88 protein-coding genes, 1 tRNA gene and 1 pseudogene (2 of these 90 running past the window's edge) are annotated in these 115343 nt (G+C 55.3%); 42 read left to right on the plus strand and 48 right to left on the minus strand.

All coding sequences use genetic code 11. The features are described 5' to 3' along the window. On the minus strand, positions 1–256 hold the 5' end (the start) of the coding sequence (locus tag AC0L6S_RS09680; protein ID WP_473428279.1) for an FAD-dependent oxidoreductase. 1229 nt of this gene lie to the left of the window's left edge; 256 of the gene's 1485 nt are visible here — the first part of the coding sequence; its start codon is at positions 254–256; its stop codon lies off the left edge, out of view. A 232-nt stretch (positions 257–488) separates the two neighbouring features. Beyond that, positions 489–1433 (minus strand): SDR family oxidoreductase, encoded by a 945-nt coding sequence (locus tag AC0L6S_RS09685; protein ID WP_473428280.1) that lies wholly within the window; start codon positions 1431–1433, stop codon positions 489–491. Between the two features lie 582 nt (positions 1434–2015). Between AC0L6S_RS09685 and AC0L6S_RS09690 the strand changes: the two genes are divergently transcribed. Then, positions 2016–2891 carry an AraC family transcriptional regulator gene (locus AC0L6S_RS09690; RefSeq protein ID WP_473428281.1) on the plus strand — a complete coding sequence of 292 codons (876 nt, stop codon included), beginning with the start codon at positions 2016–2018 and terminating at the stop codon, positions 2889–2891. Between the two features lie 74 nt (positions 2892–2965). On the opposite strand, the gene AC0L6S_RS09695 is transcribed toward AC0L6S_RS09690, so the two are convergent. From AC0L6S_RS09695 to AC0L6S_RS09715, 5 genes and pseudogenes are all read right to left on the minus strand, one after another. Beyond that, positions 2966–3904, minus strand: coding sequence for a cyclase family protein (locus AC0L6S_RS09695; RefSeq protein ID WP_473428282.1), 939 nt, complete (start codon positions 3902–3904; stop codon positions 2966–2968). 161 nt (positions 3905–4065) lie between these two features. Then, a pseudogene (locus AC0L6S_RS09700) lies at positions 4066–4907 on the minus strand (SDR family NAD(P)-dependent oxidoreductase). A 213-nt stretch (positions 4908–5120) separates the two neighbouring features. Beyond that, positions 5121–7667: a TonB-dependent receptor gene (locus AC0L6S_RS09705; protein ID WP_473428283.1), complete on the minus strand. Its 2547-nt coding sequence runs from the start codon at positions 7665–7667 to the stop codon at positions 5121–5123. Positions 7668–8143: 476 nt separating this feature from the next. Beyond that, positions 8144–8866 (minus strand): fibrobacter succinogenes major paralogous domain-containing protein, encoded by a 723-nt coding sequence (locus tag AC0L6S_RS09710; protein ID WP_473428284.1) that lies wholly within the window; start codon positions 8864–8866, stop codon positions 8144–8146. An 85-nt stretch (positions 8867–8951) separates the two neighbouring features. Next, the gene (locus AC0L6S_RS09715) at positions 8952–9902 is read right to left on the minus strand and encodes an SDR family oxidoreductase (protein ID WP_473428285.1); all 951 of its coding nucleotides are present in this window, start codon (positions 9900–9902) and stop codon (positions 8952–8954) included. Between the two features lie 339 nt (positions 9903–10241). On the opposite strand from AC0L6S_RS09715, the gene AC0L6S_RS09720 reads away from it, so the two are divergent. From AC0L6S_RS09720 to AC0L6S_RS09735, 4 genes are all read left to right on the plus strand, one after another. Beyond that, positions 10242–11519 carry a TIGR03620 family F420-dependent LLM class oxidoreductase gene (locus tag AC0L6S_RS09720; protein WP_473428286.1) on the plus strand — a complete coding sequence of 426 codons (1278 nt, stop codon included), beginning with the start codon at positions 10242–10244 and terminating at the stop codon, positions 11517–11519. 51 nt (positions 11520–11570) lie between these two features. After that, a complete protein-coding gene (locus AC0L6S_RS09725) occupies positions 11571–12356 on the plus strand; it encodes an SDR family NAD(P)-dependent oxidoreductase (protein WP_473428287.1) in 786 nt (261 codons plus the stop codon). Positions 12357–12506: 150 nt separating this feature from the next. Continuing rightward, positions 12507–13724: an aromatic ring-hydroxylating oxygenase subunit alpha gene (locus AC0L6S_RS09730; RefSeq protein WP_473428288.1), complete on the plus strand. Its 1218-nt coding sequence runs from the start codon at positions 12507–12509 to the stop codon at positions 13722–13724. A 10-nt stretch (positions 13725–13734) separates the two neighbouring features. Further along, on the plus strand, positions 13735–14052 hold the full coding sequence (locus AC0L6S_RS09735; protein WP_473428289.1) for a 2Fe-2S iron-sulfur cluster-binding protein: 318 nt from the start codon (positions 13735–13737) through the stop codon (positions 14050–14052). A gap of 123 nt (positions 14053–14175) precedes the next feature. On the opposite strand, the gene AC0L6S_RS09740 is transcribed toward AC0L6S_RS09735, so the two are convergent. The 3 genes from AC0L6S_RS09740 to AC0L6S_RS09750 all read right to left on the minus strand — a co-directional run bounded on the left by AC0L6S_RS09740 (position 14176) and on the right by AC0L6S_RS09750 (position 17183). Then, positions 14176–14928 (minus strand): hypothetical protein, encoded by a 753-nt coding sequence (locus AC0L6S_RS09740; RefSeq protein ID WP_473428290.1) that lies wholly within the window; start codon positions 14926–14928, stop codon positions 14176–14178. 95 nt (positions 14929–15023) lie between these two features. Next, positions 15024–15713 (minus strand): glutathione S-transferase family protein, encoded by a 690-nt coding sequence (locus AC0L6S_RS09745; RefSeq protein WP_473428291.1) that lies wholly within the window; start codon positions 15711–15713, stop codon positions 15024–15026. Positions 15714–15737: 24 nt separating this feature from the next. Then, positions 15738–17183 (minus strand): aldehyde dehydrogenase family protein, encoded by a 1446-nt coding sequence (locus AC0L6S_RS09750; protein WP_473428292.1) that lies wholly within the window; start codon positions 17181–17183, stop codon positions 15738–15740. Between the two features lie 353 nt (positions 17184–17536). Here AC0L6S_RS09750 and AC0L6S_RS09755 point away from each other — a divergent pair, with 353 nt between their 5' ends. Then, entirely contained in the window at positions 17537–17683 is a 147-nt protein-coding gene (locus tag AC0L6S_RS09755; protein ID WP_473428293.1) for a hypothetical protein, read from the plus strand. A gap of 15 nt (positions 17684–17698) precedes the next feature. Here AC0L6S_RS09755 and AC0L6S_RS09760 read toward each other — a convergent pair whose 3' ends face one another. Both AC0L6S_RS09760 and AC0L6S_RS09765 read right to left on the minus strand, forming a co-directional pair. Continuing rightward, a complete protein-coding gene (locus AC0L6S_RS09760; RefSeq protein ID WP_473428294.1) occupies positions 17699–18736 on the minus strand; it encodes an AAA family ATPase in 1038 nt (345 codons plus the stop codon). A 21-nt stretch (positions 18737–18757) separates the two neighbouring features. Then, the gene (locus AC0L6S_RS09765) at positions 18758–19804 is read right to left on the minus strand and encodes an aliphatic amidase (protein ID WP_473428295.1); all 1047 of its coding nucleotides are present in this window, start codon (positions 19802–19804) and stop codon (positions 18758–18760) included. A gap of 859 nt (positions 19805–20663) precedes the next feature. On the opposite strand from AC0L6S_RS09765, the gene AC0L6S_RS09770 reads away from it, so the two are divergent. The 4 genes from AC0L6S_RS09770 (at position 20664) to AC0L6S_RS09785 (ending at position 29477) form a co-directional block, all read left to right on the plus strand. Next, on the plus strand, positions 20664–21923 hold the full coding sequence (locus tag AC0L6S_RS09770; RefSeq protein WP_473428296.1) for an ATP-binding protein: 1260 nt from the start codon (positions 20664–20666) through the stop codon (positions 21921–21923). After that, positions 21920–26017: an NACHT domain-containing protein gene (locus AC0L6S_RS09775; protein WP_473428297.1), complete on the plus strand. Its 4098-nt coding sequence runs from the start codon at positions 21920–21922 to the stop codon at positions 26015–26017. Before AC0L6S_RS09770 ends, AC0L6S_RS09775 begins: the two co-directional genes overlap by 4 nt. A 1286-nt stretch (positions 26018–27303) precedes the next feature. Further along, positions 27304–28170, plus strand: coding sequence for a phage integrase N-terminal domain-containing protein (locus AC0L6S_RS09780; protein WP_473428298.1), 867 nt, complete (start codon positions 27304–27306; stop codon positions 28168–28170). A 218-nt stretch (positions 28171–28388) separates the two neighbouring features. After that, entirely contained in the window at positions 28389–29477 is a 1089-nt protein-coding gene (locus AC0L6S_RS09785) for a tyrosine-type recombinase/integrase (protein ID WP_473428299.1), read from the plus strand. A gap of 32 nt (positions 29478–29509) precedes the next feature. Here AC0L6S_RS09785 and AC0L6S_RS09790 read toward each other — a convergent pair. Beyond that, a tRNA-Arg gene (locus AC0L6S_RS09790) sits at positions 29510–29586 on the minus strand. Positions 29587–29832: 246 nt separating this feature from the next. On the opposite strand from AC0L6S_RS09790, the gene AC0L6S_RS09795 reads away from it, so the two are divergent. After that, entirely contained in the window at positions 29833–30156 is a 324-nt protein-coding gene (locus AC0L6S_RS09795) for a hypothetical protein (protein ID WP_473428300.1), read from the plus strand. Positions 30157–30186: 30 nt separating this feature from the next. On the opposite strand, the gene AC0L6S_RS09800 is transcribed toward AC0L6S_RS09795, so the two are convergent. Together AC0L6S_RS09800 and AC0L6S_RS09805 are read right to left on the minus strand one after the other, a co-directional pair. Then, on the minus strand, positions 30187–30606 hold the full coding sequence (locus AC0L6S_RS09800) for a hypothetical protein (RefSeq protein WP_473428301.1): 420 nt from the start codon (positions 30604–30606) through the stop codon (positions 30187–30189). Between the two features lie 90 nt (positions 30607–30696). Further along, positions 30697–31107: a hypothetical protein gene (locus AC0L6S_RS09805; protein ID WP_473428302.1), complete on the minus strand. Its 411-nt coding sequence runs from the start codon at positions 31105–31107 to the stop codon at positions 30697–30699. Between the two features lie 80 nt (positions 31108–31187). Here AC0L6S_RS09805 and AC0L6S_RS09810 point away from each other — a divergent pair, with 80 nt between their 5' ends. Then, complete coding sequence (locus AC0L6S_RS09810; protein ID WP_473428303.1) at positions 31188–32399, plus strand: patatin-like phospholipase family protein; 1212 nt, start codon at positions 31188–31190, stop codon at positions 32397–32399. A gap of 5 nt (positions 32400–32404) precedes the next feature. Continuing rightward, positions 32405–33388: an LLM class flavin-dependent oxidoreductase gene (locus tag AC0L6S_RS09815; protein WP_473428304.1), complete on the plus strand. Its 984-nt coding sequence runs from the start codon at positions 32405–32407 to the stop codon at positions 33386–33388. Positions 33389–33445: 57 nt separating this feature from the next. Here AC0L6S_RS09815 and AC0L6S_RS09820 read toward each other — a convergent pair whose 3' ends face one another. From AC0L6S_RS09820 to AC0L6S_RS09830, 3 genes are all read right to left on the minus strand, one after another. Continuing rightward, positions 33446–34039, minus strand: a complete 594-nt coding sequence (locus AC0L6S_RS09820) for a hypothetical protein (protein WP_473428305.1) — start codon at positions 34037–34039, stop codon at positions 33446–33448. A 106-nt stretch (positions 34040–34145) separates the two neighbouring features. After that, a complete protein-coding gene (locus tag AC0L6S_RS09825; RefSeq protein WP_473428306.1) occupies positions 34146–34859 on the minus strand; it encodes a YebC/PmpR family DNA-binding transcriptional regulator in 714 nt (237 codons plus the stop codon). Between the two features lie 315 nt (positions 34860–35174). Beyond that, positions 35175–36416 (minus strand): OmpP1/FadL family transporter, encoded by a 1242-nt coding sequence (locus AC0L6S_RS09830; protein ID WP_473428307.1) that lies wholly within the window; start codon positions 36414–36416, stop codon positions 35175–35177. 328 nt (positions 36417–36744) lie between these two features. Here AC0L6S_RS09830 and AC0L6S_RS09835 point away from each other — a divergent pair, with 328 nt between their 5' ends. Then, positions 36745–37869, plus strand: coding sequence for an NAD(P)H-dependent flavin oxidoreductase (locus tag AC0L6S_RS09835; RefSeq protein ID WP_473428308.1), 1125 nt, complete (start codon positions 36745–36747; stop codon positions 37867–37869). A gap of 26 nt (positions 37870–37895) precedes the next feature. Here AC0L6S_RS09835 and AC0L6S_RS09840 read toward each other — a convergent pair whose 3' ends face one another. Continuing rightward, on the minus strand, positions 37896–38099 hold the full coding sequence (locus tag AC0L6S_RS09840; protein ID WP_473428309.1) for a hypothetical protein: 204 nt from the start codon (positions 38097–38099) through the stop codon (positions 37896–37898). A gap of 189 nt (positions 38100–38288) precedes the next feature. Here AC0L6S_RS09840 and AC0L6S_RS09845 point away from each other — a divergent pair, with 189 nt between their 5' ends. The 3 genes from AC0L6S_RS09845 to AC0L6S_RS09855 all read left to right on the plus strand — a co-directional run bounded on the left by AC0L6S_RS09845 (position 38289) and on the right by AC0L6S_RS09855 (position 40771). Further along, a complete protein-coding gene (locus AC0L6S_RS09845; RefSeq protein WP_473428310.1) occupies positions 38289–39218 on the plus strand; it encodes an alpha/beta hydrolase in 930 nt (309 codons plus the stop codon). A 121-nt stretch (positions 39219–39339) separates the two neighbouring features. Further along, the gene (locus AC0L6S_RS09850) at positions 39340–39927 is read left to right on the plus strand and encodes a GNAT family N-acetyltransferase (protein WP_473428311.1); all 588 of its coding nucleotides are present in this window, start codon (positions 39340–39342) and stop codon (positions 39925–39927) included. Between the two features lie 247 nt (positions 39928–40174). After that, entirely contained in the window at positions 40175–40771 is a 597-nt protein-coding gene (locus AC0L6S_RS09855) for a PEP-CTERM sorting domain-containing protein (RefSeq protein WP_473428312.1), read from the plus strand. Between the two features lie 194 nt (positions 40772–40965). Here the strand turns inward: AC0L6S_RS09855 and AC0L6S_RS09860 are convergent, their stop codons facing one another. Then, the gene (locus AC0L6S_RS09860) at positions 40966–42138 is read right to left on the minus strand and encodes a hypothetical protein (protein ID WP_473428313.1); all 1173 of its coding nucleotides are present in this window, start codon (positions 42136–42138) and stop codon (positions 40966–40968) included. 137 nt (positions 42139–42275) lie between these two features. Here AC0L6S_RS09860 and AC0L6S_RS09865 point away from each other — a divergent pair, with 137 nt between their 5' ends. Beyond that, complete coding sequence (locus tag AC0L6S_RS09865) at positions 42276–43535, plus strand: amidohydrolase family protein (RefSeq protein ID WP_473428314.1); 1260 nt, start codon at positions 42276–42278, stop codon at positions 43533–43535. Positions 43536–43552: 17 nt separating this feature from the next. Next, complete coding sequence (nhaR, locus tag AC0L6S_RS09870) at positions 43553–44455, plus strand: transcriptional activator NhaR (RefSeq protein WP_473428315.1); 903 nt, start codon at positions 43553–43555, stop codon at positions 44453–44455. A gap of 12 nt (positions 44456–44467) precedes the next feature. On the opposite strand, the gene AC0L6S_RS09875 is transcribed toward nhaR, so the two are convergent. The 10 genes from AC0L6S_RS09875 to AC0L6S_RS09920 all read right to left on the minus strand — a co-directional run bounded on the left by AC0L6S_RS09875 (position 44468) and on the right by AC0L6S_RS09920 (position 53619). Continuing rightward, a complete protein-coding gene (locus AC0L6S_RS09875) occupies positions 44468–44764 on the minus strand; it encodes a P-II family nitrogen regulator (RefSeq protein ID WP_473428316.1) in 297 nt (98 codons plus the stop codon). Next, the gene (locus tag AC0L6S_RS09880; protein ID WP_473428317.1) at positions 44761–45759 is read right to left on the minus strand and encodes a sodium-dependent bicarbonate transport family permease; all 999 of its coding nucleotides are present in this window, start codon (positions 45757–45759) and stop codon (positions 44761–44763) included. Before AC0L6S_RS09880 ends, AC0L6S_RS09875 begins: the two co-directional genes overlap by 4 nt. Then, on the minus strand, positions 45756–46253 hold the full coding sequence (purE, locus tag AC0L6S_RS09885) for a 5-(carboxyamino)imidazole ribonucleotide mutase (RefSeq protein ID WP_473428318.1): 498 nt from the start codon (positions 46251–46253) through the stop codon (positions 45756–45758). The genes AC0L6S_RS09880 and purE overlap by 4 nt, the downstream gene beginning before the upstream one ends. Then, on the minus strand, positions 46250–47401 hold the full coding sequence (locus AC0L6S_RS09890; RefSeq protein WP_473428579.1) for a 5-(carboxyamino)imidazole ribonucleotide synthase: 1152 nt from the start codon (positions 47399–47401) through the stop codon (positions 46250–46252). Before AC0L6S_RS09890 ends, purE begins: the two co-directional genes overlap by 4 nt. A gap of 232 nt (positions 47402–47633) precedes the next feature. Beyond that, complete coding sequence (locus AC0L6S_RS09895; RefSeq protein ID WP_473428319.1) at positions 47634–49910, minus strand: TonB-dependent receptor; 2277 nt, start codon at positions 49908–49910, stop codon at positions 47634–47636. A 137-nt stretch (positions 49911–50047) separates the two neighbouring features. Then, positions 50048–50536 (minus strand): MaoC/PaaZ C-terminal domain-containing protein, encoded by a 489-nt coding sequence (locus AC0L6S_RS09900; protein WP_473428320.1) that lies wholly within the window; start codon positions 50534–50536, stop codon positions 50048–50050. After that, a complete protein-coding gene (locus AC0L6S_RS09905; protein WP_473428321.1) occupies positions 50529–51548 on the minus strand; it encodes an SDR family NAD(P)-dependent oxidoreductase in 1020 nt (339 codons plus the stop codon). The genes AC0L6S_RS09900 and AC0L6S_RS09905 overlap by 8 nt, the downstream gene beginning before the upstream one ends. Further along, positions 51545–51754 carry a ferredoxin gene (locus AC0L6S_RS09910; RefSeq protein ID WP_473428322.1) on the minus strand — a complete coding sequence of 70 codons (210 nt, stop codon included), beginning with the start codon at positions 51752–51754 and terminating at the stop codon, positions 51545–51547. The genes AC0L6S_RS09905 and AC0L6S_RS09910 overlap by 4 nt, the downstream gene beginning before the upstream one ends. Before the next feature lie 15 nt (positions 51755–51769). Beyond that, positions 51770–53116: a cytochrome P450 gene (locus AC0L6S_RS09915; RefSeq protein WP_473428323.1), complete on the minus strand. Its 1347-nt coding sequence runs from the start codon at positions 53114–53116 to the stop codon at positions 51770–51772. Beyond that, the gene (locus AC0L6S_RS09920; RefSeq protein ID WP_473428324.1) at positions 53113–53619 is read right to left on the minus strand and encodes a nuclear transport factor 2 family protein; all 507 of its coding nucleotides are present in this window, start codon (positions 53617–53619) and stop codon (positions 53113–53115) included. Before AC0L6S_RS09920 ends, AC0L6S_RS09915 begins: the two co-directional genes overlap by 4 nt. A 196-nt stretch (positions 53620–53815) precedes the next feature. Between AC0L6S_RS09920 and AC0L6S_RS09925 the strand changes: the two genes are divergently transcribed. Beyond that, on the plus strand, positions 53816–54679 hold the full coding sequence (locus AC0L6S_RS09925) for a TIGR03619 family F420-dependent LLM class oxidoreductase (RefSeq protein WP_473428325.1): 864 nt from the start codon (positions 53816–53818) through the stop codon (positions 54677–54679). 21 nt (positions 54680–54700) lie between these two features. Here the strand turns inward: AC0L6S_RS09925 and AC0L6S_RS09930 are convergent, their stop codons facing one another. From AC0L6S_RS09930 to AC0L6S_RS09940, 3 genes are all read right to left on the minus strand, one after another. Then, entirely contained in the window at positions 54701–55720 is a 1020-nt protein-coding gene (locus AC0L6S_RS09930; RefSeq protein ID WP_473428326.1) for an aminopeptidase, read from the minus strand. A gap of 74 nt (positions 55721–55794) precedes the next feature. After that, positions 55795–57351 (minus strand): outer membrane protein assembly factor BamB family protein, encoded by a 1557-nt coding sequence (locus AC0L6S_RS09935; protein ID WP_473428327.1) that lies wholly within the window; start codon positions 57349–57351, stop codon positions 55795–55797. An 82-nt stretch (positions 57352–57433) separates the two neighbouring features. Next, positions 57434–58687 carry a hypothetical protein gene (locus tag AC0L6S_RS09940; protein ID WP_473428328.1) on the minus strand — a complete coding sequence of 418 codons (1254 nt, stop codon included), beginning with the start codon at positions 58685–58687 and terminating at the stop codon, positions 57434–57436. Positions 58688–58813: 126 nt separating this feature from the next. Between AC0L6S_RS09940 and AC0L6S_RS09945 the strand changes: the two genes are divergently transcribed. Beyond that, the gene (locus AC0L6S_RS09945; RefSeq protein WP_473428329.1) at positions 58814–59422 is read left to right on the plus strand and encodes a TetR/AcrR family transcriptional regulator; all 609 of its coding nucleotides are present in this window, start codon (positions 58814–58816) and stop codon (positions 59420–59422) included. A 6-nt stretch (positions 59423–59428) separates the two neighbouring features. On the opposite strand, the gene AC0L6S_RS09950 is transcribed toward AC0L6S_RS09945, so the two are convergent. The 4 genes from AC0L6S_RS09950 to AC0L6S_RS09965 form a co-directional block, all read right to left on the minus strand. Continuing rightward, positions 59429–60655, minus strand: a complete 1227-nt coding sequence (locus AC0L6S_RS09950; protein WP_473428330.1) for a cytochrome P450 — start codon at positions 60653–60655, stop codon at positions 59429–59431. Between the two features lie 89 nt (positions 60656–60744). Then, positions 60745–61956, minus strand: a complete 1212-nt coding sequence (locus tag AC0L6S_RS09955) for a PQQ-dependent sugar dehydrogenase (protein ID WP_473428331.1) — start codon at positions 61954–61956, stop codon at positions 60745–60747. A gap of 28 nt (positions 61957–61984) precedes the next feature. Beyond that, positions 61985–63238 carry a cytochrome P450 gene (locus AC0L6S_RS09960; RefSeq protein WP_473428332.1) on the minus strand — a complete coding sequence of 418 codons (1254 nt, stop codon included), beginning with the start codon at positions 63236–63238 and terminating at the stop codon, positions 61985–61987. Next, positions 63231–63968 carry a GDSL-type esterase/lipase family protein gene (locus AC0L6S_RS09965; protein WP_473428333.1) on the minus strand — a complete coding sequence of 246 codons (738 nt, stop codon included), beginning with the start codon at positions 63966–63968 and terminating at the stop codon, positions 63231–63233. The genes AC0L6S_RS09960 and AC0L6S_RS09965 overlap by 8 nt, the downstream gene beginning before the upstream one ends. Positions 63969–64087: 119 nt before the next feature. Between AC0L6S_RS09965 and AC0L6S_RS09970 the strand changes: the two genes are divergently transcribed. Beyond that, entirely contained in the window at positions 64088–64705 is a 618-nt protein-coding gene (locus AC0L6S_RS09970) for a L,D-transpeptidase family protein (protein ID WP_473428334.1), read from the plus strand. Between the two features lie 199 nt (positions 64706–64904). Further along, on the plus strand, positions 64905–65150 hold the full coding sequence (locus tag AC0L6S_RS09975) for an alanine-zipper protein (protein ID WP_473428335.1): 246 nt from the start codon (positions 64905–64907) through the stop codon (positions 65148–65150). Between the two features lie 114 nt (positions 65151–65264). Here AC0L6S_RS09975 and AC0L6S_RS09980 read toward each other — a convergent pair whose 3' ends face one another. Together AC0L6S_RS09980 and AC0L6S_RS09985 are read right to left on the minus strand one after the other, a co-directional pair. Then, the gene (locus AC0L6S_RS09980; protein ID WP_473428336.1) at positions 65265–66191 is read right to left on the minus strand and encodes a L,D-transpeptidase family protein; all 927 of its coding nucleotides are present in this window, start codon (positions 66189–66191) and stop codon (positions 65265–65267) included. 231 nt (positions 66192–66422) lie between these two features. Then, on the minus strand, positions 66423–68618 hold the full coding sequence (locus tag AC0L6S_RS09985) for a molybdopterin-containing oxidoreductase family protein (protein ID WP_473428337.1): 2196 nt from the start codon (positions 68616–68618) through the stop codon (positions 66423–66425). A 234-nt stretch (positions 68619–68852) separates the two neighbouring features. Here AC0L6S_RS09985 and AC0L6S_RS09990 point away from each other — a divergent pair, with 234 nt between their 5' ends. The 4 genes from AC0L6S_RS09990 (at position 68853) to AC0L6S_RS10005 (ending at position 76209) form a co-directional block, all read left to right on the plus strand. Beyond that, positions 68853–71552, plus strand: a complete 2700-nt coding sequence (locus tag AC0L6S_RS09990; protein WP_473428338.1) for a PD-(D/E)XK nuclease family protein — start codon at positions 68853–68855, stop codon at positions 71550–71552. After that, complete coding sequence (locus AC0L6S_RS09995) at positions 71549–74698, plus strand: UvrD-helicase domain-containing protein (protein WP_473428339.1); 3150 nt, start codon at positions 71549–71551, stop codon at positions 74696–74698. Before AC0L6S_RS09990 ends, AC0L6S_RS09995 begins: the two co-directional genes overlap by 4 nt. 169 nt (positions 74699–74867) lie before the next feature. Continuing rightward, positions 74868–75461 carry a DUF3885 domain-containing protein gene (locus tag AC0L6S_RS10000; RefSeq protein ID WP_473428340.1) on the plus strand — a complete coding sequence of 198 codons (594 nt, stop codon included), beginning with the start codon at positions 74868–74870 and terminating at the stop codon, positions 75459–75461. A 109-nt stretch (positions 75462–75570) separates the two neighbouring features. Continuing rightward, positions 75571–76209 carry a hypothetical protein gene (locus AC0L6S_RS10005; RefSeq protein WP_473428341.1) on the plus strand — a complete coding sequence of 213 codons (639 nt, stop codon included), beginning with the start codon at positions 75571–75573 and terminating at the stop codon, positions 76207–76209. 136 nt (positions 76210–76345) lie between these two features. On the opposite strand, the gene AC0L6S_RS10010 is transcribed toward AC0L6S_RS10005, so the two are convergent. Continuing rightward, positions 76346–76909 (minus strand): SOUL family heme-binding protein, encoded by a 564-nt coding sequence (locus AC0L6S_RS10010; protein WP_473428342.1) that lies wholly within the window; start codon positions 76907–76909, stop codon positions 76346–76348. A gap of 151 nt (positions 76910–77060) precedes the next feature. Between AC0L6S_RS10010 and AC0L6S_RS10015 the strand changes: the two genes are divergently transcribed. Then, positions 77061–77681 (plus strand): class I SAM-dependent methyltransferase, encoded by a 621-nt coding sequence (locus AC0L6S_RS10015; protein ID WP_473428343.1) that lies wholly within the window; start codon positions 77061–77063, stop codon positions 77679–77681. Between the two features lie 141 nt (positions 77682–77822). Further along, positions 77823–78557, plus strand: a complete 735-nt coding sequence (locus tag AC0L6S_RS10020) for a UPF0149 family protein (protein ID WP_473428344.1) — start codon at positions 77823–77825, stop codon at positions 78555–78557. 85 nt (positions 78558–78642) lie between these two features. Here the strand turns inward: AC0L6S_RS10020 and AC0L6S_RS10025 are convergent, their stop codons facing one another. Continuing rightward, entirely contained in the window at positions 78643–79338 is a 696-nt protein-coding gene (locus tag AC0L6S_RS10025) for a hypothetical protein (RefSeq protein ID WP_473428345.1), read from the minus strand. 578 nt (positions 79339–79916) lie between these two features. On the opposite strand from AC0L6S_RS10025, the gene prsT (AC0L6S_RS10030) reads away from it, so the two are divergent. Both prsT (AC0L6S_RS10030) and prsT (AC0L6S_RS10035) read left to right on the plus strand, forming a co-directional pair. Then, positions 79917–82733: an XrtA/PEP-CTERM system TPR-repeat protein PrsT gene (prsT, locus tag AC0L6S_RS10030; protein ID WP_473428346.1), complete on the plus strand. Its 2817-nt coding sequence runs from the start codon at positions 79917–79919 to the stop codon at positions 82731–82733. A gap of 101 nt (positions 82734–82834) precedes the next feature. Continuing rightward, a complete protein-coding gene (gene prsT, locus AC0L6S_RS10035) occupies positions 82835–85705 on the plus strand; it encodes an XrtA/PEP-CTERM system TPR-repeat protein PrsT (RefSeq protein WP_473428347.1) in 2871 nt (956 codons plus the stop codon). Positions 85706–85753: 48 nt separating this feature from the next. Here prsT (AC0L6S_RS10035) and AC0L6S_RS10040 read toward each other — a convergent pair whose 3' ends face one another. From AC0L6S_RS10040 to AC0L6S_RS10055, 4 genes are all read right to left on the minus strand, one after another. Then, positions 85754–87703: a DUF3604 domain-containing protein gene (locus AC0L6S_RS10040; RefSeq protein ID WP_473428348.1), complete on the minus strand. Its 1950-nt coding sequence runs from the start codon at positions 87701–87703 to the stop codon at positions 85754–85756. A 42-nt stretch (positions 87704–87745) separates the two neighbouring features. Beyond that, complete coding sequence (locus AC0L6S_RS10045) at positions 87746–89272, minus strand: arylsulfatase (RefSeq protein ID WP_473428581.1); 1527 nt, start codon at positions 89270–89272, stop codon at positions 87746–87748. A gap of 205 nt (positions 89273–89477) precedes the next feature. Beyond that, on the minus strand, positions 89478–90485 hold the full coding sequence (locus AC0L6S_RS10050) for an AraC family transcriptional regulator (protein WP_473428349.1): 1008 nt from the start codon (positions 90483–90485) through the stop codon (positions 89478–89480). Positions 90486–90637: 152 nt separating this feature from the next. Further along, positions 90638–92632, minus strand: coding sequence for a DUF3604 domain-containing protein (locus AC0L6S_RS10055; protein WP_473428350.1), 1995 nt, complete (start codon positions 92630–92632; stop codon positions 90638–90640). A 410-nt stretch (positions 92633–93042) separates the two neighbouring features. On the opposite strand from AC0L6S_RS10055, the gene AC0L6S_RS10060 reads away from it, so the two are divergent. After that, on the plus strand, positions 93043–93381 hold the full coding sequence (locus AC0L6S_RS10060; protein ID WP_473428351.1) for a winged helix-turn-helix domain-containing protein: 339 nt from the start codon (positions 93043–93045) through the stop codon (positions 93379–93381). 43 nt (positions 93382–93424) lie between these two features. On the opposite strand, the gene AC0L6S_RS10065 is transcribed toward AC0L6S_RS10060, so the two are convergent. Beyond that, positions 93425–95083, minus strand: coding sequence for a di-heme oxidoredictase family protein (locus tag AC0L6S_RS10065; protein ID WP_473428352.1), 1659 nt, complete (start codon positions 95081–95083; stop codon positions 93425–93427). Between the two features lie 424 nt (positions 95084–95507). On the opposite strand from AC0L6S_RS10065, the gene AC0L6S_RS10070 reads away from it, so the two are divergent. From AC0L6S_RS10070 to AC0L6S_RS10110, 9 genes are all read left to right on the plus strand, one after another. Continuing rightward, positions 95508–97913: a TonB-dependent receptor gene (locus AC0L6S_RS10070; RefSeq protein WP_473428353.1), complete on the plus strand. Its 2406-nt coding sequence runs from the start codon at positions 95508–95510 to the stop codon at positions 97911–97913. A gap of 78 nt (positions 97914–97991) precedes the next feature. Continuing rightward, entirely contained in the window at positions 97992–98468 is a 477-nt protein-coding gene (locus tag AC0L6S_RS10075) for a cupin domain-containing protein (RefSeq protein ID WP_473428354.1), read from the plus strand. Between the two features lie 44 nt (positions 98469–98512). Further along, positions 98513–99361 carry an SDR family NAD(P)-dependent oxidoreductase gene (locus AC0L6S_RS10080; RefSeq protein WP_473428355.1) on the plus strand — a complete coding sequence of 283 codons (849 nt, stop codon included), beginning with the start codon at positions 98513–98515 and terminating at the stop codon, positions 99359–99361. Then, a complete protein-coding gene (locus AC0L6S_RS10085) occupies positions 99358–100191 on the plus strand; it encodes an SDR family NAD(P)-dependent oxidoreductase (protein ID WP_473428356.1) in 834 nt (277 codons plus the stop codon). The genes AC0L6S_RS10080 and AC0L6S_RS10085 overlap by 4 nt, the downstream gene beginning before the upstream one ends. Then, positions 100184–101566: an SRPBCC family protein gene (locus AC0L6S_RS10090; RefSeq protein ID WP_473428357.1), complete on the plus strand. Its 1383-nt coding sequence runs from the start codon at positions 100184–100186 to the stop codon at positions 101564–101566. The genes AC0L6S_RS10085 and AC0L6S_RS10090 overlap by 8 nt, the downstream gene beginning before the upstream one ends. A gap of 162 nt (positions 101567–101728) precedes the next feature. After that, positions 101729–102736, plus strand: coding sequence for a zinc-dependent alcohol dehydrogenase family protein (locus AC0L6S_RS10095; protein WP_473428358.1), 1008 nt, complete (start codon positions 101729–101731; stop codon positions 102734–102736). Between the two features lie 420 nt (positions 102737–103156). Next, a complete protein-coding gene (gene gltB / locus AC0L6S_RS10100; RefSeq protein WP_473428359.1) occupies positions 103157–107722 on the plus strand; it encodes a glutamate synthase large subunit in 4566 nt (1521 codons plus the stop codon). A 14-nt stretch (positions 107723–107736) separates the two neighbouring features. Then, positions 107737–109176, plus strand: a complete 1440-nt coding sequence (locus AC0L6S_RS10105) for a glutamate synthase subunit beta (RefSeq protein WP_473428360.1) — start codon at positions 107737–107739, stop codon at positions 109174–109176. A 192-nt stretch (positions 109177–109368) separates the two neighbouring features. Beyond that, complete coding sequence (locus AC0L6S_RS10110) at positions 109369–110328, plus strand: HEAT repeat domain-containing protein (RefSeq protein WP_473428361.1); 960 nt, start codon at positions 109369–109371, stop codon at positions 110326–110328. Between the two features lie 12 nt (positions 110329–110340). Here AC0L6S_RS10110 and AC0L6S_RS10115 read toward each other — a convergent pair whose 3' ends face one another. Both AC0L6S_RS10115 and AC0L6S_RS10120 read right to left on the minus strand, forming a co-directional pair. Then, positions 110341–112059, minus strand: coding sequence for an N-acyl-D-amino-acid deacylase family protein (locus AC0L6S_RS10115; protein ID WP_473428362.1), 1719 nt, complete (start codon positions 112057–112059; stop codon positions 110341–110343). A gap of 90 nt (positions 112060–112149) precedes the next feature. Further along, positions 112150–114468, minus strand: a complete 2319-nt coding sequence (locus AC0L6S_RS10120) for an efflux RND transporter permease subunit (RefSeq protein ID WP_473428363.1) — start codon at positions 114466–114468, stop codon at positions 112150–112152. 226 nt (positions 114469–114694) lie between these two features. Between AC0L6S_RS10120 and AC0L6S_RS10125 the strand changes: the two genes are divergently transcribed. Continuing rightward, a protein-coding gene (locus AC0L6S_RS10125; protein WP_473428364.1) for a redoxin domain-containing protein crosses the window boundary here: on the plus strand, positions 114695–115343 show its 5' end (the start). The gene runs 1163 nt beyond the window's last position; 649 of the gene's 1812 nt are visible here — the first part of the coding sequence; its start codon is at positions 114695–114697; its stop codon lies beyond the right edge, outside the window.

Here is a 115343-nt window from a genome sequence, read left to right on the forward strand (position 1 = left end):
CCATCATCTCCGGATCGACGTGGAATCCATGATATCTTTCGAATGAGGCCCAGAAAGCATCGTCCCATTCAGGCTCCTCCTGACCGAACTTCAAAGCCAGGTTGGCATCTGTCCAACGCGAATTGCCGCCGCGCTCCTCGAACGTAGAACGCTCGACATTGATAACTTTCGCGCCTGATTCCAGCGCTGACAACGCTGCGGCCATTCCAGCGACACCACAGCCGATGACGGCAACATCCGTTTCAAAGTGCTTCATGGCAGATTACCTCCAACGAGCAAAAGACAGTACCATCAAAGCTCATCACGCTGCCTATCTGCCTCTCTTTCCTGGCGATTGACGCCGCGACTGCAATCTTCTCTGACATCTTATATTTACCTTTTGACCATTAAGTATTTTGCGAAATGACGGTACATGAATCCCAGAAATTCGTCAATGCCAACCCCGCTCCAATCGACCATGACACCTGGATAACCCGCATCAAAGCTATTCAGAAATGCGACCAGGTGAGGCCCGTTTTTTCTTCAGAAATTGTCCAGAGCCTGGCAGCCGCTTCTCTATCCAGGGCACACGGGTCTATCGAGCACTCATCGACGGGACCGACCATTTCAAATCTTGTCGGAGCATAGAGCTTGTTAACCTCCACATTCTCCTCCGCCGCACATAACGTTTCAGGCCAGGATCCCTTCTCTGCTGACTGCGCAAACAAAGACAGTACAGCCCAGGTTGTCTTGAGAGCAAAGCTGGCTGTGTCATTCAATAAGTTTGTCCGCGATGCACCGGGGTGACAGACCTGGATCGTGATATTTTTCCCCGCTGCCTGCGCACGATGCTGCAACTCATAACCGAACATTACCTGAGCGAGTTTACTCTGGTAGTAGGGATGATGTGAGTCGTAGTTGCAGTCGAAATTGATATCTTCAAAATAGATTCGTTTCGCACCGAACTTGTAGCCTTTGCTGCCCACCATTACGATACGACCGACCGAATTCTCAATTCGGTCGAAGAGCAAACCACATAGCAAGAAGTGTCCCAGGTGGTTAACGCCAAAGTGCGCTTCAAAACCATCCACAGTGAGTTCCCGGGTAGGCATATGCGCAATAGCGGCATTGCAGATGAGGGCGTCTATTCGAGGCGTGTTCTCCAGTACCTCGGCCGCACCTCTTCGAACTGAATCCAGCGTACCTAAATCCAGATGCACAAACGTCACATCGGCACCGCTGCCGAACTCTCTCCTGAGTGTTTCAATGGCAGCTGTTGAACGGTCGACATTGCGGTTCAGCATCACGACTTTAGCGCCTTTGGATAGAAAGGTGCGCGCTGCCTGGAAACCTGCACCGTTGTTGGCTCCCGTGATGACATAGGTTTTGCCCCTGAGTGAGGCGAGTCGTTTCGGTGTCCAGCCCTTTGGGCCAAATTTTCTTATGGTAGTCACTCTTCAATTTCCCTGGTTTTCGAGCTGGGTTTCCAAGCTGCATTAGCGAGTTGTTAGCAAACAGATGCTCTGTGCAGTCGATAACGATAAGGTCAGTTTCAATGCACTTATGAGTAGATTGCTTTGAGCGACGAGTACAAAACACAATTCAGGTCGTCCACGCTATCTCTCGCTCAGCCCTGTCTTGCGATCATCGCTACGGCGCCTCCCGATTATATTATTTACCATTTAACCACTAAGTATATTATAGCTTAACGTTACATGAGTAACGATAATTCGTCAATTCATCGTCTCTTTACGGCGTATACACTGGAGACATATACGTTTAGGCCAGATGCCTTGGGGAGATAGGCGTTTGGGACATCCACGCTGTGGCAGCGTTACAGAGAATCGCGTCGTCTATACACACCGCTGGCAAGGCGCCAGAACAATGCCATTAGCAACATCAAGTTGCTTGGCGATGGCGGCCAATTGCTATCATAGCTCTCGCAGCCGAGCTGGATCAGGCTGTATTGTCTCGAATATTTGCCTATTTGTATCAACAGGATTGAGTAGCGTGTTTTGCAGTGCTATGTTGCCTGCATGAGCCAACAGCAGATAAAGCAGTTTATTGAAAACCGTGTCGACGAAGACGGCATGGTGGACACCGGGATAAAGGGTGTACAACTCTTCCAGATGACCACCCCGCTGCCATGCGCCCCTGCAGTATACGAACCCGTGGTGGTAGCCATCGTAAACGGGTCCAAAGAAGCCATTTTGGACGGCAATAAATATGTCTATGACAGCAGTCAGTACCTGTGCTGCACCATGTCGATGCCAGTGGAGGCAGGGACACCCACGGCCTCGCCGGACAACCCTCTGCTGGGGGTATATATCACCCTGGATACGAGGCTGATGACCGAGCTGGCGCTTGAAATGGAAAGCGCCGGCGGCGCCATTCAAAGGCCCAGTAACAGCGCACTACCGCAGGGACTCGCGCTGGCTCACTGGGACAACACATTTACCGACGCGCTGCTGCGGCTGCTGCAATTAGCGGATAGCCCGACAGATACGGCAGTACTCAGTGACGGCCGCCTTCGGGAGTTGTACTACGCGATTTTGCAGGGTGAAGCGGGAAATTCCGCAAGGCGTGCATTTGGCGTGGGCAATGAAATCGCCCGTGCAATTGAGTATTTGTCATGTCGGCTGCACAAATCCGTCAGCATCGAAGAGATGGCTAGCCAGGTCGGCATGAGCCGGGCCGTGCTCCACCGCAAATTCAAGCAGGCCACCCGTATGTCGCCCATCCAGTTTGTGAAGTCCATGCGACTGAACAATGCCGCGATGAAAATTGCCGGAGGAATGAATGTGAGCGAAGCGGCTATGGAAGTGGGCTACGTGAGCTCGTCTCAATTCAGCCGGGAGTTCAAACGCATGTACGGGCAATCGCCAAAGCAGTGGAGCCATTCCAGAGTATGACCCTTGTGTGATTGCGACATAGTATCCGCTGAAATCGAATCACACTGTGCGCAACGAGGCCAGCAAACGGTTGACTAGAAAACCGCCAACGGATTCACAGGAGCACCGCTCCCACCCACTGCCCGCAGCGGTGCCGCAACAAACAAAAATTCCCACCGCTTGTGCTGCATGGCTTCACTGGACAATGCTTCGAGATTGAGATTATCCAGCAGGGGCATACCCAATGCGGCCAGGGTAAGCGTATGAAATGGTATGACCACCCCCTCGACGCCAGACGGTAGCACATCATTCCCACCATCCGAACCGACAACCGCCACATCTCTCTGTTTCAGCCACAACGCCACAGAGGCATGCAAGCCGGCAGCCCCTTCTATCAAATGCACCGGACCGTCTTGCCGAACGCGCTCCCAACGACCCGTTCGCACCAATAAAGCATCGCCAGCACCTATGCGGATGCCGGTTTTTTCTTCCCAGGCCTCAAGATCGGAGGCAGTAATTGCCTGACCGGGAGCAAGATAGTCCACGCCTTCAAACCATGCCATATCGACCAGTACGCCACGCGTAAAAACACCATTCTTCATATTGTGGATGCCCAGCTTTCCCGCTCCCTCAGGCCCCAGTAGTTCCTCTGACAAGCCGTTATACATCTGCCCTTTGTGAATCATATGGGCGAGGCCATCAATGTGAGCATGTGCGGCACCGTGGTACTCCACAGCATATTTATCAGACACAACGGAATGGCTACCATCGACACTGACCACCCTGGATTCGCTCACAAACGGCTCCGGATTGTATTCGCTCTGCTGCGTGTTGAGGTCACTCGCCAGGGAAACACTGACCCCCACTTTCACAAGTGCTGCCGCCTTGATTTTCATGTCCGGCGTAATGATATTGAGGGTGCCGAGTTCATCATCCTTTCCCCAGCGGCCCCAGTTCGATATTTCATCAAACCACTGCTCGTACTGCTGGGTACTGATCGACGCCGGTGGAGAGTCCGCCAGAGTCGCTGACATTGGGATATACGAAAGAAATAGAGCAATGAGTATTTTTTGTACCATGTCGAGCATCCGCTTTAGCAATGAGTATTGAGGCGCGCCAGCTCGACCGATTCTGCTTTCAGGCAGGCCGGCGCAATAGCACGTGTACGCGATAATCGGAGTCTGGTCTGCCAGACCTAAAAAGACGTCGCGCTAAATGCCGCTTCTACCTCTGCAGCCCTGCTCAAGAAATCCTGCAGTACGTGCGGGTGGGTAGGGACAAAAAATTGCCCGTCAGCCACACCGGCCATAATCAGCTCAGCAACTCGATCAGGGCTTAGGATAGGTGGAGAATCATCCCCACCTAACGCGAGATCTTCGGCACTTGCTATCAAGGGTGTACCAGCGCCTCCGAATTCCTCCTGGCGTTTTTGGACCGAGAACAGGATTTCGGTCTGGACGCCCCCTGGAAGCGCCAGGCTCACTGCAATGTTTTCATTCTCCAGCTCGTACCTGAATGTCTCTGCCATCGATAGCATCGCGTGTTTCGTCATATTGTAACCCCCGGCACCCACGGCACGTGAATGGGGAGGAATCGACAGGCTGTTCTCCGAACCGGTAAAAATGATGTGAGCACCCGCAGTACCAGCTTTTCTGGTTTCTTCGATGAAACATTTGGCACATTGCCAGGCGCCAAAGACGTTTACCCGAAACATCCATTCGAGATCCAGTGGCTTCAGGTTATCCAATGTGGCGAGCTGAGTGACTCCAGCATTGATGAATGCCAGTTCTATGGCCCCAAAGTCCTTGAATGCTTTGGAAAACACCTCGGCTACCTGGTCGAATTTTGCCACATCGCATTGATAGGCTATAGCCTCCCCCCCAGGGATTCGATCTCCCCAACGGCAGACTGGGCATTTTCCAGATCAATATCTGCAATGGCGACTTTGCATCCTTTGCTGGCCAGCGATACCGCCAGTGCACGGCCGATACCGGTCGCCCCTCCGGTGACAATTGCAGATTTTCCATCGTAATTCATATCAACTTCCAGATTTGAGAACCGGCAGTGCTGCTACACAGATGCATTGCCATTCAGTTTCAACGTTATCACGCCTGATCTATAGTCGGGTTTACATCACAGGTATGCCCTTCCGTGCTGCAGTTTAAGAGCTATTGCGTAAATTGCAGAAGCGCCACCGGGACGTACAAGAGTCCTTGGTGGCGCTAACGGTTAATAGCCTCTGTTTTCCACTTACATACGATAAGTTAAACCAACCGTAAACTGACGCCCGCCGTTAATGAACTGCCAGAAGTCAGTAAGGCCACTGGGATCATTCGTCCCGGTTGTCGCCGCGTTTCCTCCGGGGATCGTATTCGAGCCCTCGGTCGCGTACTGCACATCTCCCAGGTTTATACCTCGGAGAAAGAACTCCCACTTGTCATCGGATGAGAACACACTCACCGCCGCATTTGTCCACCAGTAGCTATCCTGGCGATAGCTGTCCGGGTATAACAAAGCTGTGGCGTTGTAGTCATCCTTGTAGGCAGTCGTCAGATTCAAGCCAAGATTCCAGTTGTCAACCAGTGCAACCTGATAGTCCAGACCGAAAGTTGCACTCCAATCAGACGCGTTCGGGAGCGAGTCCCCGGACATGTCAGCGCCAGTGAAATTGCCAGTGACCGGATCGGGATTGACGTCACAGCCCATCGCAATGGTTTGCCCGACATAGCAGTCCGCGATGTAGTCGTCGTATTCAGAATTGGCCCAGGCAAGGTTGGCCGTCAGCGTTAATCCATCGACCGGTGTCAGCCAGAAAGTCTCCACCTCAACACCTTCGAGAGAGGCTCCCGCGGCGTTGATCACCTGTAGCGAGGGAACCCCACCAGAGCCGGTGGTCAATTTTGACAACTGCATGTCATCATAATCGTAGCTGTATGCGGTGACATTGAAGCGCAGCGAGCCATCCAGCAGGGTAGATTTCATGCCTACTTCGCCTCCCTTGATCTTCTCCTCGTCGTAGAGGTTATTATAGGGAATGCCCGCTGCCGTTAACGGCAGGGTAGTAGACACATTAAAGGAACCATCAACACCCCCGGATTTGAACCCCGTCCTGTAACTCGCGAAGAACATGACATCATCATTGTACTGATAGCTCAGCGTCACTTCCGGGGAAACATTGCTCCAATCGGGGTTGTCATCATCGAGAAGAATGTCCGTGAGGGGCACAGCGGGCTGGCCAATTTCAGGAGCAGCACCCACCTCGGCAGTGATGGTGGGGCTTTTCTCTTCATATGAATAGCGTGCGCCACCAGAAAGAGTCCACTTTTCTGTCAGATCCCATATCACCTGAGCGAAAGCAGAATAGGCCTTGCTGTCCTGTGAGTTAATCTGCGTACCACCGGGAATCCCGAACACACCGAACGCGACCGGAACATCGACAAGATTACTACCGAACACGACGCCTTGCTTCGACTCGATCTGCTTGTCTTCGTAGTATGCACCCAGCGTAAAGTTTACCGGGCCGGAGTAATCTGAGCTCAGGCGAAGTTCCTGGGTCCACTGCTCGAGGTGAAAGTAGCCCGAGCTGACCAACCCAGAAGCCACCTGCCAGCTTGAATCGCCCAACCGCTTGTTCTCGTTCTCGAAGTACCCGGATACCGACGTCAGATTGAGGTCGTTACCCAGATCATAATTCATCTCAAGCACCGCAAAATGGTCTTCATCTTTTATGAACCCACCTTCATCGCCACGGTAGCCCGGGTAGAGCTGGTCACGCGAAACGAGTGCCGGGTTCGTTCCGGGGGCTATGATTTTGTCGCCCGCCTTGCAATTATTGATACCAGGCACGGGGTACAGAACCTGCGGCTCGCCGTATGGGCACTGCGTCCGCGTGGCACTGAACATGGCGCTGCCATCCTGATCCTTTTTCAGATACGCATATTTCAGTTTCCCCGTAAAATTGTCCGTAGGCTCCCACATCAAGGTGCCCATCGCGAACTTGTGCTCGGTGGAGAACGAGTTTTTCCCGGTGGCAAACGCTGTCTGCACCGGCTCACCGTTGGGGCCTGTTTCAAACTCATCAAAATTGTAGACATCGAAGAGGTATTTGTCCGCGTTAGACCAACCCATCGACAAACGCCCGGACAGTGTTTCTGTCAACGGCCCAGAGACAATACCCCGTATTGCCGGCTCTTCGGTCTCGGTTTCATACTCTGCAGTGAACTGCGCCTCAAACTCAGCCGTGGGATCCTTGGTGTGCAGCGCTATCACGCCGCCTGGGCTGTTCTTGCCGTAGAACAAGGCCTGCGGCCCCCGCAACACTTCGATGCGCTCGAGGTCGAACATCCCTGTACTCATCAACTGCACGCTACTGATACCGACACCGTCAAGGTTGATGGCGACCGCCTGATCGAACAGCGCATTGCCGCCGCCCGTCCCGACACCGCGCAGATAGATGGTACCGCCGGTAGCCGCCGTGGACTCGGCAGTTACCAAACCGGGAACGATGGTTCCAAGGTCTGCAATGCCCTCGATCTGGTTGGCCTTGACCATATCCGAGGTGAGCACGCTGACCGCAACAGGTGTCTCCTGCAGGGATTCCTCGCGTTTCCGGGCTGTCACAAACACCTCTTCGATAACGTTGACACTTTCCACCCCTTCGGCTTGTACCGATTGAACGGGTAGCAACGCTGAGCCTACCGACAGCATCGCCAGCGCCGACACGGTCAAGGGTGCTCGGGCGTCGCTCAAGTGCTCCCCCATGGACAATTGGTTATATCTCGAAAGTTTCGTTTTCATTATCGTACTCTCCGCAGCAAAATCGGTCGGCAACTCGCTCGACGCTGTTCATCGTTAATAGGCAGTTTCAGGAAAGCACATCCCTGATACTCGTTGTAAATTCTTATACTTCCTGTTTACACAGTTAGTTATATTTCGCTAAAAATGCACCATCACTGGTGCAAGTGGTTCAATGTCCTATCCTTCAGACGGTCTGCTGTGGGTGCGCCTCTACAAGGTCATTGCATCCCGTCAATCGATCCAATGTTACTTATTGGTTGAACAGTACGATAAATTCTGGAGACCGTCAACACCCAATCCATCTCAATATTGGGTGAGGCCGGAGTGAGCACCGCTCCTTGAGAGCCTGTGGCGGGACCAGCTTATGGGGCGGACAAACGCCCGGAGCCGGAGCAGCTCTGTAATCGCGCCTGTGCCGCCTGATGGCCGGATTCGGGTTGTAATTATGTCAATCCCAGCGCTTTCGGCGTATCGGACTAATCAATCGATACACCGGGTTCTGGCTGGTTTTTTACGCACCTGACTGAAAACATATAATTTTTGTTCAATTTCTCCCGGCGTATTTCACCCTTATGCGTATTCCAGCAGGAGTATGCGAGTGTTCTGGCATGGGCTTCATCTTCTGTGGCATTGCTACTCGTCCAAAACTCGCTGTACATTCCCTGAGTGATGTACCAATTATTCCACTTCACTCCAGCAGGCCTTGCAGAAAAGCCGTATTTGTTTACCCGAGATTGATCGAATGTCTTGAATAGCGAGTTTGGCTGAGCATCTTTCAGCGTGATTGCTATGTCGTCATCACCCCGCCATCCATAGCTGTTGACATCTTGTTCAGGTATTCCAATGGCTCTTTCCAGCACTCTCCAATCCTGGTCGGAAGCCACTCTCCAGCCAGCCGGGCAGATATTTCTTTCATCTGCGACATCATGCCAGTCATATAGCCTGCCATATTTCAGGAGGTTTCTTTCTTCATCATTGGGAATAAACGCCGTCTTAATCTCGGCGCCATCCTGAAACCTCGTACTCCGGAGATTTTCCGCCAGCCACACCTGGCGGCCAATTGTCACGGTACGATAGGTGTTGCCCTCCCCATCCTGGACTGTACCTTCTCTCTCATTCAATTGTTCTTTTGTACCACTCGCGTATGACATGGTCGAAATCACCACAAAGATTCCTATGGATAAATTGAAAGTCTTCATTACATTTTCTTTCGATAGCGACGTCTTAAGTTCCGATTTTTCATTACAACCCCTGCCTGAATGGCCCGTACCAGTCACTACCAGGCTATAGCGACCAACTCAGAGAGGTTTCTTTCTCGGAGAGTACCCACAACCGGGCTAGAGCGTCCTTATCCAAAACGAATGACTCAAGCTTACATTCTCCAACCGGGCCGCCAAAATTCATCCTTCCGGTTGGCCCGTAATAAGCCCGTTGTTTCAAGTTCTCTTCAGTAGCACACATGACTTCAGGATAAGCGCCTTTTTCGGCCGATTGAGCCACCCCTAGCTTCACCATCAAAGACCAGCTAACCCTGGTTGCGAAGCTGGCGCTTTCACGGATCAGTGATGTATCTGATGCGCCCGGGTGACAGACATACACTTGCACCTGTTTGTGTGCGTCTTTGATTCTGTCCTGAAGTTCGTAGGCGAACATCATCTGCGCCAGTTTACTCTGGCTGTAGACCTTGTTTGGATGGTAGTTCTTATCCCAGTTCATATCGTCAAACTGGATCGCTCTCAGCCCCAGTTTATGGCCCTCGCTGGATACGACAACGATACGCCCTTCGGACACTTCTATCCGCTCAAACAATAGCCCGCATAAAAGGAAGTGGCCGTAGTGGTTCACACCCAATTGGCTTTCAAAGCCGTCGGCCGTAATCGCCTGTTTCGCAATCTGTGCGATAGCTGCATTGCATATAAGCGCATCGATTCGAGGAACCGTCTCCAGAACCTCTGCGGCAGCGGAGCGCACACTATCGAGCTCTGCCAGGTCCATAGGTACGTAGCTGACGGCAGCGGTGCTGCCAAATTCCTCTTTCAGTTGCTCAATAGCCGCTTCAGATTTGCCAGGATTGCGGTTCAGCATCACCACGTTGGCACTTTTGGAGAGCAGTATCCGCGCCGCCTGGAACCCCGCACCGGTATTGGCCCCGGTGATGGCATACGTTTTACCGGCAAGCGAGTTGATTCGTTCGGGTAACCAGCCCTTGGGACCAAATGGATTACTGCTAGCCATGCTCAAACTCCTGAGTAATTCACGGGGGAAGTTCCTGTCGAACGGAACAATAATTCTCAACAGCGGCAATAACTAGGCAATATTCTCTCTAATTATTGCCCGATTGTATCAACGCAGTTGAAGCCGGCAGTTTTCAAGTGCTCCCTGCGCATGTTGACGACCCCCAGCATCTAATGTACTGTTCAACTAATAAGTATTTTATGATGACGAACTGCAAGGCGGCGCTATCGTTGAGGCAAAACTAACCAGTACCTCTAGCTGCCAGTTCCTGTAGCTGAGTATTTACCACGAGCAACGGCGAGCGAATCGCTGACCAATCAAACTGAGGAGAAAATAAAGATGACCGATAGTGATCACGAGTCTCGTTCAATCGAAATATGGACAAAGGTGCTCAAACGCCTGGACGCCGAGGTCCCAAACGAGGTGTACAGCGTAAAGCTGGAGCCCCTGGTCTTGTTGGGAACAAACGGCAGCGTGGTGCACTTCGAGTTTCCCTTAAGCCACGGCGATTGGCACGCCTGGGTGAAAAACACCTTCGGGAAGCGAATTATTCAGCTGTGGCGTGAGGAGGACGACAGTATCTCCGAGTTGGACATTGTCCCTCAGCAGCAAGCCAGCCTGACCCCCGCCCAGATTGAAGCGCTAGAGCAGCAGCGCAGTGCGGCGGCGGCTAAATTTGAGCAGGGTTGGATCGCAGCAGTCGAAAAAGCGAAGCAAAGAGGCCGTATAGAGACACAAATTGACGCTGAACCGATGCGGAAGCAACTGGGCAAGATTGGTGTGTGGAGCCGTACGCCGTACTTTGGCCCTGCGGAGACGGCGACTGATATGGCTACAGCCGCAGAGGAGCTCGGCTATTCCGCGTTGTGGATTCCCGGTTTCGATGGCGGCCATATTTTCGAGCGCTGTGGTATGGCCCTGGCCGCCACATCAAACCTGACCATCGGCACCAGCATCGTCAACATCTGGCGCCATACTCCCGCTGAGTGCGCCCAGGAAACGAAAAAACTGCAGGCCGACAGCGGTGGTCGTTTCCTGCTTGGACTGGGTGCGAGCCATAAAGGTCTGGTCGGCGACGACTACGACAAAATCTCTCCACTGGCAAAGATGCGCGGCTATCTTGAAGACCTCGCCGCCGAGGGTCTGGCGGGTGAGGATTGCGTGCTGGGCGCGTTCGGCCCCAAGATGCTGGAGCTGGGTGCCAAACGCACTGTCGGCGGTCACCCCTACCTGGTGACAGCAGAATATACTGCCGCGGCGCGGGTGATGCTCGGTGACGGGCCGCTGCTCGCACCCGAGGTAGCGGTAATCCTTGAAAGCGACCCTGACAAGGCACGAGCCATCGCCCGGGAGTTCATCACGCTATACCTGCGCGGGCCAAACTACGCCAATAACATGTACCGACTCGGTTACACCGTTGAGGATTTCACTGCGGAAGGCGGCGATATCAGCGATCGTCTCATTGACGCGCTCGTGCCCTGGGGCGACCCTGAGACAATCGCAGCCAAGATTAAGGCCCACCTCGATGCCGGTGCCGACCACGTGGGCGTCCAATCCTGGGGACCGAAGCCCGAGATCGATGTCTGGCGTGAACTCGCTCCCGTGCTGCTGGACTAATCCAAAGACATAATCTGTATACATAATTTAGAAAGAGAAGGAGGAAAAGACATGAATAGATTGCAGGGTAAGGGCGCACTTGTCACCGGCGGAGCCTCAGGCATTGGTGCCGAGACGGTCCGACGTTTTGTCGCTGAAGGTGCACGGGTAACCATTGCCGACCTGGACGAGGAAAAAGGCGAAGCGCTCGCCGCCGAGCTCGGTGATGACGTGCTGTTCATTGCCACCAACGTGACTATTGAGAAGGACGTCGCCGAGGCGGTCTCACGCTCTATCGAGCAGTGGGGGCAGCTCGACTGCCTTTTCAACAACGCAGGTGGCGGCGGCGCCAACGGCCCTATCGCATCGATCCCGGAGGAGCACTTTGACGGAACGGTCGATGTAAATCTCAAGAGTACGTTTTTTGGAATGAAGCATGTCGCCGAGCATATGATCGCTCGAGGCAGCGGAAGCATCATCAACAATGCTTCGGTCTGCGGCATCACTTCCGGCATGGGGCCACATTTGTATTCAGCTACCAAGGCAGCCGTCATCGGGCTCACCAATAGCGTAGCACTCGAACTCGGCCATTACGGTATACGCGTCAACTCCATTTGCCCGGGTGTGGTGGATACGCCGATATTCCAGGGCAACACCGCCATACTGGATCACTTTGAAAAACTCACGCCAATCGGACGCGTCGGCAAGCCGGAAGATCTGGCAGCCATGGCATTGTTTCTGGCCAGCGATGAGTCGAACTGGGTCACGGGCCAGGCAATGGTCGTCGACGGGGGTATGAGCACCGGTATACCGTGGGCACAGTGGGCCGAGCACCTGCGGGTTCCCAACCCGCTCTGAGGCTCACCCGGCCGCTCGACCATGCGCACCCACTCCCTGCAAGGGTATCGGTGCGCCTGGTGAGCACATTCAGGCTGAAAGAGGCCTACATGACAATCGCCATGAGTTATTAAACGTGTAAATGCGACACCCAGATTGAAGGATGACAACATGGACCAGAAAACAGAAGACTTGATTAAGGCAGGCATGGAATACGAGGGTTCTCGCAAGGAGCCACCGGAGAATTTTCCGCCACTTCCAGATATTCCGGTACAACGCTACACCGACCCCGACTTCTTCAAGTTGGAGATGGAAAAACTGTGGCAGAACGCCTGGCTGTACGTCGCCCACGACGATGAGCTACCCAACCCGGGCGATTACCTTTTGTTTGAACGCGGCAGCGCCCCGATTTTTTTGATCAGGGGAAACGATGGCATCGTCCGCGCTTTCTTCAACACGTGCCGGCATCGCGGCGCACCGATTGTTCAAGAGGGATCAGGGAACAAACGTGGCTTGATGTGCGGCTATCACGGTTGGACTTACAACCTCGAAGGTGAACTGATCAACCTGCGCGATAAGCGCGATTTTGTCGATTTGGATATGTCGTGCCGTAGCCTGTACAACGTCCGTTGCGAGACGTATGGCAATTTCATTTTCATCAATGAAAACTCTGACGCAGAGCCGCTGTTGGATTACCTCGGGCCTTTCGTAAAAGACTTCGATGAAATGCAACCCGATAAGTTGCGTTTTGTCGAGCGTCACGGGTTTGAGGTGAAGTGTAATTTGAAGATTTTTATGGACGCCTTTTTGGAGGTGTACCATATCAAATCCATCCATCCACAAACTCTGGACCCAGTGTTCGATCACCGCGGCACCCATATCACACTGTGGGAGAAGGGACATTCTCGAATGGTCATCCCGTCGCGAGATGAGACACTGCTTGCTCATGCCGCCGAGGGCTTCAAAGAAATCGATACCGTCGGTGAAACAGCGCGGACTACCAGCTGCACCTACAACATCTTCCCAAACCTGACGGCGCACATCGACCACACCGGCGCCCCGCTCCTGACATTCTGGCCAGTGGACATCGAAACCACCTATGTGGAGATCCACTGGATGACGCCCGACCTTGACGGCGCACCCCTACCCGATATCTGGAAGGAGCGCATCAGCCAACTGGACATCGTGCTGGGAGAAGATATCCAGTTTATGCCCACTATCCAGAAAGCGATGCAATCCCGGGTCTTCAAAGGTATCCCACTGAACTACCAGGAACGTCGAATCTACCATTGGCACGAGGAGTTGGATCGGCGTATCGGTCAGGAAAACATTCCCGAAGACCAACGGGTGGAACCCAAGCTCGCACACCTGATCGCAACTGACCGATAAGGTGAAGCCGATGATAACGCTGTTAGTAACAGATCGCAGTGGCCAGAATCACGAGCTTGAAACGGAGACTGGCCCGACACTGATGGAAACCCTGCAATATCAACCCTATGGGGTAGAAGCGATATGCGGCGGCCTCTGCTCCTGCGGCACCTGTCATGTCTATATCGGTGAAAACTGGCTGGACAAGCTGCCGGACATTGGAGCTGAGGAGGATGAATTACTCGAGGGCGTGCAAGAACGGGAAAGCAACTCCCGCCTCAGTTGTCAGGTTCCTGTGACTGACGTCCTCGACGGCATGGACCTGACCATCGCGCCATCATCGTTCTGAACCTGTACAGGGCTCCCTTACCTTAAAACGGCCCAGCGGTAACGCCTTCGTGGCAATTCACACCGACGTACAGCAATGAGTGCAATCAGTAGTGCCACAACTGCATAGCGTGGTTAGTGGCAGCTATTGATTCACTCCTACCACATACTGGCTGGACCATAGAATCGGGTCAGCGCAATCCAACAACGTGTTCTTATGATTGCGCAGGTGCTGGCCGGCTTCGGTGTTGCGCAGTTCACGGTCGTAGCTACTCCAGGCAATGGCATTCTTATAACCTTCATAGACGACCACATCCGGCGCGCTAGATTCAAGCGGGAGCAATGCCGTCGAAAACGCGGGAGCCTTGTCGCCCATTCCTTGCATGACGTCGTGCATGAGCGAGAACAATTTCCACAGTTCTTCCTCGGAGGCACTGTCGATAAAATGACAACTCTGCGAAGCGATTAGTACAGGCCCGGCCGGAACGGACGCACCAGGATTACCCAGTGGAAAAATCATCTGCGCCCTACTCGTGATCGCTGTGCAATCGGCAACAGAGGAGAAGCGCTCCTGCACGGCTGGACCAATGCCACTGGCTTCCCAGGCGTCAGCCGAAGTATCGAAGGTACTGCTGTCCAGATGGACATTGAACCAGGCATAGTCGATCTCGACATCGCCCTCTGTCAAAGTCCACAAGAACGAAGGCGGCAATACCAGCCCGGCCGTATCTGCCTGGGAAACCATGTAATCCCTTGCCATGAGCACATCATCGACGCTTTTCCCCTCGTTGTAGGAACAGGCCCATGTCTCGGCAATCATCGGTGAAGGTTGTGCGTCGGCGGCCCACGCGGAAATAACCGGTATACCCAAAAGCATTATCAGGCTGATGATTTTCATTGTGAATCTTTCCATACCAGAACCGCCGCCAGCCATAAAAAAGCGCCCACATTGAGTGGGCGAAAGAATGTTATAGCTTGCCGGTCGGATTTCAGTCAGTTCGGTGCCACCTCGTCGACCCTGTCCATCCAGGCACTGATCTGGGGATAGCCTTTGAGAATCTCTCGCGCTTCCGCCGCATCCATCAGGCAGCGCATTTCGGCGATAACCGAGAGATCCGCCAGACTGATGGTGTCTCCTACCATCCAGCCCTCCTCGCCCACCAGAGCCGCGACCGCAGCGATATGGCGCTCTACATCGGCAATAACCTGCTCGCGTGTCTTGCGACCCAGGCCCTGTGCAGCGACCAACTGCTGACTGCCACTTAATACCAGGGCCAGCGCCTGCTCTTTCGTCACGTTGGCCGGCATGGTTTCCATCATCTTGTCGAGACCCACGCGCAGATTTCCCTCCCAGGAGAGCCGCATGGTAATTTCGTAGAAGTAGAGGCTTTCATCTGCCCAGTCTTCCGCTATATGCATCTGCGCTTTCAGTTTAGGGTCCGCCGGCACCAGTGGCCGCTCCGGGAATTTTTCCTCGAGGTAATAGGCGATATCAGTGGAGTCACACACCGGGATATCACCGTCCTGCAGGGCCGGGAACTTGCCAAATGGACTGACGTGCTTGAGCTCGCCAACCGCAGTGCGATCGACCTCGTGGATATCAAAGGCGATGCCCTTGTAGTTGAGGATGCGTCTGACCTTTTCGCACAGGGGCGAGGATTTAAATTGATATAGCGTAATCATGGTCGGTCCTGCGATGAACGGTGATTAGGTCAACTTGATGGAAATATTCTTGAGCTGGGCATATTGTTTGAGCGCAACCATGCCTTTCTCGCGGCCGATACCGCTCTTCTTGTAGCCGCCCAGCGGATGCTCCACGCTGCCTTCCAGATAGTAATTTACATAGATCTGCCCGGCCTGTACCCGTGCCGCCACGCGGTGGGCACGGCCCAGATTCTGGGTCCAGACACCTGCCGCCAACCCATACTCGGTATCATTGGCGATGGCGATCGCCTCCTCTTCCGTATCAAACGGAATGAGCACGCCGACGGGGCCGAAGATCTCCTCGCGGGCAATACGCATATCGTTGCTCACATCGCCGTAGATTGTCGGCTTGATGTAGAAGCCGTTTTCCAGGCCTTCTCCTTCGGCTTTTTCCCCTCCGGTGAGCAGGGTGGCGCCGTCCTCATTCGCCACGTCGAAGTAGCTGAGCACTTTTTCGTACTGATCCCGGTTGGCAATGGGCCCCAGCGTCGGCATGGGCTTGTCGCACCCCAATGGAAGATGCTGGGCTGCACCTGCCAGCATCTGCGAAAACTGATCGTAAATAGACCGTTGCACCAACACGCGACTGCCGGCCAGGCAAACCTGTCCGCTATTGGCGACAAATCCCAACAACACGCCCATGGTCGCCGCCTGGAGATCGGCATCCTCGAAAACAATATTCGGTGATTTTCCGCCCAGTTCCAGCGTAACGGCCATTACTTTCTCCGCGGCAATGGCACCGATGGCCTGGCCAGTTTTCACCGAACCGGTGAACGCGATTTTGCTGACATCGGGATGTGCAACCAGCGCCTCCCCTGTATCGGCTCCCAAACCGGTAATGACGTTCCAGACGCCGGCTGGCAAACCCGCTTCGACCGCCAACTGCGCAAACACCAGCGCGGTTACCGATGTGTACTCGCTCGGTTTGTGGACAATACAGTTGCCCGCCGCGAGCGCTGGCGCAATACTGCGCGCACTTTGGTTCAAGGGCGCATTCCACGGGGTAATAATGCCCACCACGCCATAGGGCTCGTACACGGTGTAGGAATGCTGATCCGGACCGACAGGAATCGTCTCTCCCTGCAGCGATGGCGCCAGACCACCGTAGTATTCAAAGTAGGCCGCTGCAGTCCCCAGAAGCATCGCAGCGGCAGCGACCGGCGCCCCCATCTCCACTGACTCCAGCTTCGCCAGCAGGCCAATATTGTCGCGTAGCTTGCGGCCCAGATCGGTAAGAATCCTGCCACGTTCCAGTGGGCGCATATCCGCCCACGCCGCTGCAGCCGCCTTGGCGGCAGCGACGCTGGTATCGACATCGACGCTGTTGCCCTTGGCAATGCGTGCGGCAAGGGTGCCGTTAGCGGGGTTGATGGACTCCAGATATTCGCCCGAAGCAGGCGCCTGAAACTCGCCACCGATGAAGTGTCCGTAAGTCTGTGGGTTCTGCATAGTGATACCTTAAAACAGTGATTACTTAATCAGGGCTTATTGCGTTTATTCCCGCAAAACTGTTTTCATAAGAGCCGGCTTATCCGCCTGCTGCCAGCGCATAGGTGCTATCTGCCTATTCGCGGCCAAGCGACGATCACTATGCAACACCACCTTCTTACTTGTCAACCACTTAGTATTAAATTGTTACGCTATAACCTAGCGTAGAACACAAATATCTCACGGGATATAAACTGACAAGAAACCGGGTTGATCGATTTCTGATAGGCCGCCTAAAAGGAGATTGCGCGAGCTCCAGGTATCTTTTCAATAAACAGATCAAAGCCTCTTGGCTGTAATCACCGGCCGCATTCGTGGAGACGGAAACTATCGGCGCGGATGACATCATCTCGTTCACTGTCGATCGCGGCATGCTTGCCACTGACGCAGACCCGCTTGGTTTTATTCAGGATCCGATGCCTTTATCGAAATGGGTAAAGCTCTTTCCAGACGGTGAGTAATGCCCCAACTAAGCTCTACATCCCGGAAACCCTCAGCTCTTTGTTCACCACGCTCGCGAAGAACTCGCTCTGCTCAGGCTGATCAAACATTGCTCTGGCCAGCAATGGCTCAAGTACTGTACGAATCTTACGACGCATGCCCCTCGCACCAAAACGCTCATCGTAGCTTTGCGACAAATAGCTGATCGCCGAAGCATCGCAACTTATTCGGGCGTCCTTTCGAGCAAGGCGCTGGTTTAATTTTTGAATTTCCAGCTCAATAATGTGGTGTTGGCGACTGGCGTCTAGCCTATTGAAGGGAACAATGCGCTCTATGCGATTCAAGAATTCCGGGTCAAAGTGCGCATGTAATGCCCGATCGAGGACTTTGCTTTCATCACGCGCTTTCAATCCGAAAACGTGCCTCCAGCCACGTTGGTATTTTTCGAGCTGCCGGCTGTACTCTTTTGCCCCGATGTTACTGGTCATAAATATCAGGGCATTGGTAAAATCGATTTCTTTAGCACCCGAGGTTAAGGTTAGCTTGCCGGTATCGAGTACATTCAGAATCGCGCGAACAACATCACGGCTGGCTTTCTCTATCTCATCAAACAACACGATACCTGGCGCACTGTAGCTGCCTTTAATCGCATCGATATTAAACAGGGTTTGCCCTTCTTTACTGCCAACATACCCGGGTGGCGAACCGGTGATCGCCGCACTGTAGTGTGCTTGCGCAAGCGTATTCATGTCGATGCGACACATGTGATTGGCATCCCCATGAATGGCTTCACTGAGCACAAGCACAATTTCAGTTTTACCGACGCCCGTAGGGCCAAGAAAAAACAGTACCGCCAGTGGGCTTGTCCTGGAAGAAAAATCCGCTTTCACTGTAAAAAGCATGGCTTCCATTTCGGCCAGCGCCTGATCCTGGCCCACGATGCGATGCCGCAACAGAGCCATGACGTCCTCTGGGTCAAAGCGAAAACACGAAGCGCGGGCAATCCTGCGTTCGGCATCCGCGCGCGCCACGCGCTCCTGTTGATGTTCGAGTTGTTCGTTAATAAACGGCAAGATTCGTAGCCCTCGCGCCGTTTACGCTCCCGCCTCGGACTCTTTACCTTCTATCGGTAAATCACCCACCGGGCATTCAGCAACGCCAATCGTTTTACGCGTCATAGCTTCGACATCGGCCTGCGCTCTTTCGGCATCCATCACCCATGTGCGATAGAACTCAAACGGGCAATCCGCAATACCTTTGTCCCCGTCACCGGAGTTGTGCACGCCGGTATACCCGCGGTGGAGTAGTTTAAACAGGTGGTTCTGCGACTGATCATTGGCGCGTGCATCACGAATCTGTGATACAGATAATTGCGCATACTGCACACCCATATCTTCTTCACCGCACTCACCGAGCGTACGGCCATCGAAGCCGATAATGGCCGAGTGACCAAAATAGGAATACACCCCATCGAACCCGGTGGCGTTGGCAACGGCAACATAGGAATTGTTCGCCCACGCCATGGTTTTAGCCATCATCACTTGCTGCTCCTTGGCCGGGTACATATAGCCCTGACATCGAACAATCAGTTCCGCGCCTTTCATTGCACAATCACGCCAGATTTCAGGATAGTTACCGTCATCGCAGATTATCAGGCTTATTTTCAAGCCTTTTGGCCCCTCCGATACATAAGTACGATCCCCCGGATACCAGCCTTCGATCGGGCACCAGGGAATACATTTACGGTATTTCTGAACAATCTCTCCTTCATTGTTAATTAACACCAGCGTGTTGTACGGGGCCTTGTTGGGGTGCTCCTCGTGACGTTCGCCGGTCAGCGAAAAGATGCCCCAGGTATTGGCTTCTTTACAGGAGGCGCTGAAAATATCAGTTTCATCGCCGGGGATAGTCGCAGCGGTGGCCATCATTTCATCTTTGTCGTACATGATGCCCATCGTGCTGTATTCCGGGAACACCACTAGATCCATGCCAGGTAAACCGATTTTCATTCCCACAATCATTTCGGCAATATTTTTCGCGTTCTCCCGTACTTCCTCACGCGTATGTAAGCGCGGCATTTTATAGTTGACGACGGCGACACCTACGGTGTCGTCACTGCTGGATATATCTCCGTGTCGCATAGTCAAGCTCCGGATTTGAGTCACGTTAAGAGTCGTCCCTTAGCATGTACCGAGCGGTTCCGGCCTTCTATACGCCCTTCTCTCTACCTGAATACGGTAAATGACGCATTCGAACGGGCAAATTACGGGTAACTTTCCGGATCATCTGCAGTGTAGTCCATTAAGTGTACAGGCGGAGACGCTGTGACCAGCTGGCTGGAACCTAAAACCAGAATCAATCGGGAGCGGATGAAGGCTCATCCCCCGTTAACTGCGTAGAGCCCGTATCATTTACCGGAGAGCTGGATCACCCGATGGGTGTGGGACATTGGTGGACGTTTTCTGACTTGAGGCAGCACCAAAGTGGATTGTGAGTGCAGGAAGAAAAATGCCCTGAAAACAAAAAAGGCCTAGCATCGATTCAATGCTAAGCCTTTGATTTATATGGCGCGCCTGGCACGATTCGAACGTGCGACCGCCTGGTTCGTAGTTATCAACTAAAATTCTAACCAGTTGTTTTAGAAATACTTTTTGGTGGGACGCTCGTTGCAAACTGCGCCACCGTGCTCAACCATGTAGGACTCAGTCCGGCAGAAGCCCGGCAGCCAGCACACGCGCAATATAGATCGAGAAATCTTTTGAGTAATTGTGTGTACCCCTAAACACAATGTCGGGGGTCTAGTAAGCCCCCCACCATGACCCCCGGCCTGCCAAGCATGCCTTTCTCTGCCTGTACCTTCGTGTGGGTCACACTAGCTTGCAATTTACGATGTCAATTGGCTCAGTATTTAATGCAAATTAACAAGCTCCCATTTTGCCGGTTGCCATGGGCATGGAATCACATTAATATACTGAGTAATTTTACTCAATAGATTAATATATGATTCTACCCTATCGACGAATTCAGGCAGTAACGCTATCCGAACGGCTGCACGAAACGCCGCGTTTCATAATCATAGTCGCCGGACCACGCCAAGTGGGCAAGACAACGATGGTGCGTGGTGTACTCGCGGACTATCCACCCGAAAATTTCACTTTCGCAGCCGTGGATAGCCCAGACCGAGAGGTGTCAACGCTGATACGGGAAGACCAAACTACTGTGCCTACCCCGCGAAAACATGCAGAGCCCCGGGATAGCGCTTGGCTCGTAGACGTGTGGCAACGAGCCCGTACCGCAGCAAGGAACAATACCAAGGGGCACGTACTAGTGCTTGATGAAATTCAGAAAATTCCGCGCTGGTCGGATACTGTAAAGGGTCTGTGGGATGCCGATCGTGCTGAGGGTCTACTATTGCAAGTCGTCCTGCTTGGCTCTTCGCCACTACTGATGCAGCAGGGTATAAGCGAAAGCCTCGCCGGGCGATTCGAGACGATACATCTAGCCCACTGGTCGCTTAGGGAAATGGTTGACGCCTTCGATTTCGACCTCGAAGACTACCTCTATTTTGGCGGCTATCCAGGGAGCGCTCCGCTGATTCACGAGGAAGCTCGCTGGCGTGACTACGTGAATACCAGTCTCATCGAACCCAATATCGAAAAAGACATCCTGATGATGACGCGAGTCGACAAACCTGCGCTGCTGCGCCAGTTATTTCAACTCGGGTGCCGCTATTCGGGGCAGGAGCTTTCATACACAAAAATGCTAGGCCAATTACAGGACGCGGGTAACACAGTGACCCTAGCCCACTATCTCAACCTGCTGGGCAATGCAGGCCTGATTTGTGGTCTGCAAAAATACGCCGGGCAGGACCACCGCCGCCGTGCTTCCTCGCCCAAACTCAACGTGTTGAATATGGCCCTGATGTCGGCCGGCTCTGGATACAGCAAAGCTGAAGCTCAAGCCGACCGCAGTTACCGCGGTCGCGTGGTGGAAAGCTCAGTTGGTGCGCACCTGCACAATACCGCCTCGCCAGAGTGCCGCATCCACTACTGGCGCGATGGAACCAATGAAGTGGATTTCGTGCTCGAACGCGGCGAGCAACTGGTCGCGATCGAGGTGAAGAGCGGCACCGTACATGGGACGCTCCATGGTATGGCCGCGTTCCAGAAAAATTTCGGTGATTGCCGGCAGGTACTAATTGGCGACGGAGGTATAGCTTTGGCCGAGTTTCTTTCCTATCCCGCGGAGCACTGGTTATGAGTTACTGTGCCGATCCCACCCTGCTGGTACCACGCACCTGCACAACAGATGACCACCAAAGCAATGGACATAAAACCCGTCTGCTGGCGAATTTGCGCGATGTGCCGGCCTACGTGCTTCTCGGTGATCCAGGCGCGGGAAAAACCAGTTCCTTCAAGCAGGAAGCAAACGCCACAGGCGGGCACTACGTTAGGGCACGTAGTTTCGCTAATTTAGAACCGAACCGAGTACCTCCCAATAGCATTCTGTTTATTGACGGGCTTGACGAAATGAGGGCTGGCGGCGGCGACGGCCGCACACCTCTTGATTACATTCGGAGAAATCTCGAGCGCTTGGGTCGACCGCGCTTTCGGCTCTCGTGCCGTGAGGCTGACTGGTACGGTGATAGCGACCGCGCCGCCCTGCAGGAAGCTGCGCCAGGAGGCTCGATCACCGTGCTGCACCTTGACCTGTTGAGCGATGCAAACATTCAACTACTGCTAGAGCGGAGATATGGTGTGGCAGACCCAGAAGCCTTCATTCTGCAGGCTGACAACAATGGACTGACCGACCTACTGCGCAACCCACAGACGCTTAGTTTACTGACCAGCGCCGTAGGCAACTCCTCGTGGCCCGGCAGTCGCACCGAGACCTATGAACTTGCCTGTCAGCAATTGTTGTGTGAATCAAATCTGGAACACCGCGCGGCTAGGCGCAACTCCGCACCGTCACACAATGAACTGATAGATGCGACTGGATTCCTCAGCGCCATACTCTTACTTGCCGGCTTAACCGGCTTCGCGCTGGACGACGACGCAGAAAATAGCCAGCACGTCCTCTGGCGGAATCTCTCCTCGCCACACGACCTACCTTTGCTAGATGCACTTACAAGCGGATTGTTTCAGCGTGACGAACGCGAGCAACAGAGAATCCCCGTTCATCGCAGCATCGCTGAATTCCTGGGCGCTAGATACCTGGCGGAACAGGTCGCATCAGCGCGCCTGCCACTAGGGAGAGTCATCGCGCTTATGGTTGGAAAAGACGGCGGAATCGCCCCCGATCTGCGAGGGCTAGCCGCTTGGTTCGCAGTGCAATGCAGAAGCGCTCGCTCTAAACTCATTGACCTTGATCCACTCGGTGTCGTGCTCTATGGCGATGTGCGCAACTTCCCGACGGATGACAAGCGCCACGTACTGGCCACTCTAAAAGAAGAGGCCATGCGGTACCCACACTTCCGTTCCGAGAACTGGACGGCCGTGCCCTTTGGCGCATTAGCCACACCAGATATGTTGCCAGTATTTCAGGAAATGCTAGCTACACCATCACGTAACGAAGCGGACGTCGCGCTGCTCAATTGCGCGCTTGACGCGCTTCGCTACGGCCCTCCAATAACAGAAATTGCCCTGGAGGAGGAGCTGCAACGTCTTGAGGAACTACTCAACAAAGTAGTGCGGGATGCGAGTTACCCATCCCACATCCGTCACTCGGCTTTGGAGGTTTTGCTGCGTGAACTGCCACGCAACGCAGCCAGTCTGGTTTCCCTTGCCAGAAATATTGAAGCAGCACTGGTCGAAGATCATGATGACCAGCTGCTCGGAAAACTGTTGACAGATCTCTTCCCAAGATTCATTCGGTCGGCAGAAGTGTTCGACTTCCTGCGCCCCGAAAAACGGGATAACTTCATTGGTAAGTTCCATATGTTCTGGAGTCGCCAGCTACCAGATGGGGTACCGGATGAGCTGCTGCCAGAACTTCTAGACGAACTGGTAAAATTCAGCCAAACGCCAAGTAAATCACTCAAACACCTTCACGTAGAGCGCATGGCAGGCCGGCTACTAGCCCGCGTGCTCGATACTTACGGCGACAACACTGAGGAAGCGCGGTTATATCATTGGCTGGGCACCGGCCTTGACGAGTACGGAACTTCGCGCATAGATGCCGAACAGCAGAAGAGGGTCTCCGATTGGTTGACAGCGCGACCTGCGCGTTACAAGGGGATACTGCTTGAAGGCGTTCAGCGCTGCATCGGTGAGACTGACCTTCACTATTGTCTGTATAAAGTCACCTCTCGCTTATATGGTGCCATTCCACCGTCAGATATTATCCCGTGGTATCTAGAACGGGCAGCTGCCGAACCGCACGACGAACTCAAACAGTATTTCTTCTCCCGCGCAGCGACGCTGCTTCTGGCTTGGCAAAGTGGACAAGACTGGTTGACGCTGGATGCTCTGGACTATCTTGCTCCCTGGATGAGACAGCATCCCGAATTCGAGAGTGTCCTGGAACCTTTTACATCCAAACCATTAAATGACTGGCGAAAGGAAGAGGCGGCCAGAACGCGAGAATGGGACAAGAAGCAAGCAGAGCGCATGGAATCCTGGCGCAGTCACTTTCGCGAGCAGCTCGACGCGATTCGTGATGGCAGCGCCCCTCCATCGGTACTCTATGAGCTAGCTCAAGTGTATCTCAACCACTATTCCGATATTCAGGGTGAAACCCCGCGCGACCGTCTAGAGCTGTTTCTTGGTGGCGACGAGACGCTTGTCGATGCCGCTTATACTGGCTTTCGACGGTGCCTTGGTCGCGACGATTTGCCGAGCGTTGCGGAAATCGTCGATCTTGAAATTGAGGGGCGTATGCACTTCATTCGCCAGCCATGCCTGGCAGGCATGGCAGAACTCTACAGTAGTGATCGCGAAGCGGCGATGCAACTTGACGAGGATATTCTTCGCAGGCTCCTGGCCTTTGGCTTTACCGGGCTCACTAATGATACGGAATGGTTCGAAGCACTGGTACAAAGATGGCCCGCGATAGTGGCTGAGGTGCTAGTCGCCTACTCACTACCATTGTTGCGCAATGGGCATGAACATGTACGCGGGATATGGGAACTTGCCAACAATACCGATTACGTTGAGGTTGCTCGGCTGGCGGTACCAGACTTGCTGCAAAGCTTTCCGTTACGAGCCAAGAATCGCCAACTGTCTAATTCTCTTGACCCATTGCTTAAGGCTGGGCTACGCCATATAGACCACGCTACCCTAGATACAATCATCGCGGAAAAACTGAACAAGAGCAGCTTGAGTGCACCGCAGCGTACTTATTGGCTCGCCTGTGGCTTACTAGTTGCACACGAGTCATACGAAACGACACTCGTTGAACACGTTGGTGCGAGCAAGGCGTTACGCGGTCACCTCGGCGCGTTCTTCCACGAACGCAGTCAGAACACTGGTTTTAGCAATACTGCCTTACCTGAATCCTCATTAGGACTGCTGATTGAACTTCTAGCGCCGGACAGCCCTCCAGAGCGCTTGGTACGGGGAGGCTGGGTCAGCCACCCAATGCAGACTGCCGAAGAGGTTCGCAGTATGATCGACACACTAGGTAGCAACGCAAGTGAAGCTGCTAAACAGCAACTGGCACGCCTCCTGACCCTGCCGCAGTTAACGCCGTGGCACAACCGCCTGCGACAAGCGGCCCATACCCAGCGTATTGCATGGCGCAAGGCAAGTTTTCGCCAGCTCAATGCCATAGAGGTCTGTAGGACACTTGCCAATAGAGCGCCGGCCAACGCCGCCGATCTCGCCGCGCTGACCTACGAGTGTATCTGTGGCCTCGCCTACAAGATACGCGACGGCAGCACCAACGACTACAAGCAATACTGGAGCCTCGACGAGTCGAACAAAAGGCCAGCCAGATCTAAGCCAGAAAACGACTGTCGCGATGCCTTGCTTTCCGATTTAAAGGAACGGCTAGGTCAGTTCGGCGTTGATGCAATCAAGGAGGGTTATTATGCCGAAGAAAAACGTGCCGATATCCGAGTCTCTTATGGCGGCGCGATGGGCTTCAATCTGCCCATTGAAATAAAAAAAGACAACCACTCCGATCTATGGCGCTCTATTCATGAACAGCTGATCGAACGTTACGTCCGCGACCCCGGCACCGATGGTTACGGTATTTACCTTGTATTCTGGTTTGGCGGCGAAGGTATTCCCATGCCACAGGAAGGAAAAAAGCCGCGCAACGCTACAGAGCTCAAACAGCGTCTACGCGCGATGCTTACAAAGGAAGAGGAGCGACACATTTCCATCTGTGTCATTGATTGCGCCCTGCCTTAGTATTCCGCGACACTTTTTCGCAACGTAGTATTAATAATTCGGGCGACAGTCAACTCCCCCGGTTTCTGCGCATAACATAGTCGGATAACGACGAGCTCGAAAACCTTGTTCATCTGATTAGCCAACGCGTTGGACGCTACTGAGCCACATCAAGATCAAACCCAACGGGAACGGCAACTGCCACCAGGCCGCGCGCTCATTCGAGGACAAAATTGATCTTTTCCGGAGGCATCTGTGTGCTACGTGATGCTCGTTGGCAGTGGCTTTTGGCATCGGATTCTGTCGTGGTCTATTGAGAACTACGCGACATTCTTCCGAATTCACCAGCAAATCCATTGGTCGTCATAACCTAGACGACAGTATAGAAATCTCCGGGGGCACCCAAGAAGCCTACAATCACCACGACAAATAGTGCGCAGCGTCAGGTCTGCAGGTGTACTTTGCTACACTACCCGGAAAAATCTCCAGAGCAGGAGGCGGAACTGCCCACGTCACTGCCAAGCGCAGCGGGTAGTGACGTGGGTGCCCGCGATCTACAGTATTAATCTCAATATCACGTCTGCTCCATGTGTTTTCAAGGGTGGTTCCACTGGAACCACCCCTTCAAATGGATATCTGGGTTCAAAAACGCTATCAGTACCGCCGAGGTGCCATTTTCCGACCGGGTCCTGACAATCAAAGCACCAGGCGTCCGAAAAAAACACCACCGATTGGGGCTGAATTCTCTGTGACACCGGTATTATGGGTTTGTATAGTAGGCCCACTTGTCGCTACCACTGCGCTTAAAGTGGTAAGGAAGACCCTACCTTGCGTAAGCAAACGGGGTAGGCAGAATCTGGATGTTTTGGAATCTGCCAAACAAGTCAGTCAGGACCATTTTTGACGCAGCGGTCATTGATGATCGGGTCCATCTTCACTCTATTGCAGTGCCGCTTCATCTGGGTACCGCATCTTCAAATCTCTCCCGCTTTTTAGTGGGATCTGTTCTATAACCGCTGTGATATCCGGTCAAAGTCGACCGGGCTGTTCCACAGTCTCTTCAACCACGCAAACGCACTGGCGGTCAGTGCGCTCTGCTCAACTTAAAAAGGAGAAATCCACCACCAGCCTGAGGCTGGATAACCGTTGGTTTGCACGGGCCAGTTTTCTTGCGAAAACACACCGTGCTGTCTATGGCCAGACACATTCAGGTCAACCGGGATTGGTGTCCCGTGATCGTACCGCTTGCGGACCTGCGCAGCATTGTTGCCAGGTGATCAGAAACACTCACCGATGGAAACAACACTATGCGAGACCTGAACTACCAACTGAAACTCTTGTGCAAACACAGCCATGAAGGCAGCTTCGAAACCCGCGTAGGCCGTGAGCGCCAGTTGAGCGCAATCGCCAACCAGTTGCACGAGCTGGGCTTTCGACAATTGAAAGCCTCATCGCTCAAACAAAAGCATGTTCAGGCACTGGTGGATCAGTGGCTGAAACAAAAACTCTCTCCCGGCACCATCAAGAACCGGATGAGCTGTTTACGCTGGTGGGCGGAGAAGGTTAACAAGCGGGCCGTGGTGGCCAGCTCCAACGATTTCTATGGGATACCGGACCGACAGTTTGTATCCGAGCGGAGCAAGGCCAAAGATCTATCGAAAGAACAACTCGCTCAGGTCAAAGACCAACACGTCAGAATGAGCCTGCGGCTACAAGAGGCGTTTGGTTTGAGACGGGAGGAAGCACTCAAACTCCAGCCTCGCTGGGCAGACCGAGGCGAGTACCTGCAGCTCAAGGCCAGCTGGACCAAAGGCGGGCGCGAGCGCACGGTGCCTATCCGCACCATTGAGCAGCGAACCGTACTGGAAGAGGCCCTGCGACTTTCTGGCCTTGGTTCCCTGATCCCTCGGGATCGAAGCTACATCGAGCAACTCAGAATCTACGAGCGCCACACCGCCAATGCCGGGTTATCGAAAATGCACGGCCTGCGCCACGCGTACGCCCAGCAACGCTATCTGGAACTCACCGGCTGGCCCTGCCCTCATGCTGGCGGGCCATCCAAAGGAGCGCTGACCGGGACTCAACGCCAGACCGACCACCAGGCCCGCCTTACCATCAGCACAGAATTGGGCCATGTGAGAGAGCAGATTACTGCCGTCTACATAGGGAGGTAGGCGATGCAGATCCAGCCCCGTCTGATCCGGCTTCGCGACGCACCCAGTTACCTGGGTATGGATCGCAACCGATTTAACCGCGAGGTGCGCCCAGCCCTGACGGAGATCCGCATCGGTCGGCAAGGTGTCGCCTTCGACCGCCTTGAAATGGACGCCTGGGTAGACCAATATAAACGGTGCAACGGGCGTCCCGACTCTACTTTGAAAGGAGAGACATTATGGGACGCAAGCGAAGCCCGGGGCTTCGGAATCGAGGCGGGATCTGGCATATCGAAAAGCAGATCCTCGGCCACAAGATTCACGAAAGCACTGGAACAAGCAACCTCGAAACGGCGGAATTAATCCTGGCCCGCCGCATTGAGGAAATCAGGCAGGCCACCGTATTCGGGGTCAGACCGCGCAGGGTATTCCGGGAAGCGGCAGCAAAGTTTCTTGAGGAGAATCTGCATCTGGCCAGCATCGCGGATTACGCGACGCATCTGAAACAGATGGATCCCTATATCGGGGACCTGCCAGTGGAAAAGGTGCATTTGGGAAGCCTCCAGTCTTTTATCAAAGACCGGCGGCAGAAAGGCATCAAAACCAAGAGCATCAACCTCGCGCTCAGCGTGGTCAGACGAATTCTGAATCTGGCTGCACGACTCTGGCGCGATGACAATGGAATGACATGGCTGGACACACCGCCACTCATCCAGATGCTACCGGTAACCGATGCCCGACCGCCCTACCCACTATCGTGGGAAGAGCAACGTACGCTGTTCAAGGCGTTGCCCGATCACCTCGCCCGTATGGCGCTGTTCAAAGTCAATACGGGCTGCCGGGAACAGGAAGTGTGCCAACTGCGGTGGGACTGGGAGGTCGAGGTTCCGCAGCTGCGCACATCGGTATTCATTGTGCCGGGAGCAGTGGTCAAGAACCGGGAGGATAGGCTGGTGGTGTTGAATCGAGTTGCCATGTCGGTGATCGAACAGGTACGGGGTAATCACCCCGAGCATGTCTTCACTTACAAAGGTAAGCCAGTTCAGACCATCAACAACAGCGGGTGGAAAACGGCGCGCAGGAAAGTGTGTCTATCCCAGGTCAGGGTACACGACCTGAAGCACACATTCGGTCGCAGATTGCGCGCCGCCAATGTGTCATTGGAAACCCGGAAAGTGTTGCTGGGCCATCGCAACGGCGACATCACGACACACTACTCCGCCCCCGAGCTTGAGGAGCTTTTAGAGGCGGCAAACAAGGTCTGTGAGGAAAAGTCCGGCAAAACTCCGGCACTGGTTATGCTGAAACAAAAAACGGCTAACGCGTGATGCGTTAACCGTTTGATAACTGCGGAGAAATTTGGCGCGCCTGGCACGATTCGAACGTGCGACCGCCTGGTTCGTAGCCAGGTACTCTATCCAGCTGAGCTACAGGCGCGTGAGGGGCGGTACTATAGGGATGGACTCCTTACGAGTCAAGGACTTAGAGACCTTGAAAGACCAAGAAATCCGCGCAAACGGGTCTGCGGGAAGGCGCGACGATCTTCAGCCGCGCTATAACCAGATAAACCCACATGATATAACCAAATAAAATAAGTTATTATTTAACACATTCTTTATGTGAATATCGTGTCGATTTGGCGTAGATTGGAATCCTGAGGTTCTCTGCCGCCGAGAAAGCGTCATGATAAGACTACTACTTGCGCTTGCAATCATCACCATGGCCACCGCCAACACCAATGCGGCCGATCAGTTCGGTTTTATCCAGTGTGGCGTCAAACTCGGTAGCAAGTACCTGACCTACAAACCCAAGCCGGAAGAAAAGAACAGGAAAGATTCCCGCCTGAGCCATGTGGCGGGGATGGTACATGCCGAACCCCTGGTGTTCACACTGCCTGACAGGGGGTTCTCTTCAATGGCTGCTGACCGCGCAGACACGTCGCTGGCGGTCGAGTTTCGCCTACCACCCAAAGTCACCGTCGCCAGTGTCGGGTGCTCCTGGCGTTAGCACTGCGGGCCTAGCCTCCGCGGCCGAGGCTTAATCGATAAACCCGGGCTCGGAGTTCATGTAGAGGCGTATCGGCCAATTGGTATCCTTGCCGAGTCGAATCACCAGACCATAGTTGTCGCTGTCATAATCTGCCACCCATTCATAGCTGAATTCGATGGGCTTGGGCTTCTCTTGCGCGGGCGGCTTCTTGCCGATTACCAGTACTTCCTCGATATCGTCGCGGTTTCCCAATCCGGCTTTCGGGATGGCCACGGTGATCTTCTGCGTATCGTCGGTATCCCCCGGCTGGATTTCCACCAGCTCGGCGCCGATGATGTCACCGTTGGGGCCTTTCACCAATTCCAGCCAACCGGTTTGCCCGCTCTCAGCCTGCGCGTGCACGACACCGGGTAACGCAAACAGCACCGCTACAGCGGCTACAAATCCCACAAACACATTCGAGCGCATAGAAACCTCTCCTTAATTCAGTGATCGATGCCATTCCTGTCAGGATAGCGCAAAGCCGATGGCGAACAAGTGTGCCAGATCAATACTGTATTAATTCGGCGTATTAAAAGGCGGGTGTCCGCGCTTCTCGCGCAACCAGTTTAGCCCGCGCAACACTCCGGGCTGCAACACGAGCCAGCGCTCAACGCGATATTTGCCGGGGAAATTCATCAACAGCAAACCGATCAACAGCGTCAACACACCCTGCCCCGGTGTCACCAGCATGATGAGGCCTGCCAGAATCAACAGTAACCCGAACACATTTTTTATCACACCCAGGGCCAGAACAAGTAAGGGCTTGTCCGAGGAATCACGCCATGCGTGCCGATCCTCGCAGGCGAAGTAATCCTGCGGCAAACGCGTCACCACCCAGGGGATCGCCACAATGGTGGCGATTGCCGCGAGCAGCGACAGCCCGCTGGCCCACAGCAGCGGTTCTTGCCATGTCGTGAGAAAGTCCATCGCGCTATCTTAGCACCTGTACGGCTGCGCGACGCCAAGGAACTTGGCACTCGTACCAGAGCATGCGATGATCGCGCCCCATGCAAAACTTTCCAAACACCCTTCGCGCGCCACTGCTTTTCGCCTGCTGCCTGTTGCTGAGCGCGTGCTCCGCGATATTGCGCAATCCGGTTCCGGAGGATCAGTACACTCAGGTCAGCGTATTGGGCCGACAGGACTTGCGCATCTGGGGCGATCACCGTGCGGGAGAGCCGCAAGCCGGCCTGATGCCGCGCGACATCGAAACACTGCAGCGGGACTTCGGTGGCATTATGCACACCGAGCACAACTACCTGGCAATATCCGGTGGCGGTGCCGATGGCGCCTATGGTGCAGGCGTGCTGGTGGGGTGGACCAAAGCGGGTACCAGACCAGAGTTCACAATGGTCACCGGCGTAAGTACCGGGGCCCTGACAGCGCCGTTTGCGTTTCTGGGCCCGGATTATGACGATGAGCTCAAGTTGCTCTACACCACACTGGAGAGCTCCCGTATCTTTTTCCGTCGCGGCGTTTTCTCCATCATACGAGGTGATTCCGTGGCGGATAACTCTCCCTTGATGGACATGCTGGAAGAGTATGTGACGGATGAAATGATCGCCAGGATCGCCGCGGAGTACCGCAAGGGCAGAATCCTGGGCATCGGCACCACTGATCTGGACGCCGGGCGCCCGGTTATCTGGAATATCGGGCGTATCGCCAACAGTGGGCAGCCGGGTGCAGCCAAGCTCATCCGCCAGGTATTGCTGGCATCAGCCTCTATCCCCGGTGTATTTCCACCGGCTTATATCAGGGTACAGACCCCCGATGGGAAAACCTACGATGAAATGCATGTAGATGGTGGCACCTCTGCGCAGATGTTCCTCTACCCGACCAGCACAGACTTCAAGCAGTTGAGAAGGGGTCTGGATATCCAGGGCACACCGACGGCCTATGTGATCCGCAATTCCCGTGTCGAAGCCAGTTACGAACCGGTCAAGGCGCGGTTGACGAATATCGGAGCGCGCTCGGTGGACTCCCTGATCCGCACACAGGGTATCGGTGACGCGTTCCGGATAGCTGCCATCACCCAGCGCGACGGCGTCGACCTTGAATTGACATGGATCCCGATGAGCGCTCCGGCAAACCCCGGCGAGACACTGTTTGATCCCGCTTATATGTCAGCGCTGTTTGAGTACGGCTACCAACGGGCTGTCAATGGCACTGCCTGGACAAATGTGGATCTGGGCAAACTGGTTTATCAGGAGAGCAATTAGCACTCATGGCGCTGGCATTGTCTGTTCTGGATCAATCCCTGGCGCGTTCGGCAGACGAAGCGGGGACCGCTCTGCAGGAAACACTGCAAATGGCGCGTTGGTGCGAAGAACTCGGCTATACGCGATTTTGGGTGTCCGAGCATCACGCTTTTCCCTCGGTAGCCGGCAGTGCTCCGGAGGTGTTGCTTGCCGCAATAGGCGCGGCAACAAACCATATTCGCATCGGTTCCGGTGGCATCATGCTGCCGCACTACAGCCCCTACAAAGTTGCCGAAGTATTTTCGCTGTTGGCCAACCTCTATCCCGACCGGGTGGACCTCGGTATCGGCCGGGCACCCGGCGCCGACATGTCCACCGCTGTTGCGCTGGCCACCGACGGCCGCCCCAAATTTGACGCCTTTCCCGCGCTGACTGAAAAACTCAGCGAATACCTGTGGTCGGATAACACCAGCCCCGTTGTCAGCCCCCGACCGCCCAGAAATATTCCCCTGTGGATGCTGGGTTCCAGCCCCGAAAGTGCCGTGCTGGCCGCGCAGAGGGGGTTGCCTTACAACCTCGGCCTGTTCATCAATCCGCAGGCTGACCCCAGGTTGATCGGTTTGTACAAATCGCGATTCCAGCCCAGCGAGAAACAAGCGCAACCCTATGCGATTCTCACCCTGAGCGTGTTCTGTGCGGACACCGCAGAACAGGCCAACGCACTGCAGTTGACCTATGATCTCAACCTGTTTCGCTTTTTTACCGGCAAATCCAATGGCCGCTCGCTGACGCCACAGGAGGCCCTGAACTACCCGCTCGGCGCCCACGAGAAAGCCTTTATCGCCAGTCGCGAGAGCAGTCGTGCTTCGGGCACACCGACACAGGTCAGGCAGCGCATAGAAGAACTGGCAGCCCTGCATCAAGCGGACGAAATTATGGCGGTGACCAATATCTATTATCTGGAAGATCGCAAACGCTCGTTCGAGCTTTTACGGCAGACGTTCGAGTAGCGTTGAGGGGAGTGGGCTGCAGGCCGCCTCTCAACGGCCCGCTGCCAGGATGGAGCTTTACTTATCGACGGCCTCTTTGGCTTTATCGGCCGCTTTCTTGGCAGCATCAGTAGTCGCGTCGGCGGCATCTTCAACACTGTCGGCAGCATCGTCAGCCATATCACCTGCGCTGTCGGCGGCGTCGCTGGCGGCATCTTTCACGCTATCGGCTGCATCACCGGCCATTTTACCGGCACTGCTGGCAGCATCTTTAACGCTATCAGTGGCTTTATCAGCCATATCACCGGCAGAATCCGCTGCGTCACTGGCCGCGTCTTTGGTCGCATCATAGGCGTCTTCAGCCGCATCGGCTGTCGCATCATACGCATCGCTGGCGGCATCGGCGGTTGAGTCGTAGGCATCTTTAGCGGCATCTGCCGTGGCGTCATAGGCGTCAGAGGCGGCATCTTTGGTTTCACTGTATGCGCTGCTGGCCGCATCACTGACTGAATCGGCCGCTGACTTGGTCTTTTCAGTAACGGTTTCAGTGGCATCCTTGAGCGATTTCTGAGCCGACTCCATAACGTCCGGCTTATCGTCACCACCGCAGGCCACAAGGACGGAAGTCACCAGGGCAAGCGACAGTGAACCTATCAATTTCTTAGTCATCATAAATATCTCCAAGGTGATTACGGTGCGACAAAAGGTGATGTTGCGCCACCAGCTTTCAACGGCTCAACATCAATGTATAGAAATATAACACCCTCTATGCCGGGCGTCACCCGGCGTTGTGGTATACGTTTTGCACGTCTTCCAGATAATCGAGCAGGTCCACCAGGTGTTCCAGCACACCCTGATCGTCTTCACTGAGTGCCACCGTTGCCTGGGGTACGAACTGAATATCATCCACCTCGAACTCTATACCCTCGAACGCATCCAGCAGGGCCTGCTTGGCCTTGTAGTACTCCGTGTTGGGAGCAAAGACAGTGATCTTGCCGTCGTCGCATTCGATATCGGAGACATCGACATCTGCCATCACCAGAGCTTCCAGTGCCGCCTCTTCATCGTCGCCGGCAAACGCCAGAATCGCACTGTGATCAAACAGGTGACTGACATTCCCCGGCGAGCCCAGTTTGCACTTGGCTTTATTGAAACACTGGCGTACATCGCCAAAAGTACGGTTCGGGTTATCTGTCAGGCAATCGACAATCACCGCACTGCCACCCGGGCCAAAACCCTCATAGCGTGCGGTGGAGAAATCCTCGCCCCCGACACCCTTGGCCTTGTCCAGCGCTTTCTCAATAACATGCGCCGGCACCTGGGCACGCTTGGCCCGTTCGATGACGCCGCGCAGTGAGAGGTTAGCCGTGGGGTCCACCCCGCCGGCCTTGGCCGATACATAGATTTCGCGCGCATAGCGACTGTATACGCGCGCCTTCATATCAGACGTCTTAGCCATCGACTCCTTGCGATTCTGATAGGCCCTGCCCATAGTGGTACTCCGTAGTGTGAGGATTCAATTCCCGATTCAGGGCTGCAATATAATCGCTGAGGCGCGCAGTATCCAGTGAGCGTCATGCAAAGGCTTGACATAAATCGTCAATCCCGGGGAACAGGCCACACGCACGCTCAATGGAGATAGGCACTCGGGAGGTGGGAATCGACGCTCTGAATGAGGCTAAACTATGTAACTATATGCGGCGACACATTCGAATTCGCCACACCTACCACTGTGGTACACATGAAACGGCTGATTCTCAGGGCAAAGATGCAGCGTGGCAGATGTGGTGGCAGGATACCCGGTTGGCTAAAAACTCCAGTTCGCGTTAATCGCCACTTGCACGCCGCTGTTGTAATCAAAATCACCACCAAAACGTGAGGCGGTGATACGCGCTCGACCCAAATCCATGTACATCAGGTAGCCACCCACGGTGAGGTTATCTTTCAGCTTATAGCGCGCGCCGCCCGCATAGCGTATCTGCCTGTCCACCGGCAACTGTGCGTTACGGTCCTCCGAATCGACAGGACTGGAGTCATAGGCCACACCGCCGGTGAAATCCCACTTATCTGTCAACCTGTATTGAGCACCCCATGCAATGTGATAGGTATCTTTCCACTCTGTGGGGATACCCGCCTCGCGATCCTGGGTGGAGACAAGTACATTATCCAGCGCACTCCAGTTATCCCAGCCTACGGTGAAATCCACACTCCAACGTTCATCCATGTCCTGATGCACAGAAAAGCGTATCGTCTGAGCAAAGTCCAGTTCAGTATCAGTTGAAACGCCGCGTGTTCCTATTGCAGCACCCAGGCTGCTGTCGGCAGGTATATTAACTTTGAGGTCACCATCGAATTTGATATTGATCTCGCTCTGATAATTAAGCCCAAACCGGGTGGCGTCAGACAACTCATACAAGGCACCCAGCGAAAATGCGGGTTTGAAATCATCACCGTTGAGTTCGCCCTTACCATCCTGCAAAGCGGGGTCAATACGCGGCACCGCCATATCCAGTTTCAGGTCAGCGTAAATGGCCTGCGCCGACACACCCAACGACAGACGCTCGGTAACCTGGTACGCCAATGCCGGAGCAAGAGACAGCAAGGAGAGTTTCACTTCGGTGGCCTGGTAGCGTCCCACCCAATCATCGTGGTAGTTCATCCCTGCGCCTGCCAAACCGCCGAAGAAAACGCCGGCGCTCCACTTTTCGGACCCCAGATCATTAATATAGGCCATGGTTGCCAACGGCGTGACGACACCGGCGTTGCCACCATCCTCATAACCCATGCGCGGGCTGCTATAGCTGATGTCGAAATTCATGTCGCCGAAAATCGCGCCGGCGGAAACGAACAGTTGGCTGCCTTCCTGACGCAGAATACTGGCTGGATTGTAGGCAATGGTCATCGCCTCATCCGTGCCCGCCGCGGCTCCAGCCGCCGCCCGTCCACCAGCGAAATCGCCGAATTCATTCAACCACAGGCCACCAGCCGAGGCGGTCCCGGCACTGAATACACTTGCCAAAATGGCACAGCCCCTGAGCGTTCTCTTCATGCCTACTATTCTCCCGTCCAAATGCCGTAATGAGCCCATGATTTCCAGTTCGGCATTTATACCAGTTTTCGGCAAAAATAACGCTAGCGACTTACCCCATTTTTCACAATTCGTCGCAAGATCTCAATCACGGTGCACCGTATACGCCGCAGTAAGTTTGACATTTGAGCCCTACTGTATGAAGGGAACCGCAGCGTGGCACTACTGGGTACCATTAAATTCGGCTAGTTTTCCCGGCCTCTTACATCATTCTTATATCACCATGCTTGGGCTACCGTGCGCACAGTCGATAAGACCTTTTCGGGTAACGCGGACAAGCGAGGGATATATGCAAACTGAATTCTGTAAACAACTGGGTATCGAAGCACCCATTTTCGCTTTCACCCACTGCCGCGACGTCGTCGTGGCGGTGAGCAAGGCCGGGGGGATCGGCGTCCTCGGCGCTGTGGGGTTTTCCCCGGCCAAACTGAAAGAGGAACTCGATTGGATCGATGCCCATATCGGCGATCACATCTATGGCGTGGATACCGCCATTCCTCAGAAATATGAAGGGATGGATAAAACCACCCCGGAAGAACTGGTCGCGATGCTGCAGGATGCGATTCCCCAGCAGCACCGCGATTTTGTCGATAAACTACTGTCTGATGCTGGCGTACCGGAGTGGCCGGACAAGGATGATGAAGTCAGCCTCAGCTTCTCTGCCGTGCAGGCGCAACTGCTGGTGGATGAGGCACTCACGCGCCCCAAATGCCGCATGATCGTCAATGCGCTGGGTACACCGCCCGACGATATCATCAAACAAGTGCATGATTCAGGCCGCCTGATCGGCGCTCTGGCTGGACGACTTAAGCACGGTATCAACCACAAAAATGCGGGGCTGGATTTTGTGGTCTGCCAAGGTTCCGAGGGCGGCGGCCACGCCGGGGAGGTCACCTCGATGATTCTGTGGCCCCAGATGGTCGACGCGGTTGCACCGCTGCCGGTGCTCGCCGCCGGCGGCATCGGCAATGGCCGCCAGATACTGGCCGCGATGAGTATGGGCGTCGCCGGTGTCTGGCTGGGCTCGATGTGGCTGAACTCCGAAGAGGCCAATGCCGAACCCGCACAGCGCGAATCCTACATGGCAGCCACCTCCGAAGACACCGTGCGCTCCCGGTCCTTTACCGGCAAAACGGCACGCATGCTGAAGAATGAGTGGACCGAGGCCTGGGAGAGGGACGATACGCCCGATACGCTTCCCATGCCCCTGCAAGGCTATCTCACTTTCGATGCCGTGCGACGCACACACCGCTACGCGGGCAGCGGTGATTGCCAGAAAGTGGCGTTTAACCCTGTCGGTCAGGTGGTCGGCCAAATCAACACTGTCGAATCCTGTCGCGATATCATGTTCCGGCTGCTGAGTGAGTACAGCGAAGCCCTGGATCACGTCAACGCAATCACGCCCGGGGAATAACAGTTGCATAGGTGGCTCAGCAGGCGCTATCGCCCGGAGTCAAGCCTGCCGCTTTCCTCCAGCGTATCGCAGGGTAAATGCAGTGTGCGATAGTCCTCGTCGCTGATTTCAATGGTGGGCGGAGCACCTCGGTGGCCGTCCGCCTCGTTCGCTTTGCGGAGCGCGCGGCATTCGCTGCCCGCCCTGCGGTTGCTCACGCCGGCACTACGCTTTTCACCGCGCCCGCTCATACGCCCTCCTGTCTGGCTAGTTCATCCGTGTCCATATAGGGCAGACTCTCCCCCGAAACCACAACATTCTGCAGCGATCAAACAATCGCTGGAACACCAATACCGAGCTGCTCGCATTTGACGGGCGCTTGTTTGCCTCTGCGCCATATGGTTACCATGCGTTTTTGCAAGCTTCTGCGGGCCTTCACTGTGAACAAAATTTTGTGGTCGATCGCTACCCTGTTGTGTATCGCACTGGCCTACGTCGTGTTGGTAGCGATTCCGGTGGAAGCCATATACAACACCCAGCGCAGCCCGGTGACAACCACACCTGCAGAAGTGGGTCTCGCATTTGAGGACTTTATCGTCACCCCGCAGGATAGTGACCTGCAACTGGCGGGGTGGTGGATGCCGGCAGACAATGCCGCGGCAACGCTGGTATTCATTCATGGTGGCGGCTCCAATCGGACCAGCAATTATTTCGGTTCGCTGGCGTTCTACCGCGCGATGGTGGACCGGAGTATCTCTGTGGCAGTCGTCGACCTGCGCAACCACGGCGAGTCGGGCGATGATGTCCATGGGCTGCAATTCGGCCGCACAGAGAGATACGATGCCCAAGCCGTTATCGAGTGGGCCAGTAAGAAAAGCCCGAAGCTACCGTTATTTGCAATGGGAATATCGATGGGTGGCGCAACGCTGATACAGGCAGCGTCCCACGGCGCGCAACTCGATGGGCTCATCCTGCTCGACAGCCTGCTGGACACTGCAGACACGTTCAAACAGGGCGCATATGTCGCAACTGGACTGCCACCGGTACTCTTCGCCGCATCGGCCTGGTCGGCCACACAGTTTTATGGCCTGCCCACCGCGGAGGACCAGGCACTGGAGCGGGCCGCAGAGCTGGATATACCTATACTGGCGATCCAGGACCCCGACGATCCGGTGACCCGCGCACACTTAAGTCGCGAGTTGGCCGAACGCAATCCGCATGTCACCCTGTGGGTGGCGCCCGCCATCGATCCGCAGCACCCCGACCTCGCCTGGAAGCATCGTTGGGGTACACACGTTTCCGCCTTTCTGTTTTATCCGGATGAAACCACCGCGCAGATACTGGCGTTCATTGACGCGAATTCACCGTAAGCCTCCTCCCGGAGCTAGTCCCTGCGAGCAATTTGGCGGCAATACAAACACCACACCGTTGCTGCATTTATGCTAAATTGTTGTCGGTATGCGCTAGTGTCAGGAAGCCCTTCTTACTATTATGACTTTCACCCCTGTAGACACCACCAATTCCGAGGAGGCCACGCGCATCATCGCGGAGGCCTTCGCAGATGACCCGGTTATCAACTGGACTTGCAACCACCCAGCGACCGTGCTGCCGTTCTTCGAGATAACGCTTCCTGTATTCTTTCCCCACCAACTCAGTTACCTGGACCCACAGGGACGCGGTGCAGCCGTCTGGCTGGGGCCAGACCAGGCATTGAAGTGGCCGGTTAAACTCTCCAGTGTGCGTAAAATATTGAAACTCGGTGGTCTAACCGGCGTCTACCGCATGCTGCGCAGTGGCGCAAAAACCGAAAAGTACCACCCCGAAATCCCCCACTACTACCTGTTCGCGATCGGCGTTACACCGGGCAATAAAGGCAAGGGCATTGGCTCAGCGTTGATCGCCCATATTCTGAAGCAGTGCGATACCGAGGGCATGCCCGCCTATCTGGAAAACTCCAAAGAGGAGAACCTCGCATTCTATGAAGGCCACGGGTTCAAGGTGCAACGAAAGATACAGTTTGCGGCATCCGCGCCTCCGGTATGGCTAATGTGGCGGGAACCCAGGGCCATCAACCCATAGGCACAACTAGCGGAGTTCGCGGGCCTGGACTACTCTTCTTCCTGAGTTCGCTGTCCAGGACACACCGAAACGAGTCACATCCAGGCGTCAAGTATTTTTACACTTGCGGGTTTTAGCTTAAAACAGAAATTATTAAGCTATTGATATTATTGTGTATTTTATTGTTGGCACGGTGATTGCTTTTACTTAGCAAACGGAGGTTTTCCGTTTCGTGTATGAGATTACACATATTATGAGGAGAACGACCTTGAAAACGAAATTTGCAGGATTATCAGCAGCGGCACTATTGGCAGCCAGCTTGTCGGCGCCCGCCAGTGCGGCATTCATCAGCGGCAGTATCTCTTTCTCTGATGGCCTGGATACCCTTGGCAATATCGTCAGCGATCTGACGACTTTTGACATCGGTGCCCCCACTATCGCTAGTGGCGCCACTGGAGACTTCGGCGGTACTGCGGGCGTAACAGCTACCACGGATATCGACACGCTTGCCCCGGGTGGTGTGATCTATAGCGTTGGCGGTTTCAGCTTCACGCTGGACGGCGTCTCAAACATTGTCAGCAGCCCAATCGCTTGTAACGGCGGACTCTGCACCGACTCCAAAACGTTCACTATTAGCGGTACGGTGACTGGCGCCGGTTTCGATCCCACAGCCTTCCTGGGTAACTTCACGGCCAATGGTTCGTGTCAAGGTTCTGGCGGCGCGTGTACAGGCAACCAATCAGGCAGCTGGTCTTCCTCGATTGTTGCACTGGAACGCCCTTCCGAAACTCCGGTTCCCGCCACTCTGGCGCTGATCGGCCTTGGACTGGCAGGCCTCGGCTGGACTCGACGCGCCAAAGCGTAGTCAAAAGCCCTCTCTCCCAAATCCAGCCCGCTCTGCGGGCTGGATTTTTCGTATCTATACCCGCAAAAAAACTGCGTTTTCCGCCATCGAATATCCGCCACAACTTGCCCTAAGAAATTACGGCTAGCCAAAAATCTTCGGCCCATAGCAACGCGTATCCAGCGGCCAGCCAGGGCGAAGGGTGAATAGCCGCGTCAGCAATTGGTGGATCGATTAAACGGCCAAATATTGGGCAGCAATACCGCGACGACGCGCATTTCAAGTGACTTTCTCACCACACTATCCATCGCCTCGGCGGCGCGTGCCAGCCAGACATCCACCACAGGTTGACCGATTTTATCCACCGGCGCGGATGCGACCAGCCCCGCCATAGACTCAATCGCCTGCCGCAACGGTGCAGTGGCCACAGCGGACAAGTCGAGCGCGGCATTGAAGGGACGCGCAGCAGGTTCCCCCACCGCCAGTTTTTCACGCAATAACTGCAATTGCCGATAGTAGTGTTCGGCGACCTCCTCCCCGGGAAGAATGAAGGAACCGTGCGGTTCTCCCAGAGTATCAAAGACATAGGCCTGATCGTGCGCCATATGGGAATGGAAATACCACTGTTGGGCGTCGTCGTGAAGAAATGCCCAGATATCGTTCTGGGTCATATCTTCGGTTCGGTCCAGAAAGGCATCAGTCGGCAGTGCATAGCGCAGCTGGTGATCCCGTGGTTTCAGGGTTCTCCTATCCATTAGCGTCAGTGGGCGCGTCACCTGTTGCAGCGGTATCCATAGGTTCACCAATACCAGCGGCGACAAGCGGTTACTGCCGCCGGGGGTCCGGTGGCGGAACATCCACGGTGCGAAACCTCGCATCATCTGCTTTAGCGGAGTACCGCGCACATCCTGATCTCCGTGAATGGCCAGGGCTGCGTCGTGGCCATTCATCTCGCCCATCTCGATATCCGGGTCAACCTTCAGCCCGTTGGGACCGCCCTTGCGCATGATCAGGCCCTCCGGCGCAACATGCAGCATCTTCAGGCATAGTCCCTTCGACAGGGGGTACACAGAGCCCTTGAGCAGGCGACGCAGGTGTCTGGCCTGCTCGGTGGAGATTTCACCGGCCTGTCGAATTTGCGCCAGCAAGGTTTGTAGTGTGTCACTGCGAGCGAGGTTGATGGGCTGAAACCCCATCTTGCAAAAACTGAGCGCAACCTGCCCGGGTGCAGACCAGTCGCGTACCTGGCAGCGCCGATATTCAAACTGACGGTTAAACGCCTCATCAAGAGGCCGCGTAATAGCTCGCTTCAACCCACGTTTGTCGCCATCCTCGACAACCTCCTCTGCTCTGGTAAAACCCAGGTCGGCATGTATTACAGATTCCATTAGCTACTCCCGCGATAGACACCAGGCCAATACCGACTGCCAGCATGCAATTGATGGCGGCCGTCAGTCAACTTGCTATGTACATCGGCGCTAAATACACTGCGTTGCATTGCATGGATTTCACGGAGATAAAAACAATGTCCAACGTAGTGATAATCAGCTCCGATTGTCATGCCGGCGCACTGCCGGAAGGGTATAAGCCTTATTTGCCAAAGGAACTTCACGCGGCCGCCGATACCTGGTGGTTGCAATATGCGCGAGAAATGATGAAGCGCATGGGCACTTTTTTTGATCAGGAGGCTGCCGAAGATTTCAATAGCCGATCCGGTGACCAGGGGGCCGGGCGCATGGATCCCACGGCCGCGGGCAAAGCGGCCAGAGCGACCGACGCCGAACTCTGGGATTACCTGTGCGACCCCGACAGCATGATCGCTCCCCGGCGCGGTGAATATGAACCTGATGTTCGCCTGCAAGAACTGGAAGCCGACGGCATAGCAGGCGAAATCATCTTTCCCCAGATGGCGCCTTTCGGCGCCGGTCTGATGCAGTACCGCCACGAGGTCACACCAGAACAAAGCCTCGCTGGCAACCGCGCCTACAACCTCTGGCTCGCGGACCTGTGTGCGAAGAACCCCGGCCGCCATGCCGGTGTCGCGATAATCAATGTGGACGATATTCAGGTTGCTGTTAATGAGGTTCGCGATGCCCACAAACGCGGGTTGTTTGGCGGTATACTACTGCCTACAAGTACCGGCCCCAACCCCTTCTATCACGACTACAAGCGCTATGCGCCGCTGTGGAGTGTCTGCGAAGAACTGAATATGCCCATCCACACCCATTCCGGATGGTCACCGGATTATGGTGATGTGCCCTGCGCCACCATGATGTTTATCAGTGAGGTGGATATGTGGGCGCACCGACCCTTCACCGCACTACTGTGGTCCGGTGCGTTCGAGCGCCACCCCAATCTGAAAATGGTGTTCACCGAAACAGGTTGTGGCTGGATTCTCGAAACCCTGCGGGTGCTGAAATTCAAGATCGACAATCCGATCTTTGCGCATTTCATGAAGGACCTGTCGCTGACACCAGAAGAGTACTTTCAGCGGAACTGTTATATTGGCGCGTCCTTTCTAGCGCCGCATGAGATCGGCAGCCGCCACGCCATCGGTGTCGACAAACTGATGTGGGGCTCAGACTATCCCCATATGGAGGGCACCTGGCCCAATACCATGCACAAGCTGCGCGAGACATTCCATGATGTGGACGAGGGAGAAATCCGCAGCATACTCGGAGAACGCGCCATCGATGTCTTCGGCTTCGACCGCGAACTAATGCAGCAAGCGGCACAGCGGATCGGACCCAGCATCAGTGAGATTCAACAGCCGGTTGACTCCTGACGACAGCATACCGTCCGATGAGACACCTCAACTATAACCACCTGCTGTACTTCTGGACGGTTGCGCGCGAAGGCAGTATCGCCAAGGCCACGCAAAGTCTGCATTTGACGCCGCAGACTATCAGCGGGCAGTTGAAGTTACTTGAGGAAGCGGTGGGGGAACCCCTGTTTCAGCGTGTGGGGCGAGGGCTGGCCATGACAGAAACCGGGCACATGGTCTACCAGTACGCCGATGAGATCTTTGCGTTGGGCGCGGAGCTGGCCTCCCGCGTAAAAACCGGGCAAGTCATCGCGCCGGCAGTACTCGCAGTGGGCGTGGTGAGTTCCATACCCAAGCTGGTTGCCTCACGGATACTGCAACCGGTATTCAACGCAGAGGTACCCATCCGGCTGGTGTGTATCGAGGGCAGACTGGAAAGACTGCTGGGAGAGTTGGCAGTTCACAAGTTGGACCTTATCCTGTCGGATCGTCCCATCCCCGCCGGCCTGTCGGTGAAGGCCTTCAGTCACGCGTTAGGCGCAAGTGAGATTGCCCTGTTCGCACGCAAGGGCTCTACCCGGTCCTACGAGCGGAATTTCCCGCAATCCCTCGATAACGCTCCTGTGCTACTGCCAACGATGGACAACCCCATCAGGCGCGCTCTCGACGACTGGTTCGACAAGAACAATATCTCTTTGCGGCTGGTCGCTGAATTTGAGGACAGTGCATTGATGAAGGCTTTCGGTGAGGCCGGCAACGGCATATTTCCATCGCCTGTGGCGATCAGCCCGGAGGTGGAGAAAAAGTACCATGCCAGGTGTATTGGGCCTGCGAGTGGCGTTCTGGAGACCTACTATGCTATCTCAGGGGAGAGAAAGCTCAAACACCCGGCCGTGCTGAGAATCATTGAAGCGGCTCGCAAGGAGCTGCAGCCTGCGTGAACGGACCGTATATCAGTGGCGCAGCCACTGCGCATCAGACAGCAGGCAGATGCCCCCACTGCGGCGAATCAGCGGCCTGACAGCCTCCAGCAATTGATCGATGGTCGGCTGATCGTCACAGGCGATCAGCACCAAGCTGTTACTGGACTCTCCCGAAAGTTCATCCGCACGTCGCACACCGCGATCACCTGCACCGCGGACATCGGGAATCAAGGTATAGCCCGGCACGCTCAATTCCTCCAGCACACGTAGGAGTGAAGGCACCATCGGCGTCTCTATAACAATCTCAATGCGTTTACAGGGTTTCATAGCAGCCACTTCACTAGTGCGTGGTAGGTCGGAATACCTATCAGCAGGTTTAACGGGAACGTAATGGCCAGGGACATCGTCAGGTAGCTAGCCGGATTGGCCTCAGGCAGTGCAAGGCGCATGGCCGCCGGCACCGCGATATACGACGCACTCGCGGCCAGCACCACAAAGAGCAGCGCGTTGCCCTCACTCAAGCCGAGCGACCAACCCAGCCCCAGTCCCAGTGAAGCATTCACCACAGGCAACAACAATCCGGCCAGCAGCATCCACTTGACCAGCGCACCGCTTGAGCGACCGTCGCGCGATTCACGCAGGTCGCGAAGCCGCCGTGCAGCAACGATACCCATATCCAGCAGGAACAGACACAGGACACCGAGAAACAGGTCCTTAACCAGTGGTGCAACCTGCTGCATACCTTCAGCGCCGCTGATCCATCCCGCCAGCATGCTGCCCATGATCAGGAACACTGAGCCATTAAAGACAGCCTCCCTGAGCAATTGCTTCCAGGAAAAGGAACCCGCCGAGTCACTCTGCTGCCTGCCAAAATGATTGTACAGCAGGATGCCAACAATGATCGCCGGAGACTCCATTAATGCCATTGCCGCAACCAGGTATCCACTCCACGGGATGCCCTGCATATCCAGATAACCAGCCGCTGTAACAAAGGTGACAGCACTCACCGAGCCATAGGTGGCTGCAATGGCGGCGGCATCGGAGAGAGGGAACAGTCGGCGCAGCAACAAAAACGTGTACACAGGAATCAGCGCCGATAGCGCCATCGCCGACAGGAGTGTCAACAACACCGTGGCGTCCAAGTCCGACTCAGACAGTGCGACGCCACCTTTGAATCCAATAGCAAAGAGCAAATAAAGCGACAGGAACTTAGCGACCTGACCGGGGATTTCGAGATCGGAACGCGCCAGTACAGCGGCACCGCCGAGGAAGAAAAAGAGCAGCGGCGGAGAGCTGAGGTTACTGAGGAATACCGACATCATGGGCTGGTTTCACCGCGCAACCTCGATGACTTTTCCAGCACCTTGTCGCGCAAGCCCGCTTTGTATTCGCGCAGCCGCTCCCGTATCGCAGCATCGCCTGTACCAAGCATCTGGGCGGCCAGTATCGCGGCGTTTACCGCATTGTCGATGGCCACTGTAGCGACTGGCACACCCGCCGGCATTTGCACAATCGACAGCGCGGCATCGATACCCTGTAGTCGCGTCGCACTGATTGGCACTCCGACCACTGGCAGTACACTCAGCGCCGCCACCATACCCGGCAAGTGGGCCGCGCCACCTGCTCCCGCAACGATAACCCGCAGCCCGCGAGATTCCGCGCTGGCGGCATAGTCGTGCAATTTGTCTGGTGTGCGGTGGGCGCTGACAATATCCAGCTCGTAACCAATGTCCAGTTCCTCCAGCATGTCTGCTGCGGGCTGCATTTTTGGCAGATCGGAGTCGCTGCCCATGATAATACCTACTACTGCTGTCATGCTGTCTTTCCTTCCTGATGGAGCCGCAACAGTGAGGCCCGGGCTTGCTTCAGAGCCTCGCCAACGCTGCGGCCGATAGAATTGATGTGCCCCATCTTTCGGCCCGTACGTCCGGGTGTTTTGCCGTACCAATACAGTGTCGAGCCAGAAGCAGGCAGATTCTTCACTGTCGGTCCGGGAGGGCATATACGCCTGAAATGTTCGTGATAAAGAATATTCAACATGGCAGCTGGATAAAGCTGGCTGCTCACAGCCAGCGGCAGCCCCAGCACTGCGCGCGCATGCTGCTCAAACTGGGAGACATTGCAGGCGGCCATCGTCACGTGTCCTGAATTGTGGACGCGAGGAGAGATTTCATTGATCAGAAGCTCTCCCGTACTGGAAAGGAATAATTCAACGGCAAAGACTCCGACCCCCCCCAGCGCATCAATTGCGCGGCGTGCCAGAGCCGTCGCCTCTGCGGATTTTTCAGCATCAATGTCCGCAGGTACAACCACCGTTGATACGGCATTGAACTGCGTTTCAAACTCCATGCTCACAGGCGGGAATACATCCATCACGCCAGAGGGGGAGCGCGCGACAATGACTGCGACTTCCCGACAGTCCGGCATGAAAGGTTCCACCACGCTGGGTATATTCCAGAGCTCCCGCGGTGATGTTAGCGGCGCCAGAATCTGTACGCCCCGACCATCGTAACCACCGCGACTGGCTTTTTGTACGAGTTTATCACCCAGTTTTTCGGTGAGATCTCGCAGAGACAGGTTGTTTCCCGACAGGACTTGAAAAGGTAATGTGGGTAGATTTTGTGATACCAGCCACTCCTTCTGTACACTCTTGTCTTTCAGCGTGAGCAGGGTTTCCACACACGGACGAATCACACAGTGCCCCTCTCCCTCAGCAGCCGCGAGGTGGAGAAGCGTTCCGTCCGGGATTGCTTCCTTGTCGAAAGTCACGACATCACAGCTGGCGATAAACTGGTCAATGACGCCAATATCATCTAAAGAGGCGACGAAACGCCTGTCTGCAAGGAGCAGCGCCGGAGCGTCTCCGGGCTCTGCCAGTATTGAGACATCAGCACCCAAAGCCTGTGCGGCCTCACACAAATACAGTGCGAGTTGCCCACCGCCGACAATCCCCAGCCTTTGCATCACAGCGAACACCCTGCTGCAGCGAGCTGTTGAGCACGAAGATAGATCCGGTGATGCAGATTAAACAATGCCATTGCGCTTCTCCATCGAAATTTCGAGGGACAGCATAAGCATTCTAATCATTCTGACAATTCGATTATAAGTTGCCGACTATTCGTATTTATCGATGTATTGAACCTGCCTCAGGATCTCTGCTCTACCTACGGACAGCGATCATCTCAGCGTCCTATCGTTAAAAGAATTCATACTCCACAGTCAAACCATACGTACGGGGGTCGCCGAAGGTGCCCACCCCATCGGTAAGGCCTAGCAGATCAAATCCACTCTGGCGAATATTGCCGACAAAGTACTCTTCATCCGTGAGGTTTTTGCCCCACAAACGCACCTTGAGTTCACCGTAGCCTGCACCCAACTGGATTTCCGAGACAGACAGCGTTGCACCCAACAAGGTCCGCTTGTCCAGGTAGCCAGTGGGCTCACCAACGCCCGAGTTTGTCTTGCCCTGGTACTGGGCATTGATATTCGCGTTGAACAGGCCAAAACTTAGCTCGCGACGGTAATCCAGTGCGGCTGTCGCGCTGTGCTTCGGCGCCAGTGCCAGATCGTCCGTCAGTTGTTCCGTGCGCTCTGAGACACCGCTGGGCGAGCCGGCATCAAGCCCCAGATAAGTGATGCTCTCGGGACCGAAACTGGAGTTCAGATAGCCGTAACTGAAAGTGCCAGTGAGTGCATCGGTGGCCGCCACTGAAAGATCGAGTTCCAACCCTTTTATATCCGCACTGTCTATATTCACAAAGTCCCGCTCGCCCGGATTATTACCGGTCGCTACGCTCTGCTGGTAGTCACTGTAATCCATGTAGAATATTGCGGCATTCAGCCTCACCCGGCTGTCGGCAAGATCGCCCTTGTAACCTATCTCGTAGGACGTCAGCTCCTCCGGGTCGAACCCCTGCTGGAAGTTCGTCACATTGGTGGAACGCTGGCTGGTACCGCCGGCCTTGTATGCCGTCACCACTTTGGCGTAGACATTGGCGCTCGCATTCAGGTCATAGTCCACCGTGAACCCCGGGTTGAACTTGCTGAAGTCCTGATCATAATTCGCCTGAAAAGCCGGAATCCCGTTGGGCGCGCCACCAAAACCGAACGATACCCGACTATTGTCCCGATAGGCCTTGCGCTTGTCTTTTGAGTAGCGGCCACCCAGCGTGAAATGCCATTTGTCATCCAACTGTGGCGGCGTCCAGGTGATCTGCCCATACGCTGCCAACGACTTGTTCCTGGTGGAGGTATAATCGATCTTCTCCCCCGGCGGGATATTTTCAGAGCCGTTGCTGTTGCCGCTGTTGGTTTCCTTGCCTTCATCCTCGTAGTAAAAAACACCGCTTACCCAGTTGAGCGTGTCGGCCTCACCCAACAACTGAAACTCCTGCGTGAACTGATTGAAGGAGGTATCGGTAATCCCGTTAGTAATCGAGTACAGGCTCTGTAATGAGGCAGTCGGCACCTGGGAGTTCTGCGTAAACGCATTGACGTCACGGTAACCGGTGATGGATTTGAATGTCATCATGTCATTCATCTCCCACGCGTAGTTGAGCGTGTGGGCATGAATCTGCACATCACCCTTTTGCTGCTCATCGAAAGCGGTGGCTTTATCCAGTCGATCCGATGTTGCCTCCAAGGGCTGACCATCGGCATTGACGGCAGGGTTCTCAAAAACGACAAGCGCTGCACCCGGGCCACCGGCGGGATCAAACCCCAGCGCCTGTGACAGGCGCGATGTATCCTTGATGGCGTTTTGCCCATACTGATAGTTCATTTCCTGGGTGTCGCCTATGTTCCAGTGAAAATCGCCGGTAAAGGTTTCTCTGTCCTCAATACCGAAGTCCTCCCCACTACCAAGATTATCGACCCACCCATCGCGGCTGTAGGTGGTGTAGGCCAGCTTTACGGCCGCCACGCCCTCCTTTATCGGCACATTGACCAAACTGGTGGAGCGGAACAGATCGAGATTGCCCACGTTAAACAACTGCTTGAGTCGCAAGCCGTCGGGGTCGGCCTCGCGGGTGATGATATTGATAGCACCACCGGTGGCATTGCGTCCATACAGGGTGCCCTGCGGCCCACGCAATACTTCGATACGCTGTAGATCGGCTGTCTCAAATGCAGTCCCGACTGAAGACCCGATATAAACACCATCCATATACAGGGCCACGGAGGGGTCCTGTGTGATCTGTACATCCCCCTGGCCGACACCGCGAATAAACAACCGCACTGTGGTCGCTGAGCCGGTGAATTCTCCTATCTGCACATTGGGCACCTGGGCGGCGAGATCCTTGATGTCGGAAATACCCAGATTTTCCAGCATCTCCTGATTAAAGGCGACAATGGATATAGGCACATCCTGCAGCGACTCCATGCGCCGCTCAGCAGTGACAAAGACCTCCTCCAAAGCGGGCGCTGCCCAGGAAGCCATCGGAACACTGAGCAGCAGGAGTGAGAGTGTGCGCATTCTTGAACAAGCCGACAGATGTCTCATGTGTAAAACCAACCTATGTAACTGTTGCGTTATTGTTATTCACCGAGCAGCTTGAACTGTTTCGGTTGCCGCTTACATGCACAGGGCTGAGGGCCATCAGTAAAGGCCTGTCAGGTCATTGTTGCCGGCTCCCTGGCCATCAGTGAGGAAGCTTTTATGCTGAAGACCCGCTCATCGTGCTGGTTGATCAAATAGGTATGGTAGATCACGATGCCGCAATCGGGTTTACTGCGTGAGGCTCTCGCCGTGTCGATGATCGAGATACAGCGCAGGGTATCACCGGCATAAACGGGTTTGTGCATACGCATTTCGTCAAAGCCCAGCCCTGCCACCGCCTGCTGCACTACACCACTCTCCCAGCGCTGACTGGTGATACAGAAGATGGAAAAGATATGTGCAGAACAGGCCGTGAGCCCACCAAAGGGCGATGCCTTTGCGGCTGACTCATCGGTATGCCAGGGCTGCGGATCCCACTGGGAAGCAAACGCGATAATCTCCTGCGCACTGACGGTGTAGGTGCCGGCTGCATGCTCGGCACCGACAACATAGTCATCGAAATAGAACGGTTGGCCCTGCTGCGGTTTCAAAGTGTCACTCATGCGCTGCCAATCCCGGGCACAATGCGGGCGCCACATGTCCCGCTCTCACCATCCATGCTATTGCATCGGCAAACGTCTCCTGCGAGGAACGCAAATGCAGTCCCCGCGCGGTCAGCTCTTCGGTATTATTGATATTTGGCCACAGCGTGGCATAGCGCATCGTTTCTGCAGAAATCGGTGAATCCACAGTTTTGAACAGCCGCATAAGATCCATCAATTGACCAACCAGTCGCAGCTTCCAACCCTGAGCGGGAATACGGTGCAACTGACAGCCCGATACGGCCTCTATGGTATCCGCCAATTGCGTCCATGAGCTGTACACGCCTGGCAGCAAAAAGCGGCCAGATCCACCATCAACCAACAGTGAACACACCAGGGCGGCGAGGTCGCGTACGTCGACATACTGAATACCACCGTCGCCGAAGATACGAAAGCCATTCTCCATGCGGTGTTTCAGGGCTTTGAAGGAATCAGAAAAACCGGGGTCGTCTGGGCCAATTACACCACCTGGGTAGACGATGGCGATGGGCGCTCCCTGTGCTTGTAACGCCCGCAGATACCTCTCTGCCAGCACCTTGCTCTGGCCGTAGGGCAGTCTGGATTTTACCGGTGGCGCATCGGCAGTGACCTTGGCCGCATCGGGGTTAAAGATCGCTGTGATACTGGAGATACAGACGATATGTTCAAGGCCCATCTCCAGCGCACTATCCACGATATGCTTCACGCCGTCGACGTTTAACGCAAAGAGCTGCTCCAAAGAACCCGCCTGCATCGGCGTACCCGCTGCAGCATGCACCACACCGTCACATCCTTCGAGCGCGACTCGCACCGAGGCCAGATCAGTCACATCACCCACCACCAGCTCAGGGAAACCCTCACCGAGCGCGTGATAGTAGGCCTGCGCCTTGTCGGCATTGCGCACCAGCAAACGCACCGATTGCCCTGCCGCCATCAATTGTCGACAGACATGGGAGCCGACAAAGCCGGTACCGCCTGTAATCAGGATTTTCACTGATCTTCCAGCACCGTAATAACATTGTTGGGGCAATAGCGCGCCGCCTTCATAACCTTATCCCGCAGCGCCTCGGGCGGGTTCTCCAGCAACACCTTCACCTGCGGATATCCCCCATCCTGATCGACCACATCAAATACCTCCGGGGCCTCGCCAAGGCAGACACTGTGACCTTGGCACAGCGCCAGATCGATTGAAATCTTCATCGGCATACCCTCAGCTTAATCGCGTTTCCGGTAGCGCAGGCGACACGGCCCACTGGGCTTAAGAACCATCGCGGAAAAATCGTCCTGATAGCTGTCCTCGGGGTCGACCAGCTCAAACTCGTAGCGCGGCAGAAGGGCCGCGAAGATCGCTTTCAGTTGCATCATCGCAAAGGCATTGCCGGCACACTTGTGCGGACCACCGCCGAACGGGATATAGGCAAACAGGGTGTCGGGCTTAGGCCGGTGCGGATCGAAGCGTTCCGGATCGGGGAAATAATCGGTATTGCGATGCGAGCCGTAAGTGGAGATCGCCACTGTCTTGCCGGCTTCGATCAGGGTACCGTTGTAATCAATATCCTCTATCACCCGGCGCATCAGCAGGATGAGGGGAGGATGCAAGCGCAGCACCTCCTCGATAAAACGCTCCAGACGAGGAATTTCGCGCAGCGATTCAAAGGTAATAGGCGCACCTTCTGCGAATAACTGCTGCAGCTCCTGCAACACCTCGTCGGCATAGGGTCGCTGGCGCGCCAATTCAGTCAGTGTCCAGGTCGCGGTACCCGAACTGGTGTGGTGGCCGGCGAACATCGTGGCGATTACCAACCCGGTGATCTCGTTATCATTGAGATGGCTGCCGTCGGCATAAGTGCCGGCCATGAAGGTTTCCAGCGCATCACCGTATACAACGTTTTCTTTGGCACGGCGCTCAGCGATAATTCCGCCTATCAATTCCTGTAAGCGCTCACGCGCTTTATCGCGCGCTTCGAATATCGGCTGCTGCAAATAGGGATCGACAAAGGCGATTGCCTGCAGGCCTTTTTCCAGCGCGTGGTAAAGCTCCCTGAACTCATCCGTCAACTGATAGCGGAAATCTGCACCTAACAGGCAATGTGTCGCTGTATTCAGAGTCAGGCGCAGAAACTCGTCGAGAAAATCCAGTTCACCCTCATCGCCCCAGCCCGCGACCCAGTCCTCTACTTCCCTGGAGATAATCGCGGCATAGTGCTTCATGTTCTGGTAACGCAGCGCATCCACCTGAATCTTTAGCTGCGTTTTCATTTTTTCCGGTGGCGCGTCAAAGATCACACCCTTGCCGAATACCGGCACCGTGGCCTGATAGGCTGCGGCGCGACTGAGCTTCATATCCAGCGTTTTCAGGAACGCCTCCTGCGCCTCGGGTCCACTCATCAGGACTGTCTGCTGGCCACCCATATTGAACTCGGCCAGCTCACCGCACTCCTCGTTGCAACGCATCAGGAAACGTGCAAAGTTGACGCCGAACTCCTCCATATGACCGATATCCGGCTTTTCGCCACTCACCCTCGGCGGCAGTTTCAACACAGCGGCAGCTCGCTCGCTCACGACGACTCCCCCTCCGCCACCTGTTGGCTGGACATAACAGGCATCTCCTTCAGAATACCCTTGTCAACACACTCCTTGATCAGGTTTGTGATATTAGTGTAGTCATACAGATCCAACTGCTCACTCCACTGGTAGTTTCCGCCATACTTGAAATAGGAAGCGCCTATCACTCTCATCAAGGAGCCGTCCTCGCGCACCGGTGCGCCGGGGGGAGTCTGCCACCAGGTGGCCATTGCAGTACCGCGCGTTTCATCAATCACCATTTTATCGTAGGGGTATGTCCAGCCCTTGTAAGGGTCCATCGCGGCACCGACGCAGGTTTCCCGTATCGTCTCGCGGCCGGTAAATTCGTACTTGCCATTGGGAGTATCCCAACCGTAGAGACAATCCTCGGTATAGTAATCTGCCAGATGGCGCCAGTTGCCCTCTTGCTCTGCCTTGTCATTCACTGCCAGCCAGCGGCGCATCATCTCTTCCATTTCTTCACGGCTATACGCAGGCATGCAATTACCTCCTACAATTCGACCCGATACTTGGGAAATTCACCTTTGAAAGCCACCTTAGCCGAGTTAATATATAGTTGCAACTATATTCCAGCGGGGTCGGAGAGCGCTTGACAACTGCATGACCCTGCCTGTTTCATGCTCTCATCTCGACCACCGACACACCCTGCAGACGACGCGTACAAGGGAGTATTCGATGAAGTTCTGGCAGTCACTCGCCTTTGTAGAAATGGATCAACTGGTGGAGCTGGCAAGGTTCTGCGAAGAACTCGGCTTTCACGGTGTATCCTATGGTGACCATCTGGTAACCACCAGAGATCAAGTCGATGAGTACCTCTATCGCGATAGCGGCAATATTTTCTGGAATCCGGATACGCACTGGCCCGATCCCTGGGTGGCGACGGCGGCATTGGCGCAGGCGACAACGCGATTACACTTTCTCTCTACGATCTACATTCTGCCGCTGCGCGACCCACTCAGCGCAGCCAAAGCACTCTCCACCGCAGCGGTACTTTCAAATAACAGAGTGACCCTCGGAGTCGGTGTGGGCTGGCAAAAAGCCGAGTTCGAGATGACGGGTCAGGATTTCCATACACGCGGTAAACGCGCAGACGAGATGCTGGAGATCATTCCCGGCCTGCTGTCGGGAGACATGACTGAATTTCACGGGAAGTACTACGACATTCCCCCGGTGAAAATGTCTCCTGGCACCAGCAGGCCATTACCTATCATGATTGGCGGTTACGCACCTGCAGCGATGCGCCGCGCCTGCCGATTCGATGGCTGGATGGCCACATCACACGATGAAGAGGAGATATACCCACTGCTGGACACGCTGCAGGCGGTGCGCGAAGAGCAAAACTGCAGCACCAAGCCATTCGATATCTGGACAGGCATCAAGAACCCCGGAGACGGTACTCATGAACGCCTGGAGGCAGCCGGTGTCACCATGGTTAATGGCTGTAACTTCCTGAATGAAGACGGCCGCACCGCGCTGTCGGGCATCGACGAGAAGAAGAAGCGGATTGAAGCCTTTGCCCGCCGCTTTCTAGCCAACTAGTCAGCGGACTTTAGTGTGGCCCTATCGGCATAAAGAAGGGATAACGGTATCGCTGGCGTTTGCTTTCTCACCCCATAAATCCAGACACCGGCCCCGCTCGTCCGCAGCTAGCCGACCAAGCCTTGCAACATGCGCATAGAACTGTGAAAAGTCGCGACCGTGACTCGCCTGTATCTGCAGAAATGCGGGCACCTGTTGATGATAGGCGCCCATTGCACCGAGCCTGGCATTATTGAATTCGACAGGCACCGGTGTATCAGGCCCCGCCCCGGGCTTAGCTGTCATCAGAGCATACTGGCGATCCAACTCGTCCAGCACCCGCGCCTTGGCCTTCCGCTTACTCTGCACGGAAAGAGGCTGCTGATAGATATCCTGCAACTGCTGCCTGGCCTCTGCCGCCATAGTCACCAGTGTGTTCACGCGATGTCGGTAAGCGTGGTAATTACCCAGCTGATCGGCATCATCCCCGGCCGCATAAAACCTCTCCATCCCGGCCTGCTCGACCGCCGTGGCAAAGGACTCATTAAAAACCGTGTCGTCATCGATATACAGTTGCTGGTGAGCCAACTCGTGAAAGATCAACCCGACAAGCCGGTAGTCCGGCAGTGCTATGAACGTATTGAGCACCGGATCATCAAACCAGCCCAGCGTTGAATAGGCTGTCACGTGGCCGACATAGGTATCGTAGCCCTGTTCTATCAGCTCATCGCGATACTGCTGCAACATGGTGGCATCAAAATAGCCTCGGTAACCGGCACACCCGATAACGGGATAGCACCACGTAACCAACTCTGTGGAAAACTCCTCGGCCGCATACAGGTTCTCCACGACATAGCCGCGCTTGAGGTCCACATACTCGGTATAGCTGTCGTTGACCGACAACTGCAGCGTTGCAACAGCGAATTCACGCGCCTGCAATACCAGTAACAGTTTTTCCCGCACCTGTGGGCTCAGGCTGTCATCCGCGAGCAACTGTTCGATATCGGTGGCCTGGCCGATGATATCCAAATGGCCCTGCACAGACTGCTTGTAGTATTGCATTTCGTTGCAGGCTACCAGCAGTCCCAGCAATACAAGCAAACACGCTTTTACGACTCTCACCACAGTGGTGGCAACTACTGTGACGAGACCGGCAACGCCACTTGCACACCACCGGTAGAGCCCATCATTTCGAGATCTCCCGGCAGCAGCATATCGACCAGCGGCTTGAGCGGACTGACGGCAGATGTCAGGGTGTCGCCAATACTGCTGATAACAGTGCCATCGGGCAGCACGGCGGTAATACCGCTGGAATCACCGGGCAGAGTAACCAGATCGCGCACGGCCTCACCTGTTTTCAGGTCAAGCGCTGCCACCACCGACTGCACCGGGGCCGTAAACCCCAGAATCGGGATAGGGTACCCGTATACCACCGGCACCAGTACAGCATCGTCCGTCACCATTGGGTTGCCATTACCGGTGGCAACCGGGTCACCAAACACGAAGGATGCCGGCAGGCGCTGTGGCAGCACTTTGGAAAAATCGCTCTCCCACAAAATACCGCCATCGGGATCAATCGCCACAACCGCCGGGGCGTTTGCCTGCAGGGCATAGATGGTGCCATCACGGCCAACGGCCGCAGCACCAGCGGCCGCTCTGGTTTTCACTTTCCAGGTTATCGCTCCGCTGGCGGTATCAATGCTATAAAACCAGCCTTCCTCATCGCTGACATATGCATGATCCTCCGCCGGCGACAAGGCAGGACTGGAGCCACTGCCAAGCCCGATACTGGTGACAAACGCCTCGTTGAGCGTCACGGCGGAAGCGCTGCGAATCACATCCAGTGCATAGAGCGACCCCAGCCCTTCCCGCGCACCGCTGCCCACTACAAATATTCGACCATTGGCCGCCACAGCCGGTGTATTCGCAGAGCGCATGCTGCCGCCGAATATCAACTGCCAGCCCCACTCCCTGAAGGCTGGATCCATCAAGCCATCACCCAGCACACTGTCGGGCATCGGCACCGTGGTGGCATAGGGTGGCAGCAACCCTGGTAGGCGATAGGGTTGATTCAGAGTGCGTCCGGTGTCGCGATCAATAATCAGAACATCGCCAAAATTCGTCACACCCAGCAGCTCACCTTCAGCGGTAAATGCTGCCGTGGTAAATGCATTGACAGGATGATCGCCCGCAGCCACCCAGTCGCCCTCCTGCAGAGGCGGCAAATCGACAACCCATTTCAATGCTCCGTCTGAGCGGTAGGCGAACACCTGATTGCAGTCACCGATATAGATATCGCCCTGCGTATCGACAATGGGGCTGGAAAGCAGCGCACAGGGGTCGACGCCATCACTCGCGCTGCTCCAGGGTGCAGCGTGCCACAGCGGTGTACCGTTCATGGTGTAGGCGTACAGATTGCTGTTGCCGCTGGGCAGACCCGTGGTGAAATACATCTGCTGACCATCGGGACTGATGACAGGCGCGGTCAGCACCGATGCACCCGCCAGTGCGTGCCAGCTGGCATACTCGCGCGACAGAACTGTAGTTTCCACTGCGCGCCTGTTACCCGCGTCCTGATGTAATGTCGACCAGCCGCCCGGAGAATAGGTTGACGTGGCAGCGCTGGCATTGGTTGCCAGTAGTGCACTGACAAGAGCGACCGAACGCCGGGACGATAATCTGGGCTTCTTCATGTTGCTGTCTTCTGTGGGGCGTGGGTTTTTGTTCGACAGCAACCCTACCACAACGCGTGGGCAAGGGCTGCATGCGCCGCTATCACACCTGTAATAACTGGATACGGTCTTCCAATCTGGTCTGATACAACACGGTACCCTTGGCAATCTGCACGGCGAGAGGCTCTTCAAGCAGTTCGCTGGCGTCGTCTATCACAATATCCCAGGCCAGATCATTGTCCGTGCAAGCCTCGATCCGGGCGCGCGGATCAACCCCCTTCACCAGTCCGTCCAGCCCGCCGTTCATCCCCCTCGCCAGCAGCGCAAACCAGCTGTAAGACAGCGTTTCAGCAGTGGCCGGACACTCTCCAATGACAAGACGAGCGCGGTGATCAGACAAACGTGTCAATTCAATCGACCAATATTCACCTGGCTGGAATGCCGGATGGACCTCGAGCACGGCCAGAATACCGTCTATCCCTGCATCCTTGCAGCCCAGCCATTCACTCAATCGTGCACTCATAACCCAACTGCTGCCTGTCATCTGGAACTCACCGACAGCAAGTGCCGCAGCGTCACCATAACGCTGTGCGATGGAATAGAGAAGGCCGGTGATCAACAGATGTACCTGCACCGCCAGTTCGCTGCACGCGACGACCAAAGCTGCATGAGAGAACTGCTCCAGATGCAGCTGCTCAAACAGCGGGCCGGAGTAATCGTCCAGCCCACCGGGCTCAGCATTCAGCCCACGCTCTATGACGACGTTCGCAAGCTCTGTACTACTCATTACCCGAGCGATATCCGGCTCGGGAACAGCCTCTGCTTCTTCATCGATAAACACCGTCCACTCACAGTGCGGCACCCTGTCCGCCGGCATGCGCGGCGGCCTGTGTACCGGCACCATACGGGCGCGCGCATTAGTCGCCACTGCGGTCGCGTTGAAGGTGGGGTCTTCAATATCGTGGCACATCACTTTAACCGCATCAGCCCCACGCGGCTCAGTCTCCAGCAGCGGCCCACAACTGTTTAGCCAGAAGCGGCCACGGTCCGGCGCTGCCACCTCAAAGTGCACATCGAAATACTGGTGCGTAAAGCCACATTCCAGCTGCAGCCCCTTGAATATCGTGGCGACATCGACCCCGCCCGCAAAGCCCATCGCCTTCTGCATACGCCGGGTATAAACCGGGCTAGCGCCCATCCAGTTGGCAATCGCGACGTCTTTATATGCCTCATCACCGTGGTTTATGCGTAGAGCCGCATAGCCGGTTCTGCTATTGAACTGCGAACAGAGCATGTATTCGCGGCCCAGTTGAGCTAACTGAAGACGGCTGAATTTTGTCAGGTTTTTATTATTCAAAGCGTGCACCTGTATGCGATAGGCGATGTATAATGCGCGAGCTGCCAATATAGCGTCAATATTTTATAGTTGCCACTATTTTACAGGCCAACCCTTTTTGATACCTCAATACCCGTGGAAGCGGTCATGACCAAAAAAAACCCAAAACCCAGCAAGCGTGAAGTCACCCGCGAGAAAGTCATTCTGGCCGCCATCGACTGCATCTACCGCGATGGCTTTAATGCCGCGCATACCAATCGAATCGCCGAGGAAGCGGGCGTAAGCTGGGGCGTACTGCAGTATCACTTTGGCGACAAGGATGGGCTGCTGCAGGCAGTCATCGATTACATTTTCGATAACTTCAGCAGCACGTTGGAGGACACGACATTTGAAAGCAAAGAACTGCAGCCGCGTATAAGACAACTGATTGACGTGATATGGAAGCTCGTCAGCAAAAAAGAGTACCGGGTGAGCATCGCGATCCTGCGAAATGCCGGCAAAGACGAAACCTCCAGCATCAACGGTCAAAAACAGCTCACGCGCTGGGCCAAAAAAACCTCACAACTGTGGCACAAGTTGTTTGAAGACACGGTGCAGGAACCACAGCAGAGCGATATTGCTCGCCACCTGCTATTTGCAACTCTGCGCGGCATGGTCGATGAAATCAACCCGCGCAGCGTTAAAACGAAGAAAGCAATAAAACTGGAGTGTGACGCGCTCAGCGAAGCAATTACCTATCTGCTCACTCGCAGCTGAATACGCTCACACAAGATCAAACGCGATTGGCATCTTCTTGATGCCGTGAATAAAACTGGAGCGCAACCAATTGATATCGCCATTCAGGCGCGGGTTGCGAATATGCTTTAACACTTCCTCGAAAACCACCTTCAGTTCCAGTCGTGCGAGATGAGACCCCATACAAAAATGCTCACCGATTCCGAACGCGCGGTGACCGTTTTTCACGTCTTCGCGCTGCGACCGCAAAATATCAAAGGTATCGACGTCGCTGAACACATCCTCATCCGAGCTGGCCGCCGCATAATACAGGTTTATCTTGTCGCCCTTGCTTATTCGCTGCCCGTTCACTTCCACATCTTCCATCGCGGTACGACGGAAAGCGATAATGGCGGGATCGAAACGCAGAATTTCTTCAATGGCACCGTCGAGGAGATCCGGGTCCTCCACCAGCATCTGGTACTGTTCGGGGTGCTCCATTAACAGGCGCATGCCCTGCGATGTCACGGTGCGGGTTGTCTCATTTCCGGCGACCATTAACATCAGAAAGAAGTGACAGAACTCCTCGTCGGTGAGTGGTTCATCCTCCACCGTACCATTGAGCAGAATATTCACAATGTCGTCCTGCGGGTTTTCGCGATGGGTGACAGCCAGCTCATGGGCCAGAAAAAACATCTGGGCCATCGCATTCTCACCATCTGCCTCCGAGGTAGACAATTCCGGGTCATTCATACCCAGCATGATGTTGGTCCACTCAAACAAGTCCTTGCGTCTATCGATGGGCACCCCCATCAGTTCGCAAATCGCGATCAATGGCAACTCTGCCGCGATATCTTCAACAAATTCACACTCCCCACCCGCCACAGCCCGTTCAACGATATTCTTCGCAACCGCGCGAAAGCGCGGCTCGTAGCTATCAACGTTCTTGGGGGTAAAAGCGTTCCGCACCAGCCGGCGATACTTCAAGTGCTGCGGTGGGTCCATATTGATCAACTGCTGACGCATTATCGCCACCCGCTCCGGATCGGATTCCCAAGGCAGGCAACTTTTTTCCGCAGAGGAGAACAACAGAGGGTTCTTGGAGATGAAATCCAGGTCTTTCTGTCGCGTTACCGCCCAGAAACCGGTGTCTGTCTCCGGGTCGTCATGCCAGTAAATGGGCTGCTCATTGCGAAGGTACTTAAAAACTTCTCTCGGGACGCCGCCCTGATAGGTTTCGGGAGCAGTAAGATCAAAATGCGGGCAGCCGGACATACGCTTTACCTTTATAAGTCGGTTAACGACTATAGACTACACCCTATTAGTCACTAGCTACAACCCCTGAAGGGCGCATCTCGGAACCATCATTCTGCCGCCGGCGCGAGCCGCAACAGAGAACCCTGCTCACTCAACAGATAGAGGTTACCGTCGGGGCCCTGCTTGACATCCCGGAGGCGCAGATTGAGGTCGGACAGCATCCGATGCTCGATCACCGTGCCGTCGGGATTAAAACCCAGACGATTAAGATGGAGCGCGCGCAGGGCGCCGATAAACGCATTGCCATTCCACCCGGGAAATTGTTCGCCTTGATAAAAGCTCAGCGCACTTGTCGCAATGGAAGGGACATAGTAGTAGACGGGCTGCTCCATTCCCTCTTTCGCGGTTCCCTCTCCGATCTTGCCGCCGCCGTACTCTTCGCCATAGGTGATCACCGGCCAGCCATAGTTGGCGCCCGGCTGCAGGCGGTTGAGTTCATCGCCTCCCTGCGGACCGTGTTCAGTGAGCCAGATATCACCGGTTACGGGGTGTCGAGCGAGGCCCTGTGGGTTGCGATGCCCGTAGCTGTATATCGCGGGGCGCGCGCCGGGTATTGTTGCAAATGGGTTATCCGCCGGCACACTGCCGTCGCTGTTAAACCGCAGCACTTTGCCCATATCGGCATCCAGCTGTTGTGCTAATTCTGCCCGGCCCCGCTCGCCCATGGTCATATACAGGTGATCGCCAACAAACAGCAATCGGCCACCGTAGTGCTTTTTAGTCGCCAGCACCGGCTCGGTGGTATAGAGCACGTCCAGCTCACGCAGCGCATTGTCCTGCAACCGCGCACGCGCCAACCGCGTGGTGGAGCCGTCGTCGCCCATGGGTGCGGAATACGTGAGGTAAACCCATAAGGGCAGCGAGCTATCCGCTGGCGACCCCGGTTGTGCTGCGCGGAGCAATGCAATATCAAGCAGACCACCCTGCCCCTGATAATAAACCTCCGGCACACCACTGATGGGGGTGAGTGTGCCCGACTCCGGATCCAGCCTCTGTAGAGAGCCACTGCGCTCGGTAACCAGAATATCGCCATCGGGTAAGAAGGCGAAACTCCACGGCATATCGAGTTCATCAGTAATCGCCGTAAGCGTAAAGTCCACGCCCCCACTGGTTTCTCGATGCGGCGCATCGTCTACCGCCAGCGGCTGACTGGCGCTCATATAGATACGCAACGCATAGCCGTTCCAGTCGATTCCCGAAATCGCAAGCACAGCGACCATTAAGACAGGCGCTGCCAACAGCCAGAAACGCAACCTCATATCCACTTTCTCCCTCTGTTACTTTGCATCAACCATTCGCGCTAACCTGCAAATGCAGTTCTCCCAAACGCCTGACAAAAATGCTCGGTACATGCGCCACAGGAAATCGGCTGTCCAGACAAAAACTACGGGTGGACTGCAACAACTCCTCCAGTATTACCCTCGCCTCCATACGCGCCAACCGCGCGCCAATACAAAAATGAATGCCATGACCAAAACCGAGATGCTCGGCAGTATTGTGACGCGTGATATCCAGCCTGTCCGGATCGGCGAATACTTCGGGATCACGGTTGGCCGCGGCCCATAGCAGAAAAACCCGAGCGGTGTCTGGAATGACAACACCACCCAACTGTGTCTCTCTCCGGACAGCCCGGTAATGCCCCTTAAACGGCGACTCAAGGCGCACGACCTCCTCGACGAAACGCTCGATAAGTGCAGGCTGGCCGCGCAACTGCTGCTGCAATTCGCTGTTCTGCGCCAGAATACGGATAGCGCTCCCCACCAGACTGGAGGTAGATTCGCCCGCCGCGCCCACCAGCACGATCAGAATCGCCACCGCATCCTGCGCGGAAATCACACCCTCTGTAACGCCAACTGCCAGCTCATCCATCACAGAATGCCTTTCCAGTGAGCTCGCCTTTTGTACCACGGTATCGAAATGTGTCGCGAGGTATTCCCTCATCTGTCCGGTGGAGACTCCCAGCGCTGCCAGTCGCTCCAGATCAATCGTCCCGGCCAGAATATCACCGCCGCTGAAGGCCCACTGCAGAAGCTGATCGACATCCTCCACCGGCAGGCCCACCAGCCGCGCCATGACTTTCACAGGTATCGCATTGGCAAGTGCACCGACGCAGTCACCACCCCCCGCCGAAACCAACTGCCGCACCCCCGCCCGCGCCCAGGTGCGCACCTCGGCATCCATGGCGACCACCTTGCGCGCATTTAACTGGGGCAATACCAGCCTGCGGTGAACCGCGTGGAAGGGCTCATCGGCATTGGCAATTGCATCCACCGCTCCACCGAATTGTGTCAGATCGAACAGTGTGGGCTGGCCCCGACCATCTGTCATCAGAATACCGGTGAGATTGGCGGAGTAATCGGCCTGATTCTTTAACACTTCATGAATCAGTGACCATGAAGAGACGAGGTATACCTCGGTGCCCGGCACCCGGTACACCGGTGCGTGATTGAGCAAATCCCGGTAGAACGGATATGGATCCTCGATCACGCGGGGATCCAGCAACCGGGATTTGATCAACGATTGATCAGCAGCGCTAGTCATGAGTCGGGCCCAGCGCGCCGATCTCGTCAAGCAAGCGCTGGCGAATACTCTCTCGCCACAGGCCATAACCCTGTGCACTGAGGTGGAGGCCGTCAATACGATAGTTGTCGGGGTCTGGCTCGCCGTCGCTGCCCATCAACCGATGTGCAGTGTCTATAAAATGCAGTTTGGGCTGCGTCGTCGACCACTGCTGAATCAACGCATTGGTGGACTGTGCGACAGACCAGACTGACCAGCGCAGCGGCGACGGAGTAATGCCGATGTAATAGATAGGTACATCGGGCTGCTCCGCTCGCACCGCTTCCACAAAGGCCTGATAACTCGACAGCAACCGCTGCGGTGATTTCTCCGCACCGGGGTGAATATCATTCGTACCGGCAAACACCACCACGGCGCGCGGCTGCCAGGCATTCACCAGTCGCTCTGCATAGTGCACAACATCATTCAGCTTGGCACCGCCGAAGCCGTGCTGTATCACACTTATGGGCGCCATATCGTCGGCGAGGGTGTCCCACAGCCGGATACTGGAACTGCCAATAAACACAACCTCCTGCCCATCGAGAGACTGCTTACGGGTGTTTGACTCAAGCGCAACAATATCTTCCTCCCAGACCAGCGGATCCTCACTGCTTGCCTTGCGGACTTCCTCGTAGAGCTGCCAGGCGGGCCAACTTAAAACCACCAGCAATAGCGCCAGCAGTAGAGCGGTAGCTTTTAGTCTCTTTTTCATCCGCTTTTCCCCCATTCAGCATCCCGCCAAAGAGTGACAGATTACCAGAGGATGCACATTGAATCGTCACTTGCTGACAGCTAGAATCTTTGGCACTCTCCCTGACCCGGACTTTGAACGTGTTTTCGATTCGCACTCTCTCTGCACAGTCGCCCAAAAATTACTGCGCGCCAGCCCTCTCTGTTTTACTCTCTCTCAGCTTTCTAATCTTCATTGTCACAGTCACACCCGATACGCGGGCCGCAGCGGCCACCGATGATGTTTGGGTTGCTATTGATACCGAAGACCTCAGCCTGATGGTGATGGACGGCGACAATCCACTGCATGTATTTGAAAACATCGCCATCGGCAGCAATGGCCCGACACTAGCACGGCTGCGGGATGACGGCACCACACCGCTAGGCGAATTCACCATCACCGAAATCAGGCCCAGCGAAAGGTTCGAGTTGTTTATGGCCTTCAATTACCCCAATCTGGAACACACAGAACGTGCATTTCTTGACGAGCGTATTGATATCGAAGAATACCGGGCGTTGCGCTATGACCTGGACCGCGGCCTGCCACCCCCGCAGAACACCAGGCTGGGCGGCCAATTGGGCATCCACGGGCTGGGCGCCGGCGATATAAAAGTTCATGAAACAGTCAATTGGACTGAGGGCTGCATCGCGCTAACCAACGAACAAGTGGAAGAACTGGCCAAATGGGTGGTTGTCGGCACCCGTGTCATTGTCCGCTAACTGGGAAAAAGTCGGGTAAACAATAGCTTGCGATTACGCTCAGTATCTCTGAAAATAGCGTCTGGAGGTGCTCGCCGACCTGGTTTGGCGACATTGCCCTAAAACGAGCTGCACAGCCCTGAACTAAAAAGGGAAGGGCAGTTCAAATTGGATAGACTTTTTAAGCCGGTTACCGGCTGACCACTTAGAGGACAATATTATGCGTAATTCGCTCAAAACAACGGCAGCAGCTTTTATGTTGGTCGCCCTGACAGGCGTAACCGGCTGTGCCACTACTCGTGACCTGGACACGCTGAAAGCGCAAGTTGAAGCTGCTCAGGCTACTGCCAACAAAGCTGCTGCTGACGCTGCCGCTGCTCTGGCCAAAGCCAACGCTGCTCAAGCTTGCTGCGATGCCAACTCCGAGAAAATGGACCGTATGTTCAAGCAGTCCATGAACAAGTAACACCCAGGGCACCTCTTTACCGGGGCGGCTATACTCTCACGGGTTAGCCGCTCCGGTATCCTCGGTGTCTACCTGCAGTATTTCTTCAGTACCTTCTTAGTACCGTCAATACCTTCAGTAACCCCCATTAGAGATCACCAAAGGAATACCAGTCTGGCGACTGAGTTCCTCGTCGATTGCTGCGTTATCCAGCATGGTACCGGCTGCCCGCCGCGCCATGGCATCGTCCAACGCCAGGTTCACATATTGCACCATGGCGCCTCGGTCGTTCGGATACTCTTCCAGAGGAGGATGGACTTCAAGATACAGCTTGCCCCCGTACCAGCCCGCTTTGACCGGTTGGTTGACAATACTCACCTGCGTGCCTGTCGGCAGTTGCGGGAAAAGCTTTTCGATGTCTTCGGGTAACATGCGGATGCAGCCGTGAGAAACGCGCATACCCACACCCTGCGGCTTGTTCGTGCTGTGAATCAAATAACCCGGAATGCCCAATCGCATTTTATACTTACCCAGCGGATTATTGGGCCCTGCCGGCACTACTCGCGGCAGCGGAGGCTCACCCTTTTCAGCACGTTCCTTGTGAATCGACGCCGGCGGCGTCCAGGTGGGGTTTTTGGTTTTCTCCACGATACGGGTCACGCCCAGCGGTGTCGCCCAGTCCATACGCCCGATGCTAATCGGATACGTTTGCACTTCCGCCGGCTGACCCGGCTTCTTGGGAGGATAATAGTACATCCGCATTTCCGGCAGGTTCAATACCAGCCCCGTACGCGGCCCGCGCGGCAATATATGCTGCGAGGGGACTGTTACGACAGTGCCATCACCGGGTAACCACCGATCAATATCAGGATTGACCCGCTCCATGTGATCCTGCCCTATACCCTTGCGGCGGGCTATATCCAGCAGTGTATCCTCATACTTGGCCTCCACGGTGGTGACCGAGCCGACAACATCAAAATGCTCTGATGGCAGCTGATAAGTCGTGGCAAAAACCGGTGCGGACAGCAAAGTGGTGACGAGAAGAGGGGCTACTATTTTCATGGCTCTACAATTCAAATGAAGTGAAAACGCTTAATCGGCAACGATAATCCAGTGCAGGGGAGAAATACAAGCAACACCTGTACTTATAGCGTCAAAATACACAGGGAAAGTGACGCCGGCCCCTACCTTGTTGTAGGGGAAATTGGACAGCACACGGGGATAAACGTTCATCGTGGGCTGCACAACTCAGTGAGCTATCGGGGCACCCGTATCCAACTCGATGCAGCGAACTCAGCAGGCAGATATAGCCACCGGGATATTACCCATGCGAGGCATACCGGTGATGGGGTCGGAATCCTCATCGGCACGCACCAGGCGACCGGTATTTGCGCCCAGTTCTTCGTAGCGCTCGTCCTCCTCCACCAGCCCGCCGAAGGCGTGCGCTATCGCCACTACCCCGGGGCGCAGGGTATCGTCGCCCTCAACCGTGGCCACGATGCCATCGTGGGTAGTGGCAATGCGTACCCGGTCGCCCTCGCCCACCCCCACCGCGCGCATATCGTCGGGATGCATCCATACCGGGTTAAACGGCTTGTTGCTGTTCAGTTTGGTGATGGAGCGGCCAGTGGAGTTCATGAAGTTATTGTGCCGGCGCGGAATGTAGCGAAATGGATAATCTGAAGTGTCGTGGTGCGCGCGGTAATCCTGTGCGAACACCTCTGCGAGTTGCTCCAGCATCACAGCATTGCCACAGTCAAGCCGATCTCTACAGCCTGGGTCTCGCGGCTGAACGCGCACATCACTGTCAAAGATATGTCCATGTGGATATTTTTTAACCTCCTCCAGCGGAATACGTGAGTGTGCACAGATTGAGGCGTACAGCGTCTCCAACGTAGGGTTTTCGATTTCCGCCAACGGCAATACTTCGTAAGGAGCCTCGTGAAACTTCGAAAAACCAAACGCCGAGGCATACACCAACTCGAGACCTAGGTGTCCGGCCATACGATAAAAGAAGGCCCAATCCTCTACCAGATCAGAGCCGTGCGGTACATCGGCCACAGCCGGTGAATACTGCGCGTAGGCGCAGGGGAAGCCGATGCCCGAACCGAAGTACTTTATCGCTTCTCCGCTCTGACTCATTCCTGGCGTTTCCAGTGTTTGCGTACAGGCGATAACGTAATCAGCGAGACGCGCAGTGGTCGACATTTCCACATCCAGCGTAACCAACAGCTCCAGTGCCTCCATCGCCTGTTGAGTTTTGCGCTGATCAGGCCAAGCAGCCATCGGGTTACCTCCGATACAGACCAGCGCCTTCACCTGCCCCTCACCGGGCAAGAGTATCTCTTCTGCCAGCGCTGCGGTGGGCATACCTGCGGCTGTATCGGTTAAACCGCGCACGCGCAGCTTCTCGCCAAAGCCCCAGGCCTTGAACGGTGGAAATGCCTGCGCCTTGGGCGTGTAAGCAGGCAGCATGGCATTGGGCCGCGTCACACGCTCACCCTCGCGGGTATAAGCGCCACATACGGTGTTGAGGCAGGCGACGAGGTAGTCCTTGAGATTGCAATACATCGAGAAGCTGGCGCCGGTGCCACTGTTGGCGTGACGTATTCGGGCACGGGCAAAAACACGCGCGGCCTCAACAAGCTGTGCAGCGGGAATACCCGCGCGAGCAGCCACGTAATCAGGCGTGAAGCCAGCCACCGTCTCACGTAGCTCAGCAAAGCCATTGACGTTGTGTTCTATGAAGTCGCGATCGTATAAACCTTCTTCGATGATAATGTTGATCATGCCCGCGAGAATGGCGTGATCTTCACCCGGACGGCACTGTAAGTGAATAGCCGCCTTGCGCGCGCAATCGGAAACGCGCGGATCAATCACTATCAATTGCATGCCGCGCGCCCGCGCCTCTTTCAGTTTTTGCGCCGGGTTCTGCCCGGGAATACCCGCCGATTTGGAAATAATGGGATTGTTGCCCACCAACAGCCAGGCATCGGCCTGTTCAAAATCCGGCTCCCCACCCAGCCACTTGCCGTGCAGCGCCATGGATATCTGTTTACCGGGCTGGTCTATGGTGTTGGAGGTGAAAAACATGCGCGAGCCAATCGCCCGCAAAAACGCATTCCCCATGGCCGCCGACGTCGGCTGTCCGCCATTGGGTGTGCCCACATAGAACGCCACGGCGCGCGGACCATACTGATCGACAATAGCCTTTATACGCTCGGCGACTTCGATGGTGGCCTGCTCACTGTCGATACGTGCATGGCTGCCATCCGCCTGGCATTTCATCGAATGCAGCAGGCGGCCCTGGTGGTTGTGCAGCTCCGGTAGGGCTCTACCCTTGGGGCAGGTGTAGCCCTTAAACAGGGGGTTATCCGGATCACCGGTGACCTTAGTGACCTTGCGACGACCGTTATCATCCTCGACTTCGGCCAGCACGCCACAGTGGGCGATACACAGGCGACAGATTGTGGGTACGATCTCGGTCATTGGAACTCCCCGCATTGCGTGAATGATGATAACTATAGCCGCTCAAACACCGAAATACCGTCGGAACTGTCATTGCAGTCACTTGAGAGTGTAATTAGCCCGTGCCGGTTTAATTTAGCTTCATGGACATCCATACATGTCGTGTAGCCGCGCAGGTACATTTCGCCAACGATGGCTAGGCGTGGACGTTACGCCTATCATAGGCGCTCAATCTCCAGGGAGGGCAAATAGCACATGGCTGGACAACCCGGTACAGGAAAAGTCAGTGTAACGCTTGCGATCAAGGGCGATTCCGCCGTGCCGGAGCTGCGCAAGGATGCACTGGGCGAAGTAGTGGTCGGCCCCGCCGGGTTCCTCAGGTTACTGGAGACACAACTGGGGATTCCCGCTCGCGACATTTCCTTTACCACACGCCTGATTCAGTACCTGGGGTGTATCGACGCGGTAGACCACCAAGCGGCTTTTTATCACGCCTCCTACAATGCAGACCCGTTCTCTGTCGCTCGCACCCTGCTGCAATGGCGAGACCAGTGGTATCTGGCGGGGTGGGACGGCTGCTTTGGCGATGATGCACCTGCGCGAATGCTTGATATGGCCGTGATTGAACAACATGCGGCAGCGTTGGTGGCCCCCAACCCCGGTCAGCGCATCCGGCGCGTCATCGCCCTGCTGCCCGACAACCCTATCGCCATTGACACGATCACCTTGCGCGATACGCTGGGTGACTTCCCCCATCTGTGGCAACAACTGATCAGGGCCGTTGGCGCACCCATTGCAGAACCCTCGGCCGCCAAGCCGCAGGGCAGCGCCGATACCGATCTGCGCCGACTACAGGATCACCTGCTGCAGGACACCCGCGAGAAGCTCGTACTGCACGGCGATGGCACCGTTATCGCCCTGCGCGCCGATTCCCCGTCAGAGAGCACTCCGCTCACAGCACTACTGACACAAAGCTGGTTGCGGGAAGCACCCGATAAATCCGTCGCCCTGCTGGCACAGGCACGCGGCGAGTTACTGGACGACACGCTGGAGCGACTGTACAGCCCGCGCCTGGGTTTTAGCGCACTCTCACCCTGGCGCCCGGTATTCCAGGTATTACCACTGGCCTGTGAGTTGCTGTGGGAGCCATTGAACCCCACCGCACTGTTCCAGTTTTTGTCGCACCCTGTCGGCCCGATTCCCAAGCGCATACGCGAGACACTCGCGCGCACAGTAGCCGACGTACCCGGCATCGGCAGCGCGGCCTGGGAAGAGGCGATCAACGCAAGCCTGACACACCTGGATCCACCCGAGCGCAAGCAACTTGAAGAGAGCCTGCGCTACTGGCTGGAATCCCCGCGCTTCTCGCCGCAGGAGGGCGTCGATAGCGAGACACTGTCACTGCGCGCGCAAAAAGTCGCCGACTGGTTACAGGGAGCCAGGGAGTCGACCGAGAACTTGGACCGCAAAACCCTCTACCACATCGCACTCAACCAGGCGCTTGAGTTTGTAAGTGCGATAGCGCGCCTCAAAGCCCACGGCCGCGATCCACTCACACAGGACAATGTGCGGCGCTTGATAGAAGACGTGCGCGGTACCGGCGCGGCGATCGCCGATCGCTGCGCAGAGATATGCCCCGGCCACCCCAGAGTGTTGCGGGCAGATCATGCCGGCGCGTTTGCCGGGTGTGCGGCAGACAACGTGATCTGGTGGGACTGCCAGGCGAATGACCGCGTGCAGCGCTGGCCGTGGTCGCGCACTGAACGGGCCGCGCTACACGAACACGGCGTACACCTGCAAACCGAGGACGCGCAACTGGAATGGCTGGGCAAGGCCTGGCTGCGCCCCCTGCTGAGTGCGGTAGAGCGCTGCACCTTTATCCTGCACGACGATACCGAACGCCACCACCCGCTGTGGGACCAGATCGCCAGCCTTACCGAGGGACTGCCCATGCTGCAGATCGCCAGCAGCGAGACGGCACAGCAACTCGGCATTGCCACGCATCCGCTTACCCCCCAAACCCTGCCGCCCAAAGTACGCTGGTGGCAGCTGCCAACATCCGCGAAAATTCCGGCGCGCGAAACCGAATCCTACTCTAGCCTGGATGCCTACATTCACAGTCCGTACCAGTGGCTGCTGCGCTACGCCGCCAGAATTCGCCCCGGCTCACTGGCCAATGTCAGCGATGGCAACCAGCTCAAGGGCAGCCTCGCCCACCGGGTCTATGAGGAATTCCTGAGCGCGCATCCGGCAATACGCAGTATCGACACCAGCACCATCGCCGCCTGGGTAGACACACACATCCGCACGCTGTTGCAACAGGAGGGCGCGCTGTTACTGGAGGCAGGCCGACAGGCCGAGTGTGAACGCTTCATCACCCAGGTACAGGATTCCCTCATCACGCTGGTGGAACACCTACAATCCGCAGACGTGGTGGCCGTACAAATGGAGCTGTGGCAGGAGGGTCGCTTTACCGGTGGCGCGCTGAACGGCTTCATCGACCTGCTGGCAACGCGCAAGGACGGCACAGAGGCTGTGATCGATATTAAGTGGGGTGGCAAAAAATACCGCCGCGAGGCACTGCTGGCGAACAGCTATCTACAGCTTGCCACTTATTCACATCTGCGACGCAATAACGGCGCATCGGATTCGCCCGCTCTCAGCTACTTCATTGTCATGGACTCTACCCTGCTGAGCCTGAATCACAACTTCTTTCCCAATGCCGACATTCTCGAACCGGCGGATGAGGAAGGCCCGATAGAATACTGGCAGCGCTTCGAACAGAGTTGGAGGTGGCGCAACGGGCAGTTTGAGCGCGGCCTGATCGAAGTGACTGTGACCAACACCGAACCAACGCAGGAATCCGCCCTCCCGGAGGACGGCCTGGACATTCCCGAGACCAGCGACGTTTTCAACGACTACAGCGTGCTCACCGGCTGGGAAGAAAACGCATGAGCGACAATATCCATTTCATCAGTGCCGGTGCCGGCAGCGGCAAAACCTATTCGCTGACTCAGAAGCTGCAAGAGTTGCTGTCTTCAAGGAAAGTCGCTCCCGCTGGCGTAATCGCCACCACCTTCACCAAATTGGCCGCCGGCGAACTGAAGGAGCGCGTGCGCGGCGCGCTGATTGAAGCCGGCCAGTTGCAGGTGGCCAATCAGATGGAGCAGGCGCTGATCGGCACGGTAAACAGTGTGTGCGGCGAGTTGCTGCACCGTTTCGCGTTTGAAGCTGGTATGCCACCAGATCAACAGGTCATCGAGGAAGCACAGGGCGATGCTTTGTTCTATCAGGCGATGGAGCGCGCACTGGCAGACAACACCGTGTTGATCCGGCAGATGAATGCCGCCTGCCACCGACTGCAAATCACCGACCGGCAGCAGCAACTGAACTGGCGCGCGGAAGTAAAAAGCATCGCGGACGCCGCGCGTGCCAATAACCAGTCACCGGAGGATATCCGCCATCTCGGCAACGCCAGTGCTGACCAACTGCTCGCGCACTTTCCCAAAGCCACCACGCGCGATCTTAACCGGCAATTACTGAACACCATAGAACAGGCGATGGACGGTATCGATACCACCGTGGACGGCACCAAGGTCACTCGCGAATATCTCTCGCTGATCAGCGGCATACGCGCCGGCCTGTACAAAGAGCGCGCCACGTGGCCTGAGTGGATCACGCTGAGTAAAAAACTGCCCGGCAAAAAATCCAAACCATTCGCCGAGCCCATCGCAGATATCGCCATCGACTACGACAAGCACCCTGCCCTGCACCGCGATATCCGCTTCTTCGCCGAACAGGTATTTGCGATTGCCGCCGATAGCCTGAGCGCCTACCAGCAACTAAAAACGCAAAAAGGCCTGATCGATTTTGTCGACCAGGAACAGCGTCTCTTTCAATTACTGGATCACCCCACTGTGCAGGAGACTCTGCGCGAAGAACTGCAGCTGCTCATGGTGGACGAGTTCCAGGATACCAGCCCGATACAATTGGCCCTGTTCCTGAAACTCTCACAACTGGCCGGGCAGGTAATCTGGGTAGGCGATATCAAGCAATCCATCTACGGTTTTCGCGGCGCAGATCCGACGTTGATGGCTGCGGTGGTTGAGCGCGTCACCGAGGATGGCAACACACCCGAGATACTGGAGCGGTCCTGGCGCTCCACCCCGGCACTGGTGCACTACATTAACAACCTGTTTGTGCCGGCCTTCTCTGACACGCTCAAACCGGAGCAGGTGTCACTGATACCGGCACGTGACGATTTCACTGAAGAACCCGCCGTGGAGCTATGGCAACTGGGCGGCAGTAACAAAACCACTCGTGCGCAGGCATTGGCCAACGGCGTAAGCAGCCTGATAGAAGAAGGCCGCACCGTGGTCGACAAACAGAGCAAGCAATCACGCCCAGCCACCTACAGCGATATTGCGATACTGTGCCGTACCCACGACAACCTGCGCGAAATCGCCAACGCGCTCAGCGACGCCAAACTCCCCATCCGCTACAAACGCCCCGGCCTGCTCAGCACCCCCGAAGGCTGCCTTGCGATGGCCTGCCTCAGACGTGTGATCGACCCCACCGACACACTGGCCAGCGCTGAGATACTCACGCTGACCAAAAGCGAGAACCCGGAGGCGTGGATCGCCCAGCGCATGGCCTATCTGGAAGAACCGGAGGCGCGCTCAAGCCAATGGCTTGAAGACGATGAACAGGGTCCACTGGCCGCGTTGAAAACACTGCGCAACCGCCTGCACTTTCTGACGCCGGTAGAAGTGCTGCGCACCGCAATAGATGCCGGCAATGTGCGCGAAGCCGTATACCGTTGGGGGCCCACAGAACAGCGCAGCCAACACCGCCTCAACAACCTGGGCGCACTGCTGGCACACGCCGAAGACTACATGAACCAGTGCGCCGCCCAGAACCAACCCGCCACCAGCGCCGGACTGGTCCTGTGGTTTTACCAACTCGCCGCCACCGAGGACGACACACAGGCCACCGGCGGCACCGAGAACGCGATTCAACTTGTCACCCACCACGGCGCCAAAGGGCTGGAATGGCCTATCGTGATAGCAATGGACCTGGACGCCAAACTCAAGCCAAGATTATGGGGGCTGAGTGTACTGCCCTCCCCCACCACCATCGATCTGGGTAAGCCGTTGGCCAATCGCACACTGCGCTACTGGCCCGCCTTTACCGGTATGCAAAGCGCCAACATCGCACTGCTCGACCAGATCGGTGAAAGCGCCGAGGGCCAGGCCGCCATGGCGCAGGAAGTGCAGGAGATGAAGCGCCTGTTATATGTATCTCTGACGCGCCCGCGGGATGGATTGATCATCACGATGAACACCAAGCAGAACAGCACAGAGTGGATGGACACCCTTGAAGCGGACTGGATGTTGCCCGAGGGTGACACGCTTGCCCTGCCAGACGGGACCGTCATTACCAGCCGACAATGGGAATTACACGCGAGTGAATACGATACCGAGCTACCAGCGTACAAGCCTGAATGGCTAGTCAGCCCTGCCCCGGCCATTGAGAAACTGCCGCTACAACTGAGCCCATCAAGTCTGCCCGGGGATGAACATGCCACCGTAAGCGAAGTCGTATTGTTGGGTGATCGACTGGAAATCACCGGCGAATACGAGCCCGCCACGCTGGGTTCAGCGCTGCATGCGGTGATCGCATCAACGGTGCTGGGACAGAACGCTACAGCGCGAATTTTGCGCGATCATGGTATGGAGAATACGATTTCGGTGGAAATGGCGGATAGGTGTGCGAACCGCTTTGTGGATGAGATTAAGCAACGGTTCACCCCTATCAATATGTATGTCGAGTATCCGGTTTACTACACTAACGAGCGGGGCCAGCTTATCAGTGGTTGGATAGACTTGTTGCTGGAGACTGCAGAGGGGTATGTGCTGATTGATCACAAGGCTTCGCCGCGAGCGCGCACCGACTGGGAAGAGATTGCACTGGGGTTTGCAGGACAACTGGCGACCTACGCGGCAGGCATTCAGCGCGCAACCGGCAAGCAGGTTCTCAGCCGATGGATTCACTTCGGGGTAACCGGGGGCCTGGTCAGTATCGAGAGCCGATTGGATTAGCACAACTCAATTCGATACGACAATGAACTGAGTCGAAAAAGGGCAATTGCAAGGCGACACAATGTGCTATCGAAGAATAATGGGGACAGATTTAATTTGTACTCGAGGGCACTGACATAGCGATAGTTGATGGCTACTTTCTGTATACGGACATGGCTAGTAGTCACCTGTGGCTACATATGCCTACACATGGCTGGATGTAGACATAATGGTTACATTTAGCTACAACATATACTTTACTGTTATGTTTAAAGACGCATGGAGCAAGTACTTCAAAGATATCCCGATGCTTGGGTGGAAGCTCCGTGAGCAAAAATCAGCGATATGGTTCAGGATTCATAGTCTTCCTGGATCGAAAAGATATCCAAAGAGTAAGTCAGAAGAAGCAATTCTTTTATCTAGGCACAATGAGATTGCGCAAGAAGTCCTTGGGTTAGAATCCGGACTGCTGCTTTACTGGCACTGCATCGAGTCGTTCCATGGGATCGAAGGAATAAAAACCGGAGACTTCGCAGATGAAGACATTGATACCACCTTGTATTCCGCCGAAGTTGGCGCCTGGAATTCAGGAAAATTTGATAGTGTGATTTTGGCTGTTGCCAATGATGAGCTATCACGGATTGTTTTTCTTAACCCAAACAATGGAAACGTGTATGCTCCGTATGATGGCGGCGCAGATATATTCGTGACAAATCAAGAGTACAAAGAAACACTCATGACTCGGTATTCCAAATGGGCTTCAGAGCTAGAGAGTGGTTTATAAACATAACAAAACGCGGCAATGCGCCCCTATCGGGGCCGGACGTCAAAACCGCTGCGCGGTTTCGTCGCGGTTGCGCTAGGCGTTACATGCCTCTAAAGGAGATCATGCCATGAGATGGATATCAGCACTTTTACTTTCTACTTGGATTGGTTTGGCCCATGCCGAGCTGATGCCCCCGGTTGTCGTCAATGGCGTTGAGTGGCTGCAGCCTGAGGACTTCGATACCGTAAGTTGGGCGGAAATTGATGCAGTGTGTCCTGGTGGCGTTTGTGGTGCAGGCAGTGTGCGGGGCCATAGTGTTGAGGGCTGGAACTGGGCAACTCAAGACGACGTAATCGCGCTGTTCGAGGCGACAACGCCCTATATACATACTGATGGAGCAATACTGGAAGTGCTGCCGGGTGATTCTCAGTGGGCGACAGATTTCTTCGACGTACTTGGATTTGAACCAACGGCAGAAGGTACGGGTGAATTCGACTTTCGATATATTCGCGCCATTGTGTCCACCACACTGGAGCCACCCCAGCATAACCTCGCGGTTAGGTCACTCTTGTTAGATAGTAGAATGCCATCGTCCCCCGACCAGATTGCTATTAGAGAGTTTCAATATGCCCAACAGCGCTACACGGGTGTGGGAGCCTGGTTTTACAGAGAGTCTACCCAGGTACCAATCCCAGGTGTATTACCGCTTTTGTTTATTGCTTTAGCGGGACTGCGTCTTCAATGGGCTTTATCGAGACCCATGTAACAAGTCAATACAGCAAGGGCGCTCCGCGTCTGGCCGGTCGCCCCTGCTGCCGGGGTTAGACCACCCAGGTTACACGGTCCTTACAGGTATTCTATTCGCATGGTATTAATAACGGCGAGTTAGTTAGACCCGATTCTCAATTGCTCCTGACCTCCACCATAACCTCGTTCCGCCTTCCCCAAAGCGTCCACGGCGGATTGTATTGATTCAGCGAGGGCGTACCCACCGCAGCCCAGCCATTTGCCTCCAGCGTCTCCATCAACCTACGTTTTTGCTCTTCCACCACCCCATCGCGCGCCCATCCTGAGAAGCTCACGACAGCCACTGTGCGTGATGGCACCTCGTGAAGGGTAACCATTTCTCCATTAGGTGCAGGAAGCTCGTCCAGACTGTATTGCGATGGCATCGTAAACGCCATATACGCGCCCTCGTCGCCAAGCCGCTCTTCCACTGGCGCCGTCATCGCAATTTCCTGTTCCCGCGCATTGCCGCCAAAAATATAGTTCGCCAGAGTGCGAAATCCGCCGGTAGCCTTGTCGCTTTTACCAATCGGCGTTCTGGCCTGGATGACGGCCTCGTACTGACGTATTTCAACATCATCGATTTCCGTTACCCGTGTCCACGCAGGCTCTTCAATCGCGTGTGACATCGTCGCACCCATCGCAAACCATACCCATAAAATTGCTCTCCAGTTTTTCATCGCCTTATTCCCCAATGGACTCTCTGGGGTACATACGCAGGATGTCGCGATCTGGCTCACATGTCGGGACGATTGTTGTCAGCAGGCATAAGCAGGCTTCGCTATACTGGCCAATGTATTAACGCCCTAGCCGCCCCTCCTGAGGCATACAATGACTAAACAACTCAGCGCCGTTTACGATTCGTTCGCAGAAACCTACGAAGAGAACCGTGGGCTTTTCGACATGTCTGGCATTCTGGAAACCTTTTACGCGCAGCTACTGACGGGACAAGGGCGCTTGTTGGACTTGGGTTGTGGTGCCGGCGAACCGGTGGCGCGGTATTTCACGGATCATTGCTGGTCGGTCGTCGGCGTAGATTTCTCAGAGAAAATGCTTGAGCTGGCCGCCCGTTATGTCCCTCAAATGCAAACGATTCGGTCCGATATCAGCGAGGTCGACTTCGATGTCGGTCAGTTTGATGCCATCACCGCAAGTTACAGCCTGTTTCATCTTCCGGCGGAAAAACACAGCGGCCTGTTCCGGAAGATGCACGCGTGGCTACGCCCGAACGGGAAGGCGCTGTTCACCTATGCGACGAAGGAGTACACGGGGGCCAATACGTTTGATGGCTACAAAACGTTTATGGGGCAGCAGTTGTACTACAGCCACAAGGAACCCGCAGCATTGTACGCCGATCTGGAACTTGCTGGTTTCAATATTGATTCAGCCGATTACCACAGCATAGGAGGAGAAGCATTTTTGTGGGTCACTGTCGGCAAGTATCCCGCATAGCCAAAACCGCCAACTTTAGCTAGCAGATGATGCGCTCCCGCGACCATATTGTTGCAAAGGTATTTACAGGGTTTTGCGCAAGCGCATACCATGGTCAATCCAGTAGCGTAAAAATGCTCGACTGCCTACAAAGGTCACCCCATGAACGATCCCACCGACTTGTCGCTCCCGTTAAACGACGAGGAATATGAAGAACTCGATGCATTTCTGCTCGCACAGGAAAACGACGATGGAATTGTCTGTGTCTCAGAGCTGGATGGGTTTATCACTGCTGTGGTCAGTGGCCCGGAAGCGATACCCCCCTCGCAATGGCTGCCGGTGATCTGGGGTGGCGAAGATCAATCGCCCGACTGGGAAAGCGAGCAGGAATTCCAGCATATTTTCAGCCTGCTGATACGTCACATGAACAGCACGGCCGCCACGCTGATGGAGGCCCCCATGGAATTCGGGCCCTGCTTTCTGGAACATGTAGAAGGAGACCAGCACTACCTCATCGTCGACGAGTGGTGCGAGGGCTATATGAAAGCTGTCGCTATGCACCCCGAGCGCTGGGCGGAGATGCCGCTGGCCTTTGACGATTTCCTTGCGCCCATGCTGATGTTCACGACGGATGAAGGCTTCGCGCAACTCGAAGAGATGGAACAACAGGAAGTTGAGTTCTGGCAACACCAGATAGAGCCGGCTGCGCGACGCATTCACAGGTACTGGCTGGAACAACGCGCCGGCGGAGCGCCGCCCCAGTATCACCCTACACTGCTACCTACCTCAGCCGCCAACGATGAACCGTTTGTGCGCGGCGCTCCCAAAACGGGCCGCAATGACCCCTGCCCCTGTGGCAGCGGCAAGAAATACAAGCTTTGTTGCGGTTTGCACTGAATCAGCTGGCGCGCCTCGCCCCCACCTGACTCGCAGGCGCGAGGGGACGATTCCAAACTGGCGCCGGAGCAGCGCCAACAAGCATTCAGCAGCCGTCGGGGTTAGTCAGCGCACAAACCACATTACGCGGATCACTGCGTGAGTTCGTCTTTGCCGACAGGTAGATATTGCTCAGAACCACCTGTGAGAGATCGCTGGCACCAGCGTCGAGGATATTCACATCCACCTGCCATTGATAGACATGCTCAAAGTCCCAGAACGTGGTCAGATCCCTCCCCAGATGGCTCGGTACAAAATTGCTGTGAGAGTCGACGTCATGCGTATGTTGGTGGCTCAGCGATTTGGCCGCCGCGAACGCCCAGTCATGCGTGCCCTCCGCAGCCTGCGTGTCCTTCTTCTGCAGACCGCGTAGGAAATCGATACCCAGCAACTTCTGCTGGCCATCAGAGGCCGCTAGTTCACTGTTACTGGACTGCGTTCCCGGTAATGCGCCCTGATTGCCCACCGGATCGTTAGCGGCGGCCCCGCTGTACTTGCCACGCTGGAACAGTGCGAATTCCACAGAGTCACTGTAGTAATTGACCATCAGCGTACTGCAGTCCCCCTTCAGGTCAACACAGCTGCTGAGGTTGCCAACCGGGCGCGTTATATTGCCCAGACTGGCATCAACCGCTGCGCTTGGGGCATTGTTATCTCCGGCACCAGCAGCCTGCGCCGCAACCGCCATCATAAGGAACATACCGGGCACAATTGTCCGATCAAACTTGTGTCGCGCTATCATCGCCTACCTCTTGCCTGTCTATCATCGCCACCTCCAGCAGTACGTTGGAGGTACACACGCCCTGTCTGGAACCAGGGGCAGATTTACAGTTTAAGGGGGGTCAACAGCGCCTGAACCACTGAGCGCAGGGCGATACCAAATGGCCGGAGCTATGTGTTTGCAGAGATGAGCTTACTACCGATTGGTTTTGCATCAGATGTACTCCCGAATCGAATTATTATTTTGTGGTACGCATTTTAATAGCTACAACTAGGATTACGCAACATTCATACCAGAATTTTTTTCTGTATATGCATCAGTAGGCTATGCATTTGTGTCGATTTCAAAATTTGCCGATTGTAAAAAAAGCTGACAGTTTTGCAGCTTCTGCGACCTATATTGCGCCGATCCCGTAAGTCTTCGCGCGCCCTGCCACCGTGGTAATTGCCCTTGCACACCGGCTCACCGTTTACGCAACGGAACGCCCCGCTCTCCATCTCAATTATTCTTGACACTGTTCTCCGTAGCCGATTATGGTAGCCGATCATATGCCGCTTTCCACAATCTAAGAATAAGCGAGTTACACTCCGGAAAACGCTATGCATAAAGCAGGTTTTTTACCAGTTCAATGCCTAATGCGGCTCGCGCTTGCAGGCTGTGTCGTGGCGATGGCGGCGTGCGAGAGCAACAGCGTCTCACAGCACATGGGCCAGGCAGAGCAGCACTTCGAAGCGCGACACTACGACGAGACAATAGTCGAACTGAAGCAGGCTCTGGGTATTGCCAACGAGCGGCAGGAGACACTCCCCAAAGCGCGCTGGATGCTGGGCATGTCCTACCTGAAAACGGGCGACATGATGGCAGCAGCCAAGGAGCTGACGCGCGCCCGGGATCTGGGCTGGGACCGCAACGAGATTCTGCCATCACTGGCCAAGGCACTGTTGCGCAACGGCGAACTGACCCAGGCGATGGAGCTCTCCACGGCCGGTCTGGAGCCAAAGATTGCCGCCAGACTGCAGATACAACAGGCGCAGGCTCTGCTGGAACTGGGCGATGTCTGGACCGCCGACACCTATATCAACAAAGCGGCAGAACTGCTTCCCGGCAATATTGAGGTCGCTCTGGCACGAGCACAGATCCTGGGCGCATCGGGCGATACCGATGGCGCCTTGGCGGCGATCAATCGCGCCCTGAAAGAGCGACCCGAGAAACACTATGCCTGGAGTTACAAAGGCGACCTGCTGACGCTGAAGCAACAACTGCCCGAAGCGCTTGAAGCGTATAATACTGCCATAAAGCTGTCTCCCAGAAACAGGGAATACCGGCTCAAACGCGGCCTGCTCAACCTCCACCAACAGCAAATGCGCAAGGTCGCTCCCGATCTCAAATTCCTGCTCGTCGCAGCGCCCAAGTCAGCGGTGACAAATTATCTGAAAGGTTCTGTGGACTTCCACAACGGCGCCTACGCAGACAGTATTATCGCGCTGACGCTGGCCAGGCCCGCTGCCCAGCAGTACCCCCTTATTCTCTTCTATCTGGCCGGAGCCCATCTGGCAGAGGGGCATGAGGAAGAGGCATTGAGACTGGCGGAGCGGCAGGTCAGCCTCAACCCTGATTTTGCACCGGGCCGTATCCTGTTAGCGAGCCTCTATATCACGAACGGACAGACGGCAGATGCACAACAAACCCTGCACCCTGTGCTGCACGCTGACCCGACAGACACACTGTCACTGAACCTCATGGCGAAAGCAATGATGCAGGACGGCAAACAGCAGCAGGCGCTGAAAATACTGGAAACCGTGCGGGAAATAGAGCCTGACTCGGCCACTGCCCATTTCAAACTGGGTGCTGGCCTGCTGTCGGCGGGCCAGGGCGAGGCCGCCAACCGGCAGTTTGAAGCGGCATTGACACTGGACCCCACCCTCGAACCAGCCGCGCTGTTGCGCATACAGTACCTGCACCATATTGAGGATTACAGCAGTGCAATCGTTGCAGCGCAGAACAATGCACACCATCATCCCGAGAGCGTACAGGCACACAATCTGCTGGGACAGAACTATCTGGCGAACGCGCAAGTCGAAGAGGCTGAGGCGGCGTTCAAAAAGGCACTGTCCCTGTCACCGGGTGACCACGCTGCGAACCACGCACTGGCGTTGATTGAACAGGGCCGGGGCAATACCGCTGCCAGCCGCGCGCGCTATCAAGCGGTGTTGGCGGATAGACCGGATCATCTGCCGACGTTATTGCATCAGGCGGTGCTGGCCGCCGAGCCGGGAAATGAGGCAGAAATGGCGGCGCAGCTGGAATATGCCATCGAGGTGCACCCGGGGGCGCTAGAGCCCAGACTGATGCTGGCGCGATACTATCTGTGGGACAACAAACCCGGCAAGATTCCAGCCCTGCTGGCCATGCTACCGGAAGCCAAACGGCAATCGCCTGAAGCGCTGTACATCACCGCGGTATCGCAAATCGCTCAACAGCTTTACAGCAAGGCGATGTATAACCTGGAAAAGCTGGTTAAAACCAGACCCGACAGCGCACTCGTCCATCATTTGCTGGGAACCGCTGCTGCCGGTACCGGTGACATCGAGTTGGCCACAGCGGAACTGACTCGCGCTGCAGAACTCGATGACAAGTTCGCCCCTGCGCTGGTGTCGCTGGCCCGGCTGGCGTCGTTCGAAGGTGATACCCCAGGTTTTAACCACTACCTGAATCGCCTCAATCGACTGGCACCTGATGCACCGGACGTATGGCGATTGCAGGCCATTGCAGCACAGCGCGACGGCAAGCCTGAACAGGCCATTGCGCTTTCTAGGCAGGCGCTGGAACGCGCACCGGGCACACAACCTATGCTGGAACTGGCCAGCTACTACCACGCCTCGGGTAACAATACGGGTGCGCAGCAAGTCGTACAGGACTGGATAGTAAACCACCCCACTGATGCAGAAGCACGACTGGTACTGGCCACCCAATTGGCAGATGCAGGACAAATATGGGATGCCACTCTGCACTTCAAGGAGGTGGTCAAGCAACAGCCGCAAAATACGATTGCACTGAATTTCCTGGCTGAACACCTGTGGGATGAGAACACGCGGAGCGCACCAGAATTTGCACAGCTCGATCGCATAGTGACACCGGGCAAGGCAGAGGTTCTTGAGGTACTGGCACTGGTGGATTCAAACGCCGGAAACCAACGCGAAGCGCTGCAGCAAATCAAGCGCGGCGCGCAAGCGTCCCAGAAACGCCGCGACCTGCCCTATCACCAGGCAATGATCCAGGCGATGTCGGGCAATAAAGCCACCGCGATTGAAATACTCAGGAGCGTACTTGACGTCGATAGCGCGACCTTCGATCCAAAAGATAATACAGAACAACTGCTGGCATCGCTGCAAAACGTGCTGGCGGAGAATCGCTGAAAGCAACGCCATGACACAGGCAAAGCCACAGCACCTGACAGGATGTCCTCAACCTTACATTCCCCGCAGCAAGCCGGGATATTCTGGACTCCTGATCATTTATGCGAAAAGAATTCAACGAAGTCAAACCTGATGAGCGGGTGCCGTATGACGGTGCCCAGGACTGGCCTGAACCACCGAACTACCAAGTGCTGAAACGGGGGCTGCTAGCGGTTGTAATCACCGCTGCTGGCACCGCTATCGCGGCAGGCATTTATCACTTAGTACCGAAAGACCACCGCGCGAGGGCAACGCAATTTTTGGCGGAAAAGGATTATGACGCCGCGGTGACCGAGCTCAAGCACGAGCTACGGGACAACCCGGGCGACGGTGAATTACGCTGGATTCTCGGCGAGACCTACCTGCAGATGAGCCAGAAAGCTGACGCGCTGAACTATATGCAGGAGGCGTTCGATCTGAATTATCGCAGCCCGGATCTGGTTCTGGCCCTGGCGCGCTCAAAATTGCTGGCGCGCAACTACCAGGGTGTGCTGGAACTGTACGAGGACTGGGGCCGTATTGATTCGGATACTGACGCCGCCATTTGGGAGGTATTACGCGGGGAGGCGCTGCTTGAGCTGGGCCAGCGCGAGGACGCGGTGGCCGCCTTCCTGCAGGCACTGCGCCGCAATCCCGACAACAATGACGCCAAACGGGGCCTGGTCGAATCGGAAGTGGGAGCGGATCTGGTCGGCCTGTCCGACAAGGATATCAAGCGCGTGTTAGCGGCAGGGCTGGATCAACCTGAGACGTGGATACTGCGCGGCGAGTTGGCACTGTCTGGAGGCAATCTGGAAGAGGCCCGCACGGCCTTCGAAAAAGCCGTAGAGCTCGGACCCAACAGCGTATTTGCACTCGCCGGTCAGGTCCGTTCGCTCATTGCCAGCGATAAACTTGAGGATGCCCGTGAGCCCGTAACACAACTGGCATTGAAATTTCCCAACGACCCCATGAGCGCTTATGTGCGCGCCCTCTACGCCAAACAGACAGAGCAGTATGTGCAGGCGCTGGATGCACTGAAAGTGGTACTGGACTACGAACCGGACCACGCCATGAGTCTGTTGCTGATGGGTGAGGTCTATTTCGAAATGGACAATCACGCGCAGGCTATGGAATACCTGAAACTGTTTCACCACCACAAACCGGACAGCGCACTGGGACGCCGGCAGCTGGCCGCCATATTGAATCAGCAGGGCTCGCACAAGGAGGCGATTGAATTGCTGGAACCGCTGCTTGAACAGTCCCGTCGCGACCCGGAGATTGCCGCCATTCTGGCCAGTTCCTACACAGCCATCGGCGATGAGCAACGCGCAAAGGGTTATCAATCACTGTTTTTCAAGCTCGGCTCAGTGAACTCTGCTGCGCGTGTTGCGCTCGGGCACATTAACAGCGGTGATACTGAAGAAGGTATCTCCAAGCTCGACCAGTTGGTGGAGGATGCCCCGGAGAAAGTAGAGACCCAGATTATGTTAACCGTCTCGCTGTTGCGCGCCGGTGAGTACGACAAGGCGCTGGGTATCAGCTCGGCGCTGCAGGAGGAGCGGCCGAAAGACCCACAAGTGCTGTACCTTCAGGGCTCGGTACTGGAACTATCGGGCGACCTGGTCGGCGCAGGAGAGTTGTATGAGCGCGTATTGACGCTTGCACCGCAGTTCAGCATGGCCGAGCTCGCACTGGCAAGAATCGATATGAGCAATGGTAAACCCAAAGCGGCAAAACAGCGTATCAACAAGCTGCTGGCAAAGGATCCCGATAATACGACAGCCCAACTGTGGCTGGTACAACTCGCACTGGGCGAAGGTAATTATGAGGATGCGATCGTACGCCTGGAGGACATCTGTGCGGCCAACAAAAAGATCCTGCAACCGCGCCTTATCCTCGCTGACCTCTACCTGCAGCAGGGCAAAGCAGACAGCGCGCTGAATACCAGCCGGGAAATTGTAAAACTGGTTCCCGATCACCCGGTAGGAAACTACCTGCTGGCCAGCGCACAGATACTGGGGGGCGAAATCGACGAAGGCCTGGCAATACTGGATGAATTGGAAATATCCAACCCCGATGACCTGAACACCAAGTGGCAGGTGGTCGACGCTCAGGAGGCCAAAGGTAACCAGGATGCGGTGTATGACGCTTTGCAGCGGATATTGGCGGTCGAGCCGAATAGTCCTCGCGCAATGCTGAAACTGGCGATGATGGAGCGCCTGAGGGGCGATGACAAAGCAGCCATTGCACTAGCCAAGCAGTTCACTCAAAGCCACCCTGACTCTGGTATGGGCTATATGGTGGAAGCACAGATTCTGATGGACAAGAGAAAGTATCTGCCCGCATCCGAATTGTTGAGTAAAGCGTTTGCACTGAATAACGATTCGGTTACGCTCTCGCGCTACTTTACAGCGCTAGCCAGAGCGGGCGATGTAGAAAAGGCGGAAAAGGTCATGTCCGATTGGCTGGCCGCCAAGCCTGACGATAGTATTGCGCGACTGGCGTGGGCAGATGAGCTATCACACCGCGGTGATACCGATCGTGCGGTGAAACAGTATGAACTGGTGGCGCAGCACGAACCGGAAAATGTCGCCGTATTGGTAAGACTGGCAAGCGGGTATCACGAGTTGGGCGACAGACGCGATCTGAAAACCGCCCAGGAGGCCTACGAACTGGACCCGGAGGACCTCTACGCCAAGCATCTATACGGTTGGCTACTGGCAGAAACCGGGCTGGGCGACCAGGGTACAGAGATGTTGCGTGAAGTCGTGGCACTTGCTCCCGAGAATGTAACGTTCCGCATTCACCTGGCCACGGCGCTCGCTGACAATGGCTTTGAGGACGATGCCAGATCAGTTCTGCACCCCCTTGTCTACAGCGAGACGCCGCTGAGCGAGCCCCCTCTACCGGAAGTCTCCGCCCTGATGGACCGGTTAGACAAGCAAAAGTAGCGGCAGCCGTCGACTTTGCTACACCTGTGCACGCCCATAAGCTTAACCCTACGACGCCGGGTCATACCAGATCGGTGAGGTGTATGCGCGCTCCTGTATAGCGACCGGCGCACCCTCGGGAATACCCTCAGAAAACCTGGCTGCATCGTATGTCGTCCATCGCGGTGTCGGTATCTCAAGCACCCTGGCGTAGTAGAACGCTTTCGCGGATGGATCAAAATCGGGATCTTTCCAGACTGCGACAAGTTCCCCATCACCTATCGTGTTCATCCAGGTGGCTGTGCCGGCATCGACAGTATTGCCGACTGCAGGTAAGTCGCCCTGAGCATCGGGTTTACGCGTTGCCGGATCACTCCAAACGACATCGTACACTTTTTCTTGCGCACGGCCCTCGGCATCCAGCCAACCCTTGATGATTTGAATCCGGTCGAGATTACCACTCAAAGGGTCTTTCATTGCGGCTACCAGAAAAGTAGGCGCCTTGTCATCAGGCGCCTGGCCAATATCCCCACCCATCGGAACACCTTTGCCATAGCCCAACGTGGCGGGTTCACGATTGCGGGCATCCTCTTGGGTAAATTCGTAGCCGCCAAAGAAACGGACTCGAATACGCGGCCCTGTGGTTGCGTATGTCTCTTTGCGTTGCATCGCATCAAAAATTTCACCGCGGGTGTTTTCCCTGGCCCAGACAGCGACCACACCGGAGGCGGAGGTTTGCCAGTAAAAGCGCTTGATCCCTAGCTCTGGATTGAACTTCTCCAGACCGACATCCCGTCCCGGCCTGGGCTCTCTATTCGCGTTCTTGCCAAAAAAATTGTTCTCAGCCGACGTGGACAGCGCTGTGTGGGTATCGGTAGAACCTATCATCCCGAACTTGTAGGGATTGATACCTGTGGCCGCGTCAAGCTCCAACCCACGTTTCAGCGCGGCGCGGGCGTACTCGCCGGGAAGCATTTCCGGCGTCTTGGCTTCGCTGACATCCAGATTACCCATATCCCAGGTTTCAAAATCGGCGAACGCATCCTCTGGTGAAAGCAGTGGGTGCGCCTCCCCATCACCTTTCGCCTGGGTAACCTCCACCAGTGGTTCCCAGCGCGCACGGGAGGCCAGATACGTTTCATCGAGGGGATTATCGTCATCGAAATTATCCACCATTGGAAACATCCATCCATTGGACAGGTTGCCGTTATGGGGGATGGCAAGCATCTCGCCGCCCGTCTCTGCCTCCCAGTTTTCCATCCATTTCCACAGATCCCGAGGGTTGGGGCTCCCCAGTGGCGGTGTCGTGGTATAGGGTTCGACCATGATGGCTTTGTCTGCACCATCACGCATCAACACTACCCTGTGAAGGTTGTTGCCTTTCACCAGTGACGTCCACTCAAAACCAATGAGGGCTGTAAACTCGCCGGGTTCGTTGTAATCCTCCGCCGCCTTTACGATGGTTTTCCAAGTTGACATATACGCCGGGTTTCCGGGTTGGTAGTTCAGCGCCTCGTTGATTTCGCCCTGTGAAAACTTTGCGATCATGTCGATGGTTGCCTTGCGCGCAGCCTCACCACCCTGAATGAAGGCAGCATTGAGCTCGCGGCCGTAGGGGTCGGCCATGATATTCGGTGCCCCGGCCAGAATATCCCGAATGACGCCCATACCATCGGTGTGATCGGCAACCGCCAAAAAATCATAGGGCTGGCTGATACGCACCGGCTGCCCCGTATTCGACACCAGTTGCTCGCCCCGCGCGAAACGATAGGCATCGCTGGGCATCAGGCGTGTACCACTCCCGCCAGCATCGCCGGAGAGCCCGGTGTGCACATGAACATCGCCAAAAAGAACCTCTGACGGATAATCCAGGTTTACATAAGGCGAATAGGCTTGAGCTCGCGAGGGAGCGGCAGGGTCTTTGGCGGCAGCACTGCTAACTGTACTGACGGCACCGAGACATGTCGCAATCACTATAGACTTACTAACGCTCCACGCGGGAATTATAACTCGCTTCATCGCCATCTCCTCAAGGGCATATTGGGTTATGTATGCTGGCTATTACTTTCTGTACAAAGCTTCCGTGATCTGGTCCACCGTAAATGTTCCCGGACGCTGTCGCGGCGGAAACTGCTGGAACGTCGCAACAAACTGTGTGACAGCCCCCATTCCCAACATACCCACCGAGCCAATTTTCTTGTCCCACCACAAGTTGTAACTATTGGAGTCGGTATCTGCTCGCTCGAATGGATCGCGGCGCAGATTGAATACCTTGGGAATTCTCAGAGTGACAAAAGGATCGCGCCAAACATCAAACTTGTGCGCGCGTTGCTCAGCAAAGACAAACTTCCAGTCTCCTACTCTAGTCGCCGTCAACAGGCCGTCATCACTGAAATAGAAAAACTCGCGCCGTGGTGCCACAGGCTGCTCGCCGACCAGAAAGGGCAGGAAATTGTAGCCATCCAGATGCACCTTGAATTCCGTGTCACCTATGCGCTTGCCCTTTTTCAATTCCTCTTTAATCTCATTGTCACCAACGGCAGCCATCAGCGTGGGCACCCAATCGAGGTGTGACATTATCTGGTTACTAATGCCGCCGGGTTTTATATGACCGGGCCAACGCACCATCGCGGGCACTCGGTAACCACCTTCCCAGTTGGTATTTTTCTCACCTCGATAAGGCGTGATAGCTGCATCGGGCCACTGGTTAAAGTGCGGGCCATTATCTGTGGAATAGAAAACGATGGTGTTGTCCGCTATTCCCAGCTCGTCGAGTTTCGCCAGCAGGGTGCCCACATGGCCGTCGTGCTCAACCATGGCATCGTTGTAGAAGCCCTGTCCGCTGGCACCTAACTGCTCGGGCTTAACATGGGTGTAGTAGTGCATTCGAGTTGAGTTAAACCAGACAAAAAAGGGTTTGCCCTGCTCGTGTGCCTTGTCGATGAATTTCAGTGATGCCGCCAGAAACTCCTCATCCACTGTTTCCATGCGCTTGCGCGTCAGGGGCCCGCTGTCCTCAATTTTCCCATCGGCATAGCTGTGGATGACGCCGCGTGGACCAAATTTTTCGCGATAACCGGGAAACTTCGGATAATCCGGGTCTTCCGGCATCTCCTCGGCGTTCAGGTGGTACAGGTTTCCAAAGAACTCATCGAACCCATGGTTTGTCGGCAGGAATTCATCGCGATCGCCCAAATGATTCTTGCCAAACTGGCCGCTGACATAGCCGTGCGGTTTCAATAATTCCGCCAGAGTCGGGTCTTCCGCCTGCAAGCCCAGAGTGGACCCCGGAATACCGACTTTGGTCAACCCGGTACGCACCGGGTGCTGTCCCGTAATAAACGCCGACCGACCTGCAGTGCAACTCTGCTCGCCGTAATAGTCCGTAAACACCACGCCCTCGTTGGCGATACGGTCAATGGCCGGGGTCTGATATCCCATTTGTGCAAGGCTGTAGCGGCTGATATTCCAGATTCCAATATCGTCGCCCCAGATCACCAGAATATTGGGTTTTTCTGCGGCTTGTAAGCCAGGAGACAAAAACAAGACACCAATTGTCAGCACAAAACTCTGCAACAGATTCTTCATCATGGGGGGTAATCTCCACTTTGCTTGAATAATTATTAGCAGCCTAGCAACCACGTACGAGATGCCGGTTCACCTGCACTTTTTTGCGCTTTTTCCAGCGATTATTCGACGACAGATTAATGGGGAAATCTATCGCATGACATCACCAGAGTATTGATCTTTGGGGACAAAAATGTCCTACCGATGCGCAAACAGCTGCAGCCACTCAGCCTGAATGTGCGTTGCGATACTCTCGCGGGGGCTGTCCGAACCAGCGCCGACAATTTCGAGAGAGCACAGCCTGTTCTGCGTAGCCAAGAATGGCCGCCACCTGCGCCAGCGGGGCACTGGTATTGCACAGGTAATACTCCACCATCTCACGGCAAACCCCGTCTCGAATCTGGTCAAAAGTAACGCCCTCTCGCGCCAGCCTGCGGTGCAGCGTTCGCGGATGCAGCCCCATCGCCTGAGCAATATCCTTGCGGTTGCAGCTATCGGTACCCAGCGTTCGGCGGACCGCTGTTTCGACACGTTCAGCCACACGGCCATCGGGAGCTGGTTGTTGTACGTTCAGATAGTCTATCGCAGCCTGATACAGCTGTGCGCTGCGCTCAGCCATCTGTGTATCCAGCGTTTTGGAATCGATGAAGACCGCATTATCTGATTTCGAGAACGTCACCGGGGCACCAAAATACTGCTCATAAACAGCTGGTGGACACAAGGGCTCGTGGGGGAGTTCAACTTTCAGCAGGGTATAGTCGTCGCCCGCCGCCATATGGAGCACCTGGTGAATCAAGCCGATAGCCAAATCCTCGACCTGCCGCATGCCCGCATGCGTCATATTGTTCAGATGTATCCGTATTGCGAGGCGGGTCTGATTCCCCTGCTTGTCGAAATCCAGCCGTAACGCAGAGCTCTGGATGAAAATAAAATCCGCTGCACAGCGTATGGCACGCTCCACGGTAGGCGCGTTCTGTATCGCAACAGCCAGCGGGCCAAGTATTCCAACATCCTGAACCGCAGCCAGCCGCAACCCCAGGTCTGGCACCTTCAACTGGGTTGCGCTGTGCTCCATCAAGTGGATTATTTGACGATAGGGGACCAGGGCATCTTCAAAACGTGTAACCTGTAAATCAATCCCGCAATCTTTGCTCAATTGCTGTGGATCCCCGCCCAGCGACTCTATCAGGCTGCTGTAACCACTGAGGCCAGACACTCTCACCAAGGCTGTCATGAGGAATGCCTCACCGTTTGATCGATTTTTCAAGTATCAAATAGCTGTCCCCAAACATCAAGGGCTGGCCAGTTCTGTGCTCACCAGGCGAGCCTAAAAATGCTATGGCAGGGCTACATACCGCAAACGGACAGGCACAACATGAGCTACGATCAGCCTTTCACCCAGATCGGTGAACTCCAGGCCCGCTCCTGTATGGTCTTTTTCAAATCCGGGCGGGGCTCCACCCCCTCTCTGATGGCATCCCAGGTTGACCAGCGACAGGTGGGATTTTCCAATACCCGCGCATAGTAAAAGGCTTCCACCTCGGGCTCGTAATCCGGGTCTTTCCAGAGCGTCAGCATCTGTGAATCCCCTACGCCCTCTGTGATTGAGCAATCGGCCAGATTGACCTTCGCTCCATTGTCGGGGCACCGATGAGTATCTGGGTCAGGCACAAGGCCGTCGGAACAGGCAACGTCATATATTTTTTCTACCGCCTCGCCGTCTTTGACATAGCCCTTGATCACCTGCATCCGCTGCAGCGGTGTACCGCGCGGATCGCCAGACGCCAGTACAATAAAGCCGGGGGTGGCTCCATCCGTTATCAGTTCTCCGCCCATAGGAACGCCCAGTGCATAGGCCCTGGAGATCATCTGTCCATCTTCAACGATGCTTTCGTCAAATGTCGTTCCAGCGAACAAGCGCACTTTTATTCGCGGGCCAGTTGTAGCGAAGGTCTCCTTGCGGCGAAAGGCCTCGTAGATCGCCTCTCGGGTGTTCTCCTCAGCCCAAACCCCAGCCACACCCGAGGCGCTCCATGTTTCGAAGCCGCTTCCGTTCAAATATTCGCGCCCATCGATCTCTTTAAGATTACCGGGTGACATCACGCGCAAAATAGCGCCGTATAACAGTGAGACGGGCACCGAGCCACGGCCGTCAGGTTTACCGTCAAAAATGCCCGCCTTGGAGAAGTAAGTGGATTCATCGTCGGTGTTGGCCGCGACATGGCTATCACTTCCTGCTACAAAGCCGAATTGAAAAGGATTGGTGACACCCCGTGCATTTATCGCAAGGCCATTCTTAAGCGCCTGACGCACGTAGCTGCCATCGGGCTGACTGGTTAAAGTCGTGCCCACACGCAAATTATAAATCTCAAAATCAGCCCACTCATCGTTGGGGGAAAGCAAGGGGTGAGTCTCAGAGGTCCCCTTGACCTGGGTAATCTCAACCAGCGGCTCATTGCGCCTGCGCTGCTGTGCATAGGCTTCATCCAATGGGTTGCCTGCCCAGTCTTCTAACTTGAACATCTGGCCGTTGGAAGCATTCGAGTTATGCGGGATGGCAAGACTTTCTATACCTTGTGCCCGCATTTTGTCCATCCAATCCCACAGACCCTCCGGGTTTTGGGAGTTGAATTTGGAAAAAGGCACTGCCGGTAGATTATCGCTATCTCGAAAAATAACATTGCGGTGCAGATTGCCACGGTCATCCGAGGTGGAGGTGTATTCGTAGGCAACAAAGGTAGTAAATTTCCCGGGGTCGTTGAACTGCTCGGCGGCATCGATAGTATCCAGCCATGCACGGCGGGTGATGTCGGTCGCTAACTCCTCGTCAATCGTGCCATCCTGTATTCCCGCCAACGTGTCCCGGATGAAATTCCCGAACCCTCCAACGCGCAGTGGAAAACTTAGAATGCCCAGATTGTCAGGCGCATTCAAGTTATGCATGGGCTCTGCAACCGGGTATTTGGAAAATTCGGTGCTGGTGTCCGCCGCCTCCTTGACCACCCCTAAAAACATAGCGTGATCCGTCACAGCGTAGAAATCGAGCGGCTCGCGCAACTGTATCTCAAAACCACTGGGGTGCACGATGGTCTCACCTCTGGCATAGCGGTAGGCATCGTAGGGAGTGGCGGTGGTGCCGAAGGAGTAGGCATCAAAAGAGTACTCCGTGTGTACGTGCAAGTCGCCAAAATAGGCATTGCGATCCGGGTTGGCGGCGGGGCTTGAAAGGTCGAGAAGATCCATTACTGGCTGCAATTGTGTGTTGGCTTGTTTGCCGTCCCCGCTACTCCAGCTATTGGCTTTCTCTGACAGAGAACGGTCCCCGCTGCAGCCGACTAAAAGCGTGGCAAGCATGCTAGCGATAATAGTAATACGGAGCATAAAACCCTCTTATCGTGTTGAGTTGTTATCGGAATATTGAACATCCACGGCTACCGGGGTGCATCACAGGGCACCTCGCTGCACCAAATCGACCAAGGAATTTATCTCACCCCAGAATACAAATATTGATCTTTAAGGACAGTTTACGAATTCTCATTCTGAGAATTTCAGCTTTGTGCCTTTCGGTATCCCGCCTGGTCAGCAATTCCATGCAGGGATATAAAGCGGCGTCAGGCGAGCCAGGTGCATAACAACGAGGTGCCGCCCGCCGCAGGGGAAGTGAGCTAATTCGCGGCCTCAAATGAAGCTGTCCTGAGTACATTCTCCTCAGGTTCTCCACATTTTCTGCTAACTCACTACTTTCTCTCGCTCCAGACTGCAGGCATTGGACAACCGAAAGGGATATTAGTATGCGGGAATATTCGAACAGATCAGCGGGGGAATACAACTGCGAAGTGGTGAGCTATCGCAATGTGATTCTGTGCCCACAAAATTTCCTATGCGAGGTTGAGGGACAGCCTGTTAAGCTCACTCCCGTCGAATTTCGCATGTTGCAGGCCATGATCACGCATCCGGGCCATGTGCTCTCCCGTGACCTGTTGATGGACAGGAGTTATACCGATGGCCGGATCGTCAGTTACCGCACTATCGACAGCCATGTGAAGAACTTGCGCAGGAAGCTTACGAGCGCGGGTACCGGGCACTCACTCTTGCACTCAGTCTATGGTATTGGCTACAAACTCGAGTAGCCTGAGCCAACATCACAATTTCCCATGAGACTTGATGGCATTGCTAGGGCGCGAGGTAGAGAACAAGATTGTCGAGAAATGCGATCAAATCGCTTTGCTCACCCGAACTCAGCGCTGCAAACTGGTTCCTGCTGACACTCGCCTCTCCCCCGTGGAGCAGGATTGCCTCAGCAAGTGTCGTTGCTCTGCCATCGTGCAGGTAGGGGGCAGTTGAACCCACACCCCACAGGTTTTCCGTCAGAAAAACGGCGGAACCAACATTGCCCTCATCAATTTCCTCGGCCAGGGCCGAGCCCATGTTGTGCCGCTTAAGATCACCGTATAAACGGACAATAGCACCTCCGGCTTCAGTGCGTTCGAACTGCCCCAGAGTCTGACCGGATTCCAACAGCTGCGGGTTGTCCGGAATATCGGCGGTGATATCAAAGTAGAGCGCGACAGCGGGCAGGCTCAGCTGACTGCCAGCGGGGAAGACACTATCCCGGTACTCGGGGTGCGTCGAGGGTTCTGAAAACACTGGATTGGAAATCGTCAGCGCGGCGCTATGGCAGGACTCACAACCCGAAGACTCGAACAGAACTTCGCCATTCTCTATACTTTGAATGTCACTACTTGCCAGCGGCAGGCCGTACTGATCCAGCTCTTCCTCACTCAGGGTCCAGGCGTACTGATCCAGCTCGAGCAGAGTCACCGGACGCGGTTGTGCGGCATTGTAGATCGCTAGCGCCGTCATATCGCCTACGGATAACTCGTCGGCTACGCCATCGAAATCACTGTCTGCGTGACCGACCAGTTCCGTAGCCTGCATGCCAAGCTCCTGGTGGGATGCGCCCCTCACGAAATCCCGCACAAACGCCGTCAAGCCTTTCCACTCGAACGGCTTTATCACCAAATCCCTGTCAATTCGCTCCAACTCGCGATATTTGGTACTCTTGCAACTGACTTCAATAACGCCAAAGTTGATACTCTTGGTAGTTAAAGTCTGGCTGACTCGGATCCCTGACGCACAGCTTTGAGCTCGCGCCGACGCTAGCTGCGCCTGCAGCTCCGTAGTCATTTCCTCTGCAAGTAACTGTACCGCTCCCATGCCAAACAAATGAGGAGATTGCCGTTCTATCAACCCGGTCTGGCGCCGCTCTGGATCAATGCGTATGACATTGTCACTCACTCCCCCACCGCCGTCGGCGACAGGCTGGTTGTGGCAGCTAATGCATGAATCTCCGTTGGGCCCGGTAAACCTCATGGGCTCAACACTGGCCCAGGCCATGGGCCCCTTGAGATCCGGGCGCGGAAGCGTAGAGAAGCGTTTGCCATTACCTACATTTACTCCGACGCCGTCCAGCGCGTTGTAGTTGATCTCAAAAAGCTCGTCGCCCTGCTCAAAAGCGTATTCGAATGCCTCCAATGGCGGCATGGCTTCCAGCAGCGCCTGATCTACATGTGCGCCCAGGTGCTGTTCTACAGAACCACTGTTCAAAATGCCTACTGTGTCGGCAATGCTGGAAAAGTCAAACGGACTGACGCGTTGCTTATTCACACTTTTACCGGAGTCGCGCTTGTGCTGCTCGACATGCTTGGAGCCGAAATCGGCCTGCGCAATGGTGCTGGCGATAATCAGGCCACACGCCAAGGAAAGCGGTAGCGTCCTCGCCCCTGAATACTTAAGACTCCCCCTTCGCGCCAAGCGCAATGTTGTCATCATAGAGCGTTTCTCCACAAAAATTATTTATAGTGTAAGCATCAGAAGTAGACGCAATATAACAACGTATTGTTTTTCAATTGTGCAGAAAATGTGGATTTTGCATTCCACGCTGAAACAAAAACGCACTGCCACCTGTGCGGGCGGCAAATTGCTTCACCCCGGTCGTCCTAAAGAAGCCCGTTTTTGGGATAGGCGGCCAATTCATGACCTTTTTGGGGGGAGCTTACGGGCAGATTGAATGCAAAAACTGTCCTTAAAGATCAATATTTGTATGCGCTGGTACGATAAATTTTCGTTTCACTGTTGTCGAGTGACGCGCTTTGCAGGTTGCTCACTCACTCTGTCCGTGCAACAGAGGCGCAGTAGCAGCCCATCAGCGAGCTAGCACTGAACGATTTCCATAACAAAACAAAGGAAACGGATTATGAAAATGAGAGATTCCCAGCCACTACGATTCCAGACTACAGCCCTGGCCCTGGCCATCACGCCCATAGCGTCATTTGCCCAACCCATGCTTGAAGAAGTGATGGTAACGGCCCAGAAACGCGTGGAGAGTCTGCAGGATGTACCTATCTCTGTGTCGGCGATGAGCGGCGAAAAGGTGATGGACAACGGCATTACCAATCTGGAGGAATTGTCGCTCTACATACCCAATGTCAATATCAATCAGGGGCAGGCGCAACCCAACCTCTTTATCCGCGGTGTCGGCTCAGGCACCAATGCCGGTTTCGAGCAATCGGTGGGGATGTACATTGATGGCGTGTATTCCGGGCGCGGTGCGCTGGCGGCAGTGCCACTGACAATGGACCTGCAACGCGTAGAAGTGTTGAAGGGGCCGCAGGGTATCCTGTTCGGCAAGAACACAATCGGTGGCGCCATCAACATCACTACCAACAAGCCCACGTTTGACAATGAGGGGATGGTAGACGCGCTGTATTCCGATGATGCGAATGAGCAAATCTATACTGTCGTGCTCAATGGAGAGATATCTGAAAAGGTTGCCGGACGACTCGCCGTGCGCTACGACGGCATGGATGGCTGGTGGGACAACCAGTACTTACAACAACAGGGCCCCAACAGTGACAACTGGTACGGCCGCGGTCAGCTCCTTTTTGATATCAACGACAACCTGGAAGTACTGGCAAAGTATGAGTACGGTGACTTTCAAAGCAACGACCTTCCCTCCGTTGTCTACCAATCGGATCAACCGTTAAACTTCCGGGGCGAAGATGTCTTTCCCATTGTTGATGATCAGGACAAAGCGGCCGCTGACCTCGCGGACACCAAGGATGTGCGCACCGATGTAGGTGCCATTACCGCCAACTGGGACATAGACTTCGCCACACTGACGTCAATCTCAGCCTATTCCTCCTATGATCTCAAACGTCAGTTGAACGCCGATCGAAGTGCGACGGCTGCGATACACAGAACCCAGCACGAGAAATTTGACCAGTGGAGCCAGGAGCTGCGCCTGGTCTCTCCCGGCGGTGAGACGCTGGACTGGATAGCGGGCGTGTACTACGAACATTCCAATCTGGATATTTCCCGCACCAGCCCGGCAATCGATTTTGCGCTGCAGGGCCCACTAGCCAGCGCTGCTCTGATCACACTACCGGAGGCGGGCATCATACCGACAGAATTCGATCAGGATACCGATACTTACGCGGCCTTCGCCCAGTTAACGTACAGCCTCACCGAGACCGTTAGAGTCACCGGTGGCCTGCGTTACAACTATGAGAAAAAGACACTCGACAAAAGCGTCACCAGTCCGGTCGGCGCAAGGGGCACTTCATTGGGCGCACCTGATCTCATCGTCCGCGCAAACCCGGCGTCCGGTGCAATCATCAGTGACCTGCGCAGTCACAACTGGCAAGGCCTTAGCCAGGACGCGGACAAATGGACCTGGTCTGCCAATACACAGTGGGACGCAACCGAAAACGCTATGCTCTATGTCAGTGTGAGCACTGGCTTTAAAAGTGGCGGATACGATGAGGCCTATTCCAGCGAGGGTGATGTCGTCAGATTGTCGGATGACATTATTACCGGCGAACCCAACGGGCAAACCATCCCCGGTGCAGACTCCAGTGTGCTCGAGTATGATCCGGAAACCGTGACCGCCTATGAAATCGGCGCAAAGATGACGTTGCTCGATGGTGCAGCGGAATTGAACGCAGCAATATTCCGCTCAGATTATGACGATCTACAAACCAGTTCACTGGAAGGGGACGTGTTCGTGGTGGGCAATGCTGGCGAGGCTCGCATTCAGGGCGTGGAGTTGGACGGTCGCTGGGCACTCACGGACAATCTGACACTCAGCGGTGCGCTTGCCTATCTGGATGCACACTACGAAAACTTCACAGGAGCGACCTGTACCATCCCGCAAGTCACGGACCCAGCAAACAATCCGGGTTGCCTGAACAATGGCGGCGACAACATCGTGAACGCCAATGATCCCGGCGGCCAGGACCTAGGCGGCGACGACCTTCTGTTCGCTCCGAAATGGAGCAGCAATCTCAGCCTCCAGTACGTGTACCCCTTATCGAACGGCTTGCAGATCATGACCAGCGTCGACATGAACTACAGCGATGATTACTACTCCGCATTAGACCTGGATCCAAATACGCAACATGACAGTTACACCCGATGGAATGCGCGCATTGCTCTCTCCGGAAATGACGATCAATGGAGTGTTGCACTTCTGGGCAAGAATCTTAGCGATGAAACCACCCACGTCTGGAAAAACGACGTGCCTGTGGCGAACAGTAATTCCTATTTTGCCATCCCCGAACGGCCCCGCTCAGTGGCGGTTCAGGTTCGCTACCGATTCTAGACTCACGCCCGTAACACGGGCCTTCTGCACTGCTTTTGACGATTGAACATTACACAGCATCATTTACAGGAGAGAACCATGCACAGTGAATCCATGAGTATTATCCGCGATGCCAACCAGGAATGGTTGCGCATCCCGTTACCGGGCGCGGAGGGCGTCAGTATCAAAGTACTCAAAGCGGACGAGGTTATGGACCGCGTTGTGGTAAAAATTCGTTTTGATCCCGGTAGCCGCATGCCGAGACACGTTCACGACTGCCGCGCAGTTGCGTATACGATAAGTGGCAGCTGGGCCTACGATGAAGGCAGCTTCGTCACAGGTGAATGTGCCTGGGAGGAAGAGGGAAATGACCACACCCCATGGAGCGACGAAGGGGCGGAGTTATTCATCGTGTTCGATGGTAAGGACGGGCGCTACCTTGATAACATCCTGCCCGATGGCACGATTATCAAACTCGGCATGCCGATACTCAAGGCATTTGAGGGTCTCACGCAGGAGGAAGCTGATAACATTGATATCGAACCACTGATCGAAATCATACCGGCGGCGGCCTGATCAAGCCCCTCTCTTCCTGACTGCAATTTTTTCGCGGAGTATTTATGGCAGCGCAGAATCAACCGACCGCAGTCTATGTTACAGGCGGCATGAGTGGCATCGGCAGGGCCCTGGCGAGCGCATATATTCGCCGCGGTGCGCACGTTGCGATCTTTGATCTGACAATCGATGATGCCGTGCTCAATGAGTTATCCAGTGAAAAACTACATGCAGGGCAGATAGTGGTCGCGTATCAGGCAAGCGTCACCGATTTCCCAGCCCTGGGCGAAGCTGTCACTCAAGCTGTTGCGACCATGGGAGCGCCGCAACTTGCACTCAATTGTGCGGGTATACAGCGGGCACAGCCTTTCAATGACTTGTCAGCCGAACACTTTGAGCAGGTCGTACAGGTTAATCTGATCGGATCGCGCAACTTTGCCGCCGCTGTACTGCCAATCATGGGGTCAGGTTCGCGCCTGGCATTGGTGTCTTCCATGGCGGGCTTCGTGGCCAACTACTCCTATGCCGCCTACAGTGCATCAAAATTTGGCGTGATTGGACTCGGCCGCGTGTTGCGGTTGGAATACAAGCCTCGAGGCATCGCTATCTCGCTGATTTGTCCTCCTGAAGTCGACACACCGATGGTGGTTGATGAAATGAAGAACATGCACCCAGTGTCACGCCGGCTCAAGGAATTTGGCGGCTCTCTGTCGCTGCCAGCGGCCATCACCATGATTCTTGCCGGCCTCGATGCAGGTCGTGACGTAATCATTCCGGGTGGCAAAGCGAAGATGGCATACTTCCTTGGCCGCTACCTACCCGATTTTGTCATGAACTTCATCGCAGACAAAATTGTGCTCTCTGTTCTTCGCACAATGAAGCGCGACAAAGCGACCCAGGTAAAAACGCAATGAGCCCACAACGCTGTGTTTACATCACCGGCGGCTCTAGCGGCATCGGCCTTAGCCTGGCAAAAAAGTATGCGCAGGCTGGTGATAATGTGGTTCTAATCGCTCGCGAACCGGCAAAACTGGATACAGCGGTGCGTGAATGTAGAGCCTGCGTTAACAATGCGCACCAGCGTATTGCCGGAGTATCGATTGATGTATCTGACATCGACAAACTACCGACACGAATCACCACTGTTATCGAGGAGCACGGTGAACCCGATACCCTGATTTTGTGCGCGGGAATCGCCGGAAATAAAACCTTCCTGCAAATGAGTTCGAGTGAATTCGATGCGCTGATGGCCATCAACTTCACCGCCAGCCGTGAAATGGCGCGCTGCATTCTACCCGGGATGCTGCGAAAGGACCGCGGCAAAATTGTTTTTATGTCTTCCATGAGCGGCCTGATGGGGGTGTACGGGTATAGCGGCTACTGCGCCTCAAAATACGCCATCACCGGGTTTGCGCAGGCATTGCAGCAGGAATTATACGGAACGGGGGTCAATGCTATTATTGTTTGCCCGACGGAGGTGGCAACGCCTATGATCACCGCTGAAGCGGATACTGTTCTGCCACAAACCCGGTTGCTGAAAGACCTGGCTGGCACGTTGCAGGCCGATAAGGCGGCTGAAATCATCATCAAGGGTATCGATAAAAACAGGGACTTAGTACTCACCGGCTTCGTCCCCAGGTTGTTCGACTTCTCCCATCGCGTTTTTCCCGGATTATTTCGGACAATCACCCGATTAATCATCCGTCACGCCTCTCGCCAATCCCAGGACATCAATCGTGTCTGATAAACATATCGCCCAGGTCGCGCTCTGCGCGCTCAATGCCGAACAATTGAGGCAGTGGTACGAAAGTGCTTTTGGTCTGGTGAAAGCCGGAAAAATATTCACCACGCCACCAATGAACACAGACAGGATTCAGGGCATAGTGCCCAATCCAACGGAAACCGTTTCATGGCTTGTCGATCGGCAGGATTATTTTCAACTGGAATTTTTCCAATTCTATCGACCCAAATCCCAACGCAAACCCAGCGATTGGCGCCCGTGTGATATCGGCTACAACATGGTGGGAATACATGTAGCTGACTTCGACAAGGCTCTGCACCGGATTGGCGCTGTAAGTGACAGGCCTTTGCCTGCCATATCCGGCGCGGTCGGTGACCGGCGACTGTGCCTTCAGGACCCCGAGGGCAACTGGGTGGAGGTCATGGAGCGCGATCCCATCACACAAATACCGGAAACCGATCCGGGCATCGTTCGCCCAGAGCTACCCTCGGCCGTTCGTTTTATGCGCGTATCTGTCCCCGACCTCGACAAAACTCGCAACGCTTTCGTGAACGCAATGGGCCTTACCGAGGTCGACGATTTCCAGCTACATACCGAGGAACATGAGGCTCTCTGGGGACTGAAGGGCGCGTTGGTGAAAACAGCATTGCTGCGCAGTCAGAATTTTTTGCTGGAGCTGGTTGAATACCAGAGCCACCAGCCCAGAACGAGGCCACAGGGATACCAAATATGTGACCAGGGCTTTATGAATGTCGCGCTGGGCTATCGCGAAACGGCTGAATTTGACCGTGCGTTCCAACAGGCGACAAGCAATGGCATGACGCCAAATGGCAAACCCGTCGATGTCGGTATCTTCCGCGTCATGTACGTTAACGACCCGCAGGGGTTTAGCGTGGAAATGTTAAACGCAAGGCGCTCATTGTGGTCGCTATCAGGGTTTAACCCTGGCGGGCCGTATGTCGAGAACGAGGTAGCAATCAACGCTTCCGCCGACGAGGTATGGAGAAAACTCAGTGATCACTCGGCACTGGGAAACTGGGGGCTGTTTAAAGCAAGGGTTCTGCATCCTGGAGAGGAGTCCGAGAATGGCCTTGGCTGTATACGAGAACTTTCAGCCTTTGGCCTGCGAATCACCGAGGAGGTAATCGGGTGGAAAGACGGGAGTCACTTCACTTACAAGCTGCGTACAGGCGCGCCTTTCAAATGGCATCAGGGTGATGTTTTTGTGAGCGAGGTCAACGGGGTGACCACAGTCCGCTGGGTCATTCGGTTTCAATCCCGCATTCCATTCACCGGAAACCTCTGCGCATTTTTCCTGCGGATTATTTTCAAACAGACCTTAAGGAATTTCAAAACCGAGCTGGAAACATTGTTGTGATACCGTCTGTATCAGATGGGTATCGGCGTGGAATAGTCTATTTCTCGGCCCGATCACCAAGCAGGTAAAGTATTCGATGCGCTTGCGGTAAAAATCGCTTACGCTCTGGTGTTCGCTATTCACGATTCGACAACCCTACAACGACAGCAGATGGAGAGAACAGTGCGCGCGATCAAATTGACTAAACCCGGTGGACTGGACAACCTGAAATTGGCCAAAATAGAGGCAGTGGAGCCCCAGTGCGGAGAAATCCGAATCCGCAATCATGCCAGCTCGCTGAATTTTCACGACTATGTGGTGGCCCTCGGCCTGATAGCGACCGAGGATGGCCGTATCCCGATGTCTGACGGGGCAGGTATTGTCGAGGCTGTGGGCGCCGGAGTGACCGAGTTTCAGCCCGGCGATAAAGTCATGTCCTGTTTTTTCCCGCACTGGGACGATGGCCGCGCCGACAGTCTGGCGAAAGTCGGTGGCGTACCGGGCGACAATGTCGATGGTTTTGCGGCTGAAACCGTCACCATGGCAGCTTCGGCGTTTACCCACATGCCGACTGACTATTCATTTGAGCAGGCGGCCACCCTCCCCTGCGCTGCCCTCACGGCCTGGCGCGCACTGATGGTAGAGGCGAAGGTCAAGCCCGGCGACACCGTCCTTGTACAGGGCAGCGGGGGAGTCTCGGTGTTTGCCTTGCAGTTTGCCAAAGCGGCAGGCTGTCATGTGATCGCCACCTCCTCTTCTGAGGCCAAGCTGCAGCGTTTACAGGAACTGGGCGCGGATCAACTCATCAACTACCGCGAGGTTGAAAGCTGGGGTGATAAGGTGCTGGAAATCACCGCCGGGCGCGGCGCCAATGTGATTGTCGAGGTTGGCGGTTCGGGCACACTGCCCCAATCCGTGCGGGCGGTGGCAATGGGCGGCCATATCTCGATGATCGGCGTGCTCACGGGGTTTCAGGGTGAGGTGCCAACGGCGGAACTGTTCCAGAAAAACGCCGTGATCAGCGGCATCACCGTGGGCTCCCGCGCAAGCCAGATCGATATGGTAAAAGCAATCGATACCAATGGAATACAGCCAGTAATAGACCGTACATTTGGCCTTGAGGAGCTGGCTGACGCATTCCGGCTGCAGGAGTCACAACAGCACTTTGGCAAGATTTGCTTGAAATTCTAGCGAAATGCCTGCCGTAGCCGCCTACTGGCGGCGTACGACTTCACAACCGCCAGCAATGGGAGTGACGGGTTCACAGCGTTGCTGCGGGTGAGTGAACACCATATAACAAGTCTGGGTTTACCGATTTTTCGCAAAAAAGGTGTTCCGGACGGAAAATCTTATTTCTATGCTTAATGAAAATAGTTATTAAATACAATACCTTAGCTCAAGATAAAGCGAGTCTACAGCTGGCATCCTCTTGACTTTCAGGCACTGGATGGTATTGTCTGCGCCCCGCTCAAAATGTGCATTAATACCGCTTTAGTTGGTAGCCGACCGAGAAGCTCAGGCTTCCGGTGCAGCACCGCCCTGAGCGATTGTTTATTGTCGGGCGTTAAACGCTGGTTTGTTTGATATCGCACCACCAAATGAGTTGAAAGCATGATGAACAAGAGAATCGACGGCAAAATCGGGTTTCCCGCCAAGCACGGTCTTTACGACCCCGCCCTCGAAAAGGATTCCTGTGGCGTGGGCTTTGTAGCTCACGTGAAGGGCATCCCCAGCCATGAAATTCTGACGGACGCCTACCACATCAACTCCAGAATGGACCATCGTGGCGGTTGTGGCTTCGAGGAAAACACTGGTGACGGGGCTGGTATCCTGACCTCCATCCCGCATAAATTTATGCAGAGGGTCGCCTCCGAACAGGGTTTCACCCTGCCGGAAGTGGGCGCCTATGCCGTGGGCAATGTTTTTCTGCCACACGATGCCGACAAGCGCGCCGCCTTGAAGGCCAGCTATGAGACGCAGGTGAAAGCTGAGGGGCTCACCCTGCTGGGTTTCCGCGAAGTGCCGATCCGGCCCGATGAGGCCAACATCGGCCCCGCGGCACGCGAAGCCATGCCTTTTATCGAGCAGATCATCGTCGGTGGCGGTTCACCCGAGGATCACAGCTTCAATCACTCGCTGTACCTGATCCGCAAAAGGTTCGCCTCAGCCGCCAAGCGTGAATACCCCGGCGAGCTGATCTACACCTGCAGCCTGAACTCAAGAATTATTGTCTATAAAGGCATGCTGACGCCTGCCCAGTTGTTTCCGTTCTATCCGGATCTTGAGGATGAGGACTATGAGAGCCACCTGGCGATGGTGCATTCGCGCTTCTCCACCAACACCTTCCCCTCGTGGGACAGGGCGCAGCCCAAGCGCTTTATGAGCCACAACGGTGAGATCAACACCCTGCGCGGCAATAAAAACTGGATGACTGCCCGTGAGGGTGCCGCAGTCAGCGATCGTTTTGGCGACAATCTCAAGGATCTGTTCCCCATCGTGGAGCCGAACCACTCGGATTCCGGCAGCTTCGACAACGTACTGGAATTCCTGCTGATGACAGGCCGCACACTGCAGGAAGCCATCATGATGATGGTGCCTGAAGCGTGGCAGTCCGATGTCAATATGCCCAAGGAAAAGCGCGACTTCTATGAGTACAACTCCGCGCTGATGGAGCCCTGGGATGGTCCTGCCTCCATCGTGTTCACCGACGGCCACTATATCGGTGCCGTACTTGATCGCAACGGCCTGCGCCCCTCGCGCTACTACCTGACACACGACGATAAAGTGATCATGGCTTCCGAGGTGGGTGTTCTGCCAGTAGACCCGGCAAATGTTAAAGAGAAAGGCCGACTGCAGCCTGGCAAGATGTTCCTGGTGGACTTTTTCGCCGGGCGTCTGGTGCCAGACGAAGAGCTGAAAATGGAGTTCGCCAGCAAGCGGCCCTACGGCCAGTGGCTGGACGAGCAGAAGTTGGAACTGTCGGATCTACCGCCGGATCACGCAGAGCTGGACTACGAGCCTGACACACTGCTTGAGCGCATGCAGGCCTTCGGTTACACCGTTGAAACCATGCAGTTCATGCTGTTGCCGATGGTGACCGAAGCGCGTGACCCGCTGGGTTCAATGGGCAACGACAGCGCACTGGCGTGTCTGTCTGACAAGTCGCGCATGATCTACGACTACTTCAAACAGCTGTTTGCCCAGATCACCAACCCGCCCATCGATTCGATTCGCGAAGAAGTGGTGATGTCCCTCACCTGCTTTATCGGGCCCGAAGCGAACCTGCTGGAGACCACCCCAGAGCACGTGCACCGGCTAGAGTTGCACCACCCTGTTATCTCCAACGATGAACTGGCCAATATCAAAAATCTCAACCGCGATGGCTGGAAAACCAAAACCATCGACACAACCTTTGAAAAGGACAGTGGTGCAGACGGCATGTTGGCTGCGCTGAATCGCGTATGCGAGGAAGCGTCCGAGGCTATCAAGGACGGTTATTCATTCGTCATTCTGTCGGATCGGAATATAAGCGCATCGCGCATGGCATTGAGCGCGCTGGTGGCCTGTGGCGCCGTACATCACCACCTGGTGGCACGCCACGAGCGCACCCGCATCGGTATCATCATTGAGACAGGTGAAGCGCGTGAAGTGCACCATCACTGTCTGCTGGTGGGCTACGGTGCAGATGCCATCAACCCCTACGTCGCATTCGAGTCTATCTGGCAGGCGCTGCAGGACGGCCTGCTCGACAAGAAAGTCTTCCCGAACAGCACCTCTATTGTCGCTGCCTATAAGAAAGGCGTCGCCAAAGGCATGCTGAAGGTAATGGCCAAGATGGGCATCTCGACCCTGCAATCCTACAAGGGCGCACAGATTTTCGAGGCTGTCGGCCTCGCTGATGACATCATCGATCGCTGCTTTGTCGGCACAACCAGCCGCGTGCAGGGTGTGAATTTCGCCACGCTGTTTGAAGAGATGAAGCAGCGCCACGAGATAGGCTATCCGGTGCGCGACCAGCACCAGATAGAAGTATTGCCTAACCCGGGCGACTTTCACTGGCGCCGCGGCGGCGATGGCCATATGTGGGATCCGGAAACTATTTCCAACCTGCAGGTTGCAACCCGCACTAACAGCGAGGACGCCTATTGGAAATTCGCCAACCACGCGAACTCCGAATCCACACGCCGCGCCACTTTCCGCGGGCTGATGGATTTCAAGGACGTCAGTGATTCCTGCGATATCAGTGAAGTGGAAGCCGCATCTGAAATCGTGAAGCGGTTCTGTACCGGTGCAATGAGCTACGGCTCCATTTCAGCGGAAAGCCATGAAACTCTGGCTGTCGCGATGAACCGTATCGGTGGCAAATCCAACACCGGCGAAGGCGGTGAAGACGTGCTGCGCTTTGAGCCGATGGATAACGGTGACTCCAAGCGCTCTGCCATCAAGCAGATCGCCTCCGGCCGATTTGGCGTTACCATCTGGTATCTTGCCAACGCCGATGAACTGCAAATCAAGATCGTACAGGGCGCCAAGCCCGGTGAGGGTGGAGAACTGCCCGGCGGCAAAGTCGACCAGATCATTGCCTCTATCCGGCACTCCACACCGGGTGTGGGCCTGATCAGCCCGCCGCCGCACCACGATATTTACTCTATCGAGGATATTGCCCAGCTGATTCACGATTTGAAGAACGCGAATCCCGGCGCACGCGTCAGCGTCAAACTCGGCTCCGAGATCGGCGTGGGGACTATCGCAGCGGGCGTGACCAAGGCCAAGGCCGATCACCTGGTAATTGCCGGCCACGACGGCGGCACCGGTGCATCCCCGCTCACCTCGATCAAGCACGCTGGCTTGCCGTGGGAACTGGGTATCGCTGAAACGCACCAGACACTGGTCAAGAACAACCTGCGTTCGCGTGTAGTGCTGCAGACAGATGGCCAGATCAAGACCGGACGCGATGTCGCTATGGCGTTGCTGCTGGGCGCGGAAGAGATCGGCTTTGCCACTGCGCCGCTGGTGTCTTTGGGCTGCATCATGATGCGTAAGTGTCACCTCAATACCTGCCCCGTGGGCATTGCGACACAGGACCCCGAACTGCGTAAGAAGTTTGCGGGCAAGCCGGAACACGTTGTGAACTACTTCTTCATGGTGGCCGAGGAGCTGCGCCAGATCATGGCGAAGCTGGGCATCCGCACCGTCAACGAGATGGTCGGTCGCGTCGACCTGCTGAAAACGCGTGACGCTATCGAGCACTGGAAGGCACGCGGGCTGGATTTCAGCAGCATGCTGACACCGGCAGAAATTGTCTATGAGGGCACCGAGGTGTACCAGACGATTGAGCAGGATCACGCGCTCGACAAGGCACTGGACAATATGCTGATCGAGAAAGCACAGCCAGCCCTGTTGCGCGGTGAGAAGGTGCATATCGAAAGCGACATCATCAACATCAATCGCGTGGTCGGCACCATGCTGTCACACGAGGTGGCCAAAGCGACCAAAGGCAATTTGCTGCCCGACGATACCATCAACATCAAGCTGAACGGCTCGGCCGGACAGAGCCTTGGCGCATGGCTGGCCAAGGGTATCACGCTGGAAGTCGAAGGTGATTGTAACGACTATGTCGGCAAAGGCATGTCGGGCGGACGGATCATCGTGTATCCACCCAAAAACAGTAGCTTCAAGCCCGAGGAGAATGTATTGATCGGCAACGTCGTGATGTACGGCGCCACCTCCGGTGAATCCTATTTCAACGGCATCGCCGCGGAGCGCTTCTGCGTACGCAACAGTGGTGCCAGCGCCGTCGTCGAGGGCGTGGGCGACCACGGCTGTGAGTACATGACAGGCGGACGCGTAGTTATTCTCGGTAAAACCGGCCGCAACTTCGGTGCCGGCATGAGTGGCGGTATCGCTTACGTCTGGAACAAGGATGGTGATTTCGAGCGCATGTGCAACACCGAAACCTTCGAGCTTGAAAGCGTCGAGGTTGCCGCAGACATCGATGAGTTGCGCACCTTGATTGAGAATCACCAGAAATACACGGGCTCTACAGTTGCCGCTAATATTCTGGCCAACTGGGAAACAGAACTCGGCAATTTTGTAAAAGTCATGCCGACTGATTACAAACGAGTTCTGCAAGAAATGTCCGCCGCCGAAGTCATAACCGCAGCAGTCGGTTCGTAGGAAGATTATTGATTATGGGAAAGCCCACAGGATTTAAAGAGTACGAACGTAAAACCGAGCCCTATCGCGATCCAGCGGTGCGTCTTGTCGATTTCGATGAGATCTACACCGAGCACGACGAGTCACACCTGCAAACACAGGGTGCGCGTTGCATGGATTGCGGTGTGCCGTTCTGTCAGTCGAACAACGGATGCCCTGTGTACAACCTCATTCCTGAGTGGAATGATCTGGTGTACAACGGGCGCTGGCGCGATGCGCTGGATCGGCTGCACACCACCAATAACTTCCCGGAGTTCACCGGTCGCGTCTGTCCCGCGCCCTGTGAAGGTGCCTGTGTACTGGGCATCACCAACCCGGCGGTCACCATCAAGAATATCGAAGCAGCGATTATCGATCGCGGCTTTGAAGAGGGTTGGGTTACGCCCAAGCCAACCGCAGACAGCACCGGCAAGACCATCGCCGTTATCGGCTCAGGCCCCTGCGGCCTCGCTGCGGCAGAGCAGTTGAACACGGCTGGCCATAAGGTCACTGTTTACGAGCGCGCCGACCGACTGGGCGGGCTGCTGATGTACGGCATTCCCAACATGAAGCTGGACAAGGGCATTGTAGAGCGCCGCATACAGTTGATGCGCGATGCAGGTGTTGAGTTTATCGTCAACGCCGACGTCGGCAAGGATATCGACCCGGCCAAACTGATCGCCGACAACGACGCAGTACTGCTGGCCACCGGCGCCACGCTGGCGCGCGATCTGCCGATTCCCGGCCGCGATGCCAAGGGTATTCACATGGCCATGGAGTTCCTGACAGCGAACACCAAGAGCCTGCTGGATTCCGGGCTGGAAGACGGCGCTTATATCTCCGCCAAAGACAAGAACGTCATCGTTATCGGTGGTGGTGATACCGGGGCCGACTGTATCGGTACCTCGCTGCGTCACGGCTGCAAGTCTCTGGTGAACTTTGAGTTGCTGCCCAAGCCTCCCGCCGAGCGCGCTGAAAACAACCCGTGGCCGCTGTGGCCGCGCATTTACCGCGTCGACTACGCACACGCCGAAGCGGCCGACGTCTACGGCGACGACCCGCGCGTCTACTCCATTATGAGCAAGGAATTCCTGAAGGATGAGGACGGCAACCTGACCGGTGTTGTTACCGTCAACGTAGACGAGAACATCAAGGAAATCCCCGGCACGGAAAAGACCTGGGAAGCGGACCTGATCATGCTCTCTCTGGGCTTTTTGCAACCCGAGCATTACATCAATGAATCGCTGGGTATGGATATCGACGAGCGCGGCAACTTCCGAGCGACCAAGCAGGACTATCGCACCAGCGTGCCCAAGGTCTATGCCGCTGCCGACTGCCGTCGCGGCCAGGATCTGGTGGTACGGGCGATTAACGAAGGTCGCGAAGCGGCCCGTGAAATCGACCGCGACCTGATGGGCTCGACCGAGCTTCCATAGACTCAAACCAATTCATGCCGGTGAAATCATTCGCCAAGCGGAGAATAAAATGAAGTGATTTCACAGGCATTGATACGGCTATCAATATGCCGCCTAGGCATCTCTGCATGCTCATTAATCAACTTGTGCCTGTATGGACCACTATCGCAATCTCAAGCAATTTCTCGCTTTAGTAAAAGGACTTTTATGTACGTGACAATCAAAGCAATCACATTAATTCTAATCGTAGTTCTCTGCCAGGCCTGTACTCTAGCTATCCCAATTGATGACCCAGAGTTGTCTACATTGGCTTACACTGACGAGCAATCATCCAGTGAAGTTCAACTGCGGTTTATATCTAGCCTCCCTGCAGGCCACGCTTCCTCAGTGGGAAGGCTTCCGATTGATTTACAATATAGCGGAACTCCCTTTGATGTCAGGACATTCATGAAAGAGAACCTGCAGCAGGAGCTCGACGCACGAGGAGTGCCCGTAGAGTTCAATGATTTGTCACTACGCACAATCGACCTTAAACACTATGAAATTTACAATCGGCGAATAAGTGGCTTTTCTCCGTTGGTTACAGTAACCACTACCCGCATGGATTTACAGACAGAGAACGGCATAGAGAAGCTGGTGTCTGTTGTTAAAATGGCGAAGGTCCCCGTATGGAGTATGGATGAAGTAAATGAACCCTGCTTTAACCAGCCCGTCGAGCTTGTAGTGAAAGAAATCGCTGCAAAAATCAATCACTCCATTGGAAAAGGCTCCCTCACCGATGACGAAGTAACCGCCCTTGTGAACACAGTAAACCGATCCGCAGACTCTGAAACATTGGCTTACCTCGATGTATATGAACTTGGCTTTTCAAACAATAGCAGTGCTATTGCCCCGCTGTTAGAGCTAACGCAACATGACAGTGACTACGTAAGACTCGCTGCAATTTCCGGCCTCGGTATTCTAAAAGCCCAGAGTACGTATCCCAACCTCAAAAGCATATACCAAACAGCTCGCCTTTGGCAGGATAGAGGAATGGCCCTGAAAGCAATGGGCGATATTGGAACCCCGGAGTCTTTAGCATTTCTTGCAAGTGAAAGACCAAAGTTTTCGGGAAAATCAGGGGATGAAGCACTTTGGAACAATCGAATCATCGGCCTATATCTCGACGATTGAACCGGATACCTGCTAGCTGGGCACTGGCTGAGCGCCGCGCAGCAATCTGCCGCTCATCTCTCCGGTCGACTCGCCATTGCGAAAAGCCACCTTGCCTGAGATCAGCGTGGCCTCGTAACCCACCGCCTTCTGCACCAGCCTCCTGCCATTCGCCGGCAGGTCGTAGACAATTTCAGGCTCACACGGGCGCAGTGCCTCGTAGTCGATGATATTGATATCGGCCTTATAGCCGCTCTTCAGCACCCCCCTGTCCATCAAGCCCAGCTGCTGTGCCGTTTCACTGGTCTGCATTGCGATCAGTTTCTGCAGCGGTATTTTCGGCCCTCGGCTTCTGTCCCTGCCCCAGTGTTGGATGAGCGTTGTGGGGAAACTGGCATCGCACAGCGCACCGCAATGCGCGCCGGCATCTCCGAGGCCGGAGAATGTGTAGGGGTGATCAAGCATGGTTTTTACATGGTCCAGATTGCCATTCTCGTAATTGAACAGCGGCAGGTACAACAGCGCCCGGCCGTCCTTTTCCAGCAGGGCGTCGTAAATCAACTCCTGCGGAGTCACCCCCTGCGCCGCTGCCTGTTGCGCGAAGGAGTCCTTCGGGTCCGGCTCATAGTTAACCGGCTCACACAGGCGGAACAGTTTGTCGTAACTGTATAAAATCTCGTTCAGCAGCGGCTGGTCCATTTTGATGATATTGGAGTTCAGCAGCCGCTGCCGAAACTCGGGGGTACGCATGACCGCCACCTGTTCGTCCAGCGGCAACGCGGCAATTTCCTGATAGACCTCGTACAACAAAAAAGGGTTCAACGTGGCTGTTAATCCCTGCAGGACACCGGTGGCGCGCGGCGGCACCTGCCCATACATTTGCACACCTTCCGCCTGCGCTGCAGCCACACCGTCCAGCAACTGTGTCCACCACTCGGGGCGGGCATCCTGTTGCTCCACGGTCAGGGAAATGGGCCGGCCGGATTCGCGCGACATACTCTTGAACAGTTCGAACTCAGCATCGAAATTATAAAAATCAGAAATACCCTGCAGTACGCCTGTGCCGGTGGCGCCAACAGCACTGGCGATGGCCAGCAGTTCATCCGCATGGGCGGTTATGGTGGGCGTCAGAACGCCACTAGAATCCTTGTGCTTTTCGGTACGCGAGGTGCTGAAGCCCAATGCTCCCGAGCGGATGGCATTGCCAACAATCTCCGCCATGCTATCGATTTCCTCGAGCGTTGCCTCGGCGTGTTCCGCACCGCGTTTTCCCATCACATAGGCGCGCACCGCCCCGTGTGGTATTTGCGTGCCGACATCCAGTGCCAGCGGTTTCTTTTCCAGTACATCGAGGTATTCAGGAAACGTCTCCCAATCCCACTGTATGCCCTCGTGCAATGCGGTGCCGGGAATATCTTCCACGCCCTCCATCAAACCGATCAACCAGTCGCGCTGCTGTGGCTTGCAGGGGGCAAACCCTACGCCGCAGTTGCCGGTCACGATGGTTGTCACACCGTGGTAGGAAGACGGCGCCAGCAGCGGGTCCCAGGTGACCTGACCGTCAAAATGCGTATGTATATCGACGAAACCGGGTGTGACGATTTTACCGGTGGCGTCAATTTCCTCGCGACCAGACGCTTGAACATCGCCTACGGCGGAGATCCTGTCGCCATCAATTGCGATATCCGCCATCACCGGCTCGGACCCGGTACCGTCATACACCTTGCCGCCTCTTATCACGATGTCGTGCATACTATCCACCTCTTACCCATTTAATTAAGCGCACTGACCGTCAACACCACAAAGTGCGAGCCACTGCTCCAGGCTTTCCACTTCAACCGATCAGCCGATCTGTGCCCTGCCCGCAGAGAGCGCCCGCCGCCGCTCCCACCAGTTATCAAACTTTACCAGCAACGGTGGAAGGAACAATAAATCCAGAAATAGCGCCACCAGTACGATCGGTGTTAGCAGCAGTGCGACGTTCTGGTAGTAAAACGTATTGGAGAAAACCAGGATGAGCGTGCCTGTCGCCAACGACATGGTCGTGATGGTAATGGCCGACCCGGCGCGATCCAGCGAGTACTGGACTGCCTCTTCGGGTGATTCACCTTCCCGCCGCGCATGGATGTACTTGCTCAGGACATGGACGGAGTCATCCACCACCAGGCCTATGCTAATGGAGAACAGCATCAGGATATAGGGACTCAACTCGCCGACAAACAACCCCCAGAAACCGAACACTATCGTCGCCGGAAAGAGATTGGGCAGCGTGCTCAGCAGGCCGTAACGCACGCTTTTAAGGCCGACCAGCATCGTCGCGGTTATCAGCAGAAAGCTCAGCGTAAAACCCTCCATCAGTTGCAGCGAGATGGAGCGGTCCAGTCGCGCGAAGAGTATGCTGTTGTCGCCGTGCATCATCGTATACTCGGGCGGCAGATTTTCATCGAGCCAGTGCTCGATCTTGTCGTTGAGACCGAGCAGTTCGACATTGGACAAACCCGAGGTACCGACCACCAGGCGAATGGCGGAGTAATCCGGGTTGAACAGCGGCGACAGGTTGGGTTCGATTTCCTGTATCAGCTGATAGGTCACGAGATAATCGACAATTTGCAGCGTGTCCTCAGGCAGTATCTCCCAGGCCTTGTCGTTATCGTGTTCGGCCATGTTGCGGTTCTTCAGAAATCCGGTATAGCTGGAGACGAAGCTGGTTTCAGGCTGCGCCTCCAGCCAGTTTGAAAATGCCTCCACTTTGCGCAGAAATTCGACACTGGTAATGCCGTAGTATTCTCCGCTGCTGATACTGTAGGCGAGGCTCTGGTCATTGCCGATTTTCTCGGAGAGTGCTTTGTACGCGTGATGGAAATCAGAGTCCTTGTCGATAAAACTGAAGCGATTGAAATCGACTTTGTTCAAGGGCAACAGCGCGAGCGTGGCGACCACCAGCACGGCGCCACCCCAGAACAAGACAGTGCCGCGCGTTGCCACCAGACGGCCTACCGCCGCAATAAAACCACGCACACCCAGTGGCCGCGGTACTTTTTTCACCGGCACCAGCAGGATCAGCGCCGGCAACAGGGTAAGTGTTACCAGATAGGCGAAGCAGACCCCGATCGCCACTACATTGCCAAACCCGTAAATCCCCGGCGACGAACAGTAATTCAGACTCAAAAACCCCATGGCTGTGGTGACGGTAGCGAGTGTCACCGGCTGGACATTCACCAGCAGGCTTTGCCGCAGTGCCTCCATACGGCTGAGATTTTTCTGCAGCCCCTGCAAGTACACTGATACCAGATGAATACTATCGGCCATCGCGATCATCAACACGACCAGCGGCCCCATATTCGAAATCTGGTTAAACGGTATGCGCGCCCAGCCGTAGGTGCCGATCGTCAGGCCTACCGCCAAAAAAGACACGGCAAACACACACAGCGAAAACAGTAGAGACCCCAGGCAGTACCACAGCAGGCCTACGGTAACGACGATGACCACGGGGAACAGGTAGCGCGTATCCTTGATCTGGGCCGTGTAACTGTCCAGTTCGAACAGTGCGCGGCCGAGTATGTAGATTGTCAGATCGGGGTACTTCTCACGGAGCGAGTCGCGCAGCGCAACCACAGAACGGGCGACACTGCGCCGTGTCTCCTGATCGTCAGGGTTCGCCTTGTACTTGATAACTGCCAGTGCCAGATCACCTTCCGGTGACAGCATTCTGTCGGTGAGATCTTCATCGTTCAGTGCAACCTCACGGATTGCACGCAAATCCTCCTCACTGAGATTATCGAGCTCCGGCACCAGATAATCGCGCCCCTGCAGGTCGGCATCGACGGCATTGAGGCGGCGATTGAGCAATGACCCCACAGAGACAGCAAACTCCACCTCGCTGTAGCGATCGGTCAACTCCTGCATCGCGCCAAGCGCATCCATATTAAAAACATCGCCACCGGGGACGAGAAAGGTGAACAACACTGACGTACTGGGCGGGAAATCGGCGTTGACCTGTTCTACCTGCTCCCGGTATGGATCATCTTCTGCGAGAATCGAATTAAACGAGCTGTCGATACTGGTGTAAGCCACGCCCCAGCTCACCACAGCACCCAACAATACGGTGAGTACGGCAAGCGGGATACGTTGCGCCAGGAGCAGGTTGATGAATGGCTTCATAGCGGGTTCGAGCAATGAGTGGTGGCTTTTTATAGCACATTTCGGCGCTGAAAACGCCGCCATCGCCGGTTGGACTATGCTAATGTTTGCGACAGTATCGCGGCGTGGTTGCTATCGTGTGCGCCACCAGTATGATTTTTAGCGCATATGACCGCAACACAATGGCCGAATGCTGGTGTTGCACGGCGACATCGTCGCGCGTGACTGAGTAATTGGAGGAATCGCCATGAATACCATTAAGTCCCTACTGGCAACTCTGGCCACCGCCCTGTTGGTTGCACTCGGCTGCGCGCACAGCATTGCTGCACACTCGCCCAGCATCGGCGATTTTTCACTGCTCGACCACCAGGGCAAGTTTCACCAGCTGAGCTGGTACGACAATCAGAAAGCCGTGGTGATCTTTGTTCAGGGCAACGGCTGTCCCATCGTTCGCAACGGCACCCCCACGCTTAAAGCCATCCGGGATGAATACGAAAATCAGGGAGTCGCCTTTTTTATGCTCAACCCACAACCGCAGGACAACCGGGAGAGCATTGCCGGTGAGGCGGAGGAATTTGGCTATGACTTTCCGATATTGGTGGATGAAGCTCAACTGGTGGCAGAATCGCTGGACGTCGACCGGACGTCTGAGGTGTTTGTGATCGATCCAAAAAGTCGGGCGGTACTATTCCGTGGCCCCATCGATGATCGCCTCGGCTATGAATCGCAGAAACCCGAGGCGAAGAATCACTACCTGAAGGATGCACTGGACGCTGTGTTGGCCGGGCAGGAAGTGGCCGCGATTGATGTCGAGGCGCCGGGCTGTCTGATCAACTTTCCCGCCCGTGAACAGTACATAAAAGATCCTGTCTCCTATACCGACGATATCGCCCCCC

Source organism: Halioglobus sp. D3-4, from assembly GCF_055809315.1.

Coding starts and splice junctions, on each gene's coding strand:
- nhaR (WP_473428315.1), top strand. CDS start 43,553: ATGAGACACCTCAACTATAACCACCTGCTGTACTTCTGGACGGTTGCG.
- AC0L6S_RS10075 (WP_473428354.1), top strand. CDS start 97,992: ATGCACAGTGAATCCATGAGTATTATCCGCGATGCCAACCAGGAATGG.
- gltB (WP_473428359.1), top strand. CDS start 103,157: ATGATGAACAAGAGAATCGACGGCAAAATCGGGTTTCCCGCCAAGCAC.
- AC0L6S_RS09960 (WP_473428332.1), bottom strand. CDS start 63,238: ATGACTAGCGCTGCTGATCAATCGTTGATCAAATCCCGGTTGCTGGAT.
- AC0L6S_RS09965 (WP_473428333.1), bottom strand. CDS start 63,968: ATGAAAAAGAGACTAAAAGCTACCGCTCTACTGCTGGCGCTATTGCTG.
- AC0L6S_RS09720 (WP_473428286.1), top strand. CDS start 10,242: ATGACCGATAGTGATCACGAGTCTCGTTCAATCGAAATATGGACAAAG.
- AC0L6S_RS09820 (WP_473428305.1), bottom strand. CDS start 34,039: ATGATGACTAAGAAATTGATAGGTTCACTGTCGCTTGCCCTGGTGACT.
- AC0L6S_RS09710 (WP_473428284.1), bottom strand. CDS start 8,866: ATGAAGACTTTCAATTTATCCATAGGAATCTTTGTGGTGATTTCGACC.
- AC0L6S_RS09990 (WP_473428338.1), top strand. CDS start 68,853: ATGGCTGGACAACCCGGTACAGGAAAAGTCAGTGTAACGCTTGCGATC.
- AC0L6S_RS09900 (WP_473428320.1), bottom strand. CDS start 50,536: ATGAGTGACACTTTGAAACCGCAGCAGGGCCAACCGTTCTATTTCGAT.
- AC0L6S_RS09770 (WP_473428296.1), top strand. CDS start 20,664: ATGATTCTACCCTATCGACGAATTCAGGCAGTAACGCTATCCGAACGG.
- AC0L6S_RS09950 (WP_473428330.1), bottom strand. CDS start 60,655: ATGTCCGGCTGCCCGCATTTTGATCTTACTGCTCCCGAAACCTATCAG.
- AC0L6S_RS09865 (WP_473428314.1), top strand. CDS start 42,276: ATGTCCAACGTAGTGATAATCAGCTCCGATTGTCATGCCGGCGCACTG.
- AC0L6S_RS10005 (WP_473428341.1), top strand. CDS start 75,571: ATGAGATGGATATCAGCACTTTTACTTTCTACTTGGATTGGTTTGGCC.
- AC0L6S_RS10040 (WP_473428348.1), bottom strand. CDS start 87,703: ATGAAGCGAGTTATAATTCCCGCGTGGAGCGTTAGTAAGTCTATAGTG.
- AC0L6S_RS09810 (WP_473428303.1), top strand. CDS start 31,188: ATGCAAAACTTTCCAAACACCCTTCGCGCGCCACTGCTTTTCGCCTGC.
- AC0L6S_RS10120 (WP_473428363.1), bottom strand. CDS start 114,468: ATGAAGCCATTCATCAACCTGCTCCTGGCGCAACGTATCCCGCTTGCC.
- AC0L6S_RS10065 (WP_473428352.1), bottom strand. CDS start 95,083: ATGATGACAACATTGCGCTTGGCGCGAAGGGGGAGTCTTAAGTATTCA.
- purE (WP_473428318.1), bottom strand. CDS start 46,253: ATGACAGCAGTAGTAGGTATTATCATGGGCAGCGACTCCGATCTGCCA.
- AC0L6S_RS09780 (WP_473428298.1), top strand. CDS start 27,304: ATGCGAGACCTGAACTACCAACTGAAACTCTTGTGCAAACACAGCCAT.
- AC0L6S_RS10050 (WP_473428349.1), bottom strand. CDS start 90,485: ATGACAGCCTTGGTGAGAGTGTCTGGCCTCAGTGGTTACAGCAGCCTG.
- AC0L6S_RS09725 (WP_473428287.1), top strand. CDS start 11,571: ATGAATAGATTGCAGGGTAAGGGCGCACTTGTCACCGGCGGAGCCTCA.
- AC0L6S_RS09735 (WP_473428289.1), top strand. CDS start 13,735: ATGATAACGCTGTTAGTAACAGATCGCAGTGGCCAGAATCACGAGCTT.
- AC0L6S_RS09835 (WP_473428308.1), top strand. CDS start 36,745: ATGCAAACTGAATTCTGTAAACAACTGGGTATCGAAGCACCCATTTTC.
- AC0L6S_RS09745 (WP_473428291.1), bottom strand. CDS start 15,713: ATGATTACGCTATATCAATTTAAATCCTCGCCCCTGTGCGAAAAGGTC.
- AC0L6S_RS10080 (WP_473428355.1), top strand. CDS start 98,513: ATGGCAGCGCAGAATCAACCGACCGCAGTCTATGTTACAGGCGGCATG.
- AC0L6S_RS10085 (WP_473428356.1), top strand. CDS start 99,358: ATGAGCCCACAACGCTGTGTTTACATCACCGGCGGCTCTAGCGGCATC.
- AC0L6S_RS10055 (WP_473428350.1), bottom strand. CDS start 92,632: ATGCTCCGTATTACTATTATCGCTAGCATGCTTGCCACGCTTTTAGTC.
- AC0L6S_RS09880 (WP_473428317.1), bottom strand. CDS start 45,759: ATGATGTCGGTATTCCTCAGTAACCTCAGCTCTCCGCCGCTGCTCTTT.
- AC0L6S_RS09815 (WP_473428304.1), top strand. CDS start 32,405: ATGGCGCTGGCATTGTCTGTTCTGGATCAATCCCTGGCGCGTTCGGCA.
- AC0L6S_RS10060 (WP_473428351.1), top strand. CDS start 93,043: ATGCGGGAATATTCGAACAGATCAGCGGGGGAATACAACTGCGAAGTG.
- AC0L6S_RS09785 (WP_473428299.1), top strand. CDS start 28,389: ATGGGACGCAAGCGAAGCCCGGGGCTTCGGAATCGAGGCGGGATCTGG.
- AC0L6S_RS09775 (WP_473428297.1), top strand. CDS start 21,920: ATGAGTTACTGTGCCGATCCCACCCTGCTGGTACCACGCACCTGCACA.
- AC0L6S_RS10115 (WP_473428362.1), bottom strand. CDS start 112,059: ATGCACGACATCGTGATAAGAGGCGGCAAGGTGTATGACGGTACCGGG.
- AC0L6S_RS09805 (WP_473428302.1), bottom strand. CDS start 31,107: ATGGACTTTCTCACGACATGGCAAGAACCGCTGCTGTGGGCCAGCGGG.
- AC0L6S_RS09995 (WP_473428339.1), top strand. CDS start 71,549: ATGAGCGACAATATCCATTTCATCAGTGCCGGTGCCGGCAGCGGCAAA.
- AC0L6S_RS10070 (WP_473428353.1), top strand. CDS start 95,508: ATGAAAATGAGAGATTCCCAGCCACTACGATTCCAGACTACAGCCCTG.
- AC0L6S_RS09925 (WP_473428325.1), top strand. CDS start 53,816: ATGAAGTTCTGGCAGTCACTCGCCTTTGTAGAAATGGATCAACTGGTG.
- AC0L6S_RS09860 (WP_473428313.1), bottom strand. CDS start 42,138: ATGGAATCTGTAATACATGCCGACCTGGGTTTTACCAGAGCAGAGGAG.
- AC0L6S_RS09705 (WP_473428283.1), bottom strand. CDS start 7,667: ATGAAAACGAAACTTTCGAGATATAACCAATTGTCCATGGGGGAGCAC.
- AC0L6S_RS09980 (WP_473428336.1), bottom strand. CDS start 66,191: ATGAAAATAGTAGCCCCTCTTCTCGTCACCACTTTGCTGTCCGCACCG.
- AC0L6S_RS09750 (WP_473428292.1), bottom strand. CDS start 17,183: ATGCAGAACCCACAGACTTACGGACACTTCATCGGTGGCGAGTTTCAG.
- AC0L6S_RS09825 (WP_473428306.1), bottom strand. CDS start 34,859: ATGGGCAGGGCCTATCAGAATCGCAAGGAGTCGATGGCTAAGACGTCT.
- AC0L6S_RS09875 (WP_473428316.1), bottom strand. CDS start 44,764: ATGAAACCCTGTAAACGCATTGAGATTGTTATAGAGACGCCGATGGTG.
- AC0L6S_RS09975 (WP_473428335.1), top strand. CDS start 64,905: ATGCGTAATTCGCTCAAAACAACGGCAGCAGCTTTTATGTTGGTCGCC.
- AC0L6S_RS09955 (WP_473428331.1), bottom strand. CDS start 61,956: ATGAGGTTGCGTTTCTGGCTGTTGGCAGCGCCTGTCTTAATGGTCGCT.
- AC0L6S_RS09850 (WP_473428311.1), top strand. CDS start 39,340: ATGACTTTCACCCCTGTAGACACCACCAATTCCGAGGAGGCCACGCGC.
- AC0L6S_RS09715 (WP_473428285.1), bottom strand. CDS start 9,902: ATGGCTAGCAGTAATCCATTTGGTCCCAAGGGCTGGTTACCCGAACGA.
- AC0L6S_RS09840 (WP_473428309.1), bottom strand. CDS start 38,099: ATGAGCGGGCGCGGTGAAAAGCGTAGTGCCGGCGTGAGCAACCGCAGG.
- AC0L6S_RS09830 (WP_473428307.1), bottom strand. CDS start 36,416: ATGAAGAGAACGCTCAGGGGCTGTGCCATTTTGGCAAGTGTATTCAGT.
- prsT (WP_473428347.1), top strand. CDS start 82,835: ATGCGAAAAGAATTCAACGAAGTCAAACCTGATGAGCGGGTGCCGTAT.
- AC0L6S_RS10025 (WP_473428345.1), bottom strand. CDS start 79,338: ATGATAGCGCGACACAAGTTTGATCGGACAATTGTGCCCGGTATGTTC.
- AC0L6S_RS10045 (WP_473428581.1), bottom strand. CDS start 89,272: ATGAAGAATCTGTTGCAGAGTTTTGTGCTGACAATTGGTGTCTTGTTT.
- AC0L6S_RS09800 (WP_473428301.1), bottom strand. CDS start 30,606: ATGCGCTCGAATGTGTTTGTGGGATTTGTAGCCGCTGTAGCGGTGCTG.
- AC0L6S_RS10010 (WP_473428342.1), bottom strand. CDS start 76,909: ATGAAAAACTGGAGAGCAATTTTATGGGTATGGTTTGCGATGGGTGCG.
- AC0L6S_RS10015 (WP_473428343.1), top strand. CDS start 77,061: ATGACTAAACAACTCAGCGCCGTTTACGATTCGTTCGCAGAAACCTAC.
- prsT (WP_473428346.1), top strand. CDS start 79,917: ATGCATAAAGCAGGTTTTTTACCAGTTCAATGCCTAATGCGGCTCGCG.
- AC0L6S_RS09740 (WP_473428290.1), bottom strand. CDS start 14,928: ATGAAAATCATCAGCCTGATAATGCTTTTGGGTATACCGGTTATTTCC.
- AC0L6S_RS09985 (WP_473428337.1), bottom strand. CDS start 68,618: ATGACCGAGATCGTACCCACAATCTGTCGCCTGTGTATCGCCCACTGT.
- AC0L6S_RS09930 (WP_473428326.1), bottom strand. CDS start 55,720: ATGCAATACTACAAGCAGTCTGTGCAGGGCCATTTGGATATCATCGGC.
- AC0L6S_RS09695 (WP_473428282.1), bottom strand. CDS start 3,904: ATGTCAGCGACTCTGGCGGACTCTCCACCGGCGTCGATCAGTACCCAG.
- AC0L6S_RS09920 (WP_473428324.1), bottom strand. CDS start 53,619: ATGCCTGCGTATAGCCGTGAAGAAATGGAAGAGATGATGCGCCGCTGG.
- AC0L6S_RS09730 (WP_473428288.1), top strand. CDS start 12,507: ATGGACCAGAAAACAGAAGACTTGATTAAGGCAGGCATGGAATACGAG.
- AC0L6S_RS09935 (WP_473428327.1), bottom strand. CDS start 57,351: ATGAAGAAGCCCAGATTATCGTCCCGGCGTTCGGTCGCTCTTGTCAGT.
- AC0L6S_RS10105 (WP_473428360.1), top strand. CDS start 107,737: ATGGGAAAGCCCACAGGATTTAAAGAGTACGAACGTAAAACCGAGCCC.
- AC0L6S_RS09765 (WP_473428295.1), bottom strand. CDS start 19,804: ATGCGACACGGAGATATATCCAGCAGTGACGACACCGTAGGTGTCGCC.
- AC0L6S_RS09895 (WP_473428319.1), bottom strand. CDS start 49,910: ATGCGCACACTCTCACTCCTGCTGCTCAGTGTTCCGATGGCTTCCTGG.
- AC0L6S_RS09945 (WP_473428329.1), top strand. CDS start 58,814: ATGACCAAAAAAAACCCAAAACCCAGCAAGCGTGAAGTCACCCGCGAG.
- AC0L6S_RS10020 (WP_473428344.1), top strand. CDS start 77,823: ATGAACGATCCCACCGACTTGTCGCTCCCGTTAAACGACGAGGAATAT.
- AC0L6S_RS09690 (WP_473428281.1), top strand. CDS start 2,016: ATGAGCCAACAGCAGATAAAGCAGTTTATTGAAAACCGTGTCGACGAA.
- AC0L6S_RS09910 (WP_473428322.1), bottom strand. CDS start 51,754: ATGAAGATTTCAATCGATCTGGCGCTGTGCCAAGGTCACAGTGTCTGC.
- AC0L6S_RS09890 (WP_473428579.1), bottom strand. CDS start 47,401: ATGCAAAGGCTGGGGATTGTCGGCGGTGGGCAACTCGCACTGTATTTG.
- AC0L6S_RS09795 (WP_473428300.1), top strand. CDS start 29,833: ATGATAAGACTACTACTTGCGCTTGCAATCATCACCATGGCCACCGCC.